Origin of the sequence: Peribacillus sp. FSL R5-0717, from assembly GCF_038002945.1 — a bacterium.
Taxonomy (GTDB): domain Bacteria; phylum Bacillota; class Bacilli; order Bacillales; family DSM-1321; genus Peribacillus; species Peribacillus frigoritolerans.
In genome coordinates this window covers 1,268,773-1,384,115 of sequence record NZ_JBBOOF010000001.1, presented here as the reverse complement: position 1 = coordinate 1,384,115, position 115,343 = coordinate 1,268,773, and the positions used below count along the sequence as shown (strand labels likewise).

The 115,343-nt window shown below is 41.5% G+C and carries 116 protein-coding genes, 2 pseudogenes and 4 other annotated features (2 of these 122 only partly in view); of the genes and pseudogenes, 82 read left to right on the top strand and 36 right to left on the bottom strand.

The window, feature by feature from the left end:
- On the bottom strand, positions 1 to 178 hold the 5' end (the start) of the coding sequence (locus tag NYE65_RS06740) for a hypothetical protein (RefSeq protein WP_034309777.1). 482 nt of this gene lie to the left of the window's left edge; the window shows 178 of its 660 coding nt (coding positions 1–178); it begins with the start codon at positions 176 to 178; its stop codon lies beyond the left edge, outside the window.
- A 149-nt stretch (positions 179 to 327) separates the two neighbouring features.
- Positions 328 to 810: a LysR family transcriptional regulator substrate-binding protein gene (locus NYE65_RS06735; RefSeq protein WP_340860115.1), complete on the bottom strand. Its 483-nt coding sequence runs from the start codon at positions 808 to 810 to the stop codon at positions 328 to 330.
- Positions 811 to 1,110: 300 nt separating this feature from the next.
- On the opposite strand from NYE65_RS06735, the gene NYE65_RS06730 reads away from it, so the two are divergent.
- From NYE65_RS06730 to NYE65_RS06705, 6 genes and pseudogenes are all read left to right on the top strand, one after another.
- A complete protein-coding gene (locus NYE65_RS06730) occupies positions 1,111 to 1,329 on the top strand; it encodes a DUF1659 domain-containing protein (RefSeq protein ID WP_053536156.1) in 219 nt (72 codons plus the stop codon).
- A gap of 43 nt (positions 1,330 to 1,372) precedes the next feature.
- The gene (locus NYE65_RS06725; protein WP_340860112.1) at positions 1,373 to 1,591 is read left to right on the top strand and encodes a DUF2922 domain-containing protein; all 219 of its coding nucleotides are present in this window, start codon (positions 1,373 to 1,375) and stop codon (positions 1,589 to 1,591) included.
- Positions 1,592 to 1,632: 41 nt separating this feature from the next.
- A complete protein-coding gene (locus NYE65_RS06720; RefSeq protein WP_034309764.1) occupies positions 1,633 to 1,788 on the top strand; it encodes a YvrJ family protein in 156 nt (51 codons plus the stop codon).
- Positions 1,789 to 1,944: 156 nt separating this feature from the next.
- A pseudogene (locus tag NYE65_RS06715) lies at positions 1,945 to 2,148 on the top strand (KGG domain-containing protein); the annotation flags it as partial.
- 167 nt (positions 2,149 to 2,315) lie between these two features.
- Positions 2,316 to 2,762, top strand: a complete 447-nt coding sequence (gene gsiB, locus NYE65_RS06710; RefSeq protein ID WP_048883183.1) for a glucose starvation-inducible protein GsiB — start codon at positions 2,316 to 2,318, stop codon at positions 2,760 to 2,762.
- A gap of 135 nt (positions 2,763 to 2,897) precedes the next feature.
- Positions 2,898 to 4,244: a DUF3238 domain-containing protein gene (locus NYE65_RS06705; RefSeq protein ID WP_340860109.1), complete on the top strand. Its 1,347-nt coding sequence runs from the start codon at positions 2,898 to 2,900 to the stop codon at positions 4,242 to 4,244.
- Positions 4,245 to 4,319: 75 nt separating this feature from the next.
- Here NYE65_RS06705 and NYE65_RS06700 read toward each other — a convergent pair whose 3' ends face one another.
- The gene (locus NYE65_RS06700) at positions 4,320 to 4,712 is read right to left on the bottom strand and encodes a thiol-disulfide oxidoreductase DCC family protein (RefSeq protein WP_328177106.1); all 393 of its coding nucleotides are present in this window, start codon (positions 4,710 to 4,712) and stop codon (positions 4,320 to 4,322) included.
- 366 nt (positions 4,713 to 5,078) lie between these two features.
- On the opposite strand from NYE65_RS06700, the gene NYE65_RS06695 reads away from it, so the two are divergent.
- The 3 genes from NYE65_RS06695 (at position 5,079) to NYE65_RS06685 (ending at position 8,823) form a co-directional block, all read left to right on the top strand.
- Positions 5,079 to 6,050 carry an acyltransferase family protein gene (locus NYE65_RS06695; protein ID WP_098187352.1) on the top strand — a complete coding sequence of 324 codons (972 nt, stop codon included), beginning with the start codon at positions 5,079 to 5,081 and terminating at the stop codon, positions 6,048 to 6,050.
- 954 nt (positions 6,051 to 7,004) lie between these two features.
- Positions 7,005 to 8,114: a D-alanyl-D-alanine carboxypeptidase family protein gene (locus NYE65_RS06690; RefSeq protein WP_340860106.1), complete on the top strand. Its 1,110-nt coding sequence runs from the start codon at positions 7,005 to 7,007 to the stop codon at positions 8,112 to 8,114.
- A gap of 196 nt (positions 8,115 to 8,310) precedes the next feature.
- Complete coding sequence (locus tag NYE65_RS06685; RefSeq protein ID WP_268592633.1) at positions 8,311 to 8,823, top strand: DUF3189 family protein; 513 nt, start codon at positions 8,311 to 8,313, stop codon at positions 8,821 to 8,823.
- 205 nt (positions 8,824 to 9,028) lie between these two features.
- On the opposite strand, the gene NYE65_RS06680 is transcribed toward NYE65_RS06685, so the two are convergent.
- Complete coding sequence (locus NYE65_RS06680; RefSeq protein WP_034309749.1) at positions 9,029 to 9,208, bottom strand: small acid-soluble spore protein H; 180 nt, start codon at positions 9,206 to 9,208, stop codon at positions 9,029 to 9,031.
- 228 nt (positions 9,209 to 9,436) lie between these two features.
- On the opposite strand from NYE65_RS06680, the gene NYE65_RS06675 reads away from it, so the two are divergent.
- From NYE65_RS06675 to NYE65_RS06665, 3 genes are all read left to right on the top strand, one after another.
- Positions 9,437 to 9,889 carry a GNAT family N-acetyltransferase gene (locus tag NYE65_RS06675; protein ID WP_340860104.1) on the top strand — a complete coding sequence of 151 codons (453 nt, stop codon included), beginning with the start codon at positions 9,437 to 9,439 and terminating at the stop codon, positions 9,887 to 9,889.
- Positions 9,890 to 9,992: 103 nt separating this feature from the next.
- The gene (locus NYE65_RS06670) at positions 9,993 to 10,865 is read left to right on the top strand and encodes an AraC family transcriptional regulator (protein ID WP_340860102.1); all 873 of its coding nucleotides are present in this window, start codon (positions 9,993 to 9,995) and stop codon (positions 10,863 to 10,865) included.
- A gap of 154 nt (positions 10,866 to 11,019) precedes the next feature.
- Complete coding sequence (locus NYE65_RS06665) at positions 11,020 to 11,472, top strand: SRPBCC family protein (RefSeq protein ID WP_034309744.1); 453 nt, start codon at positions 11,020 to 11,022, stop codon at positions 11,470 to 11,472.
- Positions 11,473 to 12,047: 575 nt separating this feature from the next.
- On the opposite strand, the gene NYE65_RS06660 is transcribed toward NYE65_RS06665, so the two are convergent.
- Both NYE65_RS06660 and NYE65_RS06655 read right to left on the bottom strand, forming a co-directional pair.
- A complete protein-coding gene (locus tag NYE65_RS06660) occupies positions 12,048 to 12,797 on the bottom strand; it encodes a hypothetical protein (protein WP_340860100.1) in 750 nt (249 codons plus the stop codon).
- Between the two features lie 96 nt (positions 12,798 to 12,893).
- On the bottom strand, positions 12,894 to 13,676 hold the full coding sequence (locus tag NYE65_RS06655) for a hypothetical protein (RefSeq protein WP_340860099.1): 783 nt from the start codon (positions 13,674 to 13,676) through the stop codon (positions 12,894 to 12,896).
- A gap of 730 nt (positions 13,677 to 14,406) precedes the next feature.
- Here NYE65_RS06655 and NYE65_RS06650 point away from each other — a divergent pair.
- The gene (locus NYE65_RS06650; protein WP_340860097.1) at positions 14,407 to 14,586 is read left to right on the top strand and encodes a DUF4083 domain-containing protein; all 180 of its coding nucleotides are present in this window, start codon (positions 14,407 to 14,409) and stop codon (positions 14,584 to 14,586) included.
- Positions 14,587 to 14,629: 43 nt separating this feature from the next.
- On the opposite strand, the gene NYE65_RS06645 is transcribed toward NYE65_RS06650, so the two are convergent.
- A complete protein-coding gene (locus NYE65_RS06645; protein ID WP_340860095.1) occupies positions 14,630 to 15,148 on the bottom strand; it encodes a hypothetical protein in 519 nt (172 codons plus the stop codon).
- A 282-nt stretch (positions 15,149 to 15,430) separates the two neighbouring features.
- Here NYE65_RS06645 and NYE65_RS06640 point away from each other — a divergent pair, with 282 nt between their 5' ends.
- Complete coding sequence (locus NYE65_RS06640) at positions 15,431 to 15,613, top strand: YjcZ family sporulation protein (RefSeq protein WP_264639326.1); 183 nt, start codon at positions 15,431 to 15,433, stop codon at positions 15,611 to 15,613.
- 61 nt (positions 15,614 to 15,674) lie between these two features.
- Here NYE65_RS06640 and NYE65_RS06635 read toward each other — a convergent pair whose 3' ends face one another.
- Positions 15,675 to 16,517: an alpha/beta fold hydrolase gene (locus NYE65_RS06635; protein ID WP_340860092.1), complete on the bottom strand. Its 843-nt coding sequence runs from the start codon at positions 16,515 to 16,517 to the stop codon at positions 15,675 to 15,677.
- A gap of 291 nt (positions 16,518 to 16,808) precedes the next feature.
- Entirely contained in the window at positions 16,809 to 17,585 is a 777-nt protein-coding gene (locus NYE65_RS06630) for a 3-hydroxybutyrate dehydrogenase (RefSeq protein ID WP_340860091.1), read from the bottom strand.
- A 247-nt stretch (positions 17,586 to 17,832) separates the two neighbouring features.
- On the opposite strand from NYE65_RS06630, the gene NYE65_RS06625 reads away from it, so the two are divergent.
- From NYE65_RS06625 to NYE65_RS06595, 7 genes are all read left to right on the top strand, one after another.
- The gene (locus NYE65_RS06625) at positions 17,833 to 18,780 is read left to right on the top strand and encodes a 3-hydroxyacyl-CoA dehydrogenase family protein (RefSeq protein WP_340860090.1); all 948 of its coding nucleotides are present in this window, start codon (positions 17,833 to 17,835) and stop codon (positions 18,778 to 18,780) included.
- Positions 18,777 to 19,952 carry an acetyl-CoA C-acetyltransferase gene (locus tag NYE65_RS06620; RefSeq protein WP_340860088.1) on the top strand — a complete coding sequence of 392 codons (1,176 nt, stop codon included), beginning with the start codon at positions 18,777 to 18,779 and terminating at the stop codon, positions 19,950 to 19,952. Before NYE65_RS06625 ends, NYE65_RS06620 begins: the two co-directional genes overlap by 4 nt.
- Positions 19,953 to 20,016: 64 nt before the next feature.
- Positions 20,017 to 21,687: a sigma-54 interaction domain-containing protein gene (locus NYE65_RS06615; protein ID WP_340860087.1), complete on the top strand. Its 1,671-nt coding sequence runs from the start codon at positions 20,017 to 20,019 to the stop codon at positions 21,685 to 21,687.
- 620 nt (positions 21,688 to 22,307) lie between these two features.
- Positions 22,308 to 23,693: a GntP family permease gene (locus NYE65_RS06610; protein ID WP_340860085.1), complete on the top strand. Its 1,386-nt coding sequence runs from the start codon at positions 22,308 to 22,310 to the stop codon at positions 23,691 to 23,693.
- 32 nt (positions 23,694 to 23,725) lie between these two features.
- Positions 23,726 to 24,421: a CoA transferase subunit A gene (locus NYE65_RS06605; protein ID WP_340860084.1), complete on the top strand. Its 696-nt coding sequence runs from the start codon at positions 23,726 to 23,728 to the stop codon at positions 24,419 to 24,421.
- A gap of 16 nt (positions 24,422 to 24,437) precedes the next feature.
- Positions 24,438 to 25,085 (top strand): 3-oxoacid CoA-transferase subunit B, encoded by a 648-nt coding sequence (locus NYE65_RS06600; protein WP_057276918.1) that lies wholly within the window; start codon positions 24,438 to 24,440, stop codon positions 25,083 to 25,085.
- 288 nt (positions 25,086 to 25,373) lie between these two features.
- A complete protein-coding gene (locus NYE65_RS06595) occupies positions 25,374 to 26,270 on the top strand; it encodes a M15 family metallopeptidase (protein WP_340860082.1) in 897 nt (298 codons plus the stop codon).
- 81 nt (positions 26,271 to 26,351) lie between these two features.
- On the opposite strand, the gene NYE65_RS06590 is transcribed toward NYE65_RS06595, so the two are convergent.
- On the bottom strand, positions 26,352 to 27,200 hold the full coding sequence (locus NYE65_RS06590; protein WP_340860080.1) for an HAD-IIB family hydrolase: 849 nt from the start codon (positions 27,198 to 27,200) through the stop codon (positions 26,352 to 26,354).
- 138 nt (positions 27,201 to 27,338) lie between these two features.
- On the opposite strand from NYE65_RS06590, the gene NYE65_RS06585 reads away from it, so the two are divergent.
- On the top strand, positions 27,339 to 28,328 hold the full coding sequence (locus NYE65_RS06585; RefSeq protein ID WP_098866128.1) for a LacI family DNA-binding transcriptional regulator: 990 nt from the start codon (positions 27,339 to 27,341) through the stop codon (positions 28,326 to 28,328).
- 220 nt (positions 28,329 to 28,548) lie between these two features.
- On the opposite strand, the gene NYE65_RS06580 is transcribed toward NYE65_RS06585, so the two are convergent.
- Complete coding sequence (locus tag NYE65_RS06580) at positions 28,549 to 29,034, bottom strand: GNAT family N-acetyltransferase (protein WP_340860079.1); 486 nt, start codon at positions 29,032 to 29,034, stop codon at positions 28,549 to 28,551.
- A gap of 186 nt (positions 29,035 to 29,220) precedes the next feature.
- Here NYE65_RS06580 and NYE65_RS06575 point away from each other — a divergent pair, with 186 nt between their 5' ends.
- From NYE65_RS06575 to NYE65_RS06525, 11 genes are all read left to right on the top strand, one after another.
- Positions 29,221 to 30,702 (top strand): sigma-54 interaction domain-containing protein, encoded by a 1,482-nt coding sequence (locus NYE65_RS06575; protein ID WP_328177498.1) that lies wholly within the window; start codon positions 29,221 to 29,223, stop codon positions 30,700 to 30,702.
- Positions 30,703 to 31,208: 506 nt separating this feature from the next.
- Complete coding sequence (gene ablA, locus NYE65_RS06570) at positions 31,209 to 32,639, top strand: lysine 2,3-aminomutase (protein WP_052137407.1); 1,431 nt, start codon at positions 31,209 to 31,211, stop codon at positions 32,637 to 32,639.
- Positions 32,640 to 32,641: 2 nt separating this feature from the next.
- Positions 32,642 to 32,908 carry a YokU family protein gene (locus tag NYE65_RS06565; protein WP_048688594.1) on the top strand — a complete coding sequence of 89 codons (267 nt, stop codon included), beginning with the start codon at positions 32,642 to 32,644 and terminating at the stop codon, positions 32,906 to 32,908.
- Between the two features lie 65 nt (positions 32,909 to 32,973).
- Positions 32,974 to 33,837, top strand: a complete 864-nt coding sequence (gene ablB, locus NYE65_RS06560; protein WP_340860078.1) for a putative beta-lysine N-acetyltransferase — start codon at positions 32,974 to 32,976, stop codon at positions 33,835 to 33,837.
- Between the two features lie 12 nt (positions 33,838 to 33,849).
- The gene (locus NYE65_RS06555; RefSeq protein WP_328177501.1) at positions 33,850 to 34,089 is read left to right on the top strand and encodes a ferredoxin; all 240 of its coding nucleotides are present in this window, start codon (positions 33,850 to 33,852) and stop codon (positions 34,087 to 34,089) included.
- 59 nt (positions 34,090 to 34,148) lie between these two features.
- Positions 34,149 to 35,516, top strand: a complete 1,368-nt coding sequence (locus NYE65_RS06550) for an aspartate aminotransferase family protein (protein WP_340860077.1) — start codon at positions 34,149 to 34,151, stop codon at positions 35,514 to 35,516.
- Positions 35,517 to 35,526: 10 nt separating this feature from the next.
- Positions 35,527 to 36,225 carry a CoA transferase subunit A gene (locus NYE65_RS06545; protein WP_340860076.1) on the top strand — a complete coding sequence of 233 codons (699 nt, stop codon included), beginning with the start codon at positions 35,527 to 35,529 and terminating at the stop codon, positions 36,223 to 36,225.
- A complete protein-coding gene (locus NYE65_RS06540; protein ID WP_340860075.1) occupies positions 36,210 to 36,872 on the top strand; it encodes a 3-oxoacid CoA-transferase subunit B in 663 nt (220 codons plus the stop codon). Before NYE65_RS06545 ends, NYE65_RS06540 begins: the two co-directional genes overlap by 16 nt.
- Positions 36,873 to 36,891: 19 nt before the next feature.
- Entirely contained in the window at positions 36,892 to 38,073 is a 1,182-nt protein-coding gene (locus tag NYE65_RS06535; protein WP_340860074.1) for a thiolase family protein, read from the top strand.
- Positions 38,074 to 38,084: 11 nt separating this feature from the next.
- Positions 38,085 to 39,410, top strand: a complete 1,326-nt coding sequence (locus tag NYE65_RS06530; RefSeq protein WP_340860073.1) for a peptidase — start codon at positions 38,085 to 38,087, stop codon at positions 39,408 to 39,410.
- Between the two features lie 121 nt (positions 39,411 to 39,531).
- Positions 39,532 to 41,025, top strand: coding sequence for an amino acid permease (locus tag NYE65_RS06525; protein ID WP_328177572.1), 1,494 nt, complete (start codon positions 39,532 to 39,534; stop codon positions 41,023 to 41,025).
- 136 nt (positions 41,026 to 41,161) lie between these two features.
- Here NYE65_RS06525 and NYE65_RS06520 read toward each other — a convergent pair whose 3' ends face one another.
- Both NYE65_RS06520 and NYE65_RS06515 read right to left on the bottom strand, forming a co-directional pair.
- Positions 41,162 to 42,106, bottom strand: coding sequence for an SDR family NAD(P)-dependent oxidoreductase (locus tag NYE65_RS06520; protein ID WP_340860072.1), 945 nt, complete (start codon positions 42,104 to 42,106; stop codon positions 41,162 to 41,164).
- Positions 42,107 to 42,182: 76 nt separating this feature from the next.
- Positions 42,183 to 42,698, bottom strand: a complete 516-nt coding sequence (locus tag NYE65_RS06515; protein ID WP_328177507.1) for a TetR/AcrR family transcriptional regulator — start codon at positions 42,696 to 42,698, stop codon at positions 42,183 to 42,185.
- A 144-nt stretch (positions 42,699 to 42,842) separates the two neighbouring features.
- Here NYE65_RS06515 and NYE65_RS06510 point away from each other — a divergent pair, with 144 nt between their 5' ends.
- Positions 42,843 to 43,478 (top strand): DUF7010 family protein, encoded by a 636-nt coding sequence (locus NYE65_RS06510; RefSeq protein ID WP_328177508.1) that lies wholly within the window; start codon positions 42,843 to 42,845, stop codon positions 43,476 to 43,478.
- A gap of 44 nt (positions 43,479 to 43,522) precedes the next feature.
- Here NYE65_RS06510 and NYE65_RS06505 read toward each other — a convergent pair whose 3' ends face one another.
- Positions 43,523 to 43,798, bottom strand: a complete 276-nt coding sequence (locus tag NYE65_RS06505; protein ID WP_106026137.1) for a hypothetical protein — start codon at positions 43,796 to 43,798, stop codon at positions 43,523 to 43,525.
- A gap of 110 nt (positions 43,799 to 43,908) precedes the next feature.
- Positions 43,909 to 44,129: a binding site (T-box leader), on the top strand.
- Positions 44,130 to 44,159: 30 nt separating this feature from the next.
- Positions 44,160 to 44,381, top strand: a binding site (T-box leader).
- Between the two features lie 31 nt (positions 44,382 to 44,412).
- Positions 44,413 to 44,635: a binding site (T-box leader), on the top strand.
- A 59-nt stretch (positions 44,636 to 44,694) separates the two neighbouring features.
- Between NYE65_RS06505 and thrS the strand changes: the two genes are divergently transcribed.
- The gene (thrS, locus tag NYE65_RS06500) at positions 44,695 to 46,602 is read left to right on the top strand and encodes a threonine--tRNA ligase (RefSeq protein WP_445670443.1); all 1,908 of its coding nucleotides are present in this window, start codon (positions 44,695 to 44,697) and stop codon (positions 46,600 to 46,602) included.
- Positions 46,603 to 46,782: 180 nt separating this feature from the next.
- Here the strand turns inward: thrS and NYE65_RS06495 are convergent, their stop codons facing one another.
- Positions 46,783 to 47,199 (bottom strand): hypothetical protein, encoded by a 417-nt coding sequence (locus NYE65_RS06495; RefSeq protein WP_340860070.1) that lies wholly within the window; start codon positions 47,197 to 47,199, stop codon positions 46,783 to 46,785.
- 147 nt (positions 47,200 to 47,346) lie between these two features.
- Positions 47,347 to 47,973, bottom strand: a complete 627-nt coding sequence (locus tag NYE65_RS06490) for a LysE family translocator (protein ID WP_262870649.1) — start codon at positions 47,971 to 47,973, stop codon at positions 47,347 to 47,349.
- Between the two features lie 233 nt (positions 47,974 to 48,206).
- Here NYE65_RS06490 and asnA point away from each other — a divergent pair.
- The 4 genes and pseudogenes from asnA to NYE65_RS06470 all read left to right on the top strand — a co-directional run bounded on the left by asnA (position 48,207) and on the right by NYE65_RS06470 (position 53,068).
- Positions 48,207 to 49,201: pseudogene (asnA, locus tag NYE65_RS06485) on the top strand (aspartate--ammonia ligase).
- Between the two features lie 340 nt (positions 49,202 to 49,541).
- Positions 49,542 to 50,774 carry an MFS transporter gene (locus NYE65_RS06480; RefSeq protein WP_340860069.1) on the top strand — a complete coding sequence of 411 codons (1,233 nt, stop codon included), beginning with the start codon at positions 49,542 to 49,544 and terminating at the stop codon, positions 50,772 to 50,774.
- Between the two features lie 142 nt (positions 50,775 to 50,916).
- Complete coding sequence (locus tag NYE65_RS06475) at positions 50,917 to 51,549, top strand: LysE family transporter (protein ID WP_249597267.1); 633 nt, start codon at positions 50,917 to 50,919, stop codon at positions 51,547 to 51,549.
- Between the two features lie 100 nt (positions 51,550 to 51,649).
- Positions 51,650 to 53,068 (top strand): amino acid permease, encoded by a 1,419-nt coding sequence (locus tag NYE65_RS06470; RefSeq protein WP_445670403.1) that lies wholly within the window; start codon positions 51,650 to 51,652, stop codon positions 53,066 to 53,068.
- A gap of 46 nt (positions 53,069 to 53,114) precedes the next feature.
- Here the strand turns inward: NYE65_RS06470 and NYE65_RS06465 are convergent, their stop codons facing one another.
- Both NYE65_RS06465 and NYE65_RS06460 read right to left on the bottom strand, forming a co-directional pair.
- A complete protein-coding gene (locus tag NYE65_RS06465; protein WP_106026133.1) occupies positions 53,115 to 54,788 on the bottom strand; it encodes a ribonuclease J in 1,674 nt (557 codons plus the stop codon).
- Between the two features lie 142 nt (positions 54,789 to 54,930).
- Positions 54,931 to 55,824 carry a TetR/AcrR family transcriptional regulator gene (locus NYE65_RS06460; protein WP_328177514.1) on the bottom strand — a complete coding sequence of 298 codons (894 nt, stop codon included), beginning with the start codon at positions 55,822 to 55,824 and terminating at the stop codon, positions 54,931 to 54,933.
- 257 nt (positions 55,825 to 56,081) lie between these two features.
- Between NYE65_RS06460 and NYE65_RS06455 the strand changes: the two genes are divergently transcribed.
- Together NYE65_RS06455 and NYE65_RS06450 are read left to right on the top strand one after the other, a co-directional pair.
- Entirely contained in the window at positions 56,082 to 57,530 is a 1,449-nt protein-coding gene (locus NYE65_RS06455) for a DHA2 family efflux MFS transporter permease subunit (protein ID WP_328177574.1), read from the top strand.
- A gap of 248 nt (positions 57,531 to 57,778) precedes the next feature.
- Positions 57,779 to 58,480, top strand: coding sequence for an alpha/beta fold hydrolase (locus tag NYE65_RS06450; RefSeq protein ID WP_340860068.1), 702 nt, complete (start codon positions 57,779 to 57,781; stop codon positions 58,478 to 58,480).
- Between the two features lie 33 nt (positions 58,481 to 58,513).
- On the opposite strand, the gene NYE65_RS06445 is transcribed toward NYE65_RS06450, so the two are convergent.
- On the bottom strand, positions 58,514 to 59,128 hold the full coding sequence (locus tag NYE65_RS06445; protein WP_054399846.1) for a TetR/AcrR family transcriptional regulator: 615 nt from the start codon (positions 59,126 to 59,128) through the stop codon (positions 58,514 to 58,516).
- A gap of 190 nt (positions 59,129 to 59,318) precedes the next feature.
- Between NYE65_RS06445 and NYE65_RS06440 the strand changes: the two genes are divergently transcribed.
- Positions 59,319 to 60,077 (top strand): SDR family oxidoreductase, encoded by a 759-nt coding sequence (locus NYE65_RS06440; RefSeq protein WP_253513348.1) that lies wholly within the window; start codon positions 59,319 to 59,321, stop codon positions 60,075 to 60,077.
- Positions 60,078 to 60,429: 352 nt separating this feature from the next.
- On the opposite strand, the gene NYE65_RS06435 is transcribed toward NYE65_RS06440, so the two are convergent.
- From NYE65_RS06435 to NYE65_RS06425, 3 genes are all read right to left on the bottom strand, one after another.
- Positions 60,430 to 61,131: a FadR/GntR family transcriptional regulator gene (locus NYE65_RS06435; RefSeq protein ID WP_034309657.1), complete on the bottom strand. Its 702-nt coding sequence runs from the start codon at positions 61,129 to 61,131 to the stop codon at positions 60,430 to 60,432.
- Between the two features lie 152 nt (positions 61,132 to 61,283).
- On the bottom strand, positions 61,284 to 62,642 hold the full coding sequence (gene gudD, locus NYE65_RS06430) for a glucarate dehydratase (protein WP_283929123.1): 1,359 nt from the start codon (positions 62,640 to 62,642) through the stop codon (positions 61,284 to 61,286).
- Between the two features lie 33 nt (positions 62,643 to 62,675).
- Positions 62,676 to 64,037 (bottom strand): MFS transporter, encoded by a 1,362-nt coding sequence (locus NYE65_RS06425; protein ID WP_328177519.1) that lies wholly within the window; start codon positions 64,035 to 64,037, stop codon positions 62,676 to 62,678.
- Between the two features lie 320 nt (positions 64,038 to 64,357).
- Between NYE65_RS06425 and kdgD the strand changes: the two genes are divergently transcribed.
- From kdgD to NYE65_RS06350, 15 genes are all read left to right on the top strand, one after another.
- Positions 64,358 to 65,290, top strand: a complete 933-nt coding sequence (kdgD, locus tag NYE65_RS06420) for a 5-dehydro-4-deoxyglucarate dehydratase (RefSeq protein WP_034309652.1) — start codon at positions 64,358 to 64,360, stop codon at positions 65,288 to 65,290.
- An 18-nt stretch (positions 65,291 to 65,308) separates the two neighbouring features.
- A complete protein-coding gene (gucD, locus tag NYE65_RS06415) occupies positions 65,309 to 66,772 on the top strand; it encodes an alpha-ketoglutaric semialdehyde dehydrogenase GucD (protein ID WP_340860067.1) in 1,464 nt (487 codons plus the stop codon).
- A gap of 72 nt (positions 66,773 to 66,844) precedes the next feature.
- Entirely contained in the window at positions 66,845 to 68,380 is a 1,536-nt protein-coding gene (gene garD, locus NYE65_RS06410; protein WP_340860066.1) for a galactarate dehydratase, read from the top strand.
- A 177-nt stretch (positions 68,381 to 68,557) separates the two neighbouring features.
- Positions 68,558 to 69,010, top strand: a complete 453-nt coding sequence (locus tag NYE65_RS06405) for a GNAT family N-acetyltransferase (protein ID WP_340860065.1) — start codon at positions 68,558 to 68,560, stop codon at positions 69,008 to 69,010.
- Positions 69,011 to 69,133: 123 nt separating this feature from the next.
- Entirely contained in the window at positions 69,134 to 69,454 is a 321-nt protein-coding gene (locus tag NYE65_RS06400; protein ID WP_057276890.1) for a hypothetical protein, read from the top strand.
- Positions 69,455 to 69,524: 70 nt separating this feature from the next.
- Positions 69,525 to 69,971 carry an ASCH domain-containing protein gene (locus NYE65_RS06395; RefSeq protein ID WP_340860064.1) on the top strand — a complete coding sequence of 149 codons (447 nt, stop codon included), beginning with the start codon at positions 69,525 to 69,527 and terminating at the stop codon, positions 69,969 to 69,971.
- A gap of 101 nt (positions 69,972 to 70,072) precedes the next feature.
- Positions 70,073 to 70,771 (top strand): polysaccharide deacetylase family protein, encoded by a 699-nt coding sequence (locus NYE65_RS06390; RefSeq protein WP_340860063.1) that lies wholly within the window; start codon positions 70,073 to 70,075, stop codon positions 70,769 to 70,771.
- Positions 70,772 to 71,318: 547 nt separating this feature from the next.
- Entirely contained in the window at positions 71,319 to 74,354 is a 3,036-nt protein-coding gene (locus NYE65_RS06385; RefSeq protein WP_340860062.1) for an efflux RND transporter permease subunit, read from the top strand.
- Between the two features lie 246 nt (positions 74,355 to 74,600).
- Entirely contained in the window at positions 74,601 to 75,251 is a 651-nt protein-coding gene (locus NYE65_RS06380; protein WP_098186289.1) for a DsbA family oxidoreductase, read from the top strand.
- 56 nt (positions 75,252 to 75,307) lie between these two features.
- Positions 75,308 to 75,910 carry a nitroreductase family protein gene (locus NYE65_RS06375; RefSeq protein ID WP_340860061.1) on the top strand — a complete coding sequence of 201 codons (603 nt, stop codon included), beginning with the start codon at positions 75,308 to 75,310 and terminating at the stop codon, positions 75,908 to 75,910.
- Between the two features lie 263 nt (positions 75,911 to 76,173).
- Positions 76,174 to 76,785, top strand: coding sequence for a flavodoxin domain-containing protein (locus tag NYE65_RS06370; RefSeq protein ID WP_328177527.1), 612 nt, complete (start codon positions 76,174 to 76,176; stop codon positions 76,783 to 76,785).
- Positions 76,706 to 76,873: a Fur-regulated basic protein FbpA gene (locus NYE65_RS06365; protein ID WP_145504497.1), complete on the top strand. Its 168-nt coding sequence runs from the start codon at positions 76,706 to 76,708 to the stop codon at positions 76,871 to 76,873. Before NYE65_RS06370 ends, NYE65_RS06365 begins: the two co-directional genes overlap by 80 nt.
- The gene (locus NYE65_RS06360) at positions 76,866 to 77,015 is read left to right on the top strand and encodes an FbpB family small basic protein (RefSeq protein WP_106026119.1); all 150 of its coding nucleotides are present in this window, start codon (positions 76,866 to 76,868) and stop codon (positions 77,013 to 77,015) included. Before NYE65_RS06365 ends, NYE65_RS06360 begins: the two co-directional genes overlap by 8 nt.
- A gap of 466 nt (positions 77,016 to 77,481) precedes the next feature.
- Positions 77,482 to 77,742: a hypothetical protein gene (locus NYE65_RS06355; RefSeq protein WP_340860060.1), complete on the top strand. Its 261-nt coding sequence runs from the start codon at positions 77,482 to 77,484 to the stop codon at positions 77,740 to 77,742.
- A 389-nt stretch (positions 77,743 to 78,131) separates the two neighbouring features.
- Positions 78,132 to 78,587, top strand: a complete 456-nt coding sequence (locus NYE65_RS06350) for a DinB family protein (RefSeq protein ID WP_340860059.1) — start codon at positions 78,132 to 78,134, stop codon at positions 78,585 to 78,587.
- Between the two features lie 25 nt (positions 78,588 to 78,612).
- On the opposite strand, the gene NYE65_RS06345 is transcribed toward NYE65_RS06350, so the two are convergent.
- Both NYE65_RS06345 and NYE65_RS06340 read right to left on the bottom strand, forming a co-directional pair.
- A complete protein-coding gene (locus tag NYE65_RS06345; RefSeq protein ID WP_412762722.1) occupies positions 78,613 to 79,245 on the bottom strand; it encodes a DUF2238 domain-containing protein in 633 nt (210 codons plus the stop codon).
- Between the two features lie 55 nt (positions 79,246 to 79,300).
- Positions 79,301 to 80,074, bottom strand: coding sequence for an alpha/beta fold hydrolase (locus NYE65_RS06340; protein WP_340860058.1), 774 nt, complete (start codon positions 80,072 to 80,074; stop codon positions 79,301 to 79,303).
- A gap of 179 nt (positions 80,075 to 80,253) precedes the next feature.
- Here NYE65_RS06340 and NYE65_RS06335 point away from each other — a divergent pair, with 179 nt between their 5' ends.
- Together NYE65_RS06335 and NYE65_RS06330 are read left to right on the top strand one after the other, a co-directional pair.
- Positions 80,254 to 80,436 (top strand): hypothetical protein, encoded by a 183-nt coding sequence (locus tag NYE65_RS06335; protein WP_063575347.1) that lies wholly within the window; start codon positions 80,254 to 80,256, stop codon positions 80,434 to 80,436.
- 725 nt (positions 80,437 to 81,161) lie between these two features.
- On the top strand, positions 81,162 to 81,722 hold the full coding sequence (locus NYE65_RS06330) for a peptidoglycan-binding domain-containing protein (protein ID WP_340860057.1): 561 nt from the start codon (positions 81,162 to 81,164) through the stop codon (positions 81,720 to 81,722).
- A gap of 499 nt (positions 81,723 to 82,221) precedes the next feature.
- Here NYE65_RS06330 and NYE65_RS06325 read toward each other — a convergent pair whose 3' ends face one another.
- Positions 82,222 to 82,668, bottom strand: coding sequence for a hypothetical protein (locus NYE65_RS06325; protein ID WP_328177533.1), 447 nt, complete (start codon positions 82,666 to 82,668; stop codon positions 82,222 to 82,224).
- A gap of 198 nt (positions 82,669 to 82,866) precedes the next feature.
- Here NYE65_RS06325 and NYE65_RS06320 point away from each other — a divergent pair, with 198 nt between their 5' ends.
- Together NYE65_RS06320 and NYE65_RS06315 are read left to right on the top strand one after the other, a co-directional pair.
- On the top strand, positions 82,867 to 84,294 hold the full coding sequence (locus NYE65_RS06320; protein WP_340860056.1) for a phospholipase D-like domain-containing protein: 1,428 nt from the start codon (positions 82,867 to 82,869) through the stop codon (positions 84,292 to 84,294).
- 131 nt (positions 84,295 to 84,425) lie between these two features.
- Positions 84,426 to 85,277, top strand: coding sequence for an MBL fold metallo-hydrolase (locus NYE65_RS06315; RefSeq protein WP_340860055.1), 852 nt, complete (start codon positions 84,426 to 84,428; stop codon positions 85,275 to 85,277).
- A gap of 40 nt (positions 85,278 to 85,317) precedes the next feature.
- On the opposite strand, the gene NYE65_RS06310 is transcribed toward NYE65_RS06315, so the two are convergent.
- From NYE65_RS06310 to kynU, 6 genes are all read right to left on the bottom strand, one after another.
- Positions 85,318 to 85,665 carry a hypothetical protein gene (locus tag NYE65_RS06310; RefSeq protein ID WP_230136562.1) on the bottom strand — a complete coding sequence of 116 codons (348 nt, stop codon included), beginning with the start codon at positions 85,663 to 85,665 and terminating at the stop codon, positions 85,318 to 85,320.
- A gap of 142 nt (positions 85,666 to 85,807) precedes the next feature.
- Positions 85,808 to 86,440 (bottom strand): LysE family translocator, encoded by a 633-nt coding sequence (locus NYE65_RS06305; protein WP_340860054.1) that lies wholly within the window; start codon positions 86,438 to 86,440, stop codon positions 85,808 to 85,810.
- 147 nt (positions 86,441 to 86,587) lie between these two features.
- Entirely contained in the window at positions 86,588 to 87,211 is a 624-nt protein-coding gene (kynB, locus tag NYE65_RS06300) for an arylformamidase (RefSeq protein ID WP_340860053.1), read from the bottom strand.
- A gap of 39 nt (positions 87,212 to 87,250) precedes the next feature.
- Positions 87,251 to 88,105, bottom strand: a complete 855-nt coding sequence (kynA, locus tag NYE65_RS06295) for a tryptophan 2,3-dioxygenase (RefSeq protein ID WP_063575355.1) — start codon at positions 88,103 to 88,105, stop codon at positions 87,251 to 87,253.
- Positions 88,106 to 88,151: 46 nt separating this feature from the next.
- Positions 88,152 to 89,573, bottom strand: a complete 1,422-nt coding sequence (locus NYE65_RS06290; RefSeq protein ID WP_340860052.1) for an amino acid permease — start codon at positions 89,571 to 89,573, stop codon at positions 88,152 to 88,154.
- Between the two features lie 87 nt (positions 89,574 to 89,660).
- On the bottom strand, positions 89,661 to 90,938 hold the full coding sequence (gene kynU, locus NYE65_RS06285) for a kynureninase (RefSeq protein WP_054399874.1): 1,278 nt from the start codon (positions 90,936 to 90,938) through the stop codon (positions 89,661 to 89,663).
- 171 nt (positions 90,939 to 91,109) lie between these two features.
- Between kynU and NYE65_RS06280 the strand changes: the two genes are divergently transcribed.
- The 7 genes from NYE65_RS06280 to NYE65_RS06250 all read left to right on the top strand — a co-directional run bounded on the left by NYE65_RS06280 (position 91,110) and on the right by NYE65_RS06250 (position 96,163).
- Entirely contained in the window at positions 91,110 to 91,724 is a 615-nt protein-coding gene (locus tag NYE65_RS06280; protein WP_328177538.1) for a TetR/AcrR family transcriptional regulator, read from the top strand.
- A gap of 429 nt (positions 91,725 to 92,153) precedes the next feature.
- The gene (locus tag NYE65_RS06275) at positions 92,154 to 92,501 is read left to right on the top strand and encodes a lmo0954 family membrane protein (protein ID WP_034309581.1); all 348 of its coding nucleotides are present in this window, start codon (positions 92,154 to 92,156) and stop codon (positions 92,499 to 92,501) included.
- Positions 92,502 to 92,520: 19 nt separating this feature from the next.
- Positions 92,521 to 93,156: a PspA/IM30 family protein gene (locus NYE65_RS06270; RefSeq protein WP_034309579.1), complete on the top strand. Its 636-nt coding sequence runs from the start codon at positions 92,521 to 92,523 to the stop codon at positions 93,154 to 93,156.
- A gap of 157 nt (positions 93,157 to 93,313) precedes the next feature.
- Positions 93,314 to 94,060, top strand: a complete 747-nt coding sequence (gene liaF, locus NYE65_RS06265; RefSeq protein WP_340860051.1) for a cell wall-active antibiotics response protein LiaF — start codon at positions 93,314 to 93,316, stop codon at positions 94,058 to 94,060.
- Positions 94,057 to 95,103, top strand: a complete 1,047-nt coding sequence (locus tag NYE65_RS06260) for a sensor histidine kinase (protein WP_262870626.1) — start codon at positions 94,057 to 94,059, stop codon at positions 95,101 to 95,103. The genes liaF and NYE65_RS06260 overlap by 4 nt, the downstream gene beginning before the upstream one ends.
- A complete protein-coding gene (locus NYE65_RS06255; RefSeq protein ID WP_328177541.1) occupies positions 95,096 to 95,737 on the top strand; it encodes a response regulator transcription factor in 642 nt (213 codons plus the stop codon). The genes NYE65_RS06260 and NYE65_RS06255 overlap by 8 nt, the downstream gene beginning before the upstream one ends.
- A gap of 126 nt (positions 95,738 to 95,863) precedes the next feature.
- A complete protein-coding gene (locus tag NYE65_RS06250) occupies positions 95,864 to 96,163 on the top strand; it encodes a hypothetical protein (protein WP_318269855.1) in 300 nt (99 codons plus the stop codon).
- 61 nt (positions 96,164 to 96,224) lie between these two features.
- Here NYE65_RS06250 and NYE65_RS06245 read toward each other — a convergent pair whose 3' ends face one another.
- A complete protein-coding gene (locus NYE65_RS06245; protein WP_340860049.1) occupies positions 96,225 to 97,388 on the bottom strand; it encodes an MFS transporter in 1,164 nt (387 codons plus the stop codon).
- A 188-nt stretch (positions 97,389 to 97,576) separates the two neighbouring features.
- On the opposite strand from NYE65_RS06245, the gene NYE65_RS06240 reads away from it, so the two are divergent.
- The 4 genes from NYE65_RS06240 (at position 97,577) to NYE65_RS06225 (ending at position 102,153) form a co-directional block, all read left to right on the top strand.
- The gene (locus NYE65_RS06240; protein WP_063594544.1) at positions 97,577 to 97,810 is read left to right on the top strand and encodes a hypothetical protein; all 234 of its coding nucleotides are present in this window, start codon (positions 97,577 to 97,579) and stop codon (positions 97,808 to 97,810) included.
- Positions 97,811 to 98,268: 458 nt separating this feature from the next.
- Positions 98,269 to 98,505 (top strand) — a binding site (T-box leader).
- A gap of 59 nt (positions 98,506 to 98,564) precedes the next feature.
- Positions 98,565 to 99,914 carry an amino acid permease gene (locus NYE65_RS06235; protein ID WP_098865961.1) on the top strand — a complete coding sequence of 450 codons (1,350 nt, stop codon included), beginning with the start codon at positions 98,565 to 98,567 and terminating at the stop codon, positions 99,912 to 99,914.
- Positions 99,915 to 100,141: 227 nt separating this feature from the next.
- The gene (locus NYE65_RS06230) at positions 100,142 to 100,798 is read left to right on the top strand and encodes a phosphatase PAP2 family protein (RefSeq protein WP_340860048.1); all 657 of its coding nucleotides are present in this window, start codon (positions 100,142 to 100,144) and stop codon (positions 100,796 to 100,798) included.
- A 152-nt stretch (positions 100,799 to 100,950) separates the two neighbouring features.
- On the top strand, positions 100,951 to 102,153 hold the full coding sequence (locus tag NYE65_RS06225; protein ID WP_340860047.1) for a hypothetical protein: 1,203 nt from the start codon (positions 100,951 to 100,953) through the stop codon (positions 102,151 to 102,153).
- Positions 102,154 to 102,292: 139 nt separating this feature from the next.
- On the opposite strand, the gene NYE65_RS06220 is transcribed toward NYE65_RS06225, so the two are convergent.
- The 3 genes from NYE65_RS06220 to NYE65_RS06210 form a co-directional block, all read right to left on the bottom strand.
- Complete coding sequence (locus tag NYE65_RS06220; protein WP_063575366.1) at positions 102,293 to 103,681, bottom strand: L-cystine transporter; 1,389 nt, start codon at positions 103,679 to 103,681, stop codon at positions 102,293 to 102,295.
- Between the two features lie 233 nt (positions 103,682 to 103,914).
- Complete coding sequence (locus tag NYE65_RS06215) at positions 103,915 to 105,054, bottom strand: DUF4179 domain-containing protein (protein WP_340860046.1); 1,140 nt, start codon at positions 105,052 to 105,054, stop codon at positions 103,915 to 103,917.
- The gene (locus NYE65_RS06210) at positions 105,051 to 105,617 is read right to left on the bottom strand and encodes a sigma-70 family RNA polymerase sigma factor (protein WP_340860045.1); all 567 of its coding nucleotides are present in this window, start codon (positions 105,615 to 105,617) and stop codon (positions 105,051 to 105,053) included. The genes NYE65_RS06215 and NYE65_RS06210 overlap by 4 nt, the downstream gene beginning before the upstream one ends.
- A 359-nt stretch (positions 105,618 to 105,976) precedes the next feature.
- On the opposite strand from NYE65_RS06210, the gene NYE65_RS06205 reads away from it, so the two are divergent.
- The 6 genes from NYE65_RS06205 to NYE65_RS06180 all read left to right on the top strand — a co-directional run bounded on the left by NYE65_RS06205 (position 105,977) and on the right by NYE65_RS06180 (position 111,213).
- Complete coding sequence (locus NYE65_RS06205) at positions 105,977 to 106,486, top strand: GNAT family N-acetyltransferase (RefSeq protein ID WP_268591966.1); 510 nt, start codon at positions 105,977 to 105,979, stop codon at positions 106,484 to 106,486.
- Between the two features lie 174 nt (positions 106,487 to 106,660).
- Positions 106,661 to 107,119, top strand: coding sequence for a VOC family protein (locus NYE65_RS06200; protein ID WP_340860044.1), 459 nt, complete (start codon positions 106,661 to 106,663; stop codon positions 107,117 to 107,119).
- Positions 107,120 to 107,215: 96 nt separating this feature from the next.
- Positions 107,216 to 108,820: a sensor histidine kinase gene (locus NYE65_RS06195; protein WP_328177548.1), complete on the top strand. Its 1,605-nt coding sequence runs from the start codon at positions 107,216 to 107,218 to the stop codon at positions 108,818 to 108,820.
- Between the two features lie 2 nt (positions 108,821 to 108,822).
- Complete coding sequence (locus NYE65_RS06190; protein ID WP_328177550.1) at positions 108,823 to 109,527, top strand: response regulator; 705 nt, start codon at positions 108,823 to 108,825, stop codon at positions 109,525 to 109,527.
- A 174-nt stretch (positions 109,528 to 109,701) separates the two neighbouring features.
- Positions 109,702 to 111,003 carry a CitMHS family transporter gene (locus tag NYE65_RS06185; RefSeq protein ID WP_098186253.1) on the top strand — a complete coding sequence of 434 codons (1,302 nt, stop codon included), beginning with the start codon at positions 109,702 to 109,704 and terminating at the stop codon, positions 111,001 to 111,003.
- Between the two features lie 63 nt (positions 111,004 to 111,066).
- Positions 111,067 to 111,213 carry a hypothetical protein gene (locus NYE65_RS06180; RefSeq protein WP_170946924.1) on the top strand — a complete coding sequence of 49 codons (147 nt, stop codon included), beginning with the start codon at positions 111,067 to 111,069 and terminating at the stop codon, positions 111,211 to 111,213.
- Between the two features lie 76 nt (positions 111,214 to 111,289).
- Here the strand turns inward: NYE65_RS06180 and yyaC are convergent, their stop codons facing one another.
- Complete coding sequence (gene yyaC, locus NYE65_RS06175; RefSeq protein WP_328177552.1) at positions 111,290 to 111,859, bottom strand: spore protease YyaC; 570 nt, start codon at positions 111,857 to 111,859, stop codon at positions 111,290 to 111,292.
- A gap of 224 nt (positions 111,860 to 112,083) precedes the next feature.
- Between yyaC and NYE65_RS06170 the strand changes: the two genes are divergently transcribed.
- From NYE65_RS06170 to NYE65_RS27180, 4 genes are all read left to right on the top strand, one after another.
- Positions 112,084 to 112,926, top strand: a complete 843-nt coding sequence (locus NYE65_RS06170) for a pentapeptide repeat-containing protein (RefSeq protein ID WP_340860043.1) — start codon at positions 112,084 to 112,086, stop codon at positions 112,924 to 112,926.
- Between the two features lie 403 nt (positions 112,927 to 113,329).
- Positions 113,330 to 114,067 carry a MerR family transcriptional regulator gene (locus tag NYE65_RS06165; RefSeq protein WP_063590329.1) on the top strand — a complete coding sequence of 246 codons (738 nt, stop codon included), beginning with the start codon at positions 113,330 to 113,332 and terminating at the stop codon, positions 114,065 to 114,067.
- Between the two features lie 199 nt (positions 114,068 to 114,266).
- The gene (locus NYE65_RS06160; protein WP_340862096.1) at positions 114,267 to 115,061 is read left to right on the top strand and encodes a putative protein N(5)-glutamine methyltransferase; all 795 of its coding nucleotides are present in this window, start codon (positions 114,267 to 114,269) and stop codon (positions 115,059 to 115,061) included.
- 275 nt (positions 115,062 to 115,336) lie between these two features.
- On the top strand, positions 115,337 to 115,343 hold the 5' end (the start) of the coding sequence (locus NYE65_RS27180) for a UPF0715 family protein (RefSeq protein ID WP_445670402.1). The gene runs 230 nt beyond the window's last position; 7 of the gene's 237 nt are visible here — the first part of the coding sequence; it begins with the start codon at positions 115,337 to 115,339; its stop codon lies off the right edge, out of view.

Below are 115,343 nucleotides of genomic sequence, written 5' to 3'. Positions count from 1 at the left end.
AAAACAGCGAGGAAAAATAATCCCGCTCATCGTCTTCCAGCTCTGTATAAAACTCGATGCGTGGATGCTTAGACCCGCGCTCCACGATCATACTGCCATTGCGATCGTATTTCTCACAAATTGATTTAAGATGATCCTGCAATTCCCCGCTTACTCTGTCAAACCATTCTAATGACATCAACATCCACTTCCTTTCGAGATTATTATTTCCCAGAAAAGCCGAACATGACATGCCATTTAAAGGCAGCTGCAATTTAACTTCGCATCAGGAATTTTTAAGTCATAAAAAAAGAACGTAAAGGGAAAATAAGAGTAAAAGCAAAAACGTTAGATTTCCCTATACCTTTCAATGATAAAGTCAATAAAATACCTGCTGGCGATTGGCAATACCCTTTTATCCTTATACGCCAAAGTAATGGTTCGGATAATAGAAGGAGAGATGCTTTTCGTTACAATATTATAGGGACATTTATGTAAGAGCAGTTTCGGTAAAACCGAAATGCCAAGCCCTTTTTCAATCATGGACATAATTGCATAAGGATCATATACCCGGTATTGTGTATCAGGTTCAAAATCGAACTGTTTAAAAATCATTAATGGTTCATGTATCACTCCCTCATCTAACAGAATATAAGGATCTTTTAGCAATTCCTCCAAGGAGACTTCTGTGAATGATGTTAAAGGATGATCTGCTGGCATCACAGCCACCATCTCATCTTCTTGCAAGGGGATCGTAGTTAAATCCGAAACATTTAAATTCACAAAGCCGAAGTCTACGCTGCCTTCTTTAATCCAGTTTGATATCTGCATGGTTAAAAACTTGGTCACAGGCTTTTATTTGTGCTTTCTTTGGAGCTTACTTCTTTCCGAGAGTCATACAACAAATAATGAGAAGAATTAATTTTGTAGAAAAACCGCTCATGATTGAGAAGGATTTATTAGTGAGAGAAGAAGACAATGGATGATGCCAGTAGATAATTAAAAGGATTTCCTGATTTTAGTGCTGCCCAAATGATGGGGAGCCTTTTTTGCGTTTCCCTGCAAAATTTCAAGATCATGCTACTTTCATCCTGTAAAAGTTTATATAGAGTGTGAAAGGAGGTGAGTGGCATGGCAAAGCAGATTCCAGTTTCAAGTACGTTGCGGATCGATTTTGAGACGGGGTTAAATGAAAAAGGGGCTCTCGTTTTCAAGCGGAGGACCTTTTCGAACATCAAGGTCGAGGCGACGGCGGATCAGTTGTTTTCGACGGCTGTTGCAATCACAAGTGTGCAGAATTATCCAATGGGTGAAGTGACCAGGGTCGATATGTATTCATTGATTGGCTAAATGGTATTTGGAAAGATGCCGGAAGCGGGGGAGGTGATTGGAAATGGCTAAAGTACTGGAATTGATTTTCGTTACGGAGGAAGGAAAGTTAGCGACGATTTCCGTTGATAATCCGAAGGAGCCGGTCGAAGTGAGTACGATTAAACTGGCAATGGAAAAAATCATTGCGGGGAACGTGTTCATTACATCTTCAGGGGATTTCGTCGATTTGAAAGCGGCACGCCTTGTCGAGCGGAATGTCGAGGAAGTGGAACTCATCTAAGAACGGGTTTTGTTGGTCACCCTGGAAGAGAGGTGGAAAAAGTGGATCAAATCCTGCCGTTTGTCAGTGATATTGGGTTCCCGATCATTGTTACCCTTTATTTGCTTCATAGGATTGAAACGAAATTGGATACTTTGAATGAAACCCTTGTGGAGCTGCCAGAACGCCTGCGAGAAGGAATTCCGAAGTCAGGTTAAGGATAAGCGGGGAGCCTCGTGGGTGATATCATCCATGAGGCTTTTCCTTTTAAAATGGAAAAGTTTTAATAGATTCTAGTTTTATATCAAAACTATCGGGTATACATAAAACTGTAGCTAGTTCATCAAAAATCCAAATAATAAGGAGGAGTTTTAATGGCTAACAACAATGAAAAAATGAGCAGGGAAGAAGCTGGCCGCAAAGGCGGGGAAGCTACAGCAAAAAATCATGATAAGGAATTTTTCCAAGAGATTGGTCAAAAAGGCGGAGAGGCCACTTCCGAAAATCATGATAAGGAATTCTATCAGGAAATCGGCAAAAAAGGCGGAGAGGCTAGAGCCGATCAACGTGATTCCGATGATTGAAAAATGAGCAGGAAAAAGCAGGACTTAATGGCGGGAAAAAAGCCGCCGCTAAAAAAACGATCTGAAGTTTATAGCTGAATCTAGTTTTATGGCTGTTCAAGCGGATACATGACATATGTAGCTAGTACATGGAAAATCCAAATAATAAGGAGGAATTTTTAATGGCTAACAACAATGAGAAAATGAGTCGTGAAGAAGCAGGACGTAAAGGTGGAGAAACAACAGCGAAAAATCATGATAAGGAATTCTATCAAGAGATTGGCCAAAAAGGCGGAGAGGCCACTTCCGAAAATCATGATAAGGAATTCTATCAAGAGATTGGCCAAAAAGGCGGAGAAGCAACCTCCGAAAATCATGACAAGGAATTCTATCAAGAAATTGGCCAAAAAGGCGGAGAAGCCACTTCCGAAAATCATGATAAGGAATTCTATCAAGAGATTGGTAAAAAAGGCGGAGAAGCCACTTCCGAAAGTCATGGCAAGGAATTCTATCAGGAAATCGGCGAAAAAGGCGGAGAGGCACGGGCCAATCAACGTGATGATTCCGATGATGGAAAAATGAGCCGTGAAGAAGCAGGACGCAAAGGCGGGGAAAAAAGCCGCCGTTAAAATATAATCCAGTGAAACATATACATGACCGAGGGAGTAAACATTCCCTCGGTTTTTTTATGCCAGCACAGCACATCGCAAAGTGTGCTCAGGGATTAAAGTGGGTAAAGAATAACACCTAGAAAAGAAGAGGTGATGAAGAAGTTGATTGCCCATTATTCATTTCCCCGTTTAAAAGTAGGCGGTGTTACATTCACTGCACGGCATTCATTGCTTGCTCTTGGTCTTGCGGGAATTGCTTATCTGGTTTCCAATAAGAGGAAGCATCAAGCGGTATTCAAAACGGCTTCATTGATGTGCAAAATTGAACGGAAAGAGGATTCCATCAAGCTTATTTGGCCTGATGAAGGTGGTTACTATCGGGTATTCAGGGGGCGAGAGCTGATTTACAGCGGCTCGGAGCCGAAGATGGCAGATCGGGGTCTGGCTCCAGGAACCATCTATACGTACACGATAGATAGCTTGAATGAAAAAGAACAGGCAGTGAACAGGATGAAAATACAGACATCAACGACCGCCGAAAATAAAAAAGAGGATAATATCCTTTTGGACTTGGTATTCACCACAATTGTCGCAAAAGGCCAAGCCAGCCTGGAATGGGAGCCCATCAAGGGAATAAAAGAATATACGATTTATCGAAACGGCGTGGATATTGGGAAAGTGAGCGGATGTTCCTTCAATGATCGGAGTATTAGTGAAGATCAGGAATACACATATACCATTAAAGCGAAGCGGCCCCTTCCGCGCTCGGAGCAGGAGTCCTTTGCCGTGAAATCCCTTGTAGCTAGTATTGTCGGAGCCGTAAAAAAAGGTTCATCCCAAGCAAAGGCGGCGATCGAGGAAATAACGAATACTAAAAAAATAGGACCTGTAAAACAGCTTTTGCAGTCAGTTGAAAACGATGTGGATGGTAAAAGGAAAAGAAATTGGCAGCTGCGCTATTCCACTTTTTTACCGGAAGAGTGGCTGAAAAACCCCAATCTGGCCTCAAAGGTTCCCTATTTTAAAGGAGACAACCGCGGGTTTGATCCTGAATCATCCCGTTTCCGGACCAGGGTCGATGTGTTCATTCACGAAAAGGAAAGGGAAGCCGCGATTGAATTCTCCAAAGCGGTCGGGAAAAGTGAGGCTTACAACCATGATGGGGATTTCCTTGAGGAGGGAGTGGCCTCGGATGAAGGTGTTATAGTGAAGCGCGTAGTATCCAATCATGAGAAAACGACAATCCAGCTGACACACTCTGTAGGCAATCCGATCATCATTTCACCTGCCGTGGATTATAAAGTGATCGGGACCTTTTATCGAAATGGTGAAATCAATATCGCCGGCTATCATGATCAGGCCCCGCATCACGAAGTCTACCTAAAGGAGGCAGACGACCAAAACTGGGAACCGCTGCACCTAGCGGAAAACAAAGGGCTCGAAATGATGGCGCACCCTACGGCCAATCATTTATGGAGATACTCCACATTCACACAATGAAAAGGACGAAAAGCCAAGAGCGCTTATCGTCCTTTTTTTGTTGAGGACCAATGCCAATCCAACCACTACATTTTTTTATAAAAACCGCTTTCGAACACTTGGCGACGGCAGCATACAGCTTTCTTCTTTCTTTCCGAACCATTTGTAACGGTTCCTGGCAATGAAATCATAAACGAAGTTCCGGATGAAGCTTGGGACAATGATGAAACCGTAAAGCAATTTCCATGCCCCTTTTAAGCCGCGGCAAATCCTCAAGGCTGCAGACGATTTATAGTAGGCCTTATCCTTTTCAATCAGCACCATGCTATCTATATCTGCAGGAACATCATACTTCTTCAGCAACTCTTGTCCTGCCTCACTTTGAAGCGAAGCGTAATGAAAAAGCCCCTGCGGATCCCGCTTGATAATGAACTGGACACTCGAATCGCAAAAGTTGCATTCGCCATCAAACAAAATGACCTGATTCATGAACATTCCTCCTATAGAGAGACGTTATCATACTCATGCTTATATAATACACTACCCGTTTTGAAAAGACGAAAACGTCTGGAATTGCCTGGAGTTTTGATGATGGAAGAGATTGTTCGTTCCGGCAAGTCACTAACGGGTACGTAAGCCAATAAGCGGGTGTACCCATATATAGGCAGTTTTTTGACTGTTATCAAACTGTTATTTTCCATTAACTAAACTGTAAACAAGCTGTGATATGGTAGATACTCCAATGAAGTTCCAAGCCGGCAATCCTATAGTAGAGGAACGCCGGCTTTTTCATTCAAACCATAAATGAGGGTTAGAAAATATAACTGGCAGTTTCTTTATAGGAGGTAAGATTTCATGAAACGTGATCCGTATTTTGATAATGCGAAAGCTGTCTTAATCGTACTAGTTGTTTTGGGGCACACATTAGCTAGAATGGTGGAAGAAAACCAATGGATTTTAACTATTTATCTGTTTGTTTTTTCATTCCATATGCCAGCTTTTATTTTAGTATCCGGTTATTTTTCCAGGAAGATAAAAAGTAAAAAGGACCTCTGGGGGCTCATTAAGAAAATATTAATTCCCTATGTAATATTCCAGGTGATATATACCTTCTATTATCGGAAGGTATTTGATGAACCAATAGACTTCACAATATTGACTCCAAGATGGGCTTTATGGTTCTTAATAAGCTTATTCTGCTGGAATATATTATTGTTTATATTTTCCTCCAGGAAATATGGAATCGCCCTTTCAATCATTGTCTCGCTAATAATCGGTTACTTTGGTGAAGTGAATGAATGGTTAAGTTTGTCGAGAACCTTCTTTTTCTTTCCTTTCTTTTTAATTGGACACTTTTTAGAAAAAAATCATTTTGAATGGGTTAAAAAGAAAAGTAATGCCCTGATCGGCTGGGCTGTACTAGGGTTGATCTTTACCGGTATTTATTTCTATGGGGAAATGACTTGGAGGGAATGGTTTTATGGCCGCTTAGGTTATCAGGAATTAATGGAAGGCTCCATTGCCCTCGGTTTTATATATAAGTTACTCGTATATTTAATTATGGGAGCAGCAACATACTGTTTTTTATGTATAGTTCCTAAAAAACAAACGTTTTTTACTGAAATAGGATCCATTACATTAGGTATTTATCTTTTTCATATGTTTTTCCTGGAATATGTTTACAACTCATTTATTTATGATTGGATCAAAGAAAGTGGCCAATACTATGTTTTATTAGTCATACCTGTAACCATAATATTTATATTATCAAGAAAACCGATAGTAAAAGTGGAATGTGCGTTAATAGGAATGAAAATGAAAACATAACAGAATTTTAACACTGTAGATAAACTCGATGAAAACAAGTTTGCTCAATTTTCATTTAGGTTTGTAAAACATGGAACGTCGATTTCCACTCCAGGCACTCGCTTTCCGCGGGCGGTCCGGGAGCCTCCTCGTCGCTTTGCGCCTGTGGGGTCTCCCCTCGACGCGCTTTTCCCGCAGGAGTCTCGCACCTTTCGTTCCAATCAACTCTGTGTTGAAATTTAGATAAGCCCCTTTTGTCTTCAGTTTTATAAGGGTTTATTAAACCTGGAACGTCGATTGGAACGTAGGGTACTCGCTTTCCGCGGGCGGTCAGGGAGCCTCCTCGGCGCGCCTGCGGGGTCTCCCTTGCCACGCTTTTCCGCAGGAGTCTCGTACCTTCCGTTCCAATCAACTTTGTGTTTTAAAAGAAAAAACTGCTGGCTCGTCTTATTCCAAACCCTATTTAAGACAAGGTTATCCTTCATGTTTTTTTCCTGTCATCCTTAATGGATTGAAGAAATATGCGACACTCCTGCCGAAAAACTGGCTAGCCGGGACCCCACAGACGCTTGCGTCGAGGAGGCTTGGCAGACAGTCGGCGGAAAGGGAGCGGATTTCTGAAATCAACTGGAATTTTTAAAAGAAAAAACTGCAGTCAAACTCGCTTTTCTTAGAGTTTCTCTACAGCCAGAGCCCTTCCGTTTGAAGGGTTTTTTTCTTGAAAATTAATTTCCAGATATTTAGTGATCTACAAAAAATTTCATTTAATGAGGATTAAATGGAGGCTCCACTAAAAGGGTTACAACCCTTTTAAAGTTATTTCAGGAAAGAAAATGAAGGTGATTACCCGAAATGTTTCCAAAATTATTAAGGGGTAATTACTTTTGTATTTCACTTTCAATAAAACAACTTTAAACATTCAGATTTATTTTATTATGACTATATAAGATTTAACTATCATCAAAGGAGCGGCATATGAAAAAGTTTTTCATCATCTTCATTTTGGCTTTAATCCCTTTCGCCTCTACGAAGGTAAGTGCAGAATCTGACTTACCTCTCAATAGTGAAGCCGGGATCATTATTGATGCGAAAAGTGGAAAAGTATTATACGGAAAAAATATGGATAAACGTATGTATCCAGCCAGTCTAACGAAAGTGGCCACGGCGATATATGCTATAGAACACGGGGATAAGAACGAACTGGTGACTGTTAGCAAAAAAGCGGCGAAGGCAGACGGGTCTTCGGTATTTATTGAACCTGGGGAGGAAATAGAGCTTTCCGAATTAATTGCAGGCATGCTAATCAACTCCGGAAATGATGCAGCCATCGCAATTGCCGAGCATATGTCTGGCAGTGAAAAATTGTTCATGGAAGATTTGAATGAGTTTTTAAGAAAAGAAGTAAACGTCACCGATACTCATTTTACGAACCCCCATGGATTGTTTGACAAAGACCATGTAACTACGGCCAGTGACCTTGCGAAAATCACCCAATATGCAATGAAAAATGAAACATTCCGTGAGTATTTTGGGAAGAAGGAGTTACCATGGGAAGTTGAAACATGGGACACAACTTTGATTACCCATCATAAAATGTTAAAAGGCGAACTCCCCTATAAGGGAATAACCGGCGGGAAAACCGGTTTCGTAAGTCAATCCGGCTACACCCTGATTTCTACTGCCACTAGAGGAGAACAGGAATTGATTGCTGTCACTCTAAAAGCTCCTTCAGACAAAGTTGCCTACTCTGATACCAAGCTTTTATTCAACTATGGCTTTGAAAACTTTAAATCAGGAAAAATTGATAAAAAAAGTAAACTTTATTCAGCGGATTACTCTAATTCCTACACGCTGAACGAAGACTTATACTATACTCATCTAATCAGTGATCAACCTAGTCTAAAAACGAGTAATGATGGAGTGCTTTCAATCATGAACCAAGAAGGGGAAGCAATCGACTCCTTTGATCTTAACACGGTCGCTGATGTTAGAAACACAGTATTGCCTGCCCCGATTAAACAAGAAACAATCGATGATAAGCTAATTAAATTTTCTGTCCCATCTCTAGGGTTGGGAGGATTTTAAAACTTGTTCCTATACATACCCCAGTTTATAAAAAATAAAAGTGTGCCCTTATCATCCATGAATGATAGGTGTACTCTTTTATTTTTATTGATGATCCGAGGACAGGAATATACTAATCGGACAGCACAAAGGTACCTGAATTGGAAATGGAGTATATGACCATAATAGTATTAAAAAAATTATTAGGGATGATTCCATGATGTATATCTATAATGATTATGGGGGTACACATACCACGTCTTTGGCTGCCGCCTATCATTTAAAACAATTACCTCAATCGGAAAGAAAACTAACTTCGGAAGAAATATTAAATGTGAAATATTTTAATAAATTAACGAAAAAAGAATTTGGAAAGCTGATTTTTCGCGGGGTCGATGAAGATGGCAATTCCGTTTATACAATGGGACATAAAAGAGAGAAACTCGTTGTTCCAGCATTAAAAGAATTGACTTTACTACTGGAAGAGAAATTTCACTTTAACGAAAAAATAGTATTTTCCAATACATCCCCTACTGTCCCTATTGCCATGTCTATAGGGGGATATTTATCAAGAGCATTAAAAATTGATTTCATAGGTGTGCCATTATTAATTATAGGCACCAAACAATGCTGTGATAATATTTTTCGCTTGGTTGAAAACACGAAACAAATAGGAAAAGCAGCGAATGGGGAAAAAGTGATTATAATAGAAAATGAAAAATATAAGTAATCCTATTAAAAATTTACTTAGCCCATCTAAAATCGTTTTTGAAAGTGCAGGCTGTCAACTGTATAGGGATACAAGTCAACAATTGATGTTGGCTTTTTTTGTTACGCTTCTGGATGGATACATGCTATACAAGAGGTGGTGCTTGCACTTAATCGAACAATAAACCACCACCCGGAAGTGGAGGTTTATTGATGAATCGAGGAAATTACTGTTCTTGCAGGCTGGTTACAGAAACACTTTGTTTTTTATTTGGATCATCAAGGGGATGGATTGTAGCTGTTCCATTTTGTTCATCCACGTGCTCAATGTAGATACTTTCCTCATTATAGGTTACATTAACCATATTTGGTGAAGAAGCAATTTCTTCTGCTCGTTGTGCGTTCATTTTAGCCACCTCCTTTAAATTTGCAACATGTTTAATATTTGTTCCGAATTACTTAGATATACTAGTTGTAATTAAAATTCTTCCAAGAATCCCTTATACCTTACTTAACATACTGGTGCGTGAGTTATATGTATGGCAGTTTTTAAATATTTCGATAACGCAGGATAGTTCAAGATAAAATCAGTTGATATAATTACAGAAAATTAAGAAAGTATAGGGGGATGTAAAATGAATAATGAAGGATTTTCGATTTCTACTAATAAAAAGTATTTAGATGTAGATGTAATACATGATTTTTTGATTCACGAAGCTTACTGGTCAAAGGGGATAACTAAGGAAACAGTAATAAAGTCAATTGAAAATACGACCTTATGTTTTGGGGTTTATAAGGGTGAAATAGGAAATGAAGGTTGTGATCAAGTTGGGTTTGCAAGGGTAATAACCGATTTAGCAACCTATGCGTATCTTTGCGATGTATTTATATTACCTGACTATCGTAAATTAGGATTATCAAAATGGTTAATGGACGTTATCACCGACCATTCCGAACTAAAAAAGGTTCGCAGGTTTATGTTAGCTACGAATGATGCACATTCATTATATAAAAAATACGGTTTTAATGAGATTGATAAACCAGAGCTATTTATGCAAAAAGTCGGTAAAACCCCATTTCAACAATAAGTACTTTTAACACAAAGGGATTAGACCCTGCATAATCGTGCACAGAATGTCGGATGTTTCATTTCAACTCCTGCTATTCTGTTGATATAAGGGAGGTCATTGAATGGATTCGCTCAAAAATATGAATGGTGCCATTAAATTCATTGAGGAAAATCTTACGAACGAAATTGACTTTAAAGAAGTTGCAAGGCTCGCTTATTGCTCGGAATATCATTTTAAAAGGATGTTTTCCTTCCTTGCCGGTATTTCACTATCCGAGTATATCCGCCGAAGACGACTTACACTTGCAGCGTTTGAGCTTAAAAATAGCAACATAAAGGTCATTGATATTGCCATAAAGTACGGGTACAGTTCACCAGACTCGTTTGCAAGGGCGTTTCAGCATTTGCATGGTATCACGCCATCAGAAGCGAGAAGTAATGGCCATTCACTTAAAGCCTATCCACCGATGTCCTTCCAAATATCCATTAAAGGAGGCAGTGAAATGAACTATCGAATTGAAGAAAAAGAGGCATTTCACATAATTGGAATTAAAAAAAGGGTTCCAATCATTTTTAACGGGGTCAATCCAGAGATTGCATCTATGTGGAAAAGTTTAGACGAGAAAACGATAAATGAACTTAAAAACCTATCGAATGTCGAGCCATTAGGGCTGCTTAGTGCATCCGCGAACTTTTCCGAAGGCCGGTTGGAGGAAAAAGGGGAGCTTGATCATTATATCGGCACAGCTACAACGAGGGAATGTCCAGATAACTTAACACAGCTGAATGTCGATGCGTCTACATGGGCGGTATTCGAAGCAGTCGGCCCCTTTCCTGAAACACTGCAAAATGTTTGGGGACGCATTTATTCCGAATGGTTTCCATCCTCTAACTATGAACAAAGAGAAGGGCCGGAAATCCTTTGGAATGAAAATAAAGACATAACCTCACCAACATTTAGAAGTGAAATATGGATCCCCGTTATAAAAAAGTAAGTTTACCAGGCGAAGAATTTATCGGAAAAGCTGTCTTCTGGCAGCTTTTTCTTATGGAGCAAACAGAGAAGGATAAGGGAATGAGAGCTGGGTATAATTTGCTTTAACGAGCTATAATGGTGGATAGAAAGTGCTAATATAAGGAGATTGGAAAATGCCTGTTATTGAGTATCAACAATTTATTAAAGCACCAGTTGAATTATGTTTTGACCTAGCGAGGAGTGTGGATATCCATACCAAAACGACAGCTAACACTAAGGAAATGGCTGTTGATGGTGTGACAGAAGGGCTATTAGAGGAGGGAGATGCTGTTACTTGGGAAGCCATACACTTTGGTATTAAACAAAGGCTGAAAGCCAAAGTGATACTAATGGAAAAACCAAATAAGTTTGTAGATATTATGGTGAAGGGTGCCTTCCATTCCTTCGTACACACACATCAGTTTAAAGAAGAACCAGGCGGAACTATAATGATGGATACATTTCAATATAAGTCACCGTTCGGTCCAATTGGAGTATTAGCTGATAAGTTGTTTTTAGAGAAGTATATGAGGGCATTTATCGTTTCTCGTGCAAAGGCACTTAAAAAGATTGCCGAGAATAGGTAATAACCTTGTTTAAGACTATACTCTGCTATCATGGGTTGCTGCGGCAGCCTTTTTATGTTCCCCTAGTACCAGGAGGAACTAATTCACTGATTAAGAATGAAGGAGTTGATGAATAATGAAATGATTCCCAGATGATGAAGAGGGACAAGTGTTATAAATGCTTTATAAAACTAATGGGTGCTTAGCTGAAGTTCGGAGCTGTCTTTATAACCGGCACCCTAAAGATTAGCGAATGGCTCGGCTCAGCGGTACAACCGTGTTAGGCCCGCGGATACAACCGACCGTTAATTATAATTACGGATCAAATCGTTTACTGCGATCAGATCTTTTCTTTTGTTTTTATAAGAATAACATAAACAGAACAAATGTTCCAGAATTAATGTGTAAAATTATTACTTTTTTTCAAAAATAAATCTTATAAAGGATATAGTCGATTCTCTTGAAGATGAACGGGCAGGGTAGTTGAAGCATCAAGCGAATCATAAATCATATTTTCCATGGTGGCGCAAAAAATGAGACTGACGATGGGGATGTATTTGTTTCGGAAATGTGATAAAGGGCAACAGAATGAGTACTCATAACATGTGAGGTTGACATGACACATCTTTTGGGAATAAAAAAAGTACTTTGATAATTAAGGTATCAAAGTACTTTTCATTTAACAAACTACCAATTCCATGACATATGACACCCAAAGTCAACATGGCATTTATTCTGCTTACAACAATGATCGTAATGCTCATTATCGCAGCGTTTTTTCTTCTTACAATCGTAATGCTCATTATCGCAGCGTTTTTTCTTCTTACAATCGTAATGCTCATCATCGCAGCGTTTTTTCTTCTTACAATTGCAATGCTCATTATCGCAGCGTTTTTTCTTCTTACAATCGCAATGCTCATTATCGCAGCGTTTTTTCTTCTTACAATCGCAATGCTCATTATCGCAGCGTTTTTTCTTCTTACAATCGCAATGCTCATTATTGCAGCGTTTTTTCTTCTTACAATCGCAATGCTCATCATCGCAGCGTTTTTTCTTCTTACAGCAATCGTGATGCTCATTATTGCAGCATTTTTCCTGCTTCCAACAATGATCGTGATGCTCATTGTCGCAGCATTTTTCCTGCTTCCAACAATGATCGTGATGCTCATTGTCGCAGCATTTTTCCTGCTTCCAACAATGATCGTGATGCTTATTGTCGCAGCATTTTTCCTGCTTCCAACAATGATCGTGATGCTCATTGTCGCAGCATTTTTTCTTCCAACAATGATCGTGTTCGTAGTGTTTCTTCTTACAACAATCCTCGTGATAAGACATGGAAATGTCACTCCTTTCTATCTTTTAAAATATAAATAAAGGCAAAGCCTCCTCTATTTAGAGAGGGCTTTGCTAGTCAAGATTAAAAAACTAACTCAACACCGTCATTACGCAGAAGGAAGAGTACCAAGAGTACTAGTTGTTGGAGTAGTTGGCGTTTCACAACGACGTTCATTTACGTCGCAAATACCACCATTTGGATCCACAATAACTTGTCGAGTCACTGTAATTGTAGTGCGTAGTATAACCTTGACTAAAATAGCATTGAGAGTAACAAGTCCCGCTCCGGCTCCCGCAGTGCCGATGACTGGAACTCCTGGTTGAGCAAAGCTACCTTCTACTTCAAATGGGGATTCTATTACTGTATCCTGAGGGCAGGCACCTGGAAAATCTGTATGCTCCTGGAATGGTAAATTCGTTGTAAGTGTGGCTGTTGCAGGAGTGGTTGATCCTGGTGCCAAGAATGTTACCACAATAGTTACAGGAAGAAGCCCGATGTTAACGACTTTGTCCCTAAGGATTCTAGTGTTACGGACAACACCAGCTAGGTTCGGTGTAACAACTACATTAATAATAGTAGATCCAGCTGGTATTGCTGGAGCAAACGCGGTAAAAGGAAATGTTGCTTCTGCAACCTTTTGTACCGCTTTTGAGCCTACAACGGAATTAACTAGGACACAATCGCTGTTTAATGGTGCAGCGAGTTGGCGAGTTGGAGCTGTAAAATCGCAATTGCAAGCAGAAGCGTCTTGAGACTTACAAACTTTACATGATTTTTTGAATTTGGAATCATGACCAAATCTTGAATCATTGCCCATACCCCAGTCTCTGTCGGAACAGGCAGAGCCCCAGTTGCTGTGCATTGGATTTTGTTTACTAAAATTTCCCATAAAATCTCAATCCTTTCTTGTAACTATTTTTTTTTACGAAAATGAAATGGAGTGTAGTATCGAACCGTACTAAAGCACTGCCAAAAGCATTTTCGTTGTAGTTACAAAATATAGTATTAATAAAATAAGGTAATTGCTTGGACAGGTTGCTTATATTTGCGGACAAGACGTAAATATTTATCTGGCTTACACTTATATAATTTGGCATTAGAGGAAGTATGGAACGCGAGTAAAGAAATGGACGAATATAAAGGGAAGCAAAAAGCTAAGTGATGCCAGCGAAAATATAGATAAACCCAATAAGGACTTCTTTGCTCGCTTTTTACAAAAAGTGAACAAAGAAGTCCTAGGCTCTTTTTAAGGCGTCTGAAATTTCGTTTTTAAATTCATGAGGTTTATAGAGGGGGAATTATTACTTTTATATATTGTTATTTCTTTTGAATACTAAGTGCCAGGGAAGCAAGACAGCCGAGGTATTTTCGGACTGTGCGTGTGTGCCATAAATATTCAAAAAAGGATAAATATTTATGGCGGCGTTAATTATATCAATATATAACTATTACACTTGTATCGCTCTTTACCTTCGCTGGGCCTTATTCGCCATTGGTGGGACTTGCAGTCGGTATCCCTATATATATCCTAATAGTACTTACACAAATATATAAAGAAATTTTGTCGACTCTATGTCCTGTTTATTAGATATAAGAAAAGAAGAAAGGAATGGGGTTCTTTGGGTATCAATATAGGTGATTTAGTATATCAACTTATTATGTTTATTTTGTTGCTTGGTATGATTTTTGCAGTTTACTTTTTTGTTCGTTCTCTTCTTGCAAGGTCAAACAAACCCAATAACATAGAACAAAAACTTGATAGAGTAATTGAGCTGCTTGAAAAGGATAAAAGAGAGTAATTTCTTTTTATCCTTTTTTTCATTTTTTTGTTTTCTGGATAGGTCAATAAGAAGCCGAATATAACTTAGTGATTTCATCTAGTGCAAAAAAGATTATGGAGCATATAGCCGCAAAGATAAAGAAACCTCCCGGGTCAATTAAGTATGTAGCCAATCCGAAACCAATATGTATGAATCCAGATAACCAGAAACGTATATTGGAAAACTTCATTGAGATGAATTCAGAAATTATTGATACTGGTAAACCATAAAAGAAATTCCCAATCAAACTATAAAAAAGCACAACCATAATGATCAGGAAATCTCCTTCCAATTTAAAGGATGGTTCTTCAAAAAACGAGACTAGAAATAAACCAATTGTAAAGGTCACTGATGAGTATAAGGCCACTTTAATTTTTCTGAATTTGTCTTTAAACAGAGATTTCCTAATGACAGGAAATACGAACGCAATCGTTATAAAAGCGAGTAACGTTTTAATTATTATTGGAGTAGTTGAAACAAGTATGATTGTCAACAGAACAGCCATGGAAAAAACAAGAATATAAGAATTTCCTTTTATCATAAATACCTCGGACCTTTTTACCTTCATTGTACAATAAGCTTGAATTAGTGGGAATTGGATGTCGCAAACAATCATTAATTTCAATGAGTAAATAAGGTGTCAGGCGGAGCTGTATGAAATCTCCAAACAGTGAAAATAGGCGCTGATAAACTGTTGATTTTAGGTCGTGCGGGTGGTTGAAAAAAGTTTTTGGTGATTTTTGTGTCATTATCCTATTTAGAACATAAGTTGAATTAACCCATTTAATTTTTTCCTCCTAAAACAAATAAGGAGATGTTTCTATTGTCAAATTGCGGTCATGATTCAAATTGCGGTTGCGGTAACGATGTTGGTGGATTTGGTGGCGGTTTCGCTTTTATAGTCGTATTGTTTATCCTCTTAATCATCGTTGGAGCAGCTTGTTTCGGCGGAGATAGAGGTAACGATTGCTGTTATCCCGTTCAAGGATATGGCGGTTTCTGCTAACAAATGTATAAAGAAAAGCCGACCTTTATTGGTCGGCTTCCTTTATGCAAACTTATTTTAATTATCGCGAAGTAAGCTTTATGACTGATTCGATAATCATATCCCAGTCGTCACTATGAATTTCATGCCCTGATCCATCAAGTGTCATTAATTCAGCTTGAGGGATGGCTTTCGCAAGAGCAAGTCCGTGCTCGTATGGCAAGGCTGGATCTTCTGTACCGTGGATGATGAGGACAGGTACGGAAATCTCACCCATTCGATCGAAATATTCATCTCCTCCAGCAAGCATGGCATGATTGAATCTGCTCGGTAGCTGCTTGGCACGGTCTGCTTCTCTTTTTGCCAGTTTATGCATTCTTTCCTGCTCATAGGGTTTGGAACCGGCTAAAGTTTTCCATCCATCCGCAAGATAAGCGATGACCGTCTCCCGATTTGACCAATCAATGGAAGCGCTTTTTGCATGATGATCCAATATTCTCTGGTCCATTGGAGGCAGTTTTTCCATTACAGTCCCGAACACGCTTGAAGCAATTAGCATAAGCGTATTTACGCGTTCCGGATATCTTAAGGCAAGAATCTGTCCAATCATACCGCCTAGGGACATCCCAACGATAGAAGCACGTTCTATGGAATAAGCGTCCAGGACACCCGCGGCATCGTCAGCGAAATCCGTTATTGTATAGTTGGAGGTACCGGGTTCATAAACGGTAGACCGTCCCAGATCCCGATGGTCGTAGCGAATCACAAATCTCCCCGAATCGGCAAGGCGGAGACAGAAATCATCATCCCACCAATCTAATGAAGACATCGCTCCCATGATCAAAAGCACGGCAGGGTCCTTAGGGTTTCCAAAACTTTCAGTACATATATCGACTTTATTAATTTTCAGTATCTGTTCACTCATGTTTTTACCTCCGTATTAAATATTATCCAATAGCCGTTACGATGGCGCAGATCAATATATACTTTCCGGAGCATGATGATTGGCCTGCGCTCTGCATTATCGCAGTCTAACCCACTTAATAATCATGACGCGGCCTCCTTTTAATAGTTGTAAAATGGGAGGTATCCCTATATTACTTTAACATGGGGGATATCTTTTCGTCACCAAATTTTCCCACATTCCCCATGCAGAAAACCCCGAATACAGAGCACCTTTTTTGGTGCCATTTATTCGGGGTTTTTAACATGCATTTTATTGAGCGGTATATCCGCCATCTAATACGACTGCCTGGCCTGTGATGCCCCGAGCTTTGTCGCTTGCAAGGAAAATGGCGTAGTCGGCAATTTCACTTACATCGAGTAAGCGGTTTTGTGGGACAAGTGGAAAGATGACCTCTTCCAAAACGCTTTCTAACGGTACCTGTCTTGTTTTTGCCAGGTCCTCCAATTGACCGCGGACGAGAGGCGTGTCTACGTATCCTGGGCAAAGGGCATTGACGGTTATGCCAAAAGAGGCACTTTCCAGGGCGGCGACTTTCGTCAAGCCGATTACACCGTGTTTGGCACTATTGTATGCTGCTTTGTTGGCGAATCCAATCAGGCCGTTAATGGAAGAGATATTGATGATTCTGCCGAAGCCTTGTTCTTTCATGATTGGCAAAACGTTCTTAATTGAAATGAATGGCGCGGTCAGCATGATTTTGATCATCAGTTCGAATTTTTCAGTTGGAAACTCTTCAATTGGTGCAACATGCTGAAGGCCGGCGTTATTGATGAAAATATCGATTCGTCCATATTTGTCTTTAGCTTGTTTGATTAGTTGGATAATATCCTCTTCACTTGTTACGTCAGCTTTTAAGCCGATAACCTCCAAGCCGTTGTTCCTTAGGTCCAGAGCAGCTTTTTCAACTGTGTTTTGATCAAGGTCGGACAAAACGACCTTTGCACCATTTTCAGCAAATATCTTTCCGATCTCAAAGCCGATTCCTCGAGCAGATCCGGTAATTATCGCCACTTTATCTTTAACCATATTACATTCCTCCAATAAAAAATGTAATGGTCCAAGTCTGTCATTTTATGTCGTGAACAGGGAAGTATTCCGTAGAGTAAATATATATAGGGAAGGGTATAAAAATATGGTTTAGGTTAATGAGTAAGAGTCTATCATGATTTTCAAGATAAAAAAAGAATTTTATTTCCCCTTATCATTGGCATGGATATTGCATATATAAAAAGATGAGTAAATAAAGGTAATTGAAACGGAAAGGGGAAGCTGGATGATTAACAAAATAGCCATTATCGGTTCAGGTGTAATGGGTAGTGGGATCGCTCAGTCTTTTGCAGTTAGCGGGTATTTCGTCACCATTAACGATATAAAGGAAGAGCTGCTATACCATGCCCAAAATCGAATTTCTGAGAATCTATCACTGCTCATGGAAGAAGGGGCTTTGACTGATCGGGAAAAGCAAGGTGCATTAGCGAATATTACATACAGCGTGGACTTGGAAGGGGCAGTAAGGGATGCTGATTTTATCATTGAGGCGATTCCGGAAGTCATCGAGCTGAAATTAAATCTATATCAGCAACTGGAGGAAATAATCAAACCGGATGCCATTGTTGCTTCAAATACATCGACCTTTCCGATTTCCCAATTGATGGAGAAGGCCTCGTTTGCAGAGCGAATGGTCATCACGCATTTCTTTAATCCTGGCCATTTGGTTCCATTGGTTGAAATTGTTCAGCATGACGAAACGAAGCCGGAAATCGTCAAGACAACCATGGATTTAATGCGTAAAATCGGCAAGTCTCCGATTCTCTTGAAAAAAGAAATAGCGGGGTTCATTGCCAATCGTCTCCAGACTGCCTTGATGCGTGAAGCCTTTTATCTATTAAAAGAGGGCGTTGCCGATGCCGAGGATATCGATACTGCGATAACGGCTGGACCAGGTTTTCGCTGGGCATTTACCGGGCCGATCGAGATTGCCGATTTTGGCGGACTTGATACATGGCAGCGTGTTTTCGATAATGTTTCACCGGTATTGGACCAGAGTAAGGAAGCGCCTGATTTGATTCGTGATTTGGTGGCTGAGGGAAAGCTTGGGGCGAAGTCGGGAGAAGGCATTTTTACGTATGAAGAATCTACCGTTTCTCAGAAAATCAATGAGAGGGACCGTAATTTTATTAAACTGGGAAAATTAAAAATGGAGAAGGAGGAAGTATTATGAGAGAAGTGGTGATTGTAGGGGCAGCAAGAACACCGGTTGGTGCGTTTGGAGGCAGTCTTGCCAATGTTTCGGCGGTTGACTTGGGAGTCGTGGCAGCTAAGGAAGCGATTAAGCGGGCAAATATTTCGGCTGACATGATCGATGAGGTATTGGTTGGGAATATTCTATCTGCTGGATTAGGGCAAAATGTGGCACGTCAGGTTGCGATTCATGCAGGGATTCCGGAAACAACGCCGGCCATGGCCATTAATAAACTTTGCGGATCTGGCCTCCGTACGGTCATAATGGGAGCACAATTCATTGCCCTTGGTGATGCGGATGTGATTCTTGCCGGGGGGATTGAAAGCATGAGCAATGTTCCGTATTTACTTCCAAATTATCGTTTTGGACAGAAAATGGGCAATGCTGAAGCGGTCGATTCAATGACTTATGACGCCTTAACGGATGTTTTTAATCAATATCATATGGGCGTGACAGCGGAGAATATCGCCGAGCAGTGGGGGATCAGCCGTGAAAAGCAGGATGAATTTGCTTTAGAAAGCCAAATGAAGGCTGAAAAGGCGCAGCTTGAAGGACGATTTGCAGAGGAAATCGCACCTGTTGAATATAAACGCAGAGGAAAGACGATTTTGGTGGAACAAGATGAACACCCGCGTCATGGGCTGACGATCGACCAGCTAACGAAGCTGCGTCCTGCATTTAAGGAAAATGGAACGGTTACGGCAGGTAATGCCTCCGGAATCAATGATGGGGGTGCGATGTTAGTCCTGATGTCTAAAGAAAAAGCGGACGAGCTGGGACTGGAAGCATTAGCGTCAATCAAGTCATATGCAAACGCCGCGCTTGATCCGAAAATCATGGGATATGGTCCGGTTCCTGCGACAAGGAAAGCTTTGGAAAAAGCGGGATTGACAATAGATGATATTGAATTGATGGAAGTGAATGAAGCCTTTGCGGCACAGTCACTCGCCGTGCTTAAGGACCTTGAACTGAAGCCGGAGAAAGTGAATGTGAATGGCGGGGCGATTGCCCTGGGTCATCCGGTAGGCGCTTCCGGTGCCCGCATCTTGGTGACTTTATTGTATGAAATGAAGCGCCGGGATGCAAAAACCGGCCTTGCCACCTTATGTATCGGCGGCGGACAGGGAACTGCGCTTATTGTGGAACGGTAATGACTTGGCCTCATTTTCCTATGATATAATGGAGGAAACTTCAGACGGGTTAAGGAGAAGAGGAATGGCCAGCGATAATGAAACTATTCAATTGGAATTAGTGAAAGCGATATTGGAAGAATTGCCTTTTGGTGTTTTGGTAACGAAAAACGAAAAAGAAATCGTTCTATGCAATCGCGTATTATCCGAGGCTTTTGACGAGAATCAATTTGATCGGCAAATACATTTGATTTTAGAAAAAAACCTTGTACCAGCTGTAAATACTCCGATCCGATTGAATGAGAATAATGGGATTGTCAGAAAAGCCATCATTCAAATAGGTAATGAGGAGTATCAGATTTACCTCCTATTATTTACAAATAATAAAAGTGATTTTCTTAATATCGATAATCATGAAGAAATTCTGTTTAAGGATATTATCGAGTTTGCCTATGACGGCTTGGTGATGGTCGATACGGAAGGGTATGTCCAAATGCTGAGCCATGCTTATGCGGATTTTCTTGGGGTCGATCAGGAAAGCTCCATAGGGAAACATGTAACGGAGGTCATTGAAAACACCCGTATGCATGTGGTCGCCAAAACTGGCAAGCAAGAGGTCGCTGAATTACAAAGAATTAAAGATAATTATATAATTGCGACCCGTTCCCCGATAAGGAAACAAGGCAAGTTAATAGGGGCGGTCGGGAAGATTCTTTTTAAGAATGTCGGGCAATTCACCGCTCTTTCCAAGCGGATAAATTCACTTGAAGTAGAGCTGAAAAAGTACAAAGGCGATTTTCGCGAGAGAAATAAGGCCTCATATACGTTTGATCATTTGATGGGAAGAAGCCCCGCTTTCATGGAAGTGAAAGGTCAGGCCAAAATTGCCGCTAAAAGCGACTCGAATGTATTGATTTTGGGTGAAAGCGGAACAGGTAAGGAGCTGTTTGCCCATTCCATTCATAATGACAGCAGACGGGCCATGGGTGTGTTTGTCAAAGTGAACTGTGCCGCCATCCCGACGGAACTGCTGGAGTCAGAGCTATTTGGCTATGAAGAGGGATCCTTCACTGGTGCAAAAAAAGGCGGAAAAGCAGGTAAGTTCGAAGCGGCTGAAGGAGGAACGATTTTTCTGGATGAAATCGGTGAGCTGCCACTGCATATGCAGGTGAAGCTGCTCCGTGTTTTACAAGAGAAAGAGATTGAGAGGGTCGGTTCGACGGGAAGTATTCCGATTGATGTACGGGTAATCGCTGCAACAAACCGTAATCTGGAGGAAATGGTCTCGAAAGGGGAGTTCCGGCTTGATATGTATTACCGATTGAAGGTCCTGCAAATCCATGTTCCTTCCTTAAGGGAGCTACCGGAGGACATTGAAATACTGGTAAATCATCTTGTTGAAAAGTACCAGAATCTCATGAAGAAACGCGTAAGAGGGATGAGCGATCAAGCATTGCGCCTGCTTCGTCTTTATAAATGGCCGGGGAATATTCGTGAGTTGGAGAATATCATTGAACGCGCAATGAATATAGTTGAAGAAGGGGAAATGATACGTTCCAAGCATCTCCCTAAAGAAATAACGGGTCATAAAGAAGCCGTCTCGATCCGCACCTTGGCTGAAGTAATGGATGAAACCGAACGGGCGGCGATCGTTTCCTGTTTGGAAATGACTTCCGGCAATAAATCAGAAACGGCAAAGAGACTCGGAGTGAGCCGAACAACACTGTATGAAAAAATGAATAAATATGGTTTATGATTGAAGAAAGGACCCTTTTGCCAAAGGGTTCAGACTGCAGGCAAATTCGAAGGAAATCGAGTTTGCCTGCAGTTTTTTTATTTTAAAAACGTGCAAGGTGCTTTCAGAAGTCCGCTCCCTTTCCGCCGAATGTAAGCGAATGCCTGAAGTCCCCTCCTCTAGCTTTTACTAGCAAATATTTGCGTGTGTTAGGAAATCCGTACATAAAACGAAAGGAAATTTAAAAGTTGTAAGAAAAGTCTTACACTTTTTTGGAGTTTATCTTTGTATGTACTGAAACCTTTACAGTTTTAAGTGATTTTAGGGAAGGAAATGTTTGAAAAAGCTTTAAAAGATGAGATTTTTCCTTGTATTTAAGTTGGCACAATAATTGCATAATTACTTTAGTGAATGGCCCATCTGTCATTTTATATTGTGTTTCCACGTAAAATGAAAAGGGATTATTGAAAGCGTTCTCAATGCTTAGGGGATATTTAGGGGGATCATTCAGCTTGACTTGGGGAAGGCAGGCTTGAATGGTAAAAGCGGAAAAATTAAAAATATGGAATTTAGGAGATTGCTAGTCCTATTTAACGGCTTCCGGATTATTTTGGGGCAAGGGGAGAAAAGGGGGAATTGAATTGGTGATTCAAATTTTAGCCATTGTGGTGGCACTGGGACTTTTAATCTTTTTAGCCTACCGGGGCTATCCGGTCATTATCATAGCGCCGATTGTTACTTTATTGGCGGTCATTTTATCCGGCGGACATTTGCTGCCGAGTTATACAGAGACATATATGACGTTTGCGGCTAACTATATAAAAGCGTTCTTTCCGATATTTTTATTAGGGGCCGTATTTGGAAAAGTCATGGAGATGAGCGGTGCAGCTGCATCCATTGCCAAGACCATCGTAAAATCACTAGGCTCCAAGCAGGCCATTCTTGCTGTAGTGCTGGCGTGCTCGGCGCTGACATATGGCGGGGTTTCATTGTTTGTAGTGGCATTCGCCGTTTATCCATTTGCAGCGGCAATTTTTAAAGAAGCAGACATTCCAAAAAGATTATTGCCGGGCACGATAGCATTGGGCGCCTTCACATATACGATGGATGCCCTTCCTGGAACACCTCAGATTCAAAATATCATTCCAACGAATTATTTCGGAACAGATACGTATGCAGCTCCAATCATGGGGATTATTGGCGCGATCATGGTATTCACTGGAGGAATGATCTGGTTAGAGCGTCGCCGTAAACAAGCGGCGGCAAATGGTGAAGGCTACGGGGAAGGACATATCAATGAGCCAGAAAGTGCAGAACAGCAAAACCTGCCTAACTTTTGGCTGTCCATCGTACCTCTCATCCTTGTCGTAGCGTTTAATTTTGCTTTCAGCCGCAGTGCCATTACGGTTAAGCATTGGTATGATGCTTCGATGTTGAAGGAAACTTTCAACATTGCCGATGTAAGCACAGTCACTTCATCCTGGTCTTTGATTGTTGCCTTGGCAATCGGCATCATTGCAGCGATGCTTCTGAATGTTGGACGCATCAAGGTCAAATTGGCTAGTGGATTAACAGCTGCGGCAATGGGATCATTGCTTGCCATATTCAATACTGCATCCGAAGTTGGCTTTGGGAATGTGGTGAAAACACTTCCTGGATTCTCGGTCATTCAAAACTGGGTGTTCAATGCAAGCGGTAATCCGCTCGTATCCGAAGCCATTGCCGTCAATGTGCTGGCAGGGATTACCGGATCCGCATCAGGTGGACTTTCGATTGCGCTAGAAGTGATGGGAAGTCACTATTTGCAGGTGGCCCAAAGTGTCGGAATCACCCCGGAAATGCTTCATCGAATAGCATCCATGGCATCCGGCGGAATGGATACGCTGCCGCATAATGGTGCCGTCATTACCTTGCTTGCCATTACTGGACTGACACATCGTCAATCTTACAAGGATATTTTTGCGATTACGATTTTGAAAACAGTGACCGTGTTCATCATAGCTTTTGCAACATCACTGTTTATTTAATAGAATAGTATTAAGAATGGAGATGATGGAAAATGAGTAAATTATTAACATCTATTGATAGCGCTATTCAACAAATCGAGGATGGAGCGACCATTATCGTAGGCGGGTTCGGATTAAGCGGAATACCAGAGAAACTAATCATTGCTTTGCGTAACAAAGGTGTAAAGGATTTGACGATTGTCAGCAACAATTGCGGTGTCGATGACTGGGGTCTGGGTCTATTGCTGGAAAATAAACAAATCAAAAAAATGATCGCTTCTTATGTTGGGGAAAATAAGTTATTTGAACAGCAATTTTTAAGTGGCGAGCTGGAGGTCGAACTAGTTCCCCAAGGAACGCTGGCCGAGCGTTTAAGAGCGGGCGGAGCGGGAATTCCTGCCTTTTATACAGCTACAGGGGTAGGGACGGAAGTCGCAAAAGGTAAAGAACATAAAGAGTTTGATGGCCGCACATACATTATGGAAAAAGGAATAGTGGGGGATTTTGCCTTTGTAAAAGCCTGGAAAGCAGATCATTTCGGTAATCTTGTATATCGGAAAACGGCAAGGAATTTTAACCCTGTCGTTGCCACCGCAGGGAAAGTCACGCTTGTCGAAGTGGAGGAGCTTGTGGGCACAGGGGAGCTCGATCCAGATGAAATTCATACTTCAGGGGTTTATGTACAAAAAGTGCTTGTAGGAAATGACTATGAAAAACGAATTGAAAGACTTACAACTGCTAACGCATAAAAAGGAGGAGTATCGAATGACTAGACAACTAATTTTAGAACGGGCCGTTAAAGAAATCAAAGATGGGATGTGTGTGAATTTAGGGATTGGAATGCCGACCTTGATCGCCAACATGATTCCAAATGACTTTAATGTCATGCTTCAATCGGAAAATGGCTTACTCGGAATCGGGCCTTATCCCCAAAAGGATGAAGTTGATCCGGATTTGATCAATGCAGGAAAAGAAACGGTAACGGCAAAAGCGGGGGCATCATTTTTTGATAGCGCTGAATCATTCGCAATGATTCGCGGCGGCCATATCGATCTAGCCATTTTAGGCGGGATGGAAGTTTCCGAGAATGGGGACTTGGCAAACTGGATGATTCCAGGGAAGATGGTAAAAGGAATGGGAGGAGCGATGGACCTCGTCCAAGGCGCAAAACGAATTGTCGTCATCATGGACCATGTGAACAAGCATGGGGAATCCAAAGTGAAAAAAAGCTGTACATTGCCATTGACGGGAGAAAAAGTCGTCCATTGCCTGATTACCGAACTGGCCGTTTTTCAATTTACAGACGCTGGCATGGAATTGATTGAATTGCAAAATGGCGTAACACTTGATGAAGTGAAAAGTAAAACAGAGGCTGACTTTACAATAAGCCCCTCTATTGAAATCAAAGCGTAAGGTTAAGAGATTAATAAAATAATACATGATTAGACGGCTTTCATTCGCAAACGGGCGAGCGGAAGCCGTCTAATTTTTTGGGGGAAATTCCCTTTCTATTAATGAAGGAACGACAGGCCTTTTCACCTCAGTTATCAATACTTGGCAGACAGCCGGCGGAAAGGGAGCGGATAAATAACATATCACTTCTATTCTCTAATAAATGAGAACAAACTTTTCCAACTCTGCTACTTTTCCGTTAAAAAGGCTTATATAAACTTTGATGGGAACTTAAAAGGAGGGATTACAGTGAAAGTAGGATTACGGACATTATTGGAGCGGTCAGTGAAAAAGATGGGCAAAGGGATGAATCCTGTTGTGAAGGCAGCAGCATTGGAAATGGTGGAACGTGCTTATAATGAAGGAATCACTGTACAGATAAGTACAGGTTACCGCTCTTTGGAAGAGCAAGCCAACCTTTTTGGTCAAGGACGAGTTTACAGCTACAAAGGAAAAAACTATAGTAATCTAGCTAAACCGATTGTGACGAACGCTAAGCCTGGGCAATCCTATCATAATTATGGACTGGCTATTGACTTCTTCATTGTGAGTGATGATGGCAGGAGAGCGATATGGACAGTTAATTCAAAATGGCAGCGAGTGGCTGCCATAGGTAAGGGGTTAGGATTTAAATGGGGCGGGGATTGGAGTTCATTCAAGGATTACCCCCACTTGGAGATGACAGGCGGGTTATCTTATACACAGTTACAAGCAGGAAAAGAACCTCATATTACTTCTCCAAAGACCAGCAAAGGAGATGGGCATATAATTTCCATACAAAAAACGATAAATAGCCGATATAAAACGTCTATTGCCGTAGATGGCGTTTATGGTCCCAAAACCCGATCGTCCCTTATAATAGGTTTACAAACGGAATTGAATAAGCAATTCAATAAAAAGCTTGTTGTCGATGGAAAATGGGGGCCTAAAACGAAGAATGCTACCGTCACAATAAAAAAAGGGGCTAGCTGCAATATCACATGGATTCTACAAGCAGCGTTATATATGAAAGGATTTAACCCCGGTACTCTTGACGGAGAATTCGGGGAAAAAACCGAGGCGGCATTATCCAAATACCAGAAAGCAAGCAGGATTTCCGCTGATAAGCTTGCAGGCAAAGTAACATGGAATGAATTGTTTGCTTGATGGAAAATCCATACCGTTAGCAGAAAGTAAAGCTGTGCAAGAGCGCATCAACTACCTTGTCCTCATTACTTAAACTTCCACTCAAATAGTAATGATGGATTGCAAAGTTCTTAATATTCCTTTGGAGTACGTACCTGTCGTTATTTTAGTATGAGCTTCCTTTGCTTCTTGAGTTGCATTCCCAACAAGGTAACCATGTTTAACACTTTTTAACATGAGCAAATCATTGCCGCTATCCCCGAAAGCAAAGGCATGCTCCCGACTCAGCCCGAATTTGTCTAGCATAAAACGGACAATCTCATTTTTTCCAGTGCCTAATGGAATGAAGTCTATATCATAACTATCTTCAGGATCGCCGGCAAGGGGATTGCAACGATTGATATTTATCCCTATCCCATACTCTTTGGCCACCCTCTGGATGGTAGCTAAATTCTTCTTGTCGACGGATTCCTGTTGTATTTGATAATAATAATTTCTTTTGTAGCGTGAACTTCCCATTTGAGTTTGAGGAATCAATGGTATATTGCCATTAAGTAGAATATTATAAATTTCATCGACTTTCCCCTTATTAAATTCTTCGATATTAATCTGCGAATGCCAATCTGGATCACTTTCCAAAAAGTTATTTTCCGAGAAATAGGTGATTTCGGTACCTAAGTCGCTGGCAATAAAATGTGGGAAAAACCTGAATCCACCTTGTTCCATTTTATGTAATATTGATTCGATACTACTCCCGGTGACCCAGCCAAAGACAAGTTCTTCATCCATGCTTTTTGCTTCTAAGTAATTTTCAAGCTCATATAAATCTTCCTGTCTCTCGTGACTCATGTAATGAGGATAATAGGTCTCATCGAAATCACAGAATACAATGTATTTTGGGTCTTCAACCTTTGGCAATAACTGAAACCCGCCCTTTTTATTCAAAAACATAACAATCCCTCCATTCGCTAAAAATATAACTTTTTAAAAATACAACTCAGATAAATTTTGTTAATATATTAGGAACGGTTTAATCATAACTTCTGAAATCGATAACATGTCAACCACATATTACAAGGATGGGATTAAATGACGAGAATTAGCGAGATAGCCAAGATATGTAATGTCTCTAAAACAACGGTATCCAGAGTCTTAAATAATCATCCATATGTATCGAAAGAAAAGAGGGAACAAATCTTAAAGGTCATGGAAGAGCTTGATTATGCACCAAGTTCACTAGCCCGGAATTTTAGGACAAATAAAACCCAAACCATTGCAATATCAGTCCCAAGTTTCGATCATCCATTCTTTGCCCAATTGGTTAAAGGAGTATCTCTAGCAGCATTGGAAAATGATTATAAAGTTCTTATTTTTCAAACCTTTTATGATGCGAAAAACGAATTGGATGTTATGGGGAAATTAAAGAATAGAGAAGTAGATGGGGTTATTTTAGGAGCGTTAGAAAATGAATGGAATGCAATCAAGCCTTATTTGAAATACGGCCCGATTTTACTGTGTAATGAATACCATCATTCCGCTTCTATACCGATTATTGGGTATGACGAATTCGAAGCGACATACAAAGCGGTTAATCATTTAATAGAAAAAGGCCATAGGAAAATAGGTTTTTGTTACGATACTTCTTATAGTCAGGCTCAGGGTCAAAGAAAAGAAGGATTTATAAAAGCGTTAGCGGATAATAATTTACTACATAATGACGATTGGATATTTGGACATGGATTTAATATTGAAGATGGATTCCGTATTTGTGATGAAATAGTAAAATTAAAAGAAAAACCTACTGCCTTATTTACTGGAAATGACCAGGTAGCAGCAGGAATTATTAAAAAGGCAACTGTGTTGGGCTACAAAATACCGGAATGCCTAGCCATAGTTGGTTATGATAATCAATCTATTTGCCAAGTCACAACCCCCACCATAACCACAATCGATATACCGATTATGGAACTGGGACAACGCACTGTAATAGAATTGATAAAATATTTAAATGAAGATTTGAAATTAAAGCGCGACATTATTAAATTGCCTACAGAACTTAAAATCAGAGAATCAACCTAACCTTCATAAAGATATAAAAGCTCCTTATTCAGTACAGTATCCTTTCAGACAAATACTAAAGAAATTCTAAGGGATGTAATCGGCGCTACCCCGGGAATAATCTGACCAACCCCCAGAATAATTCGACTTTCCCGGGAAATAATTCACCTAAACCCAACATAATTCGACTTAACACGGCATGATCCTTCCTATACACAAATTCGCTATTCATCTAAAGTATTCATTCTAGTTCCAGGCACCAATCATTGCAACGCATAAAGCTCCCTGGCGGGTATTCGAATTCACATTCGGAGATGAGATTGAAGCCGAGCTTGCGGCAAATTGCGTTTGATGCAGGATTAGTGATCGAAGGGAATGCGTGAATGTATTTGTAATTTCGTTCGGCTTTGATTTTCTCTATCAGTGCCTTCACGGCATGGGATGCAATCCCTTTTCCCTGAAATGAAGGGAGGACGCTCCAACCGATTTCGTACACATTTTCATCGTTCCACACTTTTTGCCAGTAGCCAACGGAACCGGCTGCCTTTGCCTCTGGAAACGGGATGATGCTAAACATGCATCCCTTATCACCAATCTGTAGATACCGCTGATGACGCTTCAGGATTTGTTCAATACTTTCTGGTCCGCCAAGATGTTCCATCATTTCTGGGGCATTTAGTTGAAATAGTAATGGAAGGTCTTTATCTTCCCACGGTTTAATTTCCAATCTAGTTTCCGAAATCCGACTCACCCCTAAATATTATATTTTCTTTTATAATCTTCTTGGCTTAATGCGAGATTCCTTTATTTGACCTTATTATTCTATTGCCTTTTTGCTGAAGTTTGATTTTAATAAGAATAAAGAGATGAATGTTTCCCATTAAATGCTATAATTTACAGGTGATTCTATCAAATGGCAGAGAACGGAGATGAAGAAATGAAATCTTCAGTAAATCAGTTTTCCACTCAATTTGAATGGATATTGAATGTGATCAATGTGGGTGTCCATATTGTGAATAAAGATGGGGATACGGTCTTTTACAATGAAATGATGGCGCATATCGACGGACTGGATCGGGAGCAGGTGCTGGGGGAGAATATTTTTCAGCTTTATCCTTCATTGACAGATGAATCCAGTACGTTGCATGTGGCCTTGGAAAAAGGCAATGAAACGATTGAGTCCATTCAAACATATGTCAATTTAAAGGAGAAAAAAATAACGTCGATCAATAGTACGTATCCTTTGTATGAGGATGGTGAAATTATTGGGGCAGTGGAAATCGCAAAGGATATTACGAAGGTCATGAATATGTATGACCAAATTGTCGATTTGCGTTCCCAGCTGGCCGAGACGCATAGGAAAAATAAGTTTTCTGAAGGGACGGCGACCTATCATTTTAGTGATTTGATTGGTAATAGTCCTGCTTTTAAGCAAGCGATTTCTTTGGCGAAAAAAGCGGCCCGCACACATTCCCCAGTCATGATTTATGGACCAACAGGGACAGGGAAGGAACTGGTCGCGCAAAGTATACATAATGTAAGTGCTCAGCGAAATCAGCCTTTCATCGCGCAAAACTGTGCGGCCGTCCCAAAGGAATTGATGGAGGGGCTGCTGTTCGGCACGACGAAAGGGGCTTTTACCGGAGCGATGGATCGCATGGGCATTTTTGAGCAGGCAAATGGCGGTACTCTTTTCCTTGATGAGCTGAATAGCCTCGACCTCGGTCTGCAGGCAAAATTGCTGAGGGTGCTTCAGGAAGGTGAAGTGCGCCGTGTTGGAGGTTCGAAGGAGCAAAAGATTAATGTGAAGATCATTGCTGCGATGAACATTTCTCCGGAAGAGGCGTTGGAGCGGGAAATCATTCGTTCGGATTTGTTTTTTCGCCTCAATGTCGTAACGATCCAGATGCCTTCTCTTTCCGAGCGTAAAACGGATATTCCGGAAATCGTCAATCACTTCATTCAAAAATTCAACAAATCATTTTTTACGGAAGTGCGCGGGATCAGTCAAAAGGCGATGCAGCGGCTTCTTCAATATCCATGGCCCGGGAACATTCGTGAACTGGGACATGCCATCGAGTTAACCTTTAACGTCATGGACGCTGGGGAAGATATGATTGATGAACATCATCTTCCTGCTTATCTTTTCCCTTCAGGAAATTATGCTGCAGCAAATGCGCAGAGCCAGCCTTCCCCATTGAAAAACAGGATTGATTTACCTGTCGTTCTTGAAGAAATGGAAAGGGAAATGATCATCAATATGTTCGAGAAATATAACGGGAATATCAGCAAAACGGCAGAAGCCCTCAATATTAAAAGGCAGGGACTGCAATATAAGCTAAACAAGTACGGCATTGAAAAAGTTTATACGGCAGGGTCGAAGGAATCCAAGTGAATTCAGGTTTTTTGGAAACGCTGTCACTGTCATATCATGAAGTAATCTAAAGAGACTTTCAGAATGTAGACAAGCTCGATGAAAATCGAGTTCGTCTACATTTTTTTGCTTTTACAAATTTGGACGTTGATTGGAACGTAGGGCACTCGCCTTCCGCGGGCGGTCCGCCCTCGGCACACTTACGCCTGTGGGCTCTCCCTTGGACTCGATATTCCCGCAGGATTCTCGCACACCTGCTCCAATCAACTATGTTTAAAAATTTGGATAGAACTTCTTTTGTCTACAAACTGGAGGGCTCTTGTGTAAAGAGAGCCTTCTTTTTTATTGCTTGGCGCAAAGAATCTGGCTGCAAAAAATTATGCATAATGAAAAATATCTTGCGATTTTAAGCTCATTTTACCCCCATTTGCTTATGATTTCCTTGTTATCAATGTTGGCATCATTCTTGCGAGAGTATATAGATAAGTTCTAATAATAAGGGGGCATTATTAATGAATTTGATGGGAATGGATGTAAAACATAAAGAATACCTAGGTGGACGCAGGCATTATAATGATATCGAATTATGGAAAGATGTAACGGAAGAGCAATGGAATGATTGGATCTGGCAATTGACCAATACGATTAAATCACTGGATGATCTGAAAAAGGTCGTCAACCTGACACCGGAAGAAGAGGAAGGAGTCCGGATTTCGACTCAAACGATTCCGTTGAACATTACGCCTTATTATGCTTCTTTGATGAATCCCGATGATCCTCGCTGTCCGATTCGTTTACAGTCTGTACCGCTTTCGGCAGAAATGAACAAGACTAGATATGATTTGGAGGATCCGCTGCATGAGGATGAGGATTCCCCTGTTCCAGGATTGACGCATCGTTATCCGGATCGCGTTCTATTCCTTGTAACGAACCAATGCTCCATGTACTGCAGATATTGTACGCGACGCCGTTTTTCAGGTCAGGTTGGCATGGGTGTTCCCAAGAAACAGCTTGACGGGGCGATTGAATATATCCGGAACACTCCGGAAGTGAGGGACGTCCTGATCTCTGGCGGTGACGGCCTGTTGATCAATGATAAGATCCTAGAATACGTATTGAGTAACCTACGCGCCATCCCGCATGTGGAAATCATCCGGATCGGCACACGTGCACCGGTCGTTTTCCCGCAGAGGATTACGGAAAATTTATGTAATATTCTGAAAAAGTACCATCCGGTTTGGTTGAATACGCATTTCAATCATTCACTTGAACTGACGGATGAAGCGAAAAAAGCATGTGATATGCTCTCGATGGCAGGAGTGCCGCTTGGTAATCAGGCAGTCATCCTCGCTGGTATCAACGATAGTGTCCATATCATGAAAAAGCTTATGCATGACTGTGTTAAAGCAAGGGTAAGACCTTATTACATTTATCAATGTGATCTATCTGAAGGGATTGGCCATTTCCGAGCGCCGGTTTCAAAAGGACTGGAAATCATTGAAGCGCTGCGCGGCCATACATCAGGATATGCAGTGCCAACCTTTGTGGTGGATGCTCCTGGCGGCGGCGGAAAGATTGCCTTGACCCCGAATTACCTTCTTTCGCAAAGTCCGGATAAAGTCGTTTTACGGAACTTTGAAGGAGTAATCACAAGCTATCCTGAGCCGAAGAACTATGTTGCCGGCAGTGCGGATGCTTACTTTGATGAAGTGTATGGTACTGCGGATAGGAAAGAAGCCGTCGGGATTTCCGCGCTTATGACGGATGAGAAGTTCAACTTGGTGCCAGAGGGCCTTCGTCGTCTTGACAAGAGAAAAGCGTATGAAAGCACTGATGAACATGCTTCCTTGAAGGATCGCCGTGATAAACGGGATGAAATGAAGGAAAAATTAAGGTTGGCCCAAGAAAAAAAGTTGGCCGCTAGCGGCTCGGTGAAATCTGATGGCAAGGAGGAATGAAGATGGACTGCTTATGGTGCAATACCCCAAACGTAGAAGAAAGTGAAAAGAAGGATTGTTACTGGATCATGCCTGACGGGAAACGCTCAATAAAAGTCCTTCAAGTTCCGGCCATAAACTGTCCTGAATGCGGAATCTATGTGTCTGATTCAATGAATCAAAAGGTGGATGAAGCCTTATCCATATATGATGTGAGTGAATATCCTGATGAGTTTACGTATGAACAGCTTCTTCAGGCACCTGTCAAAAAATTATTCAATTGGAAATAGAATGCCGGGAGAAGCGGATGTTAGGCATCTCTTCTCCCGAATTCTTTAAATAAGGGGGATACATGATGCCTGTTCAAAAGCTGCCTTTTTTCACCCAAATGGAGACCGGGGATTGTTATACGATGGAGCTCTATCATGATCATGCCAATCAGCGTTTGCGCATGGATGATTATCGGGGAAATGTCAAAAAAGCGATCGATCGGGCCCTTGCCATCGCAAAGGAGCAGGGCTTTACAAAAGTGATACTTAAAGCAAGGAATGAAGATTTATCAGCGGCGTTGGGTCAGGGATTCATGCTGGAAGGAATATTGAGCAAGTATTTCAAAGGGAATGATGCCTATTGCATGGCCTTCTATTTAACGGATGAAAGGCGGACTAGCGACTTTTGGGTCAAGGAAGATATGGTCATCCAAGATGTAACCAAGGTTTCTAGACCGATTGAATCCCAGCAAATACCTGACGGTTATATCCTCCGGTCTGCTGCGGAGAACGATGCACAAGAGCTGGCGAAGCTATATGGTGCCATTTTTGAAACCTACCCAACACCGATGAATGATGAACGGTATATCAAGAAAGTGATGGAGGAAGGGACGATCTTTAGTGTTATCGAATATGAAGGAACCATCGTGAGTGCTGCATCCGCTGAAGTGAATGAGATGTATCATAATGCTGAAATAACGGACTGTGCAACAATTCCCCAGCATCGAAAGCATGGTTTCATGAAGGTGCTCATCTCGGCATTGGAACAAGAATTGTTCAGGAAAAACATTTATTGCTCATATTCATTGGCCCGTTCACTGTCAATCGGTATGAACGCCGTCTTTCATCAGCTGGGTTATGAATATGGCGGCAGATTAACGAAGAATTGCAATATTTGGGATAAGTATGAGGACATGAATATTTGGGGTAAAGATTTATCCCTCAAGTAGGAGGATTTTTCTATGGCTAAATACACATGGGTTGATAAAGAAACGTGCATTGCGTGCGGGGCGTGCGGTTCAACAGGTCCTGAGATTTATGACTATGACGATCAAGGGATCGCTTTCGTCATCCTGGACGATAATCAGGGGATTGCCGAAGTTCCTGAAATCCTGCATGATGACATGCAAGATGCTATGGAAGGCTGCCCTACGGAATCCATCCTGATTCAGGATGAGCCTTTTAGGATCGGTTCCTTTTAAGAACTTAATTGATTAATAGATATTGCACAGTGGGTACGAACGTTAAAAGGAGAGATGACATGACACGCAATTATTTGATTAAGCCTACTTTAGATCATGACTATCCCACTATCTCTCATGGGAATGGAATTTATCTTTATGATATAGATGGAAATCAGTATATAGATGGATCATCCGGAGCGGTCACAGCAAGTATTGGCCATGGCGTATTGGATGTTGTCGAGGCAATGACGGAGCAGGCCCGCAAAGTTTCTTTTGCATATAGGTCTCATTTTACGAGTGAAGCCGCAGAGGCATTGGCCAAAAAGCTAAGTGAGTTGGCTCCAGGGGATTTGAATTGGTCATTTTTCGTGAATAGTGGATCGGAAGCGACCGAAACGGCGATGAAGATCGCGATTCAACATTGGCAAGAAAAAGGGTTTGAGCGAAAAAATCGCATCGTCTCCAGGTGGACGAGTTATCACGGAATCACGATGGGCGCTTTATCGATGTCCGGCCATGTACCAAGAAGAAAGCGTTTTGTGCCGCTATTGGAGGATTTCCCTAGCATTTCGGCTCCATACTGTTATCGCTGTCCTTATAATAATGAAACTTCCGGATGCAAGCTTCAGTGTGCAAATGAACTGGAGACAGCCATTCAAAGGGTCGGATCCGAGAATATCGCCGCCTTCATCGCAGAACCCATAATCGGAGCATCCGCTGGTGCTGTAACACCGCCGGATGGCTACTATCAAAGGATTAAGGAAATCTGCGAAAACTATGACATTCTTTTTATTGCCGATGAGGTAATGACGGGAATCGGACGGACAGGAAAAATGTTCGCGATGGAACACTGGGGAGTCACTCCGGATATCATCGCATTGGGTAAAGGGATGAGCGCAGGCTATACTCCAATGGCAGCCACAATGGTTACTGACCGTGTCATGGAGCCCATTTTAAAAGGCTCGAAATCAATCATGGCTGGACACACATATAGTGCAAACCCTCTATCTTCTGCCGTTTCATTGGAAGTGCTTTCCTACATTGAGGGAAATGACCTGGTTCAGGCAGCGGAAAAGAAAGGTCAATATCTGTTTAAGAAGCTGCAAGGATTGGCTGAGAAATTCGACATCATTGGTGACGTAAGAGGGAAAGGGCTGCTCCTTGGTCTTGAGTTTGTCTCCGATCGGGTTTCAAAAACGCCATTCGACTTGCAAATCGGCCTGACTACAAGGCTTGTCAATAAGGCTTTTGCGAAGGGGTTGTTAATCTATCCTGCTGCAGGTGCGATTGAAGGAATCGCTGGCGATGCGGTTATTTTATCTCCGCCATTAATCATTACGAATGAAGAAATCGACCGCCTCGTCAAGATACTCGAAGCTTCCCTCGCAGAGTTGCAGCAAGAATTGTACGCGGAAGGTTTGATTGAGGACATGCAGGTTATTTAGGAGGAACGATATGAAGCAGGTCATTACGAAGAAAAACAAAATTGTGACCTTGGAAGAAGCACTGGAGCATATTTCCGATGGATGCACACTCATGTATGGCGGATTTGGAGGGGTGGGAACTCCTCCTACACTTGTACAGGGTATCCTTGCCAAGGGCGTTAAGGAATTGACCTTGATTGGCAATGATACTGGATTTCCTGACATTGGCATAGGCCGGCTTGTGACTGCTGAAAGGGCAAAGAAAGTGATCGCCTCGCATATCGGATCCAATCCTAATGCCGGCAAGCTCATGACTGAAGGAAAGCTGCAAGTCGAATTTTCACCGCAGGGTACATTAGCCGAACGGATTCGTGCTGGCGGTGTAGGCTTAGGCGGGATTTTTGTCGATGTCGGGATTGGTACGATAGCTGAAGAAGGCAAGAACAAGATTGTGATAGAAGGAAAAGAATATTTGGTGGAAACCGCTTTGACGGCTGAAGTAAGCATCGTCCATGCCAAAAAGGCCGATTCGCTTGGGAATTTAGTGTACGACAAGACTGCATGTAACTTCAATCCGCTCGTAGCGATGGCTGGAGCCTTCACGATTGCGGAAGTGGATGAAATCGTTCCTGCAGGCGAATTGGATCCGGAATGTATTGCCACACCAGGCATTTATGTAGATATGGTGATTCCGACTAAAGGGGTGAATTGGAAATGGGCATGGCAGTAGATCTACGAAATCGCATCGCGAAACGCGCCGCCAAGGAAATTCATGACGGATTGATCGTCAACTTAGGCATCGGCATCCCTACCTTGGTGGCAGATCATATTCCTCAAGATATTCATGTGCTGTTTCATGCGGAAAATGGAGTTCTCGGTACAGGTCCAAGTCCTGATCCCGGAAAAGAAGATCCTGCCCTCTGTAATGCGGGAGGTTTCCCGATCACCACTGTATTGGGAGCTTCTTACTTTGACAGTGCAACGGCATTTGGGATGATCAGGAAAGGATACATCGACATCACCATCCTTGGGGCCCTGGAAGTCAGTGAAAAAGGGGATTTGGCGAATTGGATCGTCCCAGGAAAGCGGGTGCCGGGTATGGGCGGGGCAATGGAACTTGCCCAGAAAGCCAAAAAGGTGATCGTCCTGATGAATCACGTGAATAAGCAGGGTGAATCGAAGATATTGAAGACTTGTACGCTGCCATTGACGGCTAGAAAGAGTGTGGATTTAATCATTACGGATATGGCAGTCATGGAAGTTACTGAAGAGGGATTGGTGCTAAAGGAAGTCATGGCGCCATATACAGTGGATGATGTGCTAAGGAATACGGAGGCAACGTTGAAAATCCATGCTGCTGTCAACACCATTGAATAGGTAAGAGGAGGAAAAAAGCATGAATGAGGTTGTCATCGTTGCTGGAGCGCGAACTGCAGTTGGATCCTTTGGCAAATCACTACGGAATGTTAAAGCTACCGAATTGGGTCGTCAAGTATTGGAAGGTTTAATGGAGAATTCCGGTTTGGGTAAAGAAAAAGTCAATGAAGTGATTTTCGGACACGGCTATGTCCACGGAGGCGGACTTAACTCGGCACGAATTTCGTCGCAGCTGGCATGTTTCCCGCACAGTGTTCCAGGACACGTTGTAATCAAAGCATGTGGATCAGGTTTAAAGGCCATTACCAACGCCGCTTTAACTATCGCTGCTGGTCAAGAAGACGTCATTATTGCCGGCGGAGTGGAGAGCATGAGCAATGTGCCTTATATCGTGAAAAATAGATGGGGCGGTAAATTTGGAAACGTAACGATGGAGGATGCTCTGCTGGCAGATGGATTAATATGTTCCTTGGAAAATGATCATATGGGAATCACTGCCGAGCGCTTGGCTGAAAAATATGGTATCCGTCGTGAAGAACAGGATCAATTTGCTTATCAAAGCCACAAGAAGGCTTGGAAAGCTATAGAAGAGGGTCGCTTTAATAGAGAAATTATTTCACTTAAAATCAGGGATCGAAAAGGTCTTCAAATCTTCAACCATGACGAAGGGGTACGCGAAGATATTCATCTGGATCAACTAGCCAATCTTCAGGCAGTATTCAAAAATGAAGGAACCATTACGGCAGGAAATGCCTGTCCTATGAATGATGGGGCTGCAGCTGTACTTTTAATGTCCAAGCAGCAAGCAGAAGAAAAGGGATTAAAACCGCTCTTGAAAATAAAGGCTTTTGCCAGTGCAGGAGTGGAACCTGGAGTTATGGGGATTGGACCAGTACCCGCTACTCGAAAGGCATTGGAAAAAGCAGGACTATCTTTAGGGGATATCGGACTGATTGAACTTAATGAAGCCTTTGCTGCCCAAGCACTTGCAGTGATCAAGGAGTTAGATTTGAATCCGGATATTGTCAATGTCAATGGGGGGGCAATTGCACTTGGTCACCCTGTAGGAGCAACAGGTGCAAAATTGACAGTCACACTGATGCATGAAATGTTGCGTTCACAAGTTAAGTACGGAATGGTAACGTTGTGTATGGCAGGAGGAATGGGACTTTCAGTAATCTATGAGAATATGTGTAATTAAGGAGGATAAACGTGCCGGATATACAAAAACGGATAAACCAATGGATCAAGGATCATCGGGAAGAAGGAACGAACCTATTGCAAAAAATGGTACAAGCCCCGAGTACACAAGGGAATGAAGCGGGGGCACAGGCCATCGTCGCCCAAAAGCTGAAGGAAATGGGTTTGCAGATTGATAGTTGGGAACCAGACGGCAGCGAGCTGAAAAAGCATTCTTATTTCTATTCACCGCGCAGTGAATTTTCCAACAGCCCCAATGTGGTGGGTATCATGAAAGGGACTGGAGGCGGACGTTCCATCATCTTGAACGGACACATCGATGTGGTTCCGGACGGAGACCGCGATCAGTGGGACGACGACCCATATAGCGGAGCGATTAAGAATGGAAGGATGTTTGGACGCGGCGTAACCGATATGAAGGGTGGAAATGTTTCGCTGATCCTAGCGATGCAGGCTTTGAAGGAAAATGGCATCCAATTAAAAGGAGATGTCATTTTTCAAAGTGTGATTGAAGAAGAAAGCGGCGGTGCCGGAACATTAGCGGCTGTCCTGAGAGGATATAAAGCCGATGCCGCCCTGATCCCTGAACCGACGAATATGAGGATCTTCCCGAAACAGCAGGGTTCGATGTGGTTCCGAATCCATGTTAAAGGCCGATCAGCCCATGGCGGAACGAGGTATGAAGGCGTTAGTGCGATTGAAAAAAGCATGACCGTCATCAATCATATTCGTGCATTGGAAGAAAAGCGAAATGCACGTATCAGTGATCCGCTTTATCAGAACACGCCCATTCCGATTCCAATCAATCTAGGCGTCATTGAAGGCGGTAATTGGCCGTCATCCGTTCCCGACCTTGTGAAAGTCGAAGGAAGGATGGGTGTTGCGCCGGAGGAAACGATGGAGCAGGCGAAAGACGAAATGGCGGCCTGGTTATTGCAGCTCGGGGAAGCGGACCAATGGTTCAAGGAAAACCCGCCCGTATTGGAATGGTTCGGGGCACGCTGGGTTCCAGGGGCAATTGATGTAGAGCATGAATTGATGAATGCACTTGTCTATCAATATCGGCAGGTGGCCGGACAGGACCCGGTCATTGAAGCCTCCCCTTGGGGAACGGACGGGGGATTGCTGACACATGTCGGTGAAACGCCAGCAATCGTTTTCGGACCGGGAGTAACCGAGGTTGCCCACTATCCAAATGAATACATCCTGCTCGACAACGTGTTCTCCACAGCCGAAATCATTGCGCTCACTCTAATTCAATGGTGTGGAATGGAGACTGAGCAGGATGGGGTCACCCAATCCGGGAAGAGAGAGACTATACCGGGAAATGGCAATTGAACTGGACGGCATCCCAGCAAGTGAAGCGAACGATTAAGTCTTTCACAAAGCGGTTGTTAAAAAACTCTTTTATTCTTGAACTTTTAACTTTAAAAGAAAATGAGGTAGGAACCTTATGGACATGAATCTCATTGATAATGAAGAACCGACAGTTAAAAGGAATCCCATTGATAATCAAGAACCGACAGTTAAAAGGCAACTGAAAGCAAGACATATGACCATGATTGCCATTGGCGGTTCAATAGGAACCGGATTATTCCTGGCGAGCGGGGCAACCATCCAGAGCGCAGGGCCCGGCGGTGCCCTCGCTGCCTATGCCTGCATTGGGATCATGGTTTATTTCCTGATGACGAGCTTAGGGGAAATGGCGACATATATGCCTGTGTCGGGATCCTTTTCCACCTATGCCACACGCTTTGTTGATCCTGCATTCGGCTTTGCACTTGGCTGGAATTACTGGTTTAACTGGGCAGTCACCCTTGCCGTGGAAATAGCTGCAGCAGCCATCATCATGAAGTTCTGGCTCCCTGATGTACCCAGCCTGATTTGGAGTGCCTTATTTCTTGGAATCGTCTTCACCCTCAACGCCCTATCCATTAAAAGCTATGGTGAATCTGAATATTGGTTTGCACTAATAAAAGTCATTGCCATCATTTGCTTCATCATTATTGGTTTATTGACCATATTGGGGATTTTTGGCGGAAAGGTGATCGGATTTGAAAACTTCACCATGGATGAGGCACCATTCAAGGGAGGATTTTTATCGATCATCTCAATCTTTCTAATCGCGGGATTTTCTTTTCAAGGCACAGAACTGGTTGGTATTGCGGCCGGGGAAAGTGAAGAACCCGAAAAAAATGTTCCGAATGCAATCCGCCAAGTATTTTGGCGCATCCTATTATTTTACATCGGGGCCATCCTGATACTTGGTCTTTTAATACCGTATACGAGTCCAAGCTTGTTAAACGGAGATGTCGAAAATATTTCTGTAAGCCCTTTCACGCTTGTCTTTGAACGGGCAGGGCTGGCATTCGCTGCATCCGTCATGAATGCAGTCGTGTTAACCTCCTTACTATCCGCCGGGAACTCGGGGCTATATGCATCAACGCGGATGTTATGGTCGATGGCAAAAGATCATCAAGCTCCCAAATTCCTGGCCAAAGTCAACCGCAGGGGGATTCCGATGAATGCCTTGATCATGACATCCTTAATTGGAGGATTCGCCTTCTTGACCTCCATTTTCGGGGACCATGTATTTACATGGCTATTGAATGCATCCGGGCTGACTGGCTTCATCGCCTGGATCGGAATCGCCATAAGCCATTATCGCTTTAGACGAGCCTATGTTGCACAGGGTGGTGACCTAAACGAACTGAAATATAAAGCAAAATGGTTTCCATTCGGTCCGATTCTTTCATTCACCCTGTGCATACTCGTCATAGCAGGACAGAACTATGGAGCATTCCTAAGCGGCAGCATCGACTGGTATGGCGTCGCCGTCTCCTATATCGGATTACCGATATTCCTGGCAGTCTGGCTAGGATACAAGATTTATCATAAGACCAAATTAATAGCATTAAAAGATTGTCAATTCGATAAATCAGATGTGGCTTGATACCGATGGAAAAAACCTGAGCTCCCCTTTGGGGACTCAGGTTTTTTTATGAAGATTTGTATCGAAATCCAATTATATCTGCGAAAAACGGAATATATCTGCGAAAAAAATCGAATTATATCTTCGAAAGCGGCAATTATTTCATTAAAGTTCGCATTGTTTCTTCCATTCCTTCTTTGTATGGAGTTTTAGGGATGGGGCCGATGCGTTTTTCATATTTTTCTCCATCCAGGATGAATCCTTCTTTCGTTAAATACATGATTTCCACTACTTCTTTCATGAAAGGGTTGAACAAACCCAGTATCTTAATGATGTTTTTTGTAAGGGGAAAGACCATCTTTTTCTGTCCCGTTACCTGACGGGCAATTTGGATGATTTCGTTTCCGGAAATCAGACCAGGTCCAGGGATGTTCCAATTTTCACCATAGGAGTCGTCTTTTTCTGCTATTTCCACGATCATTTTTGCGGCATCCGGTAAGTAGACATATTCTCTCTGTGTTTTTAAATCCCCGATAAAGACGGTCGTTTTATTTGCAGCTAGGCCATTCAAGGTTGGCTGAAGGTAGGAGTTCTGTGAGGTAGCGCCATAATAATCAGGCAGCCTGACAATCAATGCTTTGGCATTTTTCCATTTTTGGCTGAATATGAGCTTCTCGAATTCAAACCTGATTTGCCCTTTTTTTGTATGCGGCTGTTTTGGATGGTTTTCATCGCCTTTCGCAACTTGGTGCCCATAGATATATATCCCATCCACAATGACAATCTTCTTACCTAAAATATCGGCTGCCTTCATGACACTTTCCCCAAGTGAAAGGAGTTTAGATGCCATCTCTTGATAGGGAACGTTGGCACATTGGAAAATGACTTCCGCATCCTCTGCAGCCTCTACAATTGTTTGGTTATCAAAGATGTCACCGATTCTGTATGATAAGTGTTGCGAATGATCATGCTCTTTCATTAATTGCTCTAGCTTACTTCTTGAACGCCCGAAAGCGATGACTTCTGTGCCCCTTGATAACAATTCTGACACAATGACTTGACCTGATCCGCCGGTTGCTCCTAACACAATAGCTTTCTTCATAGCTTACATCCCCTTTTAATTTATTGATCAATCACTAAATAAACATTCAAAATAAGGAACCGATGAAAATCGGTTCTTACCTGCCCCCGCCATCCATAAGCTCGGGCATATTGATGAAGTGGGAAATATTGCAGAGTATCCCCCTCGCCAGGAAGGTGGTCACTTGGTCCTCGGCATTCGGAATTCCGGCAGATTGAAATTTTTCAAGTGTGTGATTTCTAATGCTTGCTAACCCTTTCTGGGTGGAACTTCTTATTGCGTCTTCCGTCACTGAAAGTCCTATGACCTGCAGCGCAATTTCATTGGGATTGGACTCAGTCAATTCTTCATATACCTTGATCATATGGTTAACAAGGTCTTCGGGCCCTGCTTCAATTTCAAAAGCTTGAAGGATCCTTTCGTATGCCCGGTCCAGAGCCGCAACGAATAACTCCTCTTTAGTTTTAAAGAATTTAAACACATAAGGCTGGGAGATGCCGGCTTTTTCTGCAATTAAGGCAGTCGTTGTATTGTAATAGCCTTTATCTGCAAAAACCTCCAAACCAGCTTCCAGAATGTCATCTTTTCGATTCTCTTTTTTGGGTCTGGCCATCGGTATCCTCCATATTTTAATTAATTAGTGATTAATCAATCACTAATTAATAACATAATATCGCAACATGGTAATTTTTGCAATAAGGTATTTAAATCATTTTTTTATAGCTGAATAATTGGGGAAGTGGTGCAATATTATTCTATGTACGATTATACTGTGGATGAAAGGAAACTGATGATGAAAGAGGCGTTTCGCGGTTCTGGAATTGGAGTCATTTTCATGGCGGTCTTCGGAACACTGTGGGCGGGTACCGGTGTAATGGGATTGCAGGGGTGGGGGTTTCCCTACGTGGAACTCGCACCCATATTCGTGGGAATCATCATGGTTATCGTTGGAATTTCATTAATACATGCATCACAAAAAATGTCCAATCAAGTTTCAGATGATGGGGCAAGACGTCTTAAACGTATCGGATTTTTGTTTAATATGGTCTTCATTGCCGAAGGTTTGCTGATTGGGATTGCCATTGCCATCTGTAACTTGATCAATCAGACCGATCTTATACCGGGAGTCATCGCCATTATTGTAGGGATTCATTTTTTACCATTGGCGTCACTTTTCCAAATCAAGGTTTATTATGCAACAGGTGTGCTTCTCTGTTTATTGGCGCTTATTACATGGCTGATTGTGCCAGACACCGTCATGGTTGGGGAGCATCAAATCCTTGCACCGTTATCATTGCTCGGCTTTGGATGCGCGCTTATACTCTGGACCACTGGACTTACGCTATGGCTTGGAATAAAGAATTCAAGCCGAACGATAGCCGATGAAGAATGAATCAATGAATGAATAAACCCGTCATGGTGAACGGGTTTTTTCATTTAATTTTTCATCCAGGTCAAGAGCCTGACAATTTGAAATGGTTCATTCCAAACGAGAATGAAACTTAAAAGAAAAAATGCAGCCACAGCCAAAAATTTCGACATTCCTCTTTCATTTTTATACATGGCCCCTAAGCTGCATAACAAACCAATTAGCAACGCACCGAATCCTGAAATCATAAGCAGCTCGGAGGCTTTTGAAAAAGCTAGGGAACAGGAAAATGATAGGATACCAATCACTGCAAATACGATTGACCAATTGCTTAAACGTTTCATAGAGACTCCTTTTTTACTAATTATACCAATTTGGTGTTAGTAATGAAATGAAAAAAATTGAGGTTGTCACTTATGGGAATATATTGTAATATATATAACAATATAAAATTTTAGAAGCATTGATAAGGACATGAATCATTTTTACGGTCTGCAGAGAGGGAAGGGCAGCTGCGAACTTCCTGGCTTAGGAAACTGATTTACCGCCTTTGAGCTATATCGGTGAACAAGAGTAACTGATATCGTCTAAGCTGCGTTACAGCTCCAGAGCCATGAGTATTTTTTGCTTATGGGAAATTGGGTGGAATCACGGGTAAACGCACTCGTCCCTTACATAGGGATGGGTGCGTTTTTTATTATTATAATTATTGCCATGATAAGGACATGAATCATTTTTACGGTCTGCAGAGAGGGAAGGGCAGCTGCGAACTTCCTGGCTTAGGAAATTGATTTACCGCCTTTGAGCTATATCGGTGAACAAAAGTAACTGATATCGTCTAAGCTGCGTTACAAGCTCCAGAGCCATGAGTGTTTTTTGCTTATGGGAAATTGGGTGGAACCACGGGTAAGCGCACTCGTCCCTTGCATAGGGATGTGTGCGTTTTTTTCTATATAAAAATATGGCGATGATAAGGACATGAATCATTTTTACGGCCTGCAGAGAGGGAAGGGTAGCTGCGAACTTCCTGGCTTAGGAAACTGATTTACCGCCTTTGAGCTATATCGGTGAACAAAAAGTAACTGATATCGTCTAAGCTGCGTTACAAGCTCCAGAGCCATGAGTGTTTTTTGCTTATGGGAAATTGGGTGGAACCACGGGTAAACGCACTCGTCCCTTGCATAGGGATGTGTGCGTTTTTTTATTATTAAAAAGGGGTGTTTATTTGATGGGTGAAAAAATGATTAAAGTTCAATTCCCGGATGGGCAGCAAAAGGAGTATCCGCAAGGGATCACAGTGGAAAGTGTGGCAGGCTCAATCAGCCCAAGTTTAAGGAAAAAGGCAGTAGCTGGAAAACTGGATAAGCAATTGGTTGATTTAAGTCACAAGCTTATTCAGGATGGTGAACTGTCGATCTTGACTCCCGATTCGGATGAAGGATTACACGTATTGCGACATACATCGGCGCATGTTTTGGCACAGGCTGTGAAAAGATTATACAAAAATGTGGAATTAGGGATGGGACCAGTCGTGGAAGACGGTTTTTACTATGATTTTAAGTTAGATCATCCTTTGAGCTCAGAAGATCTGCAGGCCATTGAAAAAGAGATGGAACATATCATAAGTGAAAATCTGGAAATTAAAAGGATAGAAGTGACTTATGAAGAAGCTGTGAAGATATTCGAGGGCAGAGGGGAGTCTTTCAAGTTGGATATAGCAAAGAATATCCCCAATGGTGAAAAATTAACGCTCTATCAACAGGGTGAATTCATAGATCTTTGCAGAGGGCCGCACCTTCCATCCACATCATTTGTAAAATCATTCAGATTGACTCGTGTATCTGGTGCCTATTGGCGGGGAGACAATCAAAATGAAGTTCTCCAAAGGGTGTATGGCGTGGCTTTTCGAAAGAATAAGGATTTACAGGATCATTTTAAATTCCTGGAAGAAGCGGCCAAACGCGACCACCGTAAATTAGGGAAGCAGTTGGAATTATTCATGTTTTCGGAGGAAGCCCCTGGAATGCCATTTTATTTACCGAAAGGACAAATCGTTAGAAATGAATTGGAGAAGTTCTCGCGGGAGCTTCAGACTGAAGCTGATTATGACGAAGTTCGGACTCCTTTCATGATGAACCAGCGGTTATGGGAACAATCGGGCCACTGGGATCATTATCACGAGAATATGTACTTCACTGAGGTGGATCAAACAAAATTCGCGATGAAGCCAATGAACTGTCCGGGACATATGCTTATATTCCAAAACAGTCTTTATTCTTACAGGGATTTACCCATCCGGATGGCCGAATTCGGTCAAGTCCACCGTCATGAATATAGCGGTGCATTGAACGGGATGCTGCGTGTCCGTACATTTTGTCAGGATGATGCCCACATCTATGTACGGCAGGATCAAATCGAAAGTGAAATTAAACAAGTGTTTCATCTGATCGAAAAGGTGTATCGCACTTTTGGATTCGAGTATTCCGTGGAGCTCTCGACTCGTCCTGAGGATTCAATGGGCGATGATTCCCTTTGGGAAGCTTCTGAAACAGCCCTGAAAAATGTTCTGGAAAGCATCGGGATACAATATCAAGTAAATGAAGGGGACGGGGCATTTTATGGACCGAAAATTGATTTTCATATTAAAGATGCATTAAAACGAAGCCACCAATGTGCAACAATCCAACTTGATTTTCAAATGCCCGACAAATTTGATCTGACTTACATCGATGAAAATAATGAAAAAGTCCGTCCGGTCGTCATTCATCGTGCCATCTTTGGATCGATCGATCGTTTTTTCGGAATCCTGATAGAACACTTTGCCGGTGCTTTTCCGGTATGGCTCGCCCCGGTGCAAGTACAGATCATCCCAGTCTCACAAGTTCATCTGGATTATTGTTTACAGGTTCAAAATGCACTGAAGAATCAAGGCATAAGAGTGAAAATAGATGATCGGAAAGAAAAGCTGGGGTATAAAGTCAGGGGAGCACAGATGGGGAAAATCCCATATATGCTGGTCCTTGGAGATAAAGAAGAGAAAGAAAATGAAGTAAATGTCCGGAAATACGGGGAACAAGAATTTGAAAATGTCACAATAGAAACGTTCATCAAGAAAATGGTCCAGCAAATAAAAGACCGCAGCATCTAACAAGAAAGCAGCTTAAATTGGAACTCACGAGTAAAAGGCCGGAATTCACGAGTAAAAGCGAGGAACTCACGAGTAAAAGGCCAGAATTCACGAGTAAAAGCGAGAAACTCACGAGTAAAAGCCCGGAATTCACGAGTAATTGGAATAAAAAAGACAGCCGAATAAATCGGCTGTTTCTTTTTATCTACAAATCCATAGCCAGCCAACACCAGGAATGAACTGCTGAAAACAGTTACCCCCAGGGCCGCCATGACCGCCACCATGACCTTCGACAGGGCATGTTAATCCTAGGTATTGTAATCCAACTATATCTGTATGATGTACCTCATTTGGTATGCCGCCTTCGAGTATCTGTACCATTCCAGTAGTATTATTTATCCCCATTAAAATAAAGGTGTGCTGGGTGTTACCCCAAAATCCTCTGAAGCAATGACCTTGCCGGCCTGCGTTTAAATGGCTCTGGATAGTGGCTACTGGAACCAGTGTTTGTACTGGCAGTCTGTCATCATAATAAGGCAAATTAGCATAAGAATCATCGTAATAATATGGAGCAGTATAATATGGAACATTATAAGGGTAATAGCCGTAATTATACATTCAAGAAATCCTCCCTTTGTGTTTACCCTTTCAGGCTATGAACAGGGATAAGTGTCCGACATGGACAAAGAAGGATAATAAAATAGGCGGCCTATTTTATATAAAAGCAAGAAATTTATTCGAATTCCCGAGTAAATGCTCAACTTCTTATGTAAATAAAACCTTTGCTGCCTGGATGGCAAAGTATATGCCGATCCCTATAAGGGATATCCCCGAAATGATCGAGATGCCCATTAGAATGGGTTTGGATAAAAAGCGTCTGAAGGTGCTGGCGATGATGGCCATTACGAAATCCCAGATTAAGAGGCCGATAAGGATTCCTGAGCTGTACAAAAGTAAATCATCCATATCATATTTTGAAGCGGAGTTTGCGAGAATGGATCCGTAAATCCCCAGCCAAAACAAAATGGATAAAGGATTCGAAAGGGACATGATGAATCCTGTCAGGAATGAAGAAAAAAGGGAATCTTTCGCTTTTCGTGCATTCACTTCAATCTTACCTGCACTTAGCAGACTTTCGATTCCGGTATAGGTCAGGACGAAAAATCCAAAAAGCCATAAAAATGTCTTCATGAAGGAGTTGTCCAAAAAGTGGACGACACCGAAAAAGACAAGGGCTATAAAAACAAAATCCGCTAAAATGGCACCCCAGCCAAATACCCAGGCATGCCAAAAACCCTTCTTGATTCCTTTGTCCAATTGAGCAGCGTTTATGGGACCGATAGGAGCCGCCAGTGATAAACCTAATAATACAAAGCTGAAAAAAACACCCAATTCATCACCTCATCGTTTATACATCTTCGCTTATTTGAATGTATTCAAACATTTGTACTTGTACCACCTTTTTAGTCCTATTTCTTGAGTTTAGTCCGCCTTGCCTGACCTGGTATTTTTGTAACAACACAGAAAACTCCTTCATAATGTAATTTAGTCAAATGGAAAGACGCCTATTTTAGTGCATGCGCTATTCAAAGCGGAATTGGAGGAGAATTATGCCTGAATTATCAATGCCGAATAAATATAAAACAATTCTTGATATCATGCATACTGATATTGCAATAAATGAAATGAAGGATCATTTTGAAGAAGGACTTTCAAATGCGTTAAACCTTATTAACGTATCAGCCCCTTTCGTTTTACATGAAGGTAATGGTATCAATGACAATTTAAATGGTGTGGAGCGATTCTTACCTTTGATGCTCTGGATATTAAGGATAAACATATAGAAGTGGTTCAATCTTTGGCAAAGTGGAAAAGAATCACTCTTTCTAGGTATGGTTTGGCTTGTGATGAAGGCATTTACACAAATATGAATGCAATAAGACTTGATGAAAAACTGGATCATTTACACTCGTTATTTGTGGATCAATGGGACTGGGAGAAAGTCATAACAAAGAACAACGTAACGTGGATACATTAATATCCGAAGTGAAAAAAATATATAGTGCCATTAAATCGACCGAACGTTATATGTTTGAATTCCATCATCTGCTTAAGCCTGTGTTACCTGAGGACATTCACTTCATTACGACCCAGGAGTTGGAGGATTTATACCCGGATCTTATTCCGAAGGAAAGAGAGAACGTGGCAGCGAAGAAATATGGTGCAATTTTCATTATGAAAATTGGCGGAGCTTTACAATCGGGGGAAAAGCATGATGGACGTTCACCGGATTATGATGATTGGGATCTAAATGGAGATATCGTTTTATGGAACCCACTCTTGGAATGTGCTTTTGTGGTTTCTTCAATGGGCATTCGAGTAGATGAAAAAGTCATTATTAAAACAATTAAGATTATCCAAAAACGAAAATCGTAAGGTACTCGATTATCATAAGTCCGTATTGGAAGGAAAGCTTCCGTATTCAATAGGCGGGGGAATAGGTCAATCCAGATTATGCATGTTTTTGTTGAAGAAAGCACATATTGGCGAGGTTCAGGTTTCGGTATGGAATGACCAAATAATAGAGGAATGTGAAAAAAGGAATATTATTCTTTTATAAGGACGAAAGCGGGAAACCCAGTTTTTAAACAGGATGGTTAGACTGTAGGCAAATGGAGTTCTATCCAAATTTTTTAACATAGTTGATTGGAGCGAGTGCCCCACGTTCCAATCAATGTCCAAATTTGTACAAGCAAAAAGATAGACCATTCTTAAACAGAATGGTTTTTTTGTTTTAAAGGGAATGGGGTAATTTTGGGAGAAGCGCAACTGAATAAATGTTTCTGCACTATAACATAATAATTTAAGACATCTAATATATGATGGCAAAACAAATTGGTTTCACAAATGGTTACCTTTTATGCAATAAGTTGCTTTTATAATGGATGAGGAGTGTAAGTATGGAAGGTCATGAGAAGCAAAATAAAGATGTAAGCGTGTGGTGCTTGATCAGTATGGCATCGATTCCATTGGTTATGACACTTGGAAATTCAATGCTTATCCCGGTTTTGCCCATTTTCGAGGAAAAGGTGGGGATATCTTCATTTCAATCAAGTATGGTGATAACAAGCTATTCCGTTGCATCCATCTTTTTAATTCCCATTGCTGGTTATTTATCAGATCGATTCGGAAGGAAAATGGTCATTCTGCCAAGCTTGATCCTAGCCCTTATCGGTGGTTTGATAGCTGGTTATGCGTCATGGAAAATGGAAAATCCCTATACATGGATCATAATTGGGAGGGTATTGCAAGGGATTGGGGCGTCTGGTGCCTCACCAATCATTTTGCCTCTGGTGGGGGATTTATATAAAGATGACGATGAAAAAACGAGTTCTTGTTTGGGAATCATAGAAACCTCGAATACGTTTGGGAAAGTGCTTAGTCCAATATTGGGTTCCCTGTTTGCTGCATTTATCTGGTTTTTACCATTCTTCTCGATTTCATTCTTCAGTTTAATATCTATTGTTTTGGTCTTTTTCTTTATAAAGGTACCAAAGGAGAAGGATGAGCCGAAGAAATTCAAGGATTTCTGGCATGATACGAAAAAAATATTCAAGAAGGAAGGAAAATGGTTATATACGGTTTTCCTCATTGGTGTCTTTGTCATGTTGGTTTTGTTCGGTGTTCTTTTCTTTTTGTCTGATAATCTGGAAAAAATTCATGATTTGCATGGTATTAAAAAAGGTTTAGTGATAGCGATCCCGCTATTTTTTCTTTGCGTATCTTCTTATGTTGCAGGGAAAAGAATCAAGGGGGAATTACCAATCATGAAAAAGATCATCATGATCAGTTTAGCTGTCCTTTCAATCAGCCTTGTATTTGTCGGTTTTACTAAAAACAGGGTCGTCCTTCTATTGATAATAACAAGCTTGGTGGGCATAGCAATTGGTGCTTTATTGCCGACACTCGACGCAATCATCACTCAAAATATAGAAAAGGAACAGCGGGGGACGATAACCTCCTTCTACATGTCATCAAGGTTCATCGGCGTTGCGGCAGGCCCTCCGGTCATGTCCCTTGTCATGAAAAATTATATCAATATGACCTATATCATTTCTGGGATCATCGGTATAGGCATCGTATTGATTGTTATGAAATTCATTAGTTCGGACAAAAAAGAAGCTGCTGCCTAATCGGCTTCAATACATCTCCAAAAAGCCGGGTTTTCCCACGGCTTTTTTTGTGAATCGGGAAATTTTTTGGCATGTGGTTATAGGCAGAGGGTTGTCACATAAAATGTACAAGTCATGAACTAGCTCGAAGGAGTGATGCTTTTTGAGTGTACATTTACTGCTAAGTTACTTTTTCTTAGGACTTACCCTTGCAGCACCGATCGGCCCGGTGAACTCCGCTCGTATCGATAAAGGAATCAAGAACGGGTTTTGGCACGCCTGGATCGTTGGGGCAGGGTCGATGATCGCAGATGCCTTGTTCATGATTTTAGTATATGTAGGAATGGTACGATTTTTAGAAATCCCTCTCGTCCAGATATTTCTTTGGCTTTTTGGCGGATTTGTGCTTATTTATTCAGGGATCGAAAGTATATTACGGGTTAATACGATATTATTAAATGAATACAGGAATAGAGATTCTTTAATTTCCTGTTTTTTGACCGGGTTCATCATGTCCGTGACCAGTCCATTATCCATTTTATTTTGGTTGGGGATTTATGGATCTGTTTTAGCTAAAACGGCTTCAAGTTATGGGACATCCCAACTTTTCATTTATAGCGGGATGATCTTTCTTGGTCTTACCTGCTGGGATTTTTTTGTAGCGGCATTAACGAATGGATTTCGCAGGTTTTTAAATGAAAAAAGCTTAATGGCCATTTCGATCATCTCTGGATTATCATTGGTCGGCTTTGGGGTTTATTTTGCTTATCAAGGCATCTCTGCCATCCTATCATAAAGCAGAATGCATTAGATTACATAAGGTATTTGAAAACTTCTTCCTTGCATAATTCATTGTGGCATTATCAACACTATGAATGATGGAAGGGGGTAATGTTATGACAACAAAAGCCAATTGCAGTTCAGCGAAAGGAAAGGCTGTCCAAGATTCCAATGCTTCGGGTGAACAACAGGGCGACATGAAATGGTGGCAGCTATCATTGGTCGGCGTAGGCTGTACGATCGGGACAGGGTATTTCCTCGGATCGACCATAGGGATTAAAACGACTGGGCCATCCATTGTATTTTCATTTGTATTGGCTGCACTGGGTACCTATATCGTATATAATCTGCTTGCCAAGATGACAGCTGCCGATCCTCAAGAAGGTTCTTTTTGTTATTATGCCAATAAAGCATTTGGACGATGGGCGGGCTTTAGCTGTGGCTGGAATTATTGGTCCTCCAATATATTGATCATGGGAAGCCAGCTTACTGCACTTTCGCTATTATCTCAATTTTGGTTCCCGAAAGTGCCGCTTTGGCTATTTGCATCCGGTTTTGCCATTGTTTCAATCGTGGTGGTATTGCTGGGAACAAAAGGGTTCGACAGGGTGGAAAACATCCTTGCTATAATTAAGACAGCAGCAATCGTAATGTTTATCATCATTGCAATATGTGCCGTTTGCGGCTGGTTCGGTCTTGCTGGAGCGAAACCGCCATCATTTCCGAATACGTTCAATGAATTATTCCCAAAAGGGTTGAAGGGGTTTTGGACATCCCTTATCTATGCCTTTTATGCGTTTGGCGGCATTGAGGTCATTGGATTGATGGCGATGCAGCTTAAAAAGAAAGAAGATGCACCAAAGGCAGGGACGATCATGCTCTTGGTCCTTACCATTATATATGTGGTTTCATTGGGATTAGCCGTAACCATGATTTCGTTAGGGGCATTCAGTGAAAAAGAAAGCCCATTCGTTTCGGCATTGGACAGTTATCACCTGACATTTTTCCCGCACGTTTTTAATGGTGCGATCATCATTGCCGGTTTCTCGACGATGACCGCTTCACTATTCGGTGTAACCAATTTATTGGTAACGCTATCCAATGATGGGAATGCACCCGCATTATTCATGCAAAAGATCAAGAAATTCAAAGATCTTCCGCTGCCGTCACTGGGGCTTGGAGCCTTAGGTCTTTTAGGATCGATCATCACTGCCTTGCTCCTGCCAGGAAAGATTTATGAATACATTACAACATCAGCTGGTATATTGCTTTTATATAACTGGGCATTCATCATTCTTTCTTCATTCAAAATCTTGGAAAATAAGATGTGGAGTAAGGTTACTGCCGTTTTCGGACTGCTTTTAATTTTAGCGGCCGTAAGTGGAACACTGCTTGAAAAAGAGATACGTCCAGGATTTTTCATCAGCCTTTTATTCATCGTGATCATCGGTCTTGCAGCCCTTTTCATGAAGTTCAAGGTATGGAATAAGAACAAGGCAATGACCGCAAAAGCGAGTAAATCAGGACTTGATTAAAAAAGGAACTCGACTAATTCAAAGTCGAGTTCCTTTCAATTTGGCGCTAAATTTCAATGATTATTGGAAGGATCATTGGTTTTTTCTTAGTTTGATTAAAGAGATATTGCCCCAGTTCCTTCTTAATGGTTTGTTTAATGATGTTCCATCGGTATATTTTTTCACTTTGTAAGTCGTTGACCGTTTTCGTGACAATACGATTCACATTTTTTAGGAGGTCCTCGGAATTTTGAACATATACAAATCCACGGGAAATGGTATCGGGTCCTGAGACTATTTTTCTTTCTGTCTTGCTTAGTGTTATGACGATGACGAGCATTCCATCTTCGGAAAGCTGTTTGCGGTCCCGCAGAACGATTTCTCCAACATCCCCGACGCCAACACCGTCGACAAAGGTATTGCCGGCAGCCACCTTTCTTGTTTGACGGGCAACGGAGTTTTCAATATCCACCACATCACCATTATTGATGATGAAAGTGTGGTCCTTCTCCACCCCGACAGACTCAGCTAACAATCGATGCTGGTGCAGCATCCGATACTCACCGTGAATCGGGATGAAATACTTAGGTTTCATCAGGGTAAGCATGAGCTTTAACTCTTCCTGATAAGCATGTCCGGATACATGCATGCCCGTTACAGTCCCAGAACCGTAAATGACCTTGGCACCTAGTTGAAACAGGTTGTCGATGATACGTGAAACATCCCGTTCATTTCCGGGTATTGGTGTGGAGGCAAGAATCACTGTGTCATCAGGCAATATGCTCATATCCCGATAATTCGAACTGGAAAGGCGGGAAAGGGCGGCAAACGGCTCTCCTTGACTTCCTGTACATAAAACCGCGACCCTTTCCGGAGCATAACTATCGACTTCTTGTGGTTGGATAAGCATCCCATCAGGAACCTCGAGATAGCCGCGTTCAATGGCAACGGTTACGACGTTCACCATGCTTCGTCCAATCAGGGCTAGTTTCCGGTTTGTCTTCTGTGCAGCGTTCACAACTTGTTGAACACGATTGACATTTGAAGCGAATGTCGAGAGGATGACTTTCTGTTTTGCCTGCATGAAGGCCTCTTCAATATGGCTGCCAACCAGATGCTCCGAGGGACTGGAGCCGGGACGCTCTGCGTTCGTGCTTTCCGATAGTAGAACGAGGACACCTTCACTCCCGATTTTGGCCATTTTATGAATATCGGGATACTGATCATTCATCGGAGTCAAGTCAAACTTGAAGTCCCCTGTATGAACGACCGTACCTTCCGGCGTATGCATGGTGACTCCGAGGCAATCGGGAATACTATGATTCGTTTTGAAAAAGTCCAGAACCATTTCCCCGAATTCCAGCTTTGAATCCGAATCGATCTGGATTAATTCCGTATCACCCAAAAGGTTATGTTCCTTTAACTTTAATTCAATCAAACCAAGTGTTAAACGTGTGGCATAAATGGGCACATTCAATTTTTTCAAGAAATAAGGGATACCGCCGATATGATCTTCATGCCCATGAGTCACAATCAAAGCGCGGATCTTCTCCTTATTCTCCTGAAGAAAGGAAATATCAGGAATGATCAAATCGACTCCTAATAAACTTTCATCAGGAAACTTTGCACCACAATCAATAATGACGATATCGTTAGAATATTGAATCACATACATGTTTTTACCGATTTCATTCACTCCGCCCAGAGCCAATATGGACAAAGCATTCTCTTTCACACTCAAGTAGATAGACCTCCCTTTATTATGATAAGGATAGTGTTTCCTTAGGTCGCTTTTATAAAACCAACTCTTTTTTAAAATCAGGCTAATTCAAAAAGCCATAAAAAAACACCTGCCGCTTTCGGTAGGTGCGTATCTTCAATCTTCATCGGCTCAAGCAAGAATGGATGCTTTCTTCAAAAGGCTCCAATGCTTGGATCTGTGAAGCATATCCAGTTTTCAGAGTTGCTAGCAGACTTTCTATCAGGAATTCTCGCGGTTTGTCTGACTGCATTAGCTCATCTTGGATGAAATCGACCAATTCAATGGCTCTTCTTCGATCTTCATCGCAAGGAATAGCCTTGTTTATCGCTTTTTTCAATTCCGTGGTGGAATGAAGCAAATCATTATGGCAAGCATCAAGCTGGTTTGTGAATTTTGGAAACCACGTATCCATTAATTCCGGATCAATGATCTGTTCCCCGCTTTCAGCCACTTCATTGACTAAATGGACAATGCGATTCATGCAATAGCGGATAATTTGTATATCCGGTGTACCGGCGGGATTAGCACGGTAACTAAAATGATTCATGTGGGTCATCATCGAATGAAAGATAATGACGCTATCTAAAAGATAGGGTTTTTTACTTTCACCGAAGATATCGATAAAACGGTTATACATCCAGCGTAAGCTCAACAATAGCGTCTTATTGATGAATTGCTTTAATTCTTCATCATTGGAAACACGGACTTCTTCGATCAGGATAAGCAATTTGCTTTGCTTGTTCACCATCAATTGCAGTTCGAGCTGCCGGATGAAAATTTCAATATCGGCGGAATCTTGACCAATCAACAGTTTTTCCCGTTCATGGCGAATCTTTGTATAAAAGGAGCGGAAAATAGCTATAAATAATTCACCCTTCGAAGGGAAATAATTATAAAATGTACCTTTTGATATACCGCTGCCGTCTAAAATGTCCTGAATGGACGTTGCTTGGTAGCCTTTGTCAATAAACAGCTTATGAGCCGTATCGATGACATTCTGCCTTCGATTGTTCATTATATCACCTGATTTTCATTATACTGCTTGTATAAAATTAATCGTACTCTATTTTTCATCACAGCACAAACCCCTATTTAAACCAGTAAATTTTTATTGCAAAAAATGAACTAGGGGTATATTATTGATTTTGTGAGTTTTTAATATACCGCTCGTCTAATTAAATGAACCAATAGTTTGAATGGAGGAATAGATAAAAAGTGAGTACTGCACAAATAAATGAGAAAAAAGGTTCGTATGGCATTTTGGCCATACTGATGGTCGGTGCGTTCATAGCGATACTGAATTCAACCCTTTTAAATATTGCACTGCCATCAATCCAAATAGACCTGGGAATCGAGACTTCCACAGTCCAATGGCTGACAACAGGCTACATGCTCGTGAACGGAATCATGATTCCGACAACTGCCTTTTTAATAAAAAAATATTCGGTGCGTAATCTGTTCCTGACAGCCATGCTCCTATTCTCAATCGGGACGATTGTGGCAGGTGTAGCGCATGTATTCCCGCTATTATTGAGCGCACGTATGGTTCAGGCTGCAGGTTCGGCAATCATGATGCCATTATTAATGAACGTACTTTTAACTTCTTTCCCTGTTGAAAAACGGGGCTCGGCAATGGGACTATTCGGTTTGGTCATGATGTTTGCCCCTGCAATCGGGCCGACGCTTTCAGGCTGGATCATTGAACATTATGATTGGAGAATGCTATTCCATTTCATTACTCCGCTAGCTTTACTAGTGCTTATTTTCGGCTTCTTTAAACTTAAAGACCACAAGGAAAAAGTCAATATTTCAATTGATAAAATATCGGTCATCCTTTCAAGCTTAGGCTTCGGCGGTTTGCTTTACGGGTTCAGTTCGGCAGGCAGCAAGGGGTGGGATAGCCTTGAGGTATACGGGACACTGATTGTCGGTGCCATCTCTCTGATCCTTTTTATAACACGCCAGCTTAAAATGGAAACACCAATGCTTGAGTTCAATATCTTCAAGCACCCGATGTTCGCTTTATCCGCAACGATCTCAATCGTACTGAACATGGCGATGTTCTCGGGGATGATCTTAATTCCGATGTACACACAAACAGTACGTGGCATTTCACCATTCGATTCTGGATTATTGATGCTTCCAGGTGCGTTATTAATGGCTCTCATGTCACCGGTCACCGGTAAGCTTTTCGATAAGTTCGGTGCCCGCATCCTTGCTTCAATCGGTTTGCTTATCACCGTGGTAACTACGTATTTGCTAAGTAAATTATCAATGGAAACTACGTATACAGAAATTGTAATTCTGTTTTCCGTTCGTTCCTTCGGGATGTCAATGTCCATGATGCCGATCATGACAAATGGTTTGAACTCGCTGCCAGCCCGCATGAACCCGCACGGTACAGCCATGAATAACACACTGAACCAAATTTCCGGTGCGATCGGTACGGCATTGCTCGTTACGGTCATGTCTAACCGTGCAGCTTCTACTGCCGAAGATTTAATGACGAAAGCGATGAGCAAATTAACAAGCCAGCCCACCGCTGAGATGATGGGCCAAATGAAAGCCCAAATCGGGATGCAGGCAATGCTGGATGGAATTAACTTCTCCTTCTTTGTATCTACCTTCATTGCCGGTGTGGCGCTGATTCTGGCATTATTCATTAAGCGTGCTTGGCCGGCTGAAGAAAAACCAGCTGTGAAAAAAGATCAAACCGCTTAAATGAAACAATAAAAGGCCCTATGCCACCTGAATCGTTCAGGCAGCATGGGGCTTTTTCTATTCTGCTTTTCACGTTAAGGCCCGTAACGGAATGTAATTCAGGCTGCTGCGGAATTAAGCCAAAGGATGAATAATGGATGAAGGCATAAAACGTATAATTTACTTATAGTCAACATAGTATTTTAGAGGTTTTTTTTAAAATAGATCGGGGTTCAAAATGACGAATCCGATCCTGGGAGTGAACGGAGATGGAAATTAGGGTTAATCAAATTGAGTTGAATGGACTCACGTTTCAATATCGGGAGTGCGGGTATGTTTCTGCTCCACCGCTTGTTGTTCTTCATGCACTGGGAAAAAGTTCGGAATCATGGGATGAAGCGGCTGCCGCATTAGGAGAAAGTTATCGTGTTTTAGCTTTAGATCAACGGGGCCACGGTGGGAGTGCGAGAACGAATACATATACTTTTGAATCGATGCGTGATGATTTGCTTCTTTTTGCAGATGCGCTTGATTTGGGAAGGTTTTCGCTAATGGGGCATTCCATGGGGGGGACGGTTTCCTATCTTTTCTCACAAACCTTTCCTTCGAGGATAGAAAGATTGATTGTCGAAGATACGCCGCCTCCTTTCTCGGATAAACCAATGGAGGTTCCTTCCAGGCCTTCTATCCCACTGCCGTTTGATTGGCAGGTAGTGCCTTCGATTTTACAGCAGCTTAATGAACCCGATCCCGAATGGTGGGCACGCCTCGCCGATATTATGATGCCGACGCTTGTTATAGGGGGCGGGGCCAGCCATATTCCCCAAAACAAATTGCAGGAGGTTTCCGAGCTTATCCCGAATTGCGAATTGGTGACGATAGAGGATGCCGGACACTTTGTCCATGATGATGATTTATCAGCTTTCTTGTCTGTTGTAAAAAGGTTTCTTTCCAAAGGGCAGGCGATTTAAAGCAGAAATAAGAGGGTTGCTGGTGCAGCCCTCTTATTTCTGCTTTAAATGGTTTATTTTAAAGACGGCATTTACCGATTTATTATTAAGGATTTCCAGCAGCTGTTCAGCCATATAGTCAGCGCTATATTTAAAGCCAGTGTTGACCCATTCGATGATCATGCCCAATATCGCATATGCTTGGTAACTGGAGGCGAGTTCTTTATTGATCTTAGGGTTCGGCCGGTAATCTTCCAGGTCCTCCACTGGAAGTTTCTTCAACTCATTACAAATCCGTTCCAGTAATGTAGGCCATGCATTCGACTTTAGGATGAGGGTATAAATGTTTGCATGGTTAGCTACATGTTCAAATATTTTGATGACCGAAGCCGTTAGTTCATTGATGGTGAAAGTTTCGGCGTTCTTATAAGGTTCCCGGTAAGATATGATCAAATCGGCAATCACATCCTCCATGACCTCTTCAAGCAGTTCCTCTTTGTACTGATAGTGTTTATAAAATGTACCCCGATTAAGGTCGGCGAGTTCTACAATATCAGTAATCGATATCTCCCTGAAATCCTTACTTTGCATTAAAGAAATGAGGGATTCTTTCAAAGCCATTTTGGATTTCCTGATCCTTCTATCAATCCCAGTATTATTATCAGTCATTTTCTTCATCCTTTGTTCGTTATTGTGCTTTTAATAAACATAGTTACTACTTTCTGTTCATTATTCAACATTGGGGCCAGCATTTGCTGATTGTATAAGCCTACTGAAACTAATTATACTATAAAGGAAGGTAGATAATGAACATCTGTACAATAAGTAACGCTTCACTAGAATGAATGGGGGAGTTCAAATGAAATTACAAGACAAAGTTGCTGTTGTGACAGGAGCAGCATCAGGCATGGGGAAACAAATTGCCATAGATTATGCTCGAGAAGGAGCTAAAGTCGTCGTATCGGATTTAAATCTTGATGGTGCGAACGATACGGTGGAAGAAATAAAAGCGAATGGCGGAGTGGCCTTTGCCATTAAAACGAACGTAGCGGTGGAGGAAGATATTCAACATTTAATCGATACCACGGTCAGTACGTATGGAACGGTGGATATTTTGGTGAATAACGCGGGTATCATGGATGGCATGGAACCTGCTGGGGACATTGAAGATGCTAAATGGGATCGGATTTTTGCCATTAACACGACAAGCGTCATGCGTTCGACTAGAAAGGTGATGCCGATCTTTTTAGAAAAACAAAAAGGGGTCATCATCAATATTGCTTCTGCTGGCGGTTTGTACGGTGCCCGGGCTGGTGCTGCTTACACTGCCTCTAAACATGCAGTCGTTGGTTTCACGAAAAACACGGGCTACATGTATGCCAATAAAGGGATTCGCTGCAATGCTATAGCACCAGGCGGAGTAGAAACCAATATTGGTTCCAGCATGACGAATATCAATGAGTTTGGCTTCTCTCGCCAACAACTGGGTATGGCAATCAATCCACGAAACGGCAAACCTGAGGAAATCGCTAAAGTGGCATTATTCCTTGCTTCAGACGATTCCAGTTTTGTTAATGGTACTGTCATTACGGCAGATGCTGGTTGGAGTGCATACTAAACCATGAATTAAAAAGAATCCATGCATTCCTGCCAGTAAGCAGGGATGCATGTTTTTTTGGTGGAGCCTTGGCAGGATATTTGGGTGGGGATTGTGGTTAGCCAGCAATTTCCATGAGGAAGGTTTAGACTTCATCGGGTGATTTCAATCGAAAGTGGATTAGTGGGGGCTGGATAGTTCCGTTACTATCCAGTTTTTCTCAAAAAGAATTATGCTATCAATGGATTTAAAAGATAAGTTGAACTCTGAAATCTCGGAAGCAAAATAGGTTCCCTGAAAAAATCCACTTTCCTTATGAAATAGAATCATTGAGTGATCCATTAGTTTGCTGCGGTACCTCGCAAACAATATATTAATGTTCGTGAGAATATTGAAGGACTTTCTGACGGACGTAATCAAGGTGCTTGTACATTTGGCTGAATGCTTCATGTGGATCATGTGCTGCAAGTGCAGCATAGATGGCTTTATGATACTTCACAGTCAGTTCCCGTTCCCTGAATTGAATCAAGCTATTTATTTTATTATGAGTGATCAATAAGGAATCGATCATGCCTTCAATGATGGGATTGTTCGCACTTAAAGCGATGATCTTATGGAATTCTTTATCGGCCTCTCCATAATCGTTGTCTTCACTATTGGCAATCGTGTCAATCGTAACCTGCAGTTTCTCCAGTTGCTCGTCTGTGATCTTCTCGGCAGCCATTGTTACTAATCCCAACTCCAAAGCCATTCGCGCTTCGATGATCGCTGGTAAATTATCCGTAGCCAGCGCAAGCATGACAGAGAATGGATGTGTACCGATTTTATCGTTAAAAAAGGTTCCTTCACGCGTTTTCCGCGTAATGACCCCTAGTGTATCAAGGGCACTGAGCGCCTCACGTAAAACAGGCCGGCTTACTTCAAGTTCTTTCATAAGTTCCATTTCAGGAGGCAGTTTGTCGCCCGCTTTCATTTGTCCAGTGACGAGCAGATGCACAATTTGATCCACGACTTGTTGTGAAAGAGTGTTGCGATGTACCGATTGTACGCCTAATTTCTTTGACGATTCTTCCATTGTGTAACCCCTTTTCTGTTAAAGCCTATATGTATTCCTACTGTAAGACTAATTATATAATATAATACACTTATTTGCATGTAGACCTATGTCCAAAAAAAGTAAAATGCGCCGCTCTAAAGAGAGAGACGCACGCATTGTTGGAAAAAAAATCATCTGACAAGGCAAGGTGATTTCGGATTGAACTTCCATCCGGAAACCAAGTATTGCATAGCCATTGAATCATCACGGGCACCAAGTCCTTTTTGTTTATAAAGCTGATGTGCCTTCTCGATTTGTTCCATATCCACTTCAATTCCAAGTCCGGGTTTGGAAGGGACATCGACCATTCCGCCGACAATTTTAAAAGGTTCTTTCGTCAAACGCTGACCATCCTGCCAAATCCAGTGGGTATCGATCGCAGTGATTTTTCCTGGTGCGGCTGCAGCAACGTGTGTAAACATGGCAAGTGAAATATCAAAGTGATTATTCGAGTGTGATCCCCAAGTCAAGCCCCAGTCGTTACACATTTGAGCGACACGGACGGACCCTTGCATCGTCCAAAAATGCGGATCGGCAAGAGGAATGTCCACGGATTGAAGTTGAATGGAGTGCCCCATTTGCCTCCAGTCCGTTGCAATCATATTCGTAGCGGTTGGGAGGCCCGTTGCACGCCTGAATTCCGTCATGATTTCCCGGGCGGAAAAACCATTCTCCGCTCCGCATGGATCTTCCGCATATGCCAAAACATGATGTTGATCGCGACAAAGTTTAATCGCTTCCTCAAGCAGCCAGCCGCCATTTGGGTCAAGGGTGATCCTGGCTTCAGGGAAGCGTTCCGCAAGTGCTGTCACCGCTTCGATTTCTTCTTCCCCGCGCAAAACCCCGCCTTTCAATTTAAAATCATTGAATCCATAGCGAGAGTGGGCGGCTTCTGCCAAGCGGACGATCGATTCGGGTGTCAGCGCTTCCTCATGACGGAGGCGAATCCAGTCATCTTCCGCTTCCGGTTCGCTTAAATAACCAAGATCTGTTTTATTGCGGTCGCCTACATAAAATAAGTAGCCCAGCATTTCCACTTTATCACGCTGCTGTCCTTCGCCGAGAAGGGCCGCGACTGGAACACCTAAATGTTGGCCAACTAAATCAAGAAGTGCCGCTTCCAATGCTGTTACGGCATGAATGGCAATACGAAGATCGAACGTCTGAAGGCCGCGCCCCCCAGCATCCCGGTCCGCAAACTGCTTGCGGATGGCATTTAGAATGTTGTTGTATGTCCCAATGGACTGGCCCACAACCAATTCTTTAGCATCTTCGAGTGTCTGGCGGATTTTTTCGCCTCCAGGAACTTCACCTACACCCGTATTCCCCGCATTGTCTTTTAGAATGACGATGTTCCGGGTGAAATAAGGAGCATGGGCACCACTCAAGTTCAAAAGCATGCCGTCATGGCCCGCAACTGGAATGACGCTCATTTCTGAAATTACCGGTGTGCCGATTTTTACATGATCCTTTAGTAATTGATTGTTCATGATTTTTCCCCCTATATCAGAATATTTAGTTGATTATGATTTTAACTTTACACGTTTAATTTCACCAACTAGGAATAAATAACTTAAAATCGCGACAAGAGCATTGGCACATACGAAGACTAGCGCACCATTAAACGACCCTGTCGTGGCAATGATATATCCGATGATGATCGGTGTTGTAATGCCGGCAATGTTTCCGAATGTGTTGAAAAGCCCGCCGCTGACACCTGACATTTCCTTTGGTGAGGTATCGGCAACTACCGCCCAGCCGAGTGCCCCGAATCCTTTACCGAAAAACGCAAGGGCCATAACGAAAATGACAACCCATTCGGTATCTACATAGTTTGCTGCCACCAAGCTCATCGATAGAATCATCCCAACAACAATTGGCACTTTTCGGGCGACAGTCAATGAGAATCCCTTCCGTAACAAGAAATCCGAGAATGTCCCTCCGAGAATGCCGCCAAAAAATCCACAAATGGCCGGAAGGGAAGCGACGAATCCAACTTCAAGAATGCTCATGCCCCTTTCTTGTACTAGGTACACAGGAAACCATGTCAGGAAAAAGTACGTTAACGTCGTAATGCAATATTGTCCGAGATAAACACCTAACAGCATGCGATTTGATAATAACTGCTTAATATGATTCCAGTTGACGCCTTTCTTTTCCTCCTTATTTGTACTGGTTTGATCCATATTGATCAAGGCGCCGCCAGCTTCGATATAATCAAGCTCAGCTTGGTTGATGCGAGGATGTTCCTTTGGGCCATAAATCGTTTTCAGCCAGATGAAAGCAACGATGATTCCTAAAGCCCCCATAAAGAAGAAGACGTATTCCCAACCGAATTTATACGTAATGTAACCCATGATCGGTGCAAAGAGAACGGTTGCAAAATACTGGGCCGAATTGAAAGTGGCAGCCGCGGTTCCGCGTTCATGGCTTGGGAACCAGGTGGCAACGATGCGGCTGTTAGCTGGAAAGGAAGGGGCTTCCGCCAGTCCAACTAAGAAACGCAGTCCGAACAATACCATGACAGCCGTTCCCGCAGAACCGAAAAAACCGAGAAACCCCTGTAAAAGCGTAAAGGTAGACCATAACGTAATACTCCAAAAATAAACTTTTTTCGAGCCAAAACGGTCTAAAAGCCATCCGCCTGGAATTTGTCCAGCTACATAAGACCAAGCGAAAGCGGAGAAAACATAGCCCATCATGACTGAATCGAGACCAAGCTGACCAGACATGTCCGTACCCGCAATGGATAGCGTCGCACGATCCGCATAATTCAGGGCTGTAACCAAAAAGAGCATAAAGACAATGAACCATCGTGTGCGTGTTTTTTTCTGGGCACTTGGCAGTTTAGGAGATGGTTGAAAAACTTTTTCTTCAGCGTTCATATACTCACTTCCTTAATCGTATTTTATTATATTTTCTAATTGATACCGCTTACAATGTTAACTGTTTCCTCCTTCGTGAAAATTCTTAATATTTAGTTTTGTCCAATGGTAAGACAAATAAAATTGTTTGTCAATGGCTTTTTTTCTTAAAAGGTTTTTCATTTTAGCTCCTTCATTATCGTGTTTTTTTGTATATATTAGAAGCGAAATTATCGAGGGATAAAGTAGTGCTTCATTTTTCAGAAAATAAAAAAAATACGATTGACCAGATGGTGTATTTGTCTTACAATAAAACAATAATACACAAGGGGGAATAAAAAATGAATAAGATCCGCAAGGCACCTAAAGGAATTCTCGGATTTCCCGTGGCACCATTCACAACGAGTAATAAGCTTGATGAACAAGCACTCGCCCAAAATATCCAATTTTTATTAGATGAGGGACTAGAAGCTATTTTCGTGGCATGTGCAGCAGCGGAATATCCATCATTAAGTAAAGAGGAATATGAAGCGATGGTTGAGGTAGCCGTATCTGTCACCGCTGGAAAAGTACCTGTATACACAGGGGTAGGCGGGAATATTCAAACTTCCCTCGAACTTGCCAGAATATCTGCGGATAAAGGGGCAGATGGTTATTTAATATTACCTCCATATCTTGTTACTGGAGAACAGGCAGGTCTGTCGGCTTATTTCAAAGCCATCGCAGAGAGTACAGACTTGAATTCCATCGTATATCAGCGTGATAATGTGGCATTTTCACTTTCAACTTTGGAAGCGCTTGCTGAGGTCCCGCAGGTAGTCGGCGTCAAAGACGGTCTGGGCAATATGGAGTTGAATGGACTCCTTACACAAACCTTCGGAAAACGTTTCGGCTGGCTGAACGGAATGCCGCTTGCGGAAGTTACCATGTCGGCCTACGTTCCACTTGGCTTTGATTCCTATTCATCGGCGATATCCAATTACATCCCGCATATCTCACGTAAGTTCTATAATGGCATCCTGAGCGGAGATCAAGAAACGGTCAATGAAATTTATCAGCAGGTCATCATGCCGATCAACAACATTCGCCGTCAGCGAAAAGGGTATGCCGTTTCTCTCATTAAAGCAGGTATGGAGATTATGGGAATGCCGGTTGGGCAAACAGTCAGATTACCGATTCTTCCGGTGGAAAAAGAACATTATGCAGAAATGCAAACGATATTAGAGAATGCTTTAGATCGTTTTCCAAAAGAAACACCAATTCAATCAATCTAATAAGGGTGGGGATTATATATGATAACTACAGTTCAAACAAAAACGTATCTTAACTATATTAATGGTGAATGGGTTGCTTCCATTTCAAATGAAGTTGAAAAAAGTTTAAACCCGGCAGATAAACAGGCAATTGTCGGTTATGTACAAAAATCCACCAAGGAAGACTTGGACCTGGCAGTGGAAGCAGCGAAAAAGGCGAAAGATAAATGGCGCAAATTAGCTGGTTCAGAGCGCGGGGAGTATCTATATAAAGCAGCGCAAATTCTTGAAAAGCGGATCGATGAAATCGCAGAATGCGCAACACGGGAAATGGGCAAGACATTTGCTGAAACAAAAGGGGAAACGGCACGCGGCATTGCGATCCTGAAATACTATGCAGGAGAAGGAATGCGTAAGGTGGGGGATGTCATTCCATCCACCGACAGTTCAGCGCTTATGTTCACGACGCGCGTTCCGCTTGGTGTTGTCGGCGTCATTACACCTTGGAATTTCCCGATCGCCATCCCAATCTGGAAGATGGCTCCTGCCCTCGTATATGGGAATACGATTGTGGTGAAGCCAGCCACCGAGACGGCGATCACCTGTGCGAAAATCATGGAGTGTTTTGAAGAAGCCGGTTTCCCGGCGGGTGTTGTCAATATGGTTACAGGGCCGGGCAGTGTCATAGGGCAGGGCATCGCCGATCACGAAGATATAAACGGGATTACCTTTACCGGCTCAAACGGAGTCGGAAAAAGGATTGGACAAGCGGCGTTAGCACGCGGAGCGAAATACCAGCTTGAAATGGGCGGGAAAAACCCGGTGATCGTTGCAGCGGATGCGGATCTTAACCTGGCTGTAGAAGCAGTCATTACAGGTGCGTTCCGTTCAACGGGGCAAAAATGTACCGCGACAAGCCGTGTCATCGTTGCAGCTGAAGTATATGAAGAGTTCAAGCAGCTGCTGGTGAAAGAAACGAAAGGCATTTCCATCGGGGATGGATTGGACAGCGGGACATGGATGGGACCATGTGCCAGCGAAAGTCAATTGAATACGGTTCTTTCCTATATCGAAAAAGGAGTGGAAGAAGGTGCTGCACTTCTAATTGGCGGGAAGCGTGCTGAAGAAGGCCCTCAGGCGAATGGCTTTTATGTAGAACCTACGATTTTTGATAATTGTACGTCAGATATGACAATTGTACAGGAAGAAATTTTTGGTCCGGTGATTGCCTTATTGAAAGCTGATTCAGTTGAAGAAGCCCTGCACCTTGCGAACAGCGTGGAATATGGCCTTAGTGCTTCGATTTTCACAGCCAATATCAAACATCTGCTTTCATTTATTAATGATATGGAAGCGGGATTGATCAGGGTCAACGCCGAGAGCGCAGGCGTTGAATTACAGGCGCCATTTGGCGGCATGAAAAACTCCAGCTCACACTCCAGGGAACAAGGAGAAGCCGCAAAAGAGTTTTTTACTTCCATTAAAACCGTGTTTGTCAAATAAGTTTCTGAAAATTACCGGCACGTGTATGTTTAGTGATGTCTGTTTGCTTTTTTAGAATGAAGGAGTGGTGAAGTGGATACGAAAACGCAACTGACGGAGGTACCGCTTTATATTAAGGTGAATGGGATCGACAATGTCGCCATCGTGGTTAATACGGGAGGCTTGGATCAAGGAACCGTATTCCCTTGTGGGCTTGAATTGAAAGAAAGAGTGCCACAAGGCCACAAAGTGGCTTTAATGGACATAGTCGAAAATGAAGCCATCATACGCTATGGGGAAGTAATCGGTTATGCGGCTAAATCAATCAGTAAGGGATGTTGGATTGACGAATCACTGGTGATACTTCCGTCTTCTCCGGATTTAAAGGAATTGCCGGTAGCAAATGATATTCCGAAAACTTTACCCCCGCTTGAAGGGTATACATTCCAAGGGTTCCGCAATGAAGATGGCAGTGTTGGAACCAAGAACATATTGGGCATTACTACAAGCGTCCAATGTGTAGTGGGCGTACTTGATTTCGTCGTGAACCGGATAAAAAAAGAGCTACTCCCGAAGTATCCCAATGTTGATGATGTTTTCGCCATAAATCACAACTATGGATGCGGAGTCGCTATCAATGCACCGGAAGCGGTCATTCCCATTCGCACGATACAGAACCTTGCGAAGCACCCGAATTTCGGCGGGGAAGCCTTGGTAGTTGGACTGGGGTGTGAAAAACTGTCTCCAATGAGAATAAATCCAAGCGGGGACGATTCAGATATCATTTCACTTCAGGATCAGCAGGGATTTGCGGGGATGGTCCAATCCATTATGGAAATGGCCGAGGAACGTTTAATCAAGTTGAACCGCCGGGAGCGGGAAATATTTCCGGTTTCCGAATTAGTCATCGGTACCCAGTGCGGAGGAAGTGATGCATTCTCTGGTGTCACAGCTAACCCTGCCGTAGGATATGCCACAGATCTGTTAGTCAGGGCAGGGGCAACCGTTCTATTTTCTGAAGTCACAGAAGTACGGGATGCGATTCATCTATTAACGCCTCGTGCAGTGAATGAAGAAGTGGGGAGAGCTTTAATAAAGGAAATGGATTGGTATGATAACTACCTTGCTTTAGGTGATGCCGACCGAAGTGCCAATCCGTCGCCAGGAAACAAAAAGGGCGGGTTGGCCAATGTAGTGGAAAAATCATTAGGCTCCATTGCCAAATCCGGAGGCAGCCCCATTTCAGGCGTTTTGGCTCCTGGTGAAAAAGCAACGGAAAAAGGGCTGATTTTTGCTGCTACACCAGCTAGTGACTTTGTTTGCGGAACGCTTCAGCTAGCTTCCGGCATGCACCTTCAAGTATTTTCAACTGGAAGAGGCACACCTTATAATCTCGCAATGGCTTCCGTCATCAAAGTATCTACACGAAATACATTGACCGAGCAATGGAAAGATCTGATCGATATAAATGCTGGAACGATCGCTACTGGTGAAGCAACCATAGAGGAAGTCGGGTGGGAAATATTTCACCTTATTCTGGAAGTGGCCAGCGGTAAAAAGAAAACCTGGGCAGAGCATTGGGGCCTGCATAATGATTTGGCACTGTTCAATCCTGCGCCAATTACCTAATAGTGAATGAATTGAAGGACTTCCTTTTATAGGGGGTCCTTTTTTTGATGGTCCAATTTTTACATTTGCATTATTTTTCCTCCAGAAAAGAGGACCGCCGGACTATTGGCAGAAGTTATTAATGAAGGAATGATTTACATCAGGGGGATACGGAAGTACATTATGAGGAGGGATACCATGGTCACATTCAGGAAAGCGACGGCAAAAGACTTAAGTGAAATCGTACGGATGCTTGCGGATGATGCATTGGGGAGGGAGAGGGAGCGATATGGAAATCCGCTTCCTGAAAGCTATCTAAAAGCATTTGAATCCATTGATGCAGATGAAAATAATGAATTGATCGTTGCATGCCTTGGTGAGGAAATCGTTGGAGTGCAGCAAATCACGTTCACACCTTATATTACCCATCAAGGCGGCTGGAGAGCTACGATCGAAGGAGTTCGGACGGCATCTACAGAACGGGGGAAAGGCATTGGAAGCAAGTTGATTCAATATGCGATTGACCGTGCAAAGAAGCGGGGCTGCCATATCATTCAGCTCACGACTGATAAAAAGCGGGAAGAAGCGCTGCGATTTTATGAACGGTTAGGATTCAAAGCCACTCATGAAGGCATGAAAATGAAGCTTTAATTCACGGTCTTTTGTCCCCATTTTTTGTGCACAACAATTCGTCTGGCATTATATGTTAAAATTATGCGTGAGATATTAATAGATGTATATAAGCTTTATAAACTGATGAAAGGGGTGAGCTCGATGGAAAACGAAGCTTGTATTCAGAAGAGGTACGGTGTAATTAGTTTTACTTCATTCATCATTGGAATCATTTGCTTTTTTACTGTTTTTATTACACCTATCAGAATAGGAAATATCGGAAACTTGACTGGTGGTTATATTACATTTTTCCTTACGGTTGCCGGCATCGTCCTCTCTGTCATGGGAATTTTGAAGAAATCGGAGAAAAACATGATTTCCATCATATCTTTGGTTTTCTCCTCATCATTCTTTATATTTTGGGTAATCATCATCACTTTGTTGTTAACGGGTGAAATAGAATGGCCACGCAGATCAAATTAGAAGTTGCCTTGGTAGAGTTAACCTTTCGTGATGCTCAGCGGAGCTAAAAAACAGAATGGAGAATCATAGAATGAATGTCAAAGCGGAATTATATTGGAATGAATATTGGCAAGGGAAAGATGAAAAACCCCAGTCTGTCAGTGCATGGCAATTCGGGGCCGATCCCGATCATTTGGCTCAGTTAGTGATGGATGGGATAAAAACGGCTACATGCTCTGGGCATGTTTTTTACGGAGAGGAAAATGAACCATTACCATCCGTGGGTGATTACAGCATTATCTTAAGCAATGAGGATTTGCCCTTAGCCATCATACAAACAGTGAAAGTCGAAGTATTGCCCATGAATGAAGTGAGTGAAGAGTTTGCGATTGCAGAAGGGGAAGGAGATCGTACCTATACTTACTGGTGGGATGCTCATGAGAAATTTTTTAAAGAAGAACTGGACAAAATCGGCCACACCTTTAAAGAAGATATGCTGCTGGTGTGTGAGCGTTTTGAGTTGATACATGTAAAGTGAGTGTGGACGGCTCGGTCGGAGAGAGCAATAAGTGTTTTTGTTCAGTGATTTGCTATAATAGGTCATTGAATTAAAAAACTTATAGAAAGATAGGTATTTGCATGAAAAAGAAACTGATATTCATTGGCTTGGGAATCCTGGTTGTTTTCCTGCTGATGCTTGGTACGTATAAATTAATGAATTCGAGAACCTATCAGGTGTTCGGTGGATTAACGGATAATGTCGAGACGAATGAAAAAGTGGTCGCTTTGACTTTTGATGATGGCCCATCGAAGAATGTAAATGAGATTCTGCAGTTGTTGGCTAAATACGATGTGAAAGCTACATTCTTCCTGATCGGTAACGAAATCGAAAAGTACCCGGAGGAAGCTGGGAAAATAGCGGAAGCGGGACATCAGATTGGGAATCATACGTATTCGCACAGGCGGATGGTGTTCAAAACGCCTTCTTATATCAAGGAGGAAATCGAGAAAACGGATAAATTGATTCAGACCGCCGGATATAAGGGTGAAATTGATGTCCGGCCTCCAAACGGGAAAAAAATCATAGGTTTGCCTTATTATTTAAATAAAAATGATAGAGAGACCATTACCTGGGATCTGGAACCAGATAGCTATTACACTACCGCTTCTGACAAAGTGAAGTATGTGAAGGAAAATATAAAACCAGGTTCGATCATCCTGATGCATCCGATGTATGATGATACGGGTAAAGAGCTTCAAGCGATTGAAGGGATCTTACGAGAGTTAACGAACGAAGGGTATACGTTTGTGACGGTCAATGAACTTCAGGAAATGTAGTTTTTGGTCCAGACGATTTTCGAAGAATCGGGTTGCTGCGGCAGCCCTTTTTTATTTGATATAAAGAATAGTACAAAACATGGGCGGCATATTGTTTCTTAACGGAAGGTTGTTGTTAGGGCTTGGATTCGCATGAATTTTTCCTTAGTGGAAATAAAGCTATTAAAATGGGGCTGGTTACTTGTATCGGAATAAAAACACCGCTCTGATCATGATTTTGTGTTTCCTGTTATTCCTTTTTCTTGTGGTGCTCTTTTTTCGCCACATCACGGTATACTTCGTGTATAGCTCGGGCATAGGCCCGTTATTACTTATCGGGATAATGGTTTTGGCTATCGTTATGCTTTTTATCAGAGGGTATAAATAATCGAGATTGTTTCTTTGAGGCTGCTGCGCAGCCTTTTTTTTATGGAAAAAGTCCTTCACATCAAGGGACATAAAAAAATATAAAAATCAATAAAAAATTAACACTCCAACATTAGTAATATATGGTAAGATTTGAAATGGAATTATTTTCTTATAAATTTTATTCAGGGGTGATTAGTGCGTGGAGTTTTTTACTAAGTGGTCATTTAAGAACAAGGCTGCCGTTTCATTGGTAACCATATTTATTTTGATGATAGGAGTTGTCAGTTATTTTAAACTGCCGATGGAGTTTTTACCTTCTGCTGATAATCCACAAGTTACGATTATCACAATGGGGCAGGGCACCGATTCGAAAACGATGGAAGCACAAGTTACAGATCCGATTGAAAGGGCAGTTACGGGAGTTAAAGGAAAGAGTTCCATATACTCCACCACTGGAGATGGTTTTTCTAAAGTAGATCTATTCTTTGAAGCCGGATCGGATATGAAACAAGCGAAACTGGATGTTCAGGAAGCATTAGGCAGTGTAGCATTGCCGCAAAGCATGGCAAAGCCTACTGTTACACAGTTAAATACGTCAATGATTCCCATTTCATTTGTATCAGTTACTTTTAAGGATGGGTTAACAGCTGAAAATATAGACTTTGCCAAGAAAGAATTAGAGCCTTTGTATAAAGATATTAAAGGGGTTTCGGATGTACAGACATCCGGGGTTTCGCAATCCATTCTTTCAGTCAAAGTGGATACTGAAGAATTGGCTAAAAAGAAAGTCTCCATTCAAGATGTCATGAGCGTCCTTAACGGTCAGAATGCAGCTCTGGCCGTAGGCGAAAGAGTGATTGATGGGAAGGCAAGTAACATAAAGGTGATCGGTGATTTAACAAGTATTGAAAAATTAGAAGCGCTGAAGGTCACTCCTAATGTCGCACTTGGGCAGATAGCAAAAGTTGAAGAAGCGAATGATGGCAACCTCATCAGTCGTTTTAATGGAAAGGAAAGCATTGATTTAAGCATTATCAAGGACAGTCAATCAAATGCTGTCACTATCAGTAAAGAGGTTGAAAAAGTAGCGAAAGAAATTAATGAAAAGTATAGTGACCAGAAATCGACCATTTATTTATCTACAGCTGATATGGTGGAAACGTCCGTTCAGACGATGGTAAAAGAAGTTCTGTTAGGTGCGCTATTCGCTACGATTGTAATCATGGTCTTTTTAAGGAATGTACGATCTACATTCATTACAATCGTATCCATACCGCTATCTCTTGGCTTTACGTTATTTTTGCTGTCATTGTCGGGAGTGACGCTGAATATTTTGACGCTGGGCGGTGTCGCTGTGGCGATCGGGCGCTTGGTGGACGATAGTATTGTCGTCATTGAAAACATTTTCCGGAAAATGCAGCAAGAGAAGATTTCAGTCGAATTGGTGATGGATGCAACGAAAGAAGTGGGAGTGGCAATCACAGCTTCAACCCTTACGACTGTGGCCGTTTTCTTGCCGGTTGCTTTATTGAATGGAGGGCTTCAGGAGTTTCTTCTTCCTTTCGCATTGACTGTCACTTATTCTTTGCTGGCTTCATTAATTGTGGCATTGACGGTTGTTCCGTTAATGAGCGCAGGATTGCTGAAAAGGACGGAGCTGCCAAAACATCGACCGGCCAAGCGTTTTACGAAGCTGGTTACTTGGTCACTAAACCATAAATGGGTTGTCCTGATTATTGCGATGCTGTTGTTTGTCGGTTCCATTGGTACATATTTTGCCATGCCAAAAGGGGCGATTGATAATTCTTCAGCAGACTATGTCTCCGTGACATTGACTTATCCAAATGATCAGCCCTATGAGAAAGTAAAGGAAAAAGCGATTGAACTCGAAGAAACGATGCAGGGTATGAATGAAGTGGATAATATTTTCATGCAATTAGGAAACTCTCCCGAGGCAGCACAATATGGCGAAGTCGCATCACCTACTGAAGCGATTTTCGGCATCCTGGTAAAGGATAAAGCAAATGTAGATGCAATCCTGAAAAAAATGGAAAAGGAACAAGAAAACTATCCTGATGCGAAGCTTACGGCCCAAGCCTCTTCCTTTATGATGGGAGCATCAAAGACGAACATTACGATAGATGTGATTGGCAGTAATACAGAAGATTTGGAACGGACGGCCAATAATGTCAAAGAAAGAATTCAGGACATTAAAGGAATCGAAGAGGTTACAACGAACCAGGATGAAAAGAAAACCATTTATTCATTCACGGTAGATCCAGCTAAAGGCAATACAGAACAAATCGGCCAACAATTAGGTATCATGCTTAATAAAACACCTATCGGCCATATAACTTTACAGGATAAGCAAACACCTGTCGTCCTTGAACCAATCTTGGATCCTAAAAAACCAGAGGATTTAAAAAGCATTCCGATCATGACAGACGGGGGTCTAGCCCCAGTGTCAAAAGTTGCTTCTTTAAAGAGCGAAGAGAGCGCAACAACGCAGTTCCATAAAGATGGAGAAACATATCTCCAATTAACGGCAACGGTCGATCCAACTAAGCTGTCCGATATTGCAAGCAAAATAAATCTTGAGATATTTGGAGATAAAGAGAACAAAGGCCTTGATATTCCGGATGATGTAGAGATTTTAGTCGGCGGAGCCAGTGCTCAGCAGACAGATGACTTTTCCGATTTATTCCTTACGATGTTAATATCGATCGGCATTGTCTTTTTAATCATGGTTATAACCTTTAAATCGATCAAAGCACCGATTGCCATTCTATTCTCCTTGCCATTCGCTGCCATTGGAGCGGTATTAGGATTGGTTATCAGCCGAATTCCAGTTGATATTACAGCACTGCTGGGTGCTCTAATGTTAATAGGAATTGTTGTGACAAACGCGATTGTGCTTTTGGATCGAGTCAAACAAAACGAAGAAAAAATGATCATCCGTGAAGCGATCGTCGAAGCGACAGCCACAAGATTCCGTCCAATCATAATGACGGCTGTAGCAACGATTTGTGCCATGCTGCCGCTTTTATATAAAAAGGCGGAAACAGGAAGCTTGGTTTCACAAAGCTTGGCGATTGTTGTCATTGGCGGGCTAGCTGTCTCCACACTGCTCACACTGATCGTCATTCCATGTATATACGAATTGCTGTACTATAAAAAATCGAAAAAACAGAGAAGGAAAAAGAGGGAACCCGTTAACGAACAAATCGAGATGTAAGGAAGTTTTAATAAAAAAGTTTGTAGAGAAAGCGACATTTTCTTTACAAACTTTTTTTATTTAAAATAATGGTTGACTTTCCTCTAACCTGTAACTAAAATGATTACAGCAGGTGGTAAACAATCGCAGGAAGCAATCGACTGTACAGTTACTGAATGCCATGTAATTATATTGATTTTTTTTGCTCTGAATTGTAACTAGTTTGGTTACAAGTTTAACTGATATTGAAAAGTGAGGGAATATATGATGACAGTGAAAATTAAAGCATATTCTGATTTTATTTGTCCTTTTTGTTTTTTAGGTAAAGGGCCTTTGGACGAAATCGTGAAGGAAAAGGATGTAGAAGTGGAATGGATGCCATTTGAATTGCGTCCGAGTCCATATACGAAAATTGATCCATGGAAGGAACCCGATAAGTTGAATTCATGGGATTCTTACATTCTTCCTGTTGCGAAAAAGCTAGGGGTTGATATGCGTTTACCCCGTGTCTCCCCGCATCCATATACACATTTGGCATTCGAAGGCTGCCATTTTGCAAAGGAGCACGGAAAAGGGAACGAATTCCACAACAGAGTATTTACCGCGTTTTTTCAAGAGGAACAAAATATTGAAGATATTGAAGTATTGACAAAATTAGCGGGTGAAGTTGAGCTTCCTATAGATGCCTTTAGAGAAGCGTTAGTGTCCCGAAAGTATCGGGAAGTGCACCAGCAAGCACTCAAACATGCTTATGAAGAAGCAGATATCAGGGCTGTCCCGACGTTTATTATTGGTGATGAAGTCATTCAAGGACTAGCCAGCAAAGAAAGGCTAGCGCAAGTCATTGAGAAGGAAGAAGCAAAAAATAAACGGAATGAATTTGATGGCTTGCAATGTGATGGTAAGGGGAATTGCTAAAAGCCTTTTATTAAATAAAATGAAATGAAACGAAACATAAAATTGGAGGACTCAAAATGTCAGCAACTACAACAAATGTAAAAGAAGCAATCATCAATCGCCGTTCCATCCGTAAGGTGAAAAAGAACGATAATATTTCGAAAGAAAGAATCAATGAATTGTTAAAAATCGCTTTACATGCACCAACTTCATTTAATATGCAAAGCGGACGAGTGGTGGTGGTGATGGATGACCAGCATGAAAGGTTCTGGGATATTGTAAAAGAAACACTTCGTTCCCGTGTCCCGGAAGAGAGCTTTGTGGCTACTGTGGAACGATTGCAAGGATTTCGTGATGGAGTGGGAACCATTCTATTCTTTGAAAATCAAGAAACGATAGAACAAATGCAAGAAAAAGCCCCCTCCTATAAAGAACAGTTTCCATATTGGTCCCATCAAGGAAGTGCTATGCTGCAGTATGCAATATGGATGACTTTAACAGCGGAAGGCATAGGGGCATCTTTACAGCATTATAATCCGATCATTGATGAAGAAGTGATGAAAACTTGGGATCTTCCAGGTAAATGGTCGTTGATAGCTCAAATGCCATTTGGTGAGCCGAATGAACAACCAGGAGAAAAAACGTTCCTGCCTTTCGAAGATATTGTAAAATTTTGTTAATTATAAGATTGAAGATTTAGGATAATAGATTATTAGATTAATCAAAAGCCCGTTTACTCTATGAGTAAAAAGGGCTCTTTTTTTTGAGGAATGAGTTTGAACGTCCCAGCAGCATTACAGAAACAGGGAAAGTGAAGCTGAAATATCCGTTCCTAATATTCATCAGCATATAATAACGGAGGTAAATAATTGACAATGAGAATCATTTTCATTTATAGTGAAGTGTGTAATGAAATTAATTCTCAATTAGGAAGGTGATATAGATGAAGGTATTCATTGGTTATGTCAGTTTATCCGGTAATACCGAGGAAATGGCTATAAACATAAAGAATAGAATGAAGGCTGTCGGCTGTGAAGTATATATGGAAAGATTGGACACTGTTGAAGTTGATGCTTTAAAGGATTTTGATTTGGCCTTTATCGGTTTATATACATGGAATCTTGAAGATGTACCGTATGAAGCAAACGAGTTTTATGAAGAAATTGATCAAGTGGACTTTACTGGAATGAAAGTTGCATTCTTTGGTGCCGGCGACCTGACCCATTCGAAGCCCTGCGCCGCGATAGATATCCTTTCGGATAAAATGAAGCGATTTGGATTTGATGTATATGATCGAGTATTGAAACTTCACCAAGAAAGCAGTACATACGAACAATGGAGGAAATGCGAAGACTTTGCAGAGCATGCCCTTATATGGGGAAGCAATAGGAAAAAGTGGAGATTCTTCATGTGGGATCGGATGCTAGGCAGCCCCAAATACCAAAAGTCTTTATTTTTGTTAAGGAGGGTCCTTGATGATTACCCAATCAAGTACAAAGGGAGAAGCAAAAAAAGAAGAACTTATACAAGAACTTCTGAAATTCGGGATTTTTAAAAAATATAATAAACAACTTTACGAGCTTCCGATAGTAGTTTTACAGAAGGAATTCAATCACTTGAGAGGTGAATTAAAAAATGTCTAGGAGAAGGAAATCATATACTCAACTGCTAAAAGAAAACCGCGAGCTTCTGTTGCATGACAAAATCGAAGTGGAACGCATCTATACAAAAATCGATCAAAAAGCCATCAATGAAAAAAAGGGCGGTAAGCAAGTACAATCATGATTGGTCAAAAAATTTGAACGTTGCCTCCAGTCACTAGCTTGCGCCTGTGGGGTTACAGATTGGATACGCTTTCCCCGCTGGAGTCTCGAACATCCGTTACAATCAGCTTTGTTTAAAAAGATAGAAATCAATTTGTCCACAGTTTTTTTTTAGCGGTGTAAATTTTAGATTTCCACTTCAGGCACTCGCTTTCGCGGGCGGTCAGGGAGCTTCCTCGGCGCGCCTGCGGGGTCTCCCTTGCCACGCTTTTTCCGCAGGGGTCTCGAACATCCGTTCCAATCAACTTTGTGTTTTAAAAGAAAAAACTGCTGGCTCGTCTTATTCCAAACCCTATTTAAGACAAGGTTATCCTTCATATTTTTTTCCTGTCATCCTTAATAGATGGAAGAAATATGCGACACTCCTGCCGAAAAACTGGCTAGCCGAGACCCCGGAGACGCTTGCGTCGAGGAGGCTTGGCAGACAGTTGGCGGAAAGGGAGCGGGTTTTAGATCAACTGGAACGTTGTTTAGAAAAAACTGTAGGCTGGACACATTCCAACCCATGTTTAATACAAGGTTATCCTTCATGTTTTTTTCCTGTCATCCTTAAAGGATGGAAGAAATATGCGACACTCCTGTTGAAAAACTGGCTAGCCGAGACCCCGGAGACGCTTGCGTCGAGGAGGCTTGGCAGACAGTTGGCGGAAAGGGAGCGGATTTTTGAAATCAGCTGGAACGTTTGTTAAGAAGAAACTGTAGGCTGGACACATTCCAACCCTATTTAAGACTAGGTTATCCTTCATGTTTTTTTACAGAAATCCTTAAAGGATGGAAGAAATATGCGACACTCCTGCCGAAAAACTGGCTAGCCGAGACCCCGGAGACGCTTGCGTCGAGGAGGCTTGGCAGGCAGTCGGCGGAAAGGGAGCGGATTTCTGGAATCAACTGGCATGTCTGTTAGAAAAAAACTGCATGTAAAACTCTATAGTCTGAACCGAAATCCTTTTGTTGATTTCGGTTTTTTCTTTTGGTTCTGTTATTGAGCGATGTTGATTATATTCAACAAAAGAAGGAGGTATTATCCGGTTGGTTGCCGAATAAAAATCCTTTAGGTAAAACTTAGGGGGAGTGCAAATTGAAAAATGTAATAGATGGAATCAATCATTGGATTGGTTTTATACCAGGAGAGTTCAACCGGATGACAGAAAAAGAATTAAATCATCGACCAATGCCACACAAATGGTCCAAAAAAGAGATTTTAGGACATCTATGCGATTCCGCATTGAACAATATGAACAGGTTCATCAAGATTCAGTATGAAGTACAGCCATATGTTATACAACCATATAATCAAGACCAATGGGTATTAGTCCAGAATTATCAAGAGCGACCATTGGATGAGATCGTTAACCTTTTTTGTACTTTAAATAAGCAAATCATTCATATAATAACGAATACACCAAATGATAGATTATCTAATCTTTGTGATATAGGAAATAATCAACTAAAATCAATGGAGTGGCTAATAAAAGACTATCTCGATCATATGGAACATCATATTAACAATCAAATCCTGATTAAAAAAGAGTGATCTATATAGGTAACTCTTTTTTAATTCAATTTTTCAATTTTCGCAACAGCTTGTCATGAAGTTTGGACAAGGTGAATAATACGATGATAGAGCCGATCAAGGTTAACGCCATATCCCATTGGGCGTCCCAAATATCACCTTGTGTTCCTAAAAAGTCCTTTGAAGCTTTTCTGTCTTTTGAAATGATGGCAGCTATCCATTCGATGATTTCATAGAGTGCTCCAATGGCAAGCGCAAAACTTACTGTGACAGCAAATAACCACGGTCCTTTTGTTAGGGGGGTTTTACGGATTACTATTTCCCTAATCACAATTGCAAGTAAACCTTTTAGAAAATGACCAAACCGATCATAATGGTTCCGGTTTAGATCGTAATGATCTTTTATCCAATTAAATAGAGGAACTTTTGTGTACGTATAATGGGCACCGATGAACATGGTAATTGAAAGAACGGCAATAACGAAATAGGATAATGTAGTGAGGCGGAATTTATTATATGTAGCGATTACATAAATCAGAAACACAACGGCAGGAAGGACTTCCATTGTCCATATCAAGTATCCTTCAGGCTTAATCACTGACCAAATAAAAACTGCAGTCACTAGCAATAGAAATAATAAATGAATCAATCTACCTTTATCTCTTCCCAATTTTTTCACTCCATAAATTTATGATATGTACATCGTAAAAGATTGAAATTTGCAATCGGAAAAATCAATCGAATTGTGAATGGATAAAATGCTTAATACTTTCATTTAATTCATTAGCCGCTTTTGTAGGGATTTGATGCTTTAGATGATCAATGAATCTTAATTCCGTATAGGGCAATTTTTCATGCAATAAATGTGCATAGCGATACATTGGTTTATCTTGTTTGCCATAGATCAGTAAAGTTGGAAGATTGATTTTCTTAAGCTGATGGGTACAGGTATAATGCAAACTATAATGGTAATACTGCTCGATATTTCGGGCATCTCCTTTTAGGGCTTCATTAAACATTTTGTTGAACAGCTTAATGGTATTTGAATTGCTCCATGAGATGGAAAGCGCAAGAATGGGAACTGCGTCTTTCTGGGCAAGTGATATGCCTAAAGAAATCTTTTGCTTTAAAGATGTATCCCTCACCTCAGACATTCCGCCTATTACAATGCCACCTAGAGCCCTATCGGCACAACTGAGCAAAAATTCCAATACGATGGAGCCGCCGGTCGAGTATCCGCATACCATTGCTTTTTTAATTTTCAAATGATCCAACAGATGTTTGATATCTTCTATAATCAGGGGATAAGTTACTGGCTGTCTTGAATACTGACTTCTTCCATGACTCCTAATATCAAAAGTGATAACTTTGAATTCTTCGGATAATTTCGCCAATTGGTATTCGAAATTCACACTGGTCAGTACAGGAGGATGGATAAAAACAATAGGAACCCCTTTTCCCCTAACAGAATAATGCAAGCTGATACCGTCCACATCTAACATTGGCATGAATTTCACCTCATTCGAAGAGTACTTTCATAACATCCCTCCTGAAAGAATTTTCCCTATATAACATGTTTTTATTAGTAATTGTTTTGGTAATAAACTAATTGAATTTTTAGGGTTCGTTAGAACAAGATATAAGAGTTCAGGAAATGAACAAAAATATATAATATAAGGTGATGTAAATGAGAGCAAACATGGATAAAATTTTACCAGTTGTCGCTTCGGTCGGAGTAGGTATAGCCACTTATCAAATGTTGAGCGGCAAAGGCGGGAAAATGAAAAATATGGTGCCACTTGCCACCAACTTGATGGGAATGGGGACCGGGATGCCAGGGCAGAATCAACAACAGCCAGAAAATCAATAAAAACAAAATCACCTCCTATAGGGGATGATTTCAGACTGTAGACAAAACTCGATGAAATCGAGTATGTCTACAGTTTTTTTTGCGGTACAATTTGAACGTTGATTTCCGATCCAGGTGCTCGCTTTCCGCGGGCGGTCAGGGAGCCTCCTCGGCTTGCGCCTGCGGGGTCTCCCTAGACGCGCTTTTCCCGCAGGAGTCTCGCACCTTCCTCTCCAATCAACTATGTTATAACGTTTAGTTAGAAACTATACCTGAGGAGTTGAAGGTGTTGGTTTGGGAACATCATCATGTGATGAAAGATATGTTTTCCGAACCCCTTTTGTATACAAACTGAATGGGGTGATATTCTTCAGACTGTAGACAAAACTCGATGAAATCGAGTATGTCTACAGTTTTTTTTTGCGGTACAATTTGAACGTTGATTTCCGATCCAGGTGCTCGCTTTCCGCGGGGTCTCCCTAGACGCGCTTTTCCCTCAGGAGTCTCGCACACCCGCTTAATTAACGATGTTTTGAAGTTATAGGTAAACCCCCTTTGTTTTTATTCAAGAAACGGGACTTCCATCATATGCTGACTTTTGGAAATGCCACGATGAATCATATTTACCATTTTTTATAATTAAAGTAATAAAACACCAATAAAATAACTCCTTGCGTTATAATGAATGGGCTCCCAAGGGAAGTGTCAGAAACCTGCAGGAGTGATCATTTGAATGGAGGTTATATGTGTTGAAGAAAAAATTATTGGTCATGATTCCAACAGTTGCCTTGATGTTGGCCCCTTTAGGAACGGGGACTTCAAATACCGAAGCGGCATCAAAGGGAAGTCAAATCCAGAAAATCGAAACGAAGGCGGAAACGCGCCCGACCCTCAAGAAAGGCTCACGTTCAAGTTATGTAAGAGACTTACAGCAAAGCCTTAAAGATGTTAAATATCATGTAGGTGTTGATGGGATTTTCGGTACCCAAACACAAAATGTGGTAAGGGAGTTCCAAGTGGATCATAACTTAGCTTCAGATGGTATCGTCGGACCGAAGACATGGGCTGCTTTAGATGAAAATAAGGTGGAAAGAAGACAGTTCACGGAGAAGGACGCGATCGCGTTAGGGAAGAAGAAGCTGGGCAGCAACATCGTATTCAGCGGTGATGGCAGATTGCTGAAAGATGGCAAGGGAAAATCATATTACAACTTTAAAGCAGCTAATAAAGATTGGATCGATCAAGGCGGCACAGGAACGATTGGGTGGTTCAACATTTATAAAGATGGCCGTGTAGTGGAACAATAAAGGATATACATGCTACATGCAAAAATGGTTCTCACTTTAAGTGGGATTTTTTTTATGTAAAGCATTAAGAGGACTAAATGCATCTATTTTTGGCTATAAATAACAAGTAAATACAGATATAATAGTAAATGGACAGCAATTTGGTATAGTGGGCAGCGGTCACTCCTTTTCAGAAAGGGGGTGTCGCTGGTGATTTCTATTATGGACGGACTGATGCTAATGATTTCATTTGCCTCTTTAATCGTCGCAGTAATCGCGGTTACATTAAAAAAGTAACCCCCTCCATACCATCCGGCCAGATGTATGTAGGAAAAGGGTTACTTTCATGATCGAGTAGCAACTGACTTACCACAGAAAGCCGCTGCTCTTTATGCAGTTTGCTGTTCATTGAGACGCTGGTTTAACCAGTGTCTTTTTTTATATTTATTATTATATCCTCATTTTCCCTATACATTCAACTAAAAAACCTGGATGTAATCTTGAATGAACGTAAAATCAATTAGATTTTCGTTAAATTCTTGCCGTTTTCCAGTTTGAATGATTTCATCCCTTTATAAGAAACAATCGCAGGAATCATACAAAGCAAGGCCATCGGTAAACAATAAAGAAGATAGAGATGCCCTCCGTTATCGAGCAAGGGAATGAAGGCTAATGCAACAAAAAGTAATGTGAAAAAAATGATCGTGAAAATCCCGAAAGATTGATGATAGAATGCATGTATTTCCCTTCTTCGTTCATCCTGGTTGGGTAAGGTCTTAACTGCTTTGTGCGTTCGAAGGAATAGGTACAAGGAGAACATTAGAAATAAAGCGGAAAATGGCAAAGCGATCGCAAATAATGAAACGTCAAGAATGGAAAGATAAAAGCTGGATAAAAAGAAAACCTCTGATACCCCTAATGCAAAACAATAATTGAAGATACTTATTCTATCATGTTGTTTAAGCATGAAATCCCTCCTTCAATATCATATTATGCAACTGCTTTCATGTTCACCACTTTGTCACATTTAAAAGGAAAAAAATTCTTCCGGTTCCCCTCAGCACCGCTCGCTGCCTAGTCGGATGTATCAAGCCTCCAGATGTTGAATAGAGTCTTTGCATTTTACGAATAGTAATAAAATATCGCTTAAAGGGGGGAGTGCTCAATGACTGTAAAAACGGCAATTAAGGGATTATTGCTTGTTCTTCTATTATATTTCCTTTATGTAGTTGTGACGGCTGTTGTTCTTTTCCCCAAAGCAGAAAAAGAAGAAGACAGGCCGATTAAACAGGTAAGTGAATATATGGGAGAGAAGGAAGCCACCGTGGATCGTGTCCTGCTTTTCGAAGACGGTTATGAGTCTGGACTCGCAAGAATGCGAATGATCCAGGAAGCAAAGCATTCAGTCGATATCGCCTACTATGCTTTTGGAAAAGGTGAATCAACCGAGCTTTTTCTTGGAGCCTTGATTGACGCGGCTGACAGAGGTGTCAAAGTCCGAATCCTCCTGGATGGATTGGCTCATGGGCTTAGAGGTCAATTAAGCAGTGCCCGTTATGCATTGGCTTCACATGAAAACATTGAATTAAGATACTATGAAACCTTTAAGCCATTTAAGCCGTGGACCTGGCATAATCGCCTTCATGACAAGATCATCACGGTAGATGGAAAGCTAGGCATCATCGGAGGGAGGAATATTGCCGATAAGTACTTAGCAAGCAAGCCGCCGTGGAATTTTGTCTATGACAGGGATGTACTCATTTTCAATGCTAAAGAGGAGAAAGATAGTGCAATCGTTGAAATGAAGGACTATTTGAATGAATTATGGACCCATCCGTTTACGAGCGATGTTTTTTCGGACCTGTCAAAAAGGCAAACGGAAAAAGGAAAACGCGAAAGAAATGCATTAGCGAAAAAATACAGCAAAGCTTTGCGCACTGAAACCGATTTCGTGAAACCAGTCGTCGATTGGAGCAAGGCTACAACACCTACTAAAAAAGTGTCCTTCATTCATAATCCGATCGAACGGTTCAACAAATACCCTATAGTGTGGAGATCTTTATTGGATATTGCTGCGAACGCCAAGCAATCGGTATACATCCAAAGCCCCTATATTGTCCCTGCGGATGCCTTGAAGGAATATGTACCGAAGCAATTGGATTCACAGGCTGATTGGACCATACTTACCAACTCGGCTGCCTCAACCCCGAACATGATCGCTTTTTCCGGTTACTTGGCTTTTAGGGATAGCGTCGTTGAGACGGGGGCAAGGGTATATGAATATTCAAAGCCTTATTCTTTGCATGGTAAATCGATTGTCTATGATCAACGATTAAGTGCAGTGGGTTCCTACAATTTGGATTCTCGATCTGCCTTTTTAAATACAGAATCGATGGTGGTCATCGATAGTGAAAGATTTGCATCACAGTTAATAGGAGCCATCGATTCAAAGATCAAAAATAGTACACTCATTGCGGATAATAAAAAATATATACAACCGCCGGAAGATCGGAAAAGGGAAGAGTCTTTTTTTAAGGCCACCTTTTTAAATGCCCTATCGAAAATTACGGTATATTTCAATAGGTTCATTTGAAACATGACTAAAAAGACAGCAATCTCAGTGATTGTTGTCTTTTTATCCTTTTGCGGAGATTATCTTATGAATACATATGTAATTTGCTATACTTGAGCAAGCTAACTACAACAATTAAGGAGAACAGAAACATGCAAACATTACAGCACCTATCGAAACATATTGCCTACCTGCCGCCAGTTCAGGAAACGGATCGCCCGGTTCTTGCCGCCGTGACGGGAAACAAGAAAACGCTCATCATCGATGCCGGTAACTCTGTCAGGCATGCACAGCTTTTTGAGGACGAATTGCGCCTGAATGATATAAGCGGGAATTTCCTCGTGCTTACCCATTCTCACTGGGACCATGTATTCGGACTGGAGAATATCGGGATTCCGGTGATTTGTCAGGAAAAAACATACACGGGCATTAAAGATATGCAGCAGCTTTCATGGGAAGATCAGGCCCTTGATCAACGAGTCGAAGAAGGGACGGAGATTGCCTTTTGTGCCGATGCAATCAAATTGGAACATGGGACGAATAGAGAGATTTCCCTTCCCCTGCCCGATATCATCTTTGAAAAAACGATGACGATCGATCTCGGCAATATAACCTGTGTCATCGAACATGTCGGCGGCGACCATGCCAATGATTCCTGCATCATTTATATACAGGAGGAAAAGACCTTATTTCTGGGAGACTGCCTGTATGCCAATCTTTATGCGGAAAAATGGAATTATACGGCTGAACAGGCTTTGCTGCTTCTTAAGAAAATAGAAGCCTATGATGCCGAAACCTATATACTTTCCCATCATGATCAGCCTCGCACGAAACTGGAGATGGAGGCGGAGCTTAAGCTAATGAAAGAATGTGCCAGAGCGGTGGTCGAACATCGGGGAAACCGGGCTCTAATGGAGCAGGAATTGGCTAAAGAATTAAAGCGGGGTTTAACTGAGGACGAGCTCGAAACGATTGGATTTTTCGTGAATGGGTATGTTGAGTGACTGAACTCTAAAGTTGGGTATGAGCTCGGCATTATTGAGCTCATACCCAGGCCGATAAAAAAGAGATAATAAACGTTATTAGTGCTGAAAGGGTGAGAACTGATAGGAAGCCTGATATGATTTTCCCTGCTTTTGCTCCTCTATTATCAGGATATATATGACCAATAATAAAGGAGGGGATGAAAAATATAGCCGAATAGAACACTGTATAATGAATACCTGAATCTCCATTTGACCAGGAGCTAAGTCCGATAGTATGTAAAATATGATCTCCCATGCAAGATTTATCGCCAAATTCAAACGTAAACAATATTCCCAATAAACATAGCACGAAAGAAAGTGAACCTAATCCGATATCTTTTGTTTTCTTAACTTCAATGGTTGCCATGTTCTTTTTCCTCCTTGCATTAAAAACCAAATTATGGTTTTGTAACATAACTCAGCAAGTACTTAAATCCCTACACCTGTACCAGAACCCTGATATATTAAAACTGCACCTCCAATGTCTAACAATTAGGGTGCAGTTCAAATTAATTATGAGCTTTTTCTAGAGCTAGTTTTATCCCGAAACCAATCAAGACTGTCCCGGTTATTCCCTCGAATATCGCTTGGGTTCTAGGCTTTTTCATAAAAGCACTGATCTGGTTCAGCAGATAGATATAAAATACAAACCACAACGCAGTTAAAACGGTATACGTCATGCCCATGATCAGGAACGGTAAAAACGTATCATTCCCCGGATTCACGAACTGAGGCAGAAACGTTAAAAAGAAGACGGCCACTTTAGGGTTCAGCAGATTGGTAAGGAACCCTTGCTTAAAGCATGACTGGTTTTCGTACTTACTTTTGTCCGTCGTTTCCGCCGCTGCGGCCACTTGCTTATTCCTTAATCCCCATAGTGTCTTGAAGCCTAGATATACCAAGTAAACGGCACCGGCATATTTGAAGATGGAAAATAATAAAGCGGATTTTACAATGATTGCTGAAAGTCCGAACAAGGCAGCAGATGTATGAATGAGCAGGGCACAGCATGTGCCGAACATCGTTTTAAAACCTCCCGAAGTCCCCACGGTAACGGTGTTCCTTGTGGCTATTGCTGTATCTGGACCAGGTAAAATGATGAGAAGGATGCACATGATGATGAACAGATAAAAGTTTTCCATATTCGGACCTCCACTCTTAGTGATGAATTCTGAAAATTATAACATAGATGCACGTGGTTTAGGGAGATAAATTTGATAGCTGATGATTACAAAAAAAACAAGCCAAATCAGTTTTTGATCTGGCTCGTTTTTTTGAAAACATTTTGTTTAGGGCTTTTTCAACACAGCACGTACCGGACTTCCATCTGCTTCAACCAAAGGAAGAGGGAGGGCTGCCAATTCATAATTACCCGGTTCGATGTCGTCTAATACAAGTCCTTCCAAAATGTGAATGCCATGATCGGCAAGTTCATGGTGGGCAGACAGCTCTTTACTATCCAGTGGATCTACTGATGGTAAATCAAGTCCAATAAGACGGACGCCGTGTTCTGAAAGATATGCCGCTAATTCTGGCTGGATATGTGGAATGGTTTGTGGAAACACACTTCGATCCTTCCATGCATCCGTGCGTATTAACAGACGGGTAACGCCTTGTAGATCTATATCGGCTAATTCATCGACTCCGATGCTTGTCTTGTTTGGTAAATGGATAACTCGGGCATTTCCCATATATAAGTCGAGATCTAAATCAATCACTCTTTTTCCATTATCATCAAAATGAAAAGGTGCATCAATATGGGTACCGGTATGGATACTCATATTGATTTGACCTACATTGACAGATCCGCTCTGTTCTTTACTCCAATTGACTTTATAAGAGAAAGGTGTATCTCCAGGCCAGACTGCAACGTTATCATCCAGACGTTGTGAAATATCAATCCATGTCCCCATGCATTTACCTCCGTCTCTACTGGCTGTTTCTTGAATATCTTATAGCTTCGTTCTTAGACTCCATAGCTCTGGGAAAAAGTGTTGATCCAGTGCTCTCTTTAAATACGTTACACCTGATGATCCGCCCGTTCCTTGTTTATTACCAATAATCCTTTCCACTGTGGTCATATGATTAAAACGCCATAATTGCTGTTGGTGGCCGATGTCCACTAACTTCTCGCCCAGCTCATATAAGTCCCAATATTGCTCCACATCGCGGTAAACTGTCAGCCATGCCTCTTCTACACTGGCATTTGGTTCATATCTTTGGGACCAATCCCTGCTGAGGGCTTCTTGATCAATAGGTAATCCGCGTGCCACAAGAGCATTGATCGCCGCGTCATATATACTTGGCTCATGAAGGGCCTGCTGCATTTGCTCGTATAAATCCGTTTGGTGCTGATAGACGGATAGCGTATGGACATTCTTGTTTCCTAATGCGAATTCAATCAAACGATTCTGGTAAGATTGGAATCCGGAAGATTGTCCCAGTTTATCTCTGAACTCCATGTATTCAGCCGGTGTTAAAGTTGAAAGGACATTCCATGACTGGATCAATTGCTGCTGAATCCTCGAAACCCGCGACAGCATTTTAAACGAGGGTTCCAACTTGTTTTGGCGGATGGACTCAGTTGCTGCTGTCAATTCATGTAAAATGAGCTTCATCCATAGCTCACTCGCTTGATGGATAACGATAAATAGCATTTCATCATGATGATCGGAGCATCTATGCTGACTGGTTAAAATTTTATCAAGGTGGAGGTAATCTCCGTAAGACATCGATTTTTGAAAGTCGGTTTGGATTTCTTTCTCTAGACCCGTTATTGTTTGTTCATTTTTATCTGTATTCTTCATTCCGCAATCTCCTCACTTTTCGCAAAAAACTATTTATTCCGCCATTCTATTCTATCTTCTTTTCCAGAGATTCTTCCATTACATTATGGTTAATATTTCTTCCTTTTGAAATAAAATAAGCAACAGCTAAAAAAAGTAACCAAGGAATTCCGAATTGAAGCATGATTTTGAAATCCGTAAACCATGACGTAATCATCAAACTGAATAGAAGAACAGCCCCTAGTATCGTTAAATAGGGGAAACCGATCATCCTAACAGGTAATTTGCGTCCGCCGGTTTTCTCCCATTTCACCCTGAAAAACAAATGGGAAATGAAGATCATGAGCCAAGTGAACATGGCACCGAACATGGAAATCCCCATCATGAAAGCATAGGATGAACCAGGAAGTAACGCATGAACGCCTGCAGCGATGAAAATCCCCGTTGAAGAGACAGCAAGGGCTTTCGTAGGAACACCGTTTTTGTTTAACTTTCCTAAAAAAGTAGGTGCATGTTTTCCGCGTGCCAATGAAAACATCATCCGTGTTGAAGCATAGAGCTGAGCGTTCATGGCAGATATGGCAGCCGTTAGAATAATAAAGTTCATGATCCCGGATGCACCTGGAATGTTCAGGATTTCCATCACTTTTACGAATGGGCTTACCTCGATCCCGGCCGTTTTCCAAGGAACGATCATCAGCATGATGCCGATTGTCAGCACATAGAAAGTGGATAAACGGAACACAGTCGCTTTTAATGCTTTTGGGACGGCGGCATCCGGATCTTTTGCCTCCCCTGATGTAACCGCTATCAATTCAGTTCCAAGAAAGCTGAATAAAGAAATAAATACGGCTATCCACATCCCCTTCAAACCAAATGGGAAAAAACCGCCTTCATTCACGAAGTTTTCCGGTCCTATATGCGGCTGTTCGGATGTACCGAACAGTACATAGGCTCCAAGTAGGATAAAACCAACAATGGCACTTATTTTAATAAAGGAGAACCAATACTCAAATGTCGCAAATGTATTCACGCTGGTAGCATTTACATAAATCAGGACACCTGCAAACAACAAAATCCATACGATTCCCGGCACGTTCGGAAACCAATAATTCATATATACGCTGACTGCACTTACTTCAACCCCAACAGCCAAAACATTGCCAATCCAATAGGAATAGCGGACAAGATAGCCTGCCATTGGACTCATGTACTTTTCCGCAATGGCCCCAAAAGATCCGGAAGTAGGGTGGGCAACCGTCATCTCGGCTAGACAGCCCATCAATAGTAAGACAATGAACGCCCCAAGAGCATAGCTGAGCAATACACTTGGCCCTGCCGCTTGAATCGCAAGTCCGCTGCCAAGAAATAGCCCCGTACCGATGGCACAGCCCATCGCGATCATGGAAAGCTGACTTGTTTTCAGCTCTCGCTTTAATCCCTTTTCTGGCTCATCTTTAAAGTTCAATTGAGTATTGTTTTTCTCCATAGTTCATCTCCTTTTTATCAAAAAGATTTTACCTGCCCTAATTAATTAACCATTTGAGGGATGAGCCCCATCTGGCGGAACTCCGGGTCATGCGACCACTTCACGCTCATTCTTGTATTTTTCATATTGTTTTTCTGACATGATTTTCTTGAGTATTTGTACAACTTCCCAAACTTCCGCATAAGAAGTATAGAGTGCAACCGGGGCGAGGCGAATGATATTAGGTGCACGGAAATCGGGAATGACACCGTTCTCTTTCAATGCCTTGCATATCCGTGCAGCTTCTTTATGCTCAAGGCTTACATGACCTCCGCGGCGGATGTCTTCTCTGGGAGTTCCAATGAAAAATCCCATGTCTTCCAATTCGAATTCGACTAAATCCATTAAATATTGATTGATTTTCAGGGATTTTTCACGAATATTTTCAATTCCAGCTTCTATGAAAATGTCCAAAGACCCAATCAAAGGTGCACAACTTAACACATGCGGCGTGCCAATTTGATACGCTCCTGCTGATTCAGCTGGTGTTAAAGTATGTTCCATATCGAATTGTTTATCTTTTTTGGAGCCGAACCATCCAGCCAATCCAGGCATCGTCCCAAAATGTTTTCGATTTACATATAAACCGCCAACACCGCCAGGACCGCCATTTAAATGTTTATAATTACACCAATACGCAAAATCCACATCCCATTCGCTGAATGAATGCGGGATGGCACCGATGGAATGACATCCGTCAAATCCGATTACAATGCCTCTTTTATGAGCTTCATCAGTCAATCGTTTCATATCCAGTATTTGACCGCTGCGATACAGGACCGTTGGCAAGATGATCAAAGCGATGTCATCGGTCATTGCTTCGATGATGTCATCTTCTTCAAGAAATCGGCCATCACGGCTTTTCACGCGGATGAGATCGGTTTCCGGATCGTATCCATGTGTACGCAGCTGACTTTGGAGAGCATAAATATCAGTCGGGAAGGTTAATTCATCAGCCAAAATCTTTCTGCGCATTCCTTCAGGCTTATAAAAAGTAGCGACTAGCTGATGCAGATTTACAGTTGTGGAGCCGGTTACAATAACTTCCTCGGGAGAAGCTCCGACCAATTGGGACATCTTCGCGCCCAATTTCTCAGCCATGAAAAACCATGGGTGATTCCCTTGCGTCCATCCATCAATCCCATGCTCTTTCCAATCTTCCAAAGACTCCAGAAGTGTGCGTTCAGCCCTTTTTGAAAGAAGCCCCAATGAGTTTCCATCCATATAGATAGAATCCGGCTTTAAATAAAACTCTTCTCGAAAACCTTTAAGCGTATCATTCTCATCCATTTGTTTAGCATGATCCAATGTATATTCAGAAACCATAATCATCCTCCTATATTAGTTTTTTTAAATTCTAGGAGAATCGTACCAAAGAATATGACATGGTGTCAATAAGTTAATTCAGAAAATTATAAACACTCAAGCTGTCATTCCAACAAATGTTTTTTATTTTATGGAAATCCTTTATGCTAGAAGATAAAGGGAGGAATAAGCATGGAGAATGGCAAAACAGGGGATAAACGGCATTTACGCTCGATCATGACACGACAAAAGCTATTGGAAGCTGCAAAGGAAATATTTCTTGAAGAAGGTTATCAAGCTGCGCTTATTTCCCAAATGATCAAAAGAGCAAACATCGGATACGGGACGGCCTATGTTCATTTTAAAGGGAAAGAGGATCTGTTAATTGTATTAATGGAAAATGTAATGGAGCAATTCTATGAAATTGCCGAGACCTCTTTCTTTCCAAAATCAAAAGACGAAGCAAAACATATCATCAACAGACAAGCTAATGCATTTTTGAAAATGGCAGAAGCTGAACGCAACATGATGCAGGTCTTCGAACAGGCCATTGGGATATCAACCATTATTTCAGATAAATGGAAAGCGATCCGCATGAAGTTCATTCAGCGAATCTCAAAAGACGTGGCCTATGCACAGCAAAATGGACTGGCTAGAGCTGAACTAAACCATGAGCTTGTCGCAAGAGGATGGTTTTTCACAAACGAAATGTATCTATGGGAAATCGTGCGAAACGAACATCAAAGTTCAGTAGAAGAAATATCTCGAACCATCACCTCAGTCTACGTCGAAGGCTTATATGTGTAATGATGATGGCAGCTAACCAATCTTCCGATTATATACAATCGGAAGATTTTTTTATTTTCAAAACTCACGAGTAAACTGTCCAAACTCAGGAGTAAATGCAAATTTACGAGTAAAACAGCAAAATTCACGAGTAAATAGCGCAAATTCACGAGTAAAGTGCCCAAACTCACGAGTAAAACAGCAAAACTCACGAGTAAATAGCGGAAACACGGGAGTATATCCTCAAACTCTGGTATATATCACTCAAACCCACGAATATATCGCTCAAACTTACAAGTAAGGTGCAAATTCCCGAGTAAAACACCCTCCTCATTAACATAAGACTTACAGCGTCTACGCCTTAAGTCTTACTAGAAAATATAGCTAAGGCTCATTATACGAACTTGTAAAAGTAGATAAGATATAAACATAGAAAGGAGGACGAAAACAATGAAGAAATTTGGTTTATTTATTGTAGGACTGATCGCACTTTTCCTGTTGCTGGCGAACGTTGGTCCACTGATCAGCCTGGCGATTTGCTTGGCGATCCTATACTTTGGGTTCAAGCAGTTCATGAAGTCCGAATCGACAGGGGCGAAGATTGCGTGGGGATCAGTCTCCATTATCGTGCTGATCGTTTCTATTTCCCATATCCCGGCAATATTGGGACTGGTGGCAGCTTATGTTCTTTACCTGGTTTATAAAAAATGGAATGAAAATGATGAAAGTGCTTCATCGAAAGAAAGTGACCCATTCTCAAATTTTGAAAGAGAGTGGAAAGAGTTGAATAAGAACTAATAGAAGGGATGTAATTGGAATGGGTAATTTATTTTCAAGAATGAAACAAACGATTTCGGCTGATTTTCACGATCTGTTGGATAAAAAGGAGCAAAAAAATCCAATTGGGATGTTAAATCAATATTTGCGTCAATGTGAGCAGGAGACGGAAAAGGTCGGTAAGTTGCTTGAACGTCAGTATCTACTGAAAGAAGAGTTTACGCGTGAATATAATCAAGCGCAAAATCTGGCTGAAAAACGTAAGCATCAGGCTGAGATTGCCAAGCAGTCGGGAGAGACCGATTTGATGGAGTTTGCTGTCAAGGAAAGCCTGCACTATGAAGAGCGGGCGCAAAGTTTGAAAGAGGCGCATAAAAGTGCAGAGGTTCAGTTGGCTGAGCTGGAGCGGAAATATGAAGAAATGAAACATAAGCTGAAGGATATGCATCTAAAGCGGTTGGAACTGATGGGCAGGGAAAATATTGCCCGGGCAAACAACCGGATCAATCGGGTTTTGGACGGAGGCAGTTCCGAAGCCAAACCGGTAGCGATGTTTGAAGAAATGGAGCATTATATCGATCGCATCGAGCACCAGGTCCATACAGATTATAATCGGCATACGATCGATGCCAGGATTGTTCAGCTTGAAAAAGAATTGGAACAGAAAGAAGCGTAAAGTTTTTTTAAGGCATCGCTGTCATCCCCTCGCCTTTTGGAATGGAGGGCGGGGGAAAACAGGCTGTCAGAACGTGACAATTTCATGGTATTCTTAAAAGGCACGGGTTTCTGTGCCTTTTAAGAATATCGTGATCATATAAAGGGGAGGCGAACCGATGTTGAACAAGATGAAGACGGACTATATGGGATGGATACTTCTCATCGGAGTCGTCCTGATTTTTTTAGAGATTGCATTTACGGGTGGAGGTCTCCTTTTTTCCCTCGCTTTTTCAATAGGATGCATCTATTTAGGCAGGAAATTCACAAAACGGACAATCGGGAAAATCCTATTTTTTATAGGGCTGATTTCGCTTATCATCAATGTCTTGAATATGTTCGTCTTTAAATTTTTCCTAATGGCGATCCTCATTTATCTTTTGTTTTTATATTATCAGTCCAAAAAGAATCCTGATTGGGTCAGTCCCATTTTAACCAATGATGATTCGGACGAAGAAAAGATCAATAAGGAACGACTGCTGAAAACCGATTATCTATTTAAAAATAAGTTGTTTGGTCATCAACAAACGACCGGACATGTATATGAATGGAATTCCGTGAATGTTCAGGGCGGGGTCGGTGATACGGTTATCGATTTAAGCAAAACGATTTTACCGAAAGGCGATGCTGTCATTTCGATCAGGAATATCATTGGCAATATCACCGTCCTTGTACCGTATGGCATCGAAATCAGGGTCCATCATTCTGTCATTGCGGGCAGGGCGCGGATTTTTGAAAATAAACCTGAATCCAGGGTCTTTAATCAAATTTATTCCTACCAAACAGAAGGGTTCAATGAAACGGATCACAAGGTTCATATCATCACTTCAATCTTAGTTGGCGATTTAGAGGTGAAGCGGATATGAGCATAATGACACGGCAGATATTGACTGCCCTTGGTGTTGCTTTCGTTCTTTCCCTTGCTTTGCCGGCGATGGTATTCTTCATCTTTCCTTTATCCGATTGGAGTGTATTGTGGGAGAAAGTGGTCATGGGATTACCCTTCGTCATATTTTTGCCAAGCCTGGTCATGACGGTAGGGCTGATTTATGGAGTCGTTTCGGGGATGTTTTGGAAGAGACAGCTTGAAAGGGTGGATGAAGGTCTGCATTTCCTTGAACAGGGCCGCTTACCCTCGCAACAGGAAACGTATCCAATTCAAGAGATGGCTAAAATGGAGGAACGGATGCAACTGATCTATAAGCAAATCAATGAGCAGACTAAATTATCGCAAAAAATGGCGAATGAAAAGGCCATTGATCAGGAGAAACAGATCCAGGAAATCGTTTCCCAGGAACGAAACCGTTTAGCGCGGGAGCTGCATGATTCGGTGAGCCAGCAATTGTTTGCGGCTTCGATGTTCATGTCGGCCATCACCGAATCACAATCCGATATGGAAAAAACGGAAATGAAACAATTCAAGGTAGTGGAAGAAATGATCCATCAATCCCAGCTTGAGATGAGGGCGCTATTGCTTCACTTGAGGCCTGTTGCATTAAAGGGAAAATCTTTACATGAAGGAATGAAGGAGCTTCTTTTGGAATTGGCCCAAAAAGTGACGATGGATATAAATTGGAAGATGGAGCCTGTCACTCTGGATAAGGGGATTGAGGACCATCTGTTTCGGATTTTACAAGAATCGATTTCCAATACGCTGAGACATGCAAAAGCGAATTCGCTAGAAGTGTTATTGATCGTCCGTGATGGAATGATCATTTTACGAATAACGGATGACGGCATCGGTTTTAACGTCGAGGAGTCGAAAACGGGATCTTATGGTCTGCAAAACATGCATGAACGGGCTGTTGAATTAGGCGGGACGATGCAAATTGTAAGTGTTCCGAATAAAGGAACGAAACTTGAAGTGAAAATCCCATTATTAAATGCTGGAGGTGATCATCATGATTAAAGTATTATTTGTCGATGACCATGAAATGGTAAGGATAGGGGTATCGGCTTATTTATCCGCGCAGTCGGATATCGAAGTGATCGGGGAAGCGGACAATGGTTCGAAAGCTGTAGAACTGGCAATGGAATTGCGTCCGGATATCATTTTAATGGATTTGGTGATGCCGGAAATGGACGGCATAGAAGCGACGAAACGAATTATTGAAAAATGGCCAGAAGCGAAAATCATCATTGTGACAAGCTTCCTGGATGATGAAAAAGTGTACCCGGCATTGGAAGCCGGAGCGACGAGCTATATGCTGAAAACATCAAAGGCAAGCGAGATTGCGAGAGCCGTCCGTTCCACTTTCCAGGGTCAAAGCATACTTGAACCTGAGGTGACGGGAAAAATGATGGAAAAGCTGCGTCGCCCAAAAATCACCCAGCTTCATGATCAATTGACAAACCGTGAAATGGAAATTTTACTGCTGATGACACAAGGGAAAACGAATCAGGAAATTGCCGATGACCTATACATAGCCCTGAAAACCGCCAAAGTGCATGTCAGCAATATATTAAGCAAGCTTGCCGTGCAGGACCGCACGCAAGCAGTGATCTACGCATTTAAGCATTCGCTCGTTCAAGAAGAAGAGTAAAGAGCGTCTATTTACCAATAGAGGAAAGTTTGGTGTATTTAGGGAAACATCCCATCCTGTAAAGTTCATTCAAGGTTGCTGATTGCAGCCTTTTTTACGGATTACAGGAAAAAAGCAGGTGAAATGATGTTAAGAGTGATTTTAGAATTATTTCGTATAATCACCATTATTTTCGTTATTGGAATGATTATGGGGCTCATCATTCATTCAATCTATGCGATTTTTGGAATAACCGTAGAGAATACCACGGGCGGATGGATCGTTGGTATGGCAATTTTTCCATTACTTTATGTACTCTATAAAAACCGGCTTCAATTTTCAGGTTTCTATAAAAATGGCAAACAAGTAAAACTCTCAAACAGGACAACTGCTATACTGCTTTGCTCCTCTGTGTTAATGTTGACGGTTGCCCCTTTATTTCGCTAACGGAATGTAAAAAGAGCATGTTTTATTCAAAACATGCTCTTTTTTATACCGTTTTTTTAGATTATACAGCTTCCTCTGCGGTATCGAGCCTCGTTCCGTATATCCGATAAAGAACCAAAGCGAATACCATTCCTACAAAGGAGATGGAGGAAATGAACAAGTATAGGGTCTTCCCGCCATATGCTCCATATATGGCTCCGCCTATATAAGAAGCAATGATTCCCGAAACCCCGAAGAATAGCAGCGCCAGTACGGTCTGGCCTGTGGCACGCCATTCCACTGGAACAATCCGGTATAGATATTGGATGGCCGCTGAGTAGAAAATCGGGAAAGTCAATAGCTGCATGATTTGCAAATAAGCTAATAGCTGTGGATCGGTAATCCACGCAGAGACGAAATAACGGATAAAGAAAAATGCTGCTGCAAACGAAATGATGATGATTTCCTTACCTTTGCGCAGCCACCAAAAGCTTAGGGCGAATACAACGATTTCACTTCCCGCCGCCAAGAACCAGGTCAAGCCAACAAGCTTGGCACTTCCTCCAAGTTCCCGGATATATACTCCAAGGAAGGTATCGTTCATCCTTGCTGGAACAGCACAGATAAAGACCAATAATAGAAAGAGAAGCGTCTCTTTGCTGCTGAAAAAATGCTTAAGGCTGCTTAAGGTGACAGGTTTCCCTGAAACGGGAGCATCAGGCATCATCCAGCTGACGATGAAGCTGATCAAACCTATTCCTGCAAAAAGGAACGCAAGGCTGTTCGCTCCGAAATATGACATAACATAGCCGGTGATCAGCGATATGACCGCATAACCCAATGCACCATATGTCCGGATGGAGCCGTAGCTGATCCCGGATTTCTCTGCCAGTGTAAAATTGAGGCTTTCCGTCAGGGGATCGATCGGCATCAGAAAGAAATATAGCAGCATGGCAAACAGGATGAGCTGAAGATAACTGCTTGAATCATAGAGGAAATAACCGATTACGCTCGAGAAAAAGATGAGTAACAACAGGACTTTTCGTATAGTCCTTGTTTTGTCGCTGATCATTCCCCATAAAGGCTGGGTAATGAGGGTGACAAAACCTCCTGTACCGATGATGAATCCGATTTGGGCTGGACGCAAACCTTGATCAGCCAGATAGACTGGGAGAAATGGAATGAAAATGGCAAGCAGTCCAAAATATAAAAAGTTAAAACTCTTTAATAATCGTATTGCTTTCATAAAAAATATAATACCTCACGTGTTCTATAGAGTGGATTGATTTCAGACCATGTTATTGTATCATTGATGACAGAATTTGAAAAAATAGTTTTAAAATAGATTCGGTTTCGAGGTTAAATCTCACTTTTAAAAAATGGATGTAAATGATAGAATTGACACTTATTGTTAATTAAAGAGGGTGGTAATTCATGGACCAGGACACAAAAGTGATTCAAGAGTTGCAGCAATTGAAGCAAAAAGTCGGTCATCTTGAAGACTTATTGACGCAGCAACAGAATAAAAAGGAAAAAGCAGGACCATTTCGAATCTTCCTGGACGCAGTAGGCTCACTGCTATTTGGATTAATTGTTGTAGGACCGGTTATAGTGATTGTCGTTGGGGTTCTGATGGTGGCTGCATCATGGTTAGGGATGGAATTTTAAACGTTTAGGAGATTATGAATATATTGATTTGATTAGGTGACCAGTGAAGTAAGTCCTGCGATAGACAAGGAAAAAGTGGGGTTTATTTCTATATGGAACCTGCTAAATAAGTCATAAGAACATTTGTTGAATTTACGAAACTACTGGTGAATTGAGGGTATCCATAAAGTGCACTCTTTGTATTTAGGAAGCCTTGCAAATATGCTTTAACCATCATGGGTTCTTCATTTTCATCTTTTAAGACTATCTACCACTTGATTCTGCAGCCGCAGGATGTTCCTTAAGTGCTATTGAATTTGTATATTATTTGTCCGCCAGTATCCTATAATTGGATCAAGGGCTTTCACGATTTTCCCTAATTTGTTTCTTTGAAAATATTATCCTAAGAAAGTTATTGACAAATTTACCTTGAGTCCGTATAGTATGGGATATTATTAAAAATATTCAGATATAATTTTTCAAACGCAATGAACAGGAGTAGTAAAAGCTCATTATTCGGTGAAGAGAGCTGCGGGTTGGTGCAACGCAGTCCAATGATACTTTGAACTTGCCTGGGAGTGGTAAAGCGAAAGATAGGAATGATTCCATTCTTTTGTTTTAACGATTGACCTTCGTTACAAGGTTTGTAAAGCAGGGTTCTTTAAAGAGCCAATAAGAGTGGTACCGCGGTAAGCTTAAGGCATATCGTCTCTTTCTTCATTTGATTATGAAGGAAGAGACGATATGCTTTTTTTGATTTTTGGGAGGTAAGGATATGGAAACGGACAAACGGAATTTACAGAGGACAATGACTTCAAGGCATATTACGATGATGGCATTAGGCGGTGCCATCGGGGCAGGTTTATTTAAAGGAAGCAGTTCAGCCATTGATATGGCAGGCCCTTCCGTAATCATTGCGTACTTGATAGGAGGCATCATCCTATTATTCATCATGCAAGGTTTAGCTGAAATGGCGGTCCGCAATAGCGGTGCACGAACATTCAGGGATTTAGTCCAATCGATCTTAGGAAAGTATCCTGCCTATTTCCTGGATTGGATTTATTGGAAAATGTGGGTGTTGAATATCGCGGCCGAATCAGTGGTTGCGGCGATTTTCCTTCAATATTGGCTGCCCGGATATCCAATCTGGATATTGGCATTAGCTGTTTCGGTTTTGGTTACTGCGGTTAACTTGCTGTCGGTAAAGGTTTTTGCTGAAACGGAGTACTGGCTTGCTTTAATTAAGATTACGGTCATCATTGTGTTCATCATGGCTGGATTATTGTTGCTGCTCGTTACTTTTGGTGATCATACCGCGGTCGGCTTTTCTAACTTGACCGAACATGGCGGTTTCTTTCCGAATGGATCGACAGGTTTGATCACGGCGATGCTGGTGGTAATCTATTCATATGGCGGTACGGAAATCATCGGGGTCACATTAGCTGAAACGAAAAATCCTGAAAAGGTGGTTCCAAAGGCCGTTCGCAGTACATTGGTCAGGATCATTTCTTTCTATATCATTCCTTTTTTCATCATCGTTAGCTTAATTCCTTGGAACGAAGTAAACGGGGTGAAGGAAAGTCCGTTTGTAATGGTCTTTCAAATGATCGGGATTCCAGGTGCCGACCATATCATGAATGCCGTTGTCCTATTAGCGATCATATCATCGATGAACTCCGGGTTGTATGGTTCATCCCGCGTTCTGTATACACAAGCCGTGGATGGTCGCGTTCCGAAAATCTTTTCCCGTTTATCCAAGAGGAAAGTACCTGTTCCCGCAATCTTAATGTGTACTTCCGCTTTATATGGCGGTGTATTGATTTCCTTATTTGCTGGAAGCAAGACCTTCGATTTCCTAATGGGTTCGTTGGGATATACCGTATTATTCATCTGGTTGATCATTGCTTTCGCCCATTTGAAATCACGTAAACAACAGTCCGGAAAAACAAGTGCCTATAGGGTAAAATGGTTCCCGTATACGACTTGGGCTGCGATCATCGCTTTAATAACGATCCTGATCGGAATCATTTTCACGACATCCATAGTCGTTACGATCATTACTCTTTGCATCTACATCTTCATTTCCTTAACGTATGTATGGAAAAAACGCCATAACAAAATCTAGAGATGGCGGATTGATCACTTTTGCCTTCCCGCATATAAGTTTCATATCAAGCCGTGGTATATGCCATGGCTTTCGTTATGTATTCTTAGTCGGATTAAAAGTAAGAGATATCCATTTTACTAGTCCATGGGATTCATTAACTTTAGCGATTAAAGAGTTAATCCAGTGAAAAATGTAGTATAATAATCTTTGGAAAAAAACTAATATATTGAAAGCCGGAGCGAGCTATGAAAAACAATTCCATACTATCCTTTCACCCGTTATATTATTTATTACTTTTGATGATTACTAGTTCCATCTATTCAATCATCAATCAATCTTCAGGTCATGCTGTCGATGTTACGACTATAATAGATAGGGAGATTCCCTTTATTAAAGAATTTGCCGTTCCTTATTTACTTTGGTATCCGTATATTTATGGATTGCTGATTTACTATTGCTTTGTTGACCGAAAGCACTATTTCGTCGGATTAGGCAGTTTGATATCGGGGAAACTTCTCTGTTTTCTTGTATATTGCCTTTGGCAAACGACAGTTCCGCGTCCAGAAGTCGTGGGCAACGATATCTTTTCCCAGTTAATGCGGCTCATCTATAGTCATGATCAACCTGTCAACTGCCTTCCCAGTATTCATGTACTGACCACATTCATCATGATGATCGTCGCCCATAAGCGGAAAGAAGAGCACAAATGGGAGTATGCCAGTGTCACTGCATTCGGAACACTGATCATCCTCTCCACGCTATTTACGAAACAGCATGCTGTATTGGATGCACTCGCTGGAATCCTCCTTGCATGCGGAGTATATGCAGCCGTCCAGTATACCTTCCATGCGCTACCTGGTTTTCAGGCCAATCATTACGCAGCGAGGCAAATTAAAAAGTGACCACAGGAAAAAGCCACTGTAAGAATATTCACTCCCATGAGTTGATATGTTACAGTGGATTTTTGTTTTTTATTGAAAAAATTGGGCATTTATGTAAGTTATATATGATATTATGTTTTTAATCGAATGGAAACAGTGGAGGGAGGAAAAGAATGCCTCATCATCTTGATCGAATGGCTGAAGACTTGGTTAAAGCAAAGTTGGAAAATTATTGGCCGGGTTTTGAACTTGTTGCCTATGCCATATATGACAAGAGTAATGTTTATCTATTTAATCATCCTAAATTCAGTAACAATCCAAAATGTACATATCATATTTTAAAGTGGGATACCGAGTTTGCTGCTGACACAATCATTATGTATGAAGAATATCCCACTGCAATTGTTAATATGGATCACTATAAGGAATATGAAGGTTTGTTTTCAATAGCGGTTCATGAATTGTTTCACGGCTATCAATATATAAAGGATGAAAAACGGTTTCCCGATGAAATGCTGGGAATCACATATCCGTTGTCAAAAGAAAATGTGGAATTAAGAAATCAGGAACGAACAAATCTTTATTGTGCAATGTTGGAAAATGACCAAATTAACAAGAAACAATACCTTAATGCCTTCATTGCCCTAAGGGAAAAAAGAGCAGCCAAGATTGATGAGTACCTGACATATGAAAATTTGATTGAAACCATCGAGGGACCTGCGTGGTATGTCGAATTGAAGGCTTACTCGGAGAAAAGCCCGCTTGATTACGATTCAGTTTTAAAAAAGTATGCACAACAGCTAATAAACAAGTATGAATCCACTTCTAGTATTAGAAGTAGTTGTTATAGCTCCGGTTTGTGTATGTGTTTGTTACTGGAGGAGCTTTCACCAGGCTGGATGGAAAGTTTTTTTGATAGAGAAGATACATTATATGACCTATTAAAACAGCATAAAGGTGATGATATGGAAGATTCAATGGCTGATGTGAAAATAAGTCCTGAAACAGAGGAAGTCGTTAATTTTGCCCTGGAAAAGAGAATGAAAGCATTTGAAGAGTTTAATGAACAAGCAGGCATTCATTTATATATTGAGGGAAAAATATCTGCTAAATCCTTTGACCCGATGAATATCACCCCATTAGAAGATAGACTGTTACATAAGAGCTTTATAAAAGTAAGAATGAACAATGAAGATTTTCTTATTCAACAACCGGTTATTGCCCATGTTGATCATGGAATTCAAAACATAAATAAATTACATCTGATAATAGAGAATGAACCCTCTGAAACCAATGCTTCGCTAACCATTGATGGCGTTGGAGAAATAAAGGGAAGATATAAGAAACAAGAAAATATCTGGCATGTAGTTATTTAAACTGAATTTTATCTAATCTGGGTTTCAAGCATCAATCCCTTATTCCTTTTTGCACCAAGAATTTTGCTTGAATTGTGTGTACAGCCTATGTAAAAAAGCATCGAACCTCCCATGACAGGAAGTCCGATGCTTTTTTCTTTTACATTTCAGCTTCAATTTTCAAAGATGTTTCTTCGCTGAACTGTTCTTTATCCAGGTCACCCGTTATTTTACTTGTCAGAATACCGGAAGTCATGCTTCCGCTGACATTCACGGCCGTTCTTCCCATATCGATCAATGGTTCGACGGAAATCAACAGGCCGGCCAAGGCGATTGGCAGGTTCATTGCAGATAATACGAGGATGGCAGCGAATGTTGCTCCTCCGCCTACACCTGCAACCCCGAATGAACTAATGGCCACGATGGCAATCAACATGGCGATAAAGGAAGGGTCTAGCGGGTTGATCCCAACCGTTGGAGCGATCATGACCGCTAACATGGCCGGATAGATTCCGGCACAGCCGTTTTGACCGATCGACAAGCCGAAGGATCCGGCAAAGTTGGCAATACCTTCGGACACCCCTAGTTGTTTCTGTGTTTGGATGTTCAATGGCAGAGCGCCAGCACTTGTTCTTGAAGTGAAGGCAAACGATAATACTGGGAAAGCTTTTCTCAAATATACGATTGGATTCAATCCTGCAAGCATCAGCAATAGCAAATGGATGAGGAACATGACAATCAGGGCCACATATGAGGCACCTACGAATTTCCCTAATTTCAGGATGGCATCCAAATCACTCGTAGCTACCGTCTTCGTCATGATCGCCAAGATCCCGTAAGGTGTTAAACGCAGGATCAATGTTACTACGCGCATGATGATGCTGTGCAATGTATCTACTATTTTAGCAAAAAAATCAGCATGTTCAGGTTGTTTCCTTTTGACTCCTAAATAGGCAATCCCAAGAAATGCAGCAAAAATTACAACGGAAATGGTTGATGTCGGACGTGCACCCGTTAAATCAAGGAACGGATTGGACGGAATCAATTCAAGAATTTGCTGCGGCATCGTTTTATCCTGAATCGTACCGTATGTTTCCGATATTTGATCCCCGCGGCTTAACTCCGCTTCCCCTTGCTCAATTTGAACGGCTTCCAAATTGAATACAGTTGCCGAGGTGATCCCGACAGCAGCTGCAATCGCAGTCGTTCCAAGCAGGATTCCGATGATCAGGACACTGATCTTTCCAATATTGCTAGTCAGTTTCAATCTTGTGAATGCGGATAAGATTGAAATGAAGACAAGCGGCATGACGATCATTTGCAGGAACTTGACATAGCCGGAACCTACAATGTTAAACCAATCGACCGATTTAACGATCGCCTCTGACTGAGGTTCATAGAAATACTGCAAAAGAAGTCCGAATACAATTCCTAAACCAAGTCCAGTAAAGACCCTTTTTGTAAAGGAAATATGCTTCTTATTCATGTAAAATAAAACGCCTAAAAGAACGAGCATTATGGCAAGATTTAAAAACACATAACCAATCATATATATTCCTCCTAATTCCGATTAACCAAATGAGAATAATAAATATCTGAAGCCTATGATACATCATCCGCTGATTTTTTACCAGAAGAAAATAATTTATTTTTGACTTTTCAAGTAATTCATGTATTTATCCATATTCATGGACTGAATAAGAAGTCACAAAAAAGAGATATACTTGAACCTTTCTCCACTCTGGGATCTAGGGTTCAGTATACCTCTTGTAGGTAAAATTGTTATTTCTTCAAATCAATCACGATATCATCCAATACCAACTCTTTTGGAGCACTACCCGGTTTTGTTGGGAAAGATGACACCTTTTCTTCACCATCTTCCGTTATGGTTACTTCTCCGTGATTCTCTGAAGTGAAATTACGTAATGTTACATGTGGTGTCGCAATCAGTTTTGTAGCGTTCGGATTGATTTTTTGAAATGTTTTGCTGAAGTTCATATTATAAGAATCAATACCGCTTCCTCCGTTACCTTGACCATCGTATACATTCCCTAAGTCATCTTTAATTGTCAACTCCACATAGGCTTCATCCCAATTGTTTTTGACTGAGTCGGACACTTCTTGATGATAATCAACCACAAAGGACATTGGTGAGATCGATAGTTTTTCGACGGATACTTTTACTCCATGTTGATTCACACTTTTATTGATGACCTTCTCGTTGCTTTCAGTTGCCTCTAGAGAGAAAGCAAAGTTCCAATTTCCTTTTATCTCTTTTTCCATGTCGGTAATACTAATGCTGTTTATATTCCAGTCTATATTTACCTTATCCACTTTAAGATCTTCTAAGTTACTAACCGTAAATAATCCTACATATTTTTTATCAGCTACTTTTGAATTTCCATCCGATCCTCCTTGGGCTTTCATTTCTTTTATATTCGGGCTGGGAATGAAGAATGATCCGTTACCCAAATCTTCTTCGCTTTCAATAGTATAAGTGATGGTTACCGTTTTTCCGTCATAAATGGCGTCATTTATCGTGAAAGTAAGGCCATTGCTTTCTTCGCTAAAGCCAATTTCGTTAGAGTAGGCCTTATAATCACTATAAAGACCCTTTCCATTATTCTTGATATCATCGGGGAGACCTGAGTTTGCATTACTAAAATAGCTGAAAATATCTCCTATCAAAGGAATGCTTTTAGCAGAAGCGGTAAACGAGAATCCAATCGTTGCGGTGGATAACCCGAATATAATCGAAGCAGCGAGAACATTCTTTTGCCTACGTTTCATTTTTTTCTTCTTGCTTATTGATTTTTTTAGGGTTTTTTTGACTTTAGCTTTTTCTAGTTCGGTGACTTTCATTTCCTTATATTCAGTTTCGTCTATGTCTATATCATTTAATAATTCATAAATATCCTTCATACGACACTGCCTCCTAACTTAAGATTCGTAGCTTTTTGACTTAGCTTCTTTTTTCCCCTATAAATTCGATTATCGATTGATGCTTTGGTCAACCCGAGTTTTATCGATATATCCTCATTTTTTAAACCAAGAAAGTACTTCATGATGAAAATATCACGATCTACAGGCTCTAAAAGATCGATTAACTGAAGCAGTTCTTTTCTGTCTTCCGATATAATCAATTCATCTTCTGCTGATTTTTCTGAATCTATCTCGGTATAACTTGAGGTATACTCCATTTTCATCACGGTTTTTCGGTAGTAATCAATCGCCTTAAACTTAGCGATTGCACAAATCCATTTTCTGAAATCTGTTGTATCCCCATGGAACTTTTTCGAATGGTTCCAAATTGAGAGAAAAATATCATTGATACATTCTTCCAGGACACCGTCGTTCCTAAGAGGAGAGAGAACCTTATATGTGACCCCCTTGATTAGTGGCAAATAGGTATCCACTATAAATTCCAATGCGTCTTCTTCTTGGCGTTGCAACCGCTCGATAAAATTTTTATCAGTAGACTTCATGACATGATTCCCCTTGTTTTTTTGTAAAAGCTTTTACATTTAATACAACGTGTGTAAAAAGATTTATTCTCAATAATTTTGGATTTTTTTGAAGGTAGTAGGTATGATGGTTCCATTTGCACTTGGAATGATATGGTATTGAGGGTATCAAATTTTGTCAGTATGCGACAGTGTTATCGATATAAACGGTTTGTTTGTACCATCGAATGATTAAAAATAGATTCTTTAACAAAGGTACTGGATGCTGCCTAAAAACTGTTGAATGAAAGAATATTCTATATTTATTTATCAGGAAGGATAAGCCCTTTGTTTTCTTGAATGATATATGCTTAGCGTTTTTTTGAAAGGGTGAACGTATGATGGATATATACATTGACAGGCTTAATGAACGGGATGCACAAGCGTTATTTGCATTTGAATGCAATAATAGAAGGTTTTTCGAACAAACGGTCCCGGGACGGGGTGATGATTATTATAGCTTTGGAACGTTTGGAATCAGGCATAAGGAATTATTAAAAGAACAAGAAGAGGCCATCTCCTCTTTTTATTTGATTAAGGATGGTTCAGGCATAATCGTCGGCAGGATTAATCTTGTGGATATCGACCCCATCAAGGGTACGGCTCATGTCGGTTATAGAATCGGTGAAGCGTTTACGCAAAAAGGGATTGCGAATGAAGCTTTAAAGCTTTTGATGAAGCTGGCGCCGGATTTGAATGTGACGCAAATACAGGCCAAAACGACAAGTGACAATATCGCCTCCCAAAAGGTTTTGGTGAAAAACGGTTTTGAACGGATTTCGATTAATGAGGAAATTAGTGCGGATTCGGGTCAAAAGCTAACATTCTTCCATTATAGTAGGAACCTTTAAATCCATTTCCTTCTATATAATAGAACGCATTCCATTTTTTAATTGTGAAAAGAGGGGGAGGTAGCGGCTGTCACAGAAAGGACCTTCCCTTTAAACTAACCGAGGATAGATAATTGCGAGATATTTTCCCTGCAAAAGAGTTCGTTTACTTAAAAGAAGAAAGGAGAATCTAATATGATAGAAGGTTTATATGAAGCCCATTTACCAGTCAAGAATCTGGACATCTCCATGGATTTTTATAAGAAAATAGGCTTGAAGCTAGCTTGGAGGGATGAAGATACTGCCTTCTTTTGGATCGAGGAAAACAAAAGCTGGGTCGGCTTATGGGAAGGGAAGGAATATCAAACTCCATACCACCCTTCACTAAGGCATATCGCCTTTCGGGTAACTTATGATAATATGAAAAATGCATTAACTTGGCTCAAATCCTTGCAAATTGAAGTCGTCCCTTTTGGAAAAAGGACAACGATTGAACCATTTGTACGTCCGAACCAAGGAAACGCTTCCGTCTATTTCAATGATCCCGATGGCAATAGTCTCGAACTTATGTGTTCGATAAAAGTCCCTGATGCATATAAGCACATGACCGAAAAACATTCGCTTGAAGAATGGGAAGAACTATTAACCAGGTGAACTTTGTAAAGGAAAATTTCCCCGCCCAGTCTCAATCATTAATTTTTTATAGAAGTATGAGCAATCAATATGGAAAGGCTTAGGGTATAAATGTAGATGTTTAAAATTAGAGTGAACTTATTAACTCAAATGACATTGCTTATCATATTCGTAGTTTTCATCAGTACCTTACTTGTGAGCATTCTATTCTCTACATTGCTGGAAGACATCGTCGAAAACCATATGGGTAAGCAAGCAATGACGGTTGCCAAATTAGCGGCTCAAAATCCAACGATCATCCAGGGATTTAACGATGAACAGCCCTCAAAGGTGATTCAACCCGCATCTGAACTGATACGTCAAACAACAGGGGCCGATTATGTAACCATTGCGAATCATAAAGGACTGCGATACTCTCATCCCAATCCAGAATATATCGGAAAGCCCACGGCTACTAGTAATGATGCTGTACTCAATGAACACAAAGCAATTATTTATCAAGGAAATGGGATATCGGGACCAGCGATTAAGGCTAAGGCGCCAATCTGGAATGATAAAGGGGAAGTTATCGGTGTTTCATCTGTAGGGTTTTTGGTAGAGAATGTGCAAGATCAGCTATCCAATTATAAAATGAAGATTATTCATTTGTCACTTATCCCAATCAGTGTAGGGATCGTGTGGGCAATATTTATAGCGCGACGCTTAAAAAAGCTTATTTTGGGTCTGGAGCCTGAGGAAATTTCTTTTCTTTTTCAAGAAAGGGAAGCGACACTTGATGCCATCCGATATGCTACCATTACGATTAATATTGAAAAACAGGTTACTTCCATGAATAAAAGAGCACGTGAATTGTTTCATGATCATCAGCTTATGGTGGGAAAGCGGATTGTAAATGGACATTTAGAAAAACTTATCAAAATCGTAATCAGCACAAAAGAAGGACAGTTCAATCGTAAGTTACTCTTAGGCCAACAGCTATACATTTTGGATTTATCCCCTATCTTAAATCATAAGGACGTCAGGGGCATCGTTTTAACAATAAGGACAGTTTCCGAAATTGAACAATTAACAGATGAATTTTCAGAAATCAAGGCCTTTTCAGAAAATATGCGGGCACAAAATCATGAGTTTTTAAATAAATTAAATACCATTTATGGATTACTTAGTTTAAAACAGTATGATAGGGCAATGAACATCATCTCTTCTGAAGTGAGAGAGAGGCAAGATATCATTTCGTTTCTTATGTCATCGGTAAAAGACCCTTTAATCGCTGCCTGTTTACTTGGAAAGATAAACCGTTCAAAAGAATTGCAGGTTATCTTAGAAATAGAGCAAGAAAGCAATTTAAACAGTTCATTAAAACCTGAGGATTCCCATCACTTGGTTTCCGTTATTGGTAATATCATCGATAATGCGATGGAGGCAGCAAGGCAAAAGAACAAAAATAAGGGAAAGGTCAAAGTTTCGTTTACGGATTTAGGAAACGAAATCATATTTGATATCGAGGATAACGGTCCTGGTATCCCTCATGCAATGGAGGATATTATTTTTACGGATGGTTATACGACTAAAGATGGGGAAAATCATGGGATCGGTTTGGCCATTGTGAAAAACTCCATTGGTCTTTTAAGCGGTGAAATTTATATTGATCGCAGTTATTTGGGCGGAGCAAGATTTACACTCGTCTTCCCGAAGGATATAAAAGCAGAAAAGGAGGCGTGAGAATGTCCAAAGGACCGATTACAGTTGTCATTGTTGAAGATGACGAGAATGCAGTGAATATATATAAACAATTTACGAATCAACTAGATCAATTTACTGTCATTGCTACAGCCAGTACAGGCAAGCAAGCACTGAATATACTGCATGCCGCACAACCAGACCTAATTTTATTGGATATCTTTTTACCTGATATGAATGGAATTGACCTTCTTCGGGAAATTAGGAGGGAATACCGGGGAATTGATGTAATTCTGATCACCGCCGCGAATGATACCGAAACAGTCAGTGAAGCGATTAGGGGAGGGGCTTTTGGTTACCTTATAAAACCGATCATTATCGATAAGCTTCTTGCGACGCTCAACCAATACGACATGACGAGACGGCAGCTGCATAATAGCAATTTAGTAAATCAAGATAAAGTGGATACTCTTTTTCGGACCATAAGTAATTCAAATACAGCAAATGATGTCCAAATAGATTCTCTTCCCAAAGGAATTGACAAACATACCCTGAAAATGGTCAGAAGCAAGATTCAAAACATCAATGGCAGTTTAAACGCGGATGAACTAGGTCAACTTGTTGGAATTAGTTATTCAACCATGCGCAGATACCTGGAGTATTTAGTTTCCTGTAATGAAATGGAAGTTGAGGTTTTATACGGAAGTGTCGGAAGGCCCGAAAGAAAATATAAAATAAAACACATGTAAATCCCAGTTGATGAAATTCGTTTTCATCAACTGGGGTTTTTTCTTTTTTAGGCGTGAAAAAAATGAAAAAAACTCTTATTACTTTCTTTATATGTGATTAAGGCTTAATGGATGATAGTCTCTAAAGAAAGCGCTATCAAAACAAGATGGTGATAAACAGAAGGGGGCTTGAAGATGTTATCCATTTTAGGATTTTCAATGATTGCAGTATTCATGTATTTAATTATGTCAAAGCGACTATCGGCACTAGTGGCCATTATGCTCGTTCCCATCATATTTGGAGTGATTGGAGGATTTTTTACAGAGCTGGGACCCATGATGCAGGAGGGTGTTGAAGGGATAGCTTCAACTGCCATAATGATTTTGTTTGCGATTTTATATTTTGGAATAATGATAGATTCCGGTTTATTTGATCCGCTTATTTCTAAAATATTGAAAATAGTAAAAGGAGATCCTTTAAAAATAGTTGTAGGAACCGCTATTCTCTCAATGACCGTCGCATTGGATGGGGACGGGACAACTACTTACATCATTACTGTCTCAGCGCTTTTACCCCTTTATAAGCGTCTGGGCATGAACAAAATAATATTAGCCACTGTAGCGATGCTATCCATGGGTGTAATGAATATGACACCATGGGGGGGAGCTTCCGCCATGGCGATGGCATCGTTGAACCTTGACGCATCGGAATTGTTCTTGCCAATGATTCCTGTCATGGGATTTGGCCTGATTTGGGTTCTTGTCGTGGCTTTTATATTGGGAAAAGGGGAACGAAAGAGATTGGGCGTAGTGGAGATCCAGCATAATCACACAAACTCGGAGGCCAATTCCGAGTTAGCGGCAACAACGGTTTCCCGTGATTATCGCAGGCCGAAATTGGTCTGGTTCAACTTCATTTTAACGATTGTGCTCATGGCATCATTAATCATTGATTTTATGTCTTTGACCATTTTATTCATGATTGCTTTCGCCATCGCGTTATTGGTCAATTATCCTGATTTGAAAGATCAGCAGGATAGAATCGCCGTTCATTCGAAAAATGCCTTGGCCGTCGTTTCAATTGTCATTGCAGCCGGGATTTTTACCGGCATCATGTCTGGAACGAAAATGATTGATGCAATGGCCATTACGTTGGTCTCTTTTATCCCGGAATCTTTCGGACCATTTTTACCGGTTATTGTTGCGTATGCCAGTGCTCCTTTTACTTTCTTTATGTCAAATAATGCATTCTATTTTGGCGTACTTCCGATTATCGCACAAGCCGCTGATGCTTATGGAATTAGCGCGGCAGAAATAGGGCGCGCTTCATTAATAGGGCAGCCGATACACGTATTGAGTCCTTTGGTAGCTGCAGCACATTTGCTAATAGGTTTAGTTGGCACTGACTTCGGTGATTTACAGCGGTTTGCCGTGAAATGGGCATTAGGGACTGTCACGGTCATGACAATAGCGGCGATAATCCTGGGAGTCATTTAGTAAAAAGAATGGTTACCCTATCGTACAGATCGGCAAATCGATATTTTATAATGGAGGATTTCAATGTGGATCATCACACTCTATAAAAGCAGAGATATTGTAATGTATGAATTTGAAACAGAACAAGCAGCAAGGGACGTTTTCTGTAATATTCAGGGCAATAAGATTCTTTCAGAAGTTATTTACTTTAATGATCCAGGTTTAGCATGATGATAGCAATGTCCTTCAAGACTATGCATTTCATTGTTTACCCCGAAAAAGCTTAGGCTTTATTGGGGTTTTCCAATTATTTTAAACTTTTAACAATGATTCTTGTGGTAATCTTCGCCAGATTCATGACAGTATCCAGCCTTGTATCATTTAGAGATTGTTTGGGCAAAAGGGGGTCTAAATAATTTACGACGGCCTTTAGGTGATAATCACCCAATTCAGGTAAGGGTTTATTCATCGCTTCACCAGGGCTAAAAGGACCTTTTGTCAGAATGATAGAACCGATTTGATGATAACCGCCCAAACAAGCATCGATGCCAAAAATAAAAGGATTTTTGAATTGCTTTTTTATTTCTTTCAAAACACTTTTCAAATTAAGGGCATGAACAGGTTCTGCGAGTGTTCCGAAGACATGATAAGGGACTTGGTTTTCTCTTAGCATCGTCCCTACTAAAGGCCCGAATGAATCTCCGGTGGATCGATCTGAGCCAATACATAAAAAGATGATCTCTTTGGACGTTGACCGAAGAACTCCTGCGATCCGAAAAGACATTTCGTCCATTTCTCCTTCTGTATCCAACGTGTAGTTGCAATCCTGCATTTCTTTTTTTGTCTCCCTATTTTTCCCGCCACCAAAAGGATACATGCCTACACCCCCTAGAGTACCGTAATCTTGAATAAAGTATAACATGATTATGGAAATCACTTGCTTCCCTCTAATGATTAATTTCAGATTTCTTGTTTATTTGTATTTTGTTAATATATAGATTAATTGGTTTTTTTGATAAAATGAAAACAAAAAAATATACTTTATGAAACTTTTGATTTTAAAAAAGGCAGAGCCAGTGTTTTATAGAAGGAAGTGTAAGAATGCAAGTAACGAATACCGATAGTATCCATAATCAATTACGTGCAGACTGTGAGAATTGTTTTGGTTTGTGCTGTGTAGCATTGCCATATGCAAAGTCTGCTGATTTTGCATTTGATAAAGATGGAGGTACACCATGTTCAAACCTTCAATCCGATTATCGTTGCGGCATCCATGAAAATCTCCGAGCAAAAGGGTATAAAGGCTGCACGGTATATGAATGCTTCGGTGCCGGTCAAAAGGTATCCCAGCTTACCTATGATGGCAACGACTGGAGGGACAACCCCGCATCAGCAAAGGGAATGTTCGAAGTTTTTCCAATTATGCAACAACTGCATGAAATGCTTTGCTACTTAAATGAAGCACTTAATTTAGTAGATGCGCAACCTCTTCACCGGGAATTGCAGGCCGCTTTTGAAGACACGGAATACCTCACTAAACAAAGTCCAAAGTCTATCATGGACCTGAATGTACCAGATCATAGAATGATCGTTAACGATTTACTTCTGCGCACAAGTGAAATGGTACGTGCAAAGGTTCCATTTAAGAAAAATAAGAAAAAACCGAACAAAATAGGTAGGGGAAGTGACCTGATCGGTGCAAAATTGAGAGGTGCAGACCTTAGGGGAGCGAACTTAAGAGGGGCTTTGCTTATTGCCTCCGACCTCAGGGAAGCCGACATGAGAGTGACGGACCTGATCGGTGCAGACTTTAGGGACGCTGATTTAAGCGGTGCCGATCTCACCGGCAGTTTCTTCATCACACAAGCACAGATTAACTCGGCTAAAGGCGACACGAAGACAAAATTACCTCACTCATTAAGAATTCCTGATCATTGGAGATAGAAGGATGTTTCATTCATGAGTAAAGCCCAAACTCACGAGTAAAAGCGTAAAACTCACGAGTAAAAGCGCCAAACTTACGAGTAAATGCGTGAAATTCACGAGTAAAAGCGTGAAACTCACGAGTAAAAGCGTGAAACTCACGAGTAAAGCCCAAATTCACGAGTAAAAGCGTAAAACTCACGAGTAATGGGAAATTTACTACATAGTGCATGATCATCAATAGCGGACGTAAATTGGATTTGGCTTTAATCCGAAGTTTTTACAGAGAGTGAACTCTACTAACAGCGATTCTTCATTAGGAAGGATCGTCTTTTACATTTGGGCGGGAAATGTTCATTTTTCCTTTGACTCTGACGTTGCGTGATACCTTAATGTAAATGATATCGAAAGGAGGTAAGAAGCAGTGGCAATGAAAGTGAAGGAGCTAGCCGATTTGGTTGGCATTAGTGTGCGGACACTGCATTATTATGATGAAATCGGGTTATTATCGCCGGAGGAAATAACCGATGCAGGTTATCGCCTTTATTCGAATGATAATCTTGAGATGTTGCAGCAAATCCTGTTTTTCAGGGAACTTGGCATGCCATTAAAGGAAATAAAACAAATGGTAAACAGCTCTTCGTTTGATAAACAAGATGCGTTAAAGCAACATCAAAAAATGTTACTGGAGAAACGCAGTCAGCTCGATAAATTAATTAAGACGGTCGAAAAATCGATCAAGCATATGAAAGGGGAAATTCAGATGACGAATAAAGAGAAGTTTGAAGGATTTGACTTCAGTCAGAATCCATATGAAGATGAAGCTCGCAAGCTTTGGGGGGATAAAGCTGTCGATGAGTCGAAGGCTAAAGTGGCGGGCATGTCCAAAGATGCACAGAAAGTTGTATCGGAGATCTATTTAAAACTTGCGGCAATCCGAGATGCTTCGCCTAAGTCGGAGGAGGCACAAGAGGCCATTAAAGAATGGTATGATTGTTTGAACAATAACTTCGGCACATACTCGCTGGATGCTTTCAAAGGGTTGGGTCAAATGTACGTGGACGATCAACGCTTCACCAAAAATATCGATCAATACGGTGAAGGATTGGCAAAATTCATGTGTGATGCGATGGGGCATTTTGCTGATGCTAACAAAAATTAAATCTCAAGGTTGAGAAATTTCAAGATGGAAGGTTGCTGCGGCAACCTTTTTATTTTGGAGCGGAAGGGACGGTCAGTTTAAGAAGTTGTATACTATGATTATGGGAATATTTAGAATTAAAGAGAATAGGGGGAAACTTATGGAATTTAGGCATGACTACTTTAACCTCGGGAAAATCAATGATGTTGATCGAAGTAAAGTGGCGGCTTTTAATGGAGATACCATTTATACAAGCATCGTCACTAAACTTAGGGACGCAGGTTGTGTTTTCGCCGAGGAAGAGGCCCGCCTGTTTATCAACGAGGCAGGGACAACGGCCGAGCTTGCTGGGATGGTGGATAGACGGATAGCCGGTTTGCCCCTTGAACACGTCATCGGTTGGGCGGAATTCTGCGGTATCCGGATAGAGGTTGATCTTGGAGTTTTCGTACCCCGCCGACGGACCGAGTTTTTGGTCCGCCAAGCGACAGCACTCGCTATGCCAGGAGCAGTCGTAGTGGACTTGTGCTGCGGCACGGGTGCGGTTGGCTCCGCGGTTGGCGATGTTCTCGAAGGTATCGAGTTGTACGCAGTCGACATTGACCCAGCCGCGGTGCGGTGCGCCCGTCGTAACGTCACTTCAATCAATGGTCAGGTATACGAAGGGGACCTCTATGAACCGCTTCCAGCAAATTTACGGGGACGTGTTGACGTCCTGGTCGCAAACGCACCATACGTCCCCACTGAGGGAATCGGTCTATTACCCCATGAAGCGCGCATGCATGAGGCGAGGGTGGCATTGGACGGCGGGGCAGACGGGCTTGATGTTCAGCGAAGGGTGGCGGCCTCGGCAACACTTTGGTTGGCACCTGGCTCTCATTTGTTAGTCGAGACGAGTGAGCGGCAAGCGATGCAGACCGTTGAAATCTTTGCTGGATACGGGATGATGCCAAAAATGGTAAAGTGTGAAGAACTGGACGCCACTGTCGTAATTGGTACCAGGCCAGCACTCTAAAGAAATGTTTGGGGCACTTGTAAGTTATGACTAGGGAAAAAAACGTGACCTTCAAAAATCAAATTTATGCAACAAAATGAGGAAATCGAGCAATGAAAAAATCCAAGTCATCTTGAGGTGTCGGTTTACATGGAACTTTGGAAAATGAGTCAAAAGGTATCGGAGCTAAGCGATGTGATTCCTTATTATTTTTTTAGTCTAGTTTCTTCCTGTCTGTCGCTTTCGACGGTGTTGGTATATTCAGCCTAGATACCTGGGGGGGGATTGGCATTATTGTGTTTT

Bases quoted from the DNA above. Each gene is read 5' to 3' on its own strand.
- NYE65_RS06735 (WP_340860115.1), bottom strand. From the start codon at position 810: ATGCAGATATCAAACTGGATTAAAGAAGGCAGCGTAGACTTCGGCTTT.
- NYE65_RS06730 (WP_053536156.1), top strand. From the start codon at position 1,111: ATGGCAAAGCAGATTCCAGTTTCAAGTACGTTGCGGATCGATTTTGAG.
- NYE65_RS06725 (WP_340860112.1), top strand. From the start codon at position 1,373: ATGGCTAAAGTACTGGAATTGATTTTCGTTACGGAGGAAGGAAAGTTA.
- gsiB (WP_048883183.1), top strand. From the start codon at position 2,316: ATGGCTAACAACAATGAGAAAATGAGTCGTGAAGAAGCAGGACGTAAA.
- NYE65_RS06705 (WP_340860109.1), top strand. From the start codon at position 2,898: ATGAAGAAGTTGATTGCCCATTATTCATTTCCCCGTTTAAAAGTAGGC.
- NYE65_RS06700 (WP_328177106.1), bottom strand. From the start codon at position 4,712: ATGAATCAGGTCATTTTGTTTGATGGCGAATGCAACTTTTGCGATTCG.
- NYE65_RS06695 (WP_098187352.1), top strand. From the start codon at position 5,079: ATGAAACGTGATCCGTATTTTGATAATGCGAAAGCTGTCTTAATCGTA.
- NYE65_RS06690 (WP_340860106.1), top strand. From the start codon at position 7,005: ATGAAAAAGTTTTTCATCATCTTCATTTTGGCTTTAATCCCTTTCGCC.
- NYE65_RS06685 (WP_268592633.1), top strand. From the start codon at position 8,311: ATGATGTATATCTATAATGATTATGGGGGTACACATACCACGTCTTTG.
- NYE65_RS06680 (WP_034309749.1), bottom strand. From the start codon at position 9,208: ATGAACGCACAACGAGCAGAAGAAATTGCTTCTTCACCAAATATGGTT.
- NYE65_RS06675 (WP_340860104.1), top strand. From the start codon at position 9,437: ATGAATAATGAAGGATTTTCGATTTCTACTAATAAAAAGTATTTAGAT.
- NYE65_RS06670 (WP_340860102.1), top strand. From the start codon at position 9,993: ATGGATTCGCTCAAAAATATGAATGGTGCCATTAAATTCATTGAGGAA.
- NYE65_RS06665 (WP_034309744.1), top strand. From the start codon at position 11,020: ATGCCTGTTATTGAGTATCAACAATTTATTAAAGCACCAGTTGAATTA.
- NYE65_RS06655 (WP_340860099.1), bottom strand. From the start codon at position 13,676: ATGGGAAATTTTAGTAAACAAAATCCAATGCACAGCAACTGGGGCTCT.
- NYE65_RS06645 (WP_340860095.1), bottom strand. From the start codon at position 15,148: ATGATAAAAGGAAATTCTTATATTCTTGTTTTTTCCATGGCTGTTCTG.
- NYE65_RS06635 (WP_340860092.1), bottom strand. From the start codon at position 16,517: ATGAGTGAACAGATACTGAAAATTAATAAAGTCGATATATGTACTGAA.
- NYE65_RS06630 (WP_340860091.1), bottom strand. From the start codon at position 17,585: ATGGTTAAAGATAAAGTGGCGATAATTACCGGATCTGCTCGAGGAATC.
- NYE65_RS06625 (WP_340860090.1), top strand. From the start codon at position 17,833: ATGATTAACAAAATAGCCATTATCGGTTCAGGTGTAATGGGTAGTGGG.
- NYE65_RS06620 (WP_340860088.1), top strand. From the start codon at position 18,777: ATGAGAGAAGTGGTGATTGTAGGGGCAGCAAGAACACCGGTTGGTGCG.
- NYE65_RS06615 (WP_340860087.1), top strand. From the start codon at position 20,017: ATGGCCAGCGATAATGAAACTATTCAATTGGAATTAGTGAAAGCGATA.
- NYE65_RS06605 (WP_340860084.1), top strand. From the start codon at position 23,726: ATGAGTAAATTATTAACATCTATTGATAGCGCTATTCAACAAATCGAG.
- NYE65_RS06600 (WP_057276918.1), top strand. From the start codon at position 24,438: ATGACTAGACAACTAATTTTAGAACGGGCCGTTAAAGAAATCAAAGAT.
- NYE65_RS06590 (WP_340860080.1), bottom strand. From the start codon at position 27,200: ATGTTTTTGAATAAAAAGGGCGGGTTTCAGTTATTGCCAAAGGTTGAA.
- NYE65_RS06585 (WP_098866128.1), top strand. From the start codon at position 27,339: ATGACGAGAATTAGCGAGATAGCCAAGATATGTAATGTCTCTAAAACA.
- NYE65_RS06575 (WP_328177498.1), top strand. From the start codon at position 29,221: ATGGCAGAGAACGGAGATGAAGAAATGAAATCTTCAGTAAATCAGTTT.
- ablA (WP_052137407.1), top strand. From the start codon at position 31,209: ATGGATGTAAAACATAAAGAATACCTAGGTGGACGCAGGCATTATAAT.
- NYE65_RS06565 (WP_048688594.1), top strand. From the start codon at position 32,642: ATGGACTGCTTATGGTGCAATACCCCAAACGTAGAAGAAAGTGAAAAG.
- ablB (WP_340860078.1), top strand. From the start codon at position 32,974: ATGCCTGTTCAAAAGCTGCCTTTTTTCACCCAAATGGAGACCGGGGAT.
- NYE65_RS06555 (WP_328177501.1), top strand. From the start codon at position 33,850: ATGGCTAAATACACATGGGTTGATAAAGAAACGTGCATTGCGTGCGGG.
- NYE65_RS06550 (WP_340860077.1), top strand. From the start codon at position 34,149: ATGACACGCAATTATTTGATTAAGCCTACTTTAGATCATGACTATCCC.
- NYE65_RS06545 (WP_340860076.1), top strand. From the start codon at position 35,527: ATGAAGCAGGTCATTACGAAGAAAAACAAAATTGTGACCTTGGAAGAA.
- NYE65_RS06540 (WP_340860075.1), top strand. From the start codon at position 36,210: ATGGGCATGGCAGTAGATCTACGAAATCGCATCGCGAAACGCGCCGCC.
- NYE65_RS06535 (WP_340860074.1), top strand. From the start codon at position 36,892: ATGAATGAGGTTGTCATCGTTGCTGGAGCGCGAACTGCAGTTGGATCC.
- NYE65_RS06525 (WP_328177572.1), top strand. From the start codon at position 39,532: ATGAATCTCATTGATAATGAAGAACCGACAGTTAAAAGGAATCCCATT.
- NYE65_RS06520 (WP_340860072.1), bottom strand. From the start codon at position 42,106: ATGAAGAAAGCTATTGTGTTAGGAGCAACCGGCGGATCAGGTCAAGTC.
- NYE65_RS06515 (WP_328177507.1), bottom strand. From the start codon at position 42,698: ATGGCCAGACCCAAAAAAGAGAATCGAAAAGATGACATTCTGGAAGCT.
- NYE65_RS06510 (WP_328177508.1), top strand. From the start codon at position 42,843: ATGTACGATTATACTGTGGATGAAAGGAAACTGATGATGAAAGAGGCG.
- NYE65_RS06505 (WP_106026137.1), bottom strand. From the start codon at position 43,798: ATGAAACGTTTAAGCAATTGGTCAATCGTATTTGCAGTGATTGGTATC.
- thrS (WP_445670443.1), top strand. From the start codon at position 44,695: ATGATTAAAGTTCAATTCCCGGATGGGCAGCAAAAGGAGTATCCGCAA.
- NYE65_RS06495 (WP_340860070.1), bottom strand. From the start codon at position 47,199: ATGTATAATTACGGCTATTACCCTTATAATGTTCCATATTATACTGCT.
- NYE65_RS06480 (WP_340860069.1), top strand. From the start codon at position 49,542: ATGGAAGGTCATGAGAAGCAAAATAAAGATGTAAGCGTGTGGTGCTTG.
- NYE65_RS06470 (WP_445670403.1), top strand. From the start codon at position 51,650: ATGACAACAAAAGCCAATTGCAGTTCAGCGAAAGGAAAGGCTGTCCAA.
- NYE65_RS06460 (WP_328177514.1), bottom strand. From the start codon at position 55,824: ATGAACAATCGAAGGCAGAATGTCATCGATACGGCTCATAAGCTGTTT.
- NYE65_RS06455 (WP_328177574.1), top strand. From the start codon at position 56,082: ATGGTCGGTGCGTTCATAGCGATACTGAATTCAACCCTTTTAAATATT.
- NYE65_RS06450 (WP_340860068.1), top strand. From the start codon at position 57,779: ATGGAAATTAGGGTTAATCAAATTGAGTTGAATGGACTCACGTTTCAA.
- NYE65_RS06445 (WP_054399846.1), bottom strand. From the start codon at position 59,128: ATGACTGATAATAATACTGGGATTGATAGAAGGATCAGGAAATCCAAA.
- NYE65_RS06440 (WP_253513348.1), top strand. From the start codon at position 59,319: ATGAAATTACAAGACAAAGTTGCTGTTGTGACAGGAGCAGCATCAGGC.
- NYE65_RS06435 (WP_034309657.1), bottom strand. From the start codon at position 61,131: ATGGAAGAATCGTCAAAGAAATTAGGCGTACAATCGGTACATCGCAAC.
- gudD (WP_283929123.1), bottom strand. From the start codon at position 62,642: ATGAACAATCAATTACTAAAGGATCATGTAAAAATCGGCACACCGGTA.
- NYE65_RS06425 (WP_328177519.1), bottom strand. From the start codon at position 64,037: ATGAACGCTGAAGAAAAAGTTTTTCAACCATCTCCTAAACTGCCAAGT.
- kdgD (WP_034309652.1), top strand. From the start codon at position 64,358: ATGAATAAGATCCGCAAGGCACCTAAAGGAATTCTCGGATTTCCCGTG.
- gucD (WP_340860067.1), top strand. From the start codon at position 65,309: ATGATAACTACAGTTCAAACAAAAACGTATCTTAACTATATTAATGGT.
- NYE65_RS06405 (WP_340860065.1), top strand. From the start codon at position 68,558: ATGGTCACATTCAGGAAAGCGACGGCAAAAGACTTAAGTGAAATCGTA.
- NYE65_RS06400 (WP_057276890.1), top strand. From the start codon at position 69,134: ATGGAAAACGAAGCTTGTATTCAGAAGAGGTACGGTGTAATTAGTTTT.
- NYE65_RS06395 (WP_340860064.1), top strand. From the start codon at position 69,525: ATGAATGTCAAAGCGGAATTATATTGGAATGAATATTGGCAAGGGAAA.
- NYE65_RS06390 (WP_340860063.1), top strand. From the start codon at position 70,073: ATGAAAAAGAAACTGATATTCATTGGCTTGGGAATCCTGGTTGTTTTC.
- NYE65_RS06380 (WP_098186289.1), top strand. From the start codon at position 74,601: ATGACAGTGAAAATTAAAGCATATTCTGATTTTATTTGTCCTTTTTGT.
- NYE65_RS06375 (WP_340860061.1), top strand. From the start codon at position 75,308: ATGTCAGCAACTACAACAAATGTAAAAGAAGCAATCATCAATCGCCGT.
- NYE65_RS06370 (WP_328177527.1), top strand. From the start codon at position 76,174: ATGAAGGTATTCATTGGTTATGTCAGTTTATCCGGTAATACCGAGGAA.
- NYE65_RS06365 (WP_145504497.1), top strand. From the start codon at position 76,706: ATGATTACCCAATCAAGTACAAAGGGAGAAGCAAAAAAAGAAGAACTT.
- NYE65_RS06360 (WP_106026119.1), top strand. From the start codon at position 76,866: ATGTCTAGGAGAAGGAAATCATATACTCAACTGCTAAAAGAAAACCGC.
- NYE65_RS06340 (WP_340860058.1), bottom strand. From the start codon at position 80,074: ATGCCAATGTTAGATGTGGACGGTATCAGCTTGCATTATTCTGTTAGG.
- NYE65_RS06335 (WP_063575347.1), top strand. From the start codon at position 80,254: ATGAGAGCAAACATGGATAAAATTTTACCAGTTGTCGCTTCGGTCGGA.
- NYE65_RS06325 (WP_328177533.1), bottom strand. From the start codon at position 82,668: ATGCTTAAACAACATGATAGAATAAGTATCTTCAATTATTGTTTTGCA.
- NYE65_RS06320 (WP_340860056.1), top strand. From the start codon at position 82,867: ATGACTGTAAAAACGGCAATTAAGGGATTATTGCTTGTTCTTCTATTA.
- NYE65_RS06315 (WP_340860055.1), top strand. From the start codon at position 84,426: ATGCAAACATTACAGCACCTATCGAAACATATTGCCTACCTGCCGCCA.
- NYE65_RS06310 (WP_230136562.1), bottom strand. From the start codon at position 85,665: ATGGCAACCATTGAAGTTAAGAAAACAAAAGATATCGGATTAGGTTCA.
- NYE65_RS06305 (WP_340860054.1), bottom strand. From the start codon at position 86,440: ATGGAAAACTTTTATCTGTTCATCATCATGTGCATCCTTCTCATCATT.
- kynB (WP_340860053.1), bottom strand. From the start codon at position 87,211: ATGGGGACATGGATTGATATTTCACAACGTCTGGATGATAACGTTGCA.
- kynA (WP_063575355.1), bottom strand. From the start codon at position 88,105: ATGAAGAATACAGATAAAAATGAACAAACAATAACGGGTCTAGAGAAA.
- NYE65_RS06290 (WP_340860052.1), bottom strand. From the start codon at position 89,573: ATGGAGAAAAACAATACTCAATTGAACTTTAAAGATGAGCCAGAAAAG.
- kynU (WP_054399874.1), bottom strand. From the start codon at position 90,938: ATGGTTTCTGAATATACATTGGATCATGCTAAACAAATGGATGAGAAT.
- NYE65_RS06280 (WP_328177538.1), top strand. From the start codon at position 91,110: ATGGAGAATGGCAAAACAGGGGATAAACGGCATTTACGCTCGATCATG.
- NYE65_RS06275 (WP_034309581.1), top strand. From the start codon at position 92,154: ATGAAGAAATTTGGTTTATTTATTGTAGGACTGATCGCACTTTTCCTG.
- NYE65_RS06270 (WP_034309579.1), top strand. From the start codon at position 92,521: ATGGGTAATTTATTTTCAAGAATGAAACAAACGATTTCGGCTGATTTT.
- liaF (WP_340860051.1), top strand. From the start codon at position 93,314: ATGTTGAACAAGATGAAGACGGACTATATGGGATGGATACTTCTCATC.
- NYE65_RS06260 (WP_262870626.1), top strand. From the start codon at position 94,057: ATGAGCATAATGACACGGCAGATATTGACTGCCCTTGGTGTTGCTTTC.
- NYE65_RS06255 (WP_328177541.1), top strand. From the start codon at position 95,096: ATGATTAAAGTATTATTTGTCGATGACCATGAAATGGTAAGGATAGGG.
- NYE65_RS06250 (WP_318269855.1), top strand. From the start codon at position 95,864: ATGTTAAGAGTGATTTTAGAATTATTTCGTATAATCACCATTATTTTC.
- NYE65_RS06245 (WP_340860049.1), bottom strand. From the start codon at position 97,388: ATGAAAGCAATACGATTATTAAAGAGTTTTAACTTTTTATATTTTGGA.
- NYE65_RS06240 (WP_063594544.1), top strand. From the start codon at position 97,577: ATGGACCAGGACACAAAAGTGATTCAAGAGTTGCAGCAATTGAAGCAA.
- NYE65_RS06235 (WP_098865961.1), top strand. From the start codon at position 98,565: ATGGAAACGGACAAACGGAATTTACAGAGGACAATGACTTCAAGGCAT.
- NYE65_RS06230 (WP_340860048.1), top strand. From the start codon at position 100,142: ATGAAAAACAATTCCATACTATCCTTTCACCCGTTATATTATTTATTA.
- NYE65_RS06225 (WP_340860047.1), top strand. From the start codon at position 100,951: ATGCCTCATCATCTTGATCGAATGGCTGAAGACTTGGTTAAAGCAAAG.
- NYE65_RS06220 (WP_063575366.1), bottom strand. From the start codon at position 103,681: ATGATTGGTTATGTGTTTTTAAATCTTGCCATAATGCTCGTTCTTTTA.
- NYE65_RS06215 (WP_340860046.1), bottom strand. From the start codon at position 105,054: ATGAAGGATATTTATGAATTATTAAATGATATAGACATAGACGAAACT.
- NYE65_RS06210 (WP_340860045.1), bottom strand. From the start codon at position 105,617: ATGAAGTCTACTGATAAAAATTTTATCGAGCGGTTGCAACGCCAAGAA.
- NYE65_RS06205 (WP_268591966.1), top strand. From the start codon at position 105,977: ATGGATATATACATTGACAGGCTTAATGAACGGGATGCACAAGCGTTA.
- NYE65_RS06200 (WP_340860044.1), top strand. From the start codon at position 106,661: ATGATAGAAGGTTTATATGAAGCCCATTTACCAGTCAAGAATCTGGAC.
- NYE65_RS06195 (WP_328177548.1), top strand. From the start codon at position 107,216: ATGTTTAAAATTAGAGTGAACTTATTAACTCAAATGACATTGCTTATC.
- NYE65_RS06190 (WP_328177550.1), top strand. From the start codon at position 108,823: ATGTCCAAAGGACCGATTACAGTTGTCATTGTTGAAGATGACGAGAAT.
- NYE65_RS06185 (WP_098186253.1), top strand. From the start codon at position 109,702: ATGTTATCCATTTTAGGATTTTCAATGATTGCAGTATTCATGTATTTA.
- NYE65_RS06180 (WP_170946924.1), top strand. From the start codon at position 111,067: ATGTGGATCATCACACTCTATAAAAGCAGAGATATTGTAATGTATGAA.
- yyaC (WP_328177552.1), bottom strand. From the start codon at position 111,859: ATGTATCCTTTTGGTGGCGGGAAAAATAGGGAGACAAAAAAAGAAATG.
- NYE65_RS06170 (WP_340860043.1), top strand. From the start codon at position 112,084: ATGCAAGTAACGAATACCGATAGTATCCATAATCAATTACGTGCAGAC.